The sequence below is a fragment of the Coprococcus phoceensis genome (assembly GCF_900104635.1).
GTDB classification, from domain to species: domain Bacteria; phylum Bacillota; class Clostridia; order Lachnospirales; family Lachnospiraceae; genus Faecalimonas; species Faecalimonas phoceensis.
Window position 1 is genome coordinate 57,672 of record NZ_FNWC01000006.1, and the last position, 115,343, is coordinate 173,014.

Consider the following 115,343-nt stretch of genomic DNA (forward strand, 5'->3'; position numbering starts at 1 on the left):
TCATAGACTTGCGCAAAACACAGAACAAAGTAACGCAGGAAACGCTCTACATAATGACATTGGATGTGAATGAATTACAATTTGATGTGTGTATTCCTGAAAAAGAAGTTATGGGAGTTCCGGAAGTTGGAAGACGATTCAAAGGAAATATCTGGCTTCAAGGAAAAATCAATTTTTAAAAACACTTCACAACATCTCTCATTCGTGGTAGAATGAGAGATGTTGAAAATAAAAATGTTCCCTTAGTTAAATGGATATAACAAGTGCCTCCTAAGGGTCAGGTGGAGCAATCGCCTTTTGACATGATAACTAGATAAAATTGAATAGATTTATGAAAATGTCTCAGTACCTCAGTAGGATAGAGGGTTCGCCTCCTAAGCGGCAGATGGTTCGATTCCTTCGAGCCTTGAAAATTGCATAAAACTTATAAATGTCTCAGTAGCTCAGTTGGATAGAGCACACGCCTCCTAAGCGTGGGGTCGGAGGTTCAAATCCTCTCTGGGACGCCAGAAAGCACCGCTGCAAGCCTTTTTTCGGGGTTTGCAGCGTTTTTTTGTTCCTCCTTCTCCCGGTAATTTCACTTCCGTTACCGGGAGATTTTTATACGCCGCATGATGTATATTTGCTAATTGGACTCGAACGCTTTTCAGAAATTTGCTAAGAAAATTCTGCGTTTTGCTAATTCGATTTTTCGGATCACTTTGCCGGGGCTTGCGCCGCTATCAGGGCTGCGAGCGCACTCGCCAGCTCCGGCGACTTCTGAAGCTGCTCCACAAGGCTTTCAAGGTCCAGGGTCGCAGGTTCCGATTTTGCCGGTTCCTCCGGCGGACGGACATTGCGGAGATCAGGCTTGGCATAGAAGGCAGTCTCGAATTTCTGAGCATTGACCTTTCTATCCTCGTCCAGAATGTGAGCATAGATACTGGTTATCATGTCGATCTCGGCATGGCCCGTATCGCCCTGGGTAGCTTTCAGATCGCCGTGGTTCAGTTTTAGCTTGTAGGTGGTACTGGAATGACGGAGAGAATGAAAGACCACCTTCGGCAGCCCTGCGTCCTCACGGAGCTTTGCAAACTCTTTGAGGATGATCCGATCCTCACAGGGGCGTCCATTGGGAAGTGCCACGACCAGATCGAAGTCCTGATACTCTTCGCCCAGGAAGCCTTTCAGCTCGTCCTGGGACTTCTTCCATTCCCGCAGAATGTAGGCCAGCGTTTTCGGCAGCCACACCTTACGGATACTGGAATCGGTTTTCGGCTTTTTCAGAATAATTCTTGTACTGGTGTTCGGCATGAGCGGAGTGAAGATGTAATAGATATCCTTCTCACCCAGCGTTTCAATCGCCCGTTTGGAAGCCCTCGTCAGCTCCTTGTCGATGTAGACATAGGCATTATCCGCCGCAATATCTTCATCGGAAATATGGACGTTCTCCCAGGTCAGTCCCAGGATTTCACCCATACGCAGAGAGCAGGCAAAAGACAGGTTCATTGCTACATAGAGCTTGCTGTCCGTGCATTTGTCCAGGGCAAGGCGGATCATATCCGCTGTCCAGATATCCCGTTTCGCATACTCCGTTTTCGGGAGGATCACATTGTCAAAGGGATTTCTTGCAATGATTTCCCAGCGTACCGCCTGCTTAAACGCACACCGCAGGAGCTTGATGATCTTTTCAATGGTCTTGTCACTGACATAAGTGGTAACTGCCTTTCGGGTCTTGGTAGACACTGACTTGGTTTTCTGCAAGGTCTGGATATAACCGTCAACCGCACGGGGAGTAACCGCCTGTACCTCCATATCACCGATAATCGGATTGATATAGTTGGCAATCAGCGCCGTTTGGCTGTCATACATAGACACGCCCCATTTCTTTTCTCCGTAAAGAGATACGAAGTCATAAAGGAACTCGGTAATCGTCTGATTGCTTGGCGGTAGAAAAGTTCCCGTGTGCTGCTGATTTTCGATTTCCGCCTTGCGCTTTAAGGCCTCTTTGTGGGTATGCCAGGTTTCCCACTTCTGTTTGGTTTCTCCGTTTTCGTCCACATAGTTGTAAACAACGGAATAGTTTTTCTTTCGCTTGATAATAGATGCCATATCGTTCTTCCTTTCTTGGATCACAGGTCGAGGGAGTCAAGCCACTCGTCAAATGACCGCTTGGAAATGCGTATGGCGTTACCAATTCGCACGATTTTGAAGTGCCCTTCTTTTACAAGGATATATGCGGAAGTTCTTCCGATGCCCAGAATTTGAGCAATATCGTCAACCGTATATGTCCTTCTTTCAGGGGTTTCTTTCTTCGTGCCGTTCCATGTTTGAGACATGAGAACCCCCTTTCAGTTATGAAAAGAAACAGCACGAATATGTGTGGGTAATATAACTTCCACCATTATTTTACCGTGCTGTTCCGTGTTTGTCTGCTGCTAATTGAAAAGTTTACGATCTATCCATAAACTTTCAAAAAAGAAAAGTAGGCTTACGGACGGCTGCTGGCACAGCTCCACGGGAGTCTAACCCCGGCCCATGCTGATGGGTGCGGCGCACAATGCTTTGTGGGCGTTCAATGCGCGAGTATCATTATCCTGCCTGCATATCATCGCCCACAGGCTGCCACACCTGTTTTACGGCCCGGTTTTGTCGCTCTCCTGTTTAGCAGGGGTCCCGTCCTGCGGACTTGCAACAGGGTCATGGCGCACCGGCCGACCGGCTCCACACAGGCAGATCGTATCCGTCTGCCTTATGCTGCGCCGGAGGCCTCCCGCCGGGCTTTCTTTGTCAAGGAGCTATAACGGGACGCCGCGTGGAAAGGGGAACACGCAGCGCCCGGTCCTGGATCAGCTCAGGTCAAAATCCAGAATGGAAATAATCAGCTTTGCTTCCAGCCGACCGCGCAGATCTTCGTCCACCTGGGGACGGGGATAGCCGTCAGGGCCATAGCTCGTCCGTGTAGACAGCGCGGCAATGTAGCCGGAGTAATGCCGGACTACCCGGTTCACCGCTTCGGGGTCGCCTCCGACAGCGGCGGCGATCACCGGGTAAGGGATCAGCGATGCCCGCGTGCACGCAGATTTAGTCATCCGCTTCACCTCCCATCAGCTCTGTCAGCAGCCGATAGGCTTTATGCCTGCGGGTATTGACCGTCCGGCGGGGCATGTTTATGTACCTGGCGATCTGTGCGTCGGTCATCCGCAGGAACCAGTGCATCATAAAGATTTCCCGGTCCTCCTGGGACAGCCCCAGAAGCGCCTCGGCCAGCCCGTCGTCCTCGATCAGGATCACGGCCCCTCCCACAGGGAAGGTCGTGTATTCCCACGGGTAGCGGTCATATACCGCAAGCTGGGCCATTTCTGCCTCGGACAGTTCTTCCAAAGATGTGAAACGCTTCTGGTGCCGGCTGATCTGGCGATAGCCGTTGCACGCCTCGCATTTCAGCACCTTCTTGCAGTAGCTGTCAAAGGCGTACTGCTTGTGCTCGTAGTGGCGGTCAGGTTTCAAGTTCTCACCTCCCTTCGTGCCGGGAGGCAGGTCATTTCTTCCCCTTTCGCCCACTACTCGTCCACTGGAGGCCTCTTTTGGCTGGCTTGCCTGGGAAAACTTCAAAAAAATATTTTTACCGCTCATAATTGGCTCCTTTCGTTTCGTTCGGGGTGACAGGCCAGAACGAAACGGGGCGGGGAGCGGCAGCCCACGCCCAGGCGCTCAAAGAAACGGGTTTTGTGAGATATGAGCCACAGTATATAAAAAGCGAGCCATAACTCACTTTCATGAGCATGGCTCGCTGCTGCGTTATTGGAATATTTTTCGTAGTGGCATGGGTGTCCGCCGTACAAACGGTAAACCCCGCCTTATTTTGACCTCCTTTGTGTTGGCGCTCTCATCCATATCCCCCTTTACTCCGAAATATGAGTTATAACTCACTTTGCATGAGCTGTATGGTTATTTATATGAGCGGAAGTACACCCTACAATGATGTAGAGGTGATGTGTAGTGAACAATCCGCTGGATCTATTTGCATGGAAGGTGCGGTCAGAACGGAAGCGCCAGCATCTGACGCAGAAGCAGTTAGCTGAACGCCTCGGTATGAACCCCCGCACGATCATAGATTTGGAGACCTGCCAGAGTAATCCGAAATTTGAAACGGTGGTCCTTGTCGCCAAAGAACTGAATATCAGCGTGGACGCCGCCATCTTCCCGGAAATGGTAAATCAGACAGTCTCGAAAACAGTTGTGGACTTCTTTGCCGGGAAAAGCGAAGCAGAGATCGAAAAATTTATCGCGCTCTGCAAACAGGCGGAAGCCTTCCAGAAAGACGAGTAACGCGGTCGGGTTCGATGTGCCCGGCCGCGTTACTGTTTCACCCGTTTGCTATGCGGGCAGTTTATTATTCTTTTGTTTTGTAAGCATTTTTCGGATGCTCGAAGGACTCCTGGCTGATGACATGCTCCATCCGGCAGGCGTCCTGTTCCGCCGTTTCACGGTCAACACCGGCAGCGATGAGCTGCTCTGTGAAGAATTGATGGCGTTCATAGATTATTTTCGCCACTTCCTGGCCTATGTCGGTCAGGTGGAGAAATCCATCCTCGTCCATCGTCAGAAAACCACCGTCCCGCAGGACGCTTACTGCATGACTGATACTCGGTTTTGAAAAGCCCATGTGTCGGTTCAATCAACAGAGCGAACCATGCCTTTTTCTTTTTGCAGCATCAGCACAGCCTCTAAATAGTCCTCGCCGACGCATGAATCTTCATTCTATCACCCACTCACATAATCCCAGCATTTGCAAACTGCTTGTTGTAAACCTTTTTTGCAATAACTCCGACAATTATTGAGATAACTACGGTTGCGGCAATAGCAAGAACCATAAACCACGGAGAAGTCAAGGTTGATAATATCTCAGCATAATTTGCAGACATTTCTTCGGATGCCTCTGAAATGGCATAGTCAGAGAATACCCATACATACAACGGAGAACCGATATTGCTTAACGAAAGCAGGATATAACTCATCACGATACCTTTGTAATTCTTATATCCGGCCCATTTCCGAATGATTTCCGCTAAAATAGAACAAACAATCAAGCTCCCAAGCAACAGATTCGCAAGCTCCCCAAAAGCCACGAAAGCGATTGCTACAAATAGGTTCATAATGAGAACCACGCCTGCTTTCGGCACTTTTGCCATAACATACATATATGGAATCCATGCCACGAGAGCAATTAAAGCTGTTACAAACAGATAGAGCAATGGGTGTATGCCGCCCATAATCGTAGCTGCCAAAACCACAGCAAAGTAAATAACGGAAAATACGATTGTCAGACCTAAATCTTTTAACTTCCAGTGTTGTTCCATAAGATTTCCTTTCTATTTTCCTTGCTGTAATTCAATAAGGTGTGCATATAGACCGCCCTTTTTCATCAGTTCAGCAGGTGTACCCATCTCACTGACCTTGCCGTCGTCCAGAACCACGATCTTATCAGCATTTGCCACTGTCCTCATGCGATGGGCAATCACCATGACCGTCTTATCCTTCAGCAGTACCGACAAGGCATCCTGTATCAGTGTTTCACTCTCGGCATCCATAGAAGCAGTTGCTTCATCAAGCAGGACAATGGGAGCATTTTTCAACAGGGCGCGGGCAATCGAAATGCGCTGACGCTCGCCACCGGACAGGGTGCTGCCGTTTTCCCCGATGTTCGTCTGATACCCTTGAGGGAGGCGCTGGATAAATTCCTCGCATTGGGCAGCTCTGGCCGCAGCCATAACTTCCTCATCAGTAGCATCGCCCCGTCCCAGCCGGATATTCTCCATGACAGTCTCATCAAAGAGCATGACATCCTGGAACACAATGGCATAGTTCTTGAACAGCGTTTCCGGTTCTACTGTTTTGACATCCACGCCGCCCAGGGTAATGGTTCCGGAGTCCGCATCCCAAAAACGGGCCGCCAGTTTAGAGGCGGTGGACTTGCCGCTGCCGGACGGACCTACCAGTGCCGTGACCTCACCTTGTTTTGCCACAAAGGACACGCCCTTCAAAACCGGCTCCTCATTGTAGGAGAACACTACATTCTTAAACTCAATGTCGTAGCCCTTGTTATTGCAGACATTGGTGCCGGTCTGCTCCGGGGTCGCATCGATCTGCTTCATCCGCTTGACGCTGACAAGGGCAGAGAACACTTCTGCCATCAGCATGAAGCAACTGGTGAAGGGGTCGTAAATGCGTCCGGCAAAAAGCAGGAACAGAATGAACATGGGGATGGACAACGAGCCGGCCGTTACGAGAATACCACCCACCAGCATGACTGCCACAAGGCCAAACCGAAGGATAAATTGAGCCGTGGTCGTAGCAGCACCGGGAGCGATCTCGTTGCGGAAGGAACACTTCACCACATAATCCAGCTTCTTTTCCAGACCCTCCAGATATTCTTCTTCACGGGAGCAGGACTTCAGCTCCTGGATGGTATCAAGGTATTCCTGCACACCGTCATAGGCAGCTCTCTTGGCATCCATGTTGGCGCTTTCGGCATTGGACTGGGCTTTCTTTGCCGCAAAGACTACCAAGGCTGCCACAGGCACCGGCACTACGATGCAAAGGCCCATCCGCCAGTCAAGCACCAGCAGGCCGATAGCCGTTATCATAAACATGAAAATCGTTCCGAAGAGCTGCGGGATCGCATTGGAAAATACGCGCTCCAGAGCCGTACAGTCCCCCATGATAGTGGTGGTCAGGTCAGAAAGATCGCGCTGGCCAAAGAAGGACAGCGGAAGTTTCCGCAGTTTCTCCGCCAGGACAATCCGGCGGTTGGCACTTTCCTTATACGCCACAGTATAAGTTTTGTTGTACTGGAGCCATTGGGTCAGAAACACAATGATAAACATGACCACAGTGCCGCAAATAAACAAGGCCGCATGATCCCGCATACTGCTTTCCTGCCCGGAAATCACATTCAGCAGTTCCCATATCACCATGACCAGCAGGCTGACCGGGGCAATCAGGCACAGATTGCTGAGCGTAGTGGCTGCAATTCCTTTATTCAAATCTCTTGATCCCTGATCGCTCAGGGCAAACATCCGTTTCAGCATACTTTCACCTCATTCCCGATGTGCCACTTGGTAGTCTTTGTGTAGTTGCTCCACATTTTGGCGTACTCACCGCCCTGCTTCACCAGTGCGTCATGGGTTCCGCTTTCCACCAATTCACCCTGCTTCATTACCAGAATGAGGTCAGCGTCCTGGATGGTGGAGAGCCGGTGTGCGATCATAATGACCGTCTTGCCCTTGACCAGCCCTTCAAAGGCTTTCTGGATCTGCTGCTCGTTCTCCGGGTCAGCGTAGGCGGTGGCCTCATCTAAGACCACGATGGGGGCGTCTTTCAAAATGGCGCGAGCAATCGCAATGCGCTGTGTTTCGCCGCCGGAAAGATACACACCTTTACTGCCCACCACGGTATCGAGGCCATCTGGAAACTTCTCCAGAATATCATCACACTGGGCCAGATGCGCCGCCTGCAAGACTTCCTCCCGTGTGGCGGAAGGTCTGCCTGCCCGGATATTTTCCAGAAGGGTGTCCTTGAACAATTTGGGGTCCTGGAATACAAAGGCAACCATCTTCATCAAGTCAGCATGAGGAATTTCCCGAATGTCCACACCGCCGATCTCGACTGCCCCCTGCTGCACATCGTAGAAGCGGGGGATCAGGCTGGCCGTTGTGCTTTTTCCGGAGCCGGAATGCCCGACCAATGCGGTAGTTGTTCCAGCCTTGGCCGTGAAGCTCAAATGGGATACCGCCGGATGGTCCGTATTTTCGTATGCGAAGGTCACATTCTCAAAGGACACATCATAAGTCTTGGGATGTTTGGGTGCAGAAGTCTCCACCTGCGGCTGGGCAGTCAGAATCATGTCGATGCGGCGCATGGACTCCTCCGCCTGCATTTTGTAGCTGGTCATATACATGATCTTGTTAAGCATAACTGCACAAGCAGGAGAGAAGATCACATAGAACAGAAAACTTTGCATAAATCCGATCAGGTCGTTGGAAACAAACCCGATAATAAGCGCCGTAGGTACCAGCACCAGGAAGCTGGAATTGATGACTGAGTTAAACGCCACCATTCCCTTTTTGCAGGACATCGTGTAAGCCAGAGCAAACTTCCGGTAGGATTTGATGGCGTCGTTAAACTTGGTGATAGATTGCACTGTCTGTCCGAACACCTTGACTACCGAAATGCCCCGGATGTACTCCACCGCCTCATGGTTCATCGTTTCCAAAGAGTCCTGGTAGGTCTGCATGAATTTCATGCTGTCCTTCCCCATGAGGGACCCCTGTAAGAAGAAACCGATGCCAAAGAGCAGCAGGAGAGGGATACCTACACGCCAGTCAAAGACCAGCATCAGCACCAAACTCACGATCATCGTGACCTGTGCGCCCACCAGGTCGGGAAGTTGGTGAGCGATGAAAGTCTCGGTCTGAAAACTGTTATCGTCGATGATCTTCCGCAGTTTTCCGCTGGGATTGGCGTCAAAGTATCCCATAGGCATTTTTGCGAGATGTTTCAGTGCCACCATTTTCAGGTTTTTCTCTGTGTGGAACGCTACGACATGGGAGCAGAGCAATGCTGAGAAATAAAGGAGCAGACCAATCAGCTCCAGCCCCAGAGCAAGCAGGCCCCAGCGAACAAGACTGTTCGTGTCTAACGGCGTCCCGGCAAATACGCCCACCAAGTCACGCGCTGCAAAGTAAACGCAGAGGAACGGTCCAAGGATAAAGACCGAACTGATGCCGGATAGAATGCGGGAAACGGTGAGTAGCCCACGATGCTTTCCTGTGAACTCCATCAACCGCTTAATCCCGCCGGATTTTTGTTTCATGGATACAAGACCTCCTTATCAATTCTTTGATTAGTTATTGCTAACCTCTTGATTTAAGTGTACTGCTTTCGCTTGGCATCGTCTACGACCTATCAGGTATGTTATGCTCCAATCGGGCCAAGTGAAAGGAGCAGGCCCATTTAATCGGCCTGCTCCTTTTGTCAGTTAATTTGAATGGCTCAATTCAGATGGATATTCTGAACGGAAGTAAAGCTGGCATCGGTGGGGAAGGTATAGCTTGCTACCGCATCGCTGTAAATGGCAAGCTGCCGGGTATAGATCAGCGGCGTAGTCAGGCACTGGTCTGCCATAGTAGTCAGGATGGTGTTGTAAATTTCCTGAATACGGGCCTCATCAGTAGCAGAGTCCAGTTCGTCTACCAGTGCCGCCAGCTCCGGCTGGGACGCCCCAATCTGCATGAGGATGGGGTCCATAGAGGTAGACGGGTTGATGTTGGTAATGACCATAGCCGGGTCATAGTAGCCACCCTGGGTCTTGAAGATGGTCAGGCCATAGTCACCGCTCTGGATCATGGCATACCAGTCCATCATTTGTGCGGATTGCGGGGTCAGCTCAATGCCGATCTTGCTGGCCTGGTCACAAATGTAGACAACCATATTGTCATCGGAGGCGGTGCCGGTTTGATACAGGAAAGCGGCGGACAGTTTGACTCCATCCTTCTCACGAATGCCATCGCCATCGGTATCTACATAGCCAGCCTCATCCAAGATTTGATTGGCATGATCCAGATCAAAGCCGTACACTGTCTGCTCTACATCACAGTAGGGCAGGTCACGAGAAAAGAAGGTATCTGCCTTGTCGAACAGGCCACCGTAGATGTTGTCTACTACGGCATCCTTATCAATGGCGGAAGAAATGGCCTCACGAACCACCTGGTCGCCAAAAATCTCACTGCTCAGGTTATAGCCCACATAGTAAGTCTGCAAAGACTTTTCATCGACTTGAGCGCCATATCCATCCGTCTGCTCCATCTGAGCATAGCTCTCGGCAGAGACATTCTTAATACCGGAGAGGAAGTCCACCTCACCATTCTTCATGGCTAAAATTTTGGCATCGTTGTCGGGGATGTACTTGATAGAGAAGCTATCTACTTCAGGTGCTTCTCCCCAGTAATTGGGATTGCGGACGAAGTTCCATGTCTGCCCGTCATTGTCCCCAGCGTACATATAGGGGCCGGTTCCATAAGTGGCGCTGCGGAAACTCTCCTGCTTGGCAGTCAGATCCTCATTGAACTGCTCGCTGGATACGATGCCGAAGGGGTTAGCAAGGCACAGTTCCCGGAGGGTGTTGTAGTAGGGCTGGGTCAGGTGCAGCTCCACCGTGTACTCATCGGTGGCTACCGCATCCTCAATGATCGTGGACAGGCGGCCATAGGAGCCGTTGTACTGGCCCAGGTTGACCGGAACAGCCAAAATAGACTTTGCCACATCCTCGGCGGTCAGGTCAGAGCCATCGGAGAACTTGACGCCCTGCTTGATCTGGAAGGTATAGGTTTTTCCATCCTCGCTCATGGACCAATCTTCGGCCAGCACACCCACGACCTCGCCCTTGGAATTGTACTCAAACAGGGTGTCATAGAAGCTGGTGAGATAGTAGGTAATGTCGTAACTGGAGGAGGATACCTCTGGGGTGAGGATGGTGTAAAAATACTCAAAGCCCCAGCTCTCCGCCAAGTTCAGATGTACGGCCTGAGCCTCGGCGTTCTCCTTCGGGTTCTGGCTGCTCTCTGTGTTGGTGCCGGTGTTGCCTCCGCAGGCGGCCAGAGATACCGCCATGACCGCCGCCGTGAGCATAGCGGCAATTCGTTTCAGTTTCATTTCAAATCAATCCTTTCTTTCGTTTTATCATTCCAGTCTGTTGAAGTGTTCACTAAACCGCTTGCCTCCAAGAGCATCCTGCTGTATGGATCGTGAAATACAGAATAATCACCGGAGAACGCGGCACGCTCTACCAGATTAGAATTTCGCATGACAAAAATCTCGTCCGCCACGACCACTGCCAACTCCATGTCGTGGGTTATGAAAATCAGCGTAAAACCAAGCTGCTGTTGCAGGTCTATAATTTCATCAATGATTTTCTTCCGCAGCGGTAAGTCAAATCCATTGGTGGCCTCGTCGAAGATCAGGCATTGCGGCTCAGCGGCCAGTGCCCTGGCGATTGCCACCCGCTTTTGTTCTCCGCCGGACAGTTCTGATGGAAGACGGGTATAGTAGTCCCGTGATAGATTGCAAAGCTCCATCAAGTTCCGGCAGCGTTCCCGCCGTTTCTCTTTCTCCATGTGGAAAAAGCAATGCAGCGGTTCCTCTATGGATTTCCCCACCGGGATCTTGGGGTCCAGGGCAGATGCGGAGTTCTGCTGAATAATCTGCACCTTCCTGAAATGTTCTTTCCCGGCTCGTTTCCGCCCATAGACAGGTGCGCCATCTACAAACACGGAACCGCCGCTTGGCCGCTGCAATCCCGCGATCATCCGCGCCAGCGTTGTTTTGCCCGAACCGGACTCTCCAACGATTGCATACCGGCCTCCATCACTGAAATGGGCGCTCAATGGGGACACAGCAGTAAACAGTCCTTTTCCGCCAAAGCCGTCAGAAAAAGAACAACTAACCTCTTTCAGTTCAATCAAGACATCTCCCTCCTTTCCAACCGGCAGGCGTTCAACAGATATTTTGTATAGTCCTCTTTAGGGGTGTTTAGTATCTGCTCTGTCTTGCCCTGTTCGACAATCTGTCCGCGATCCATCACAAGGATGCGGTCAGAAACCGAGGCAGAGCGCAGGTCATGGGTCACGAACAGCACAGACATTCCATCTTTACAGAAACTTTTCAGTTCCCGCATCAGCCCGATCCGGTTGCAGGCATCAATGGCCGTGGTCGCTTCATCCGCTACTAAAAGGGCGGGCTGGCACATCAGCGCCGCCGCGATCATCAGCCGCTGGAGCATTCCGCCAGACAGTGTGAAGGGATAACTGTTCAAAATCCGCTGGGTATCTTCCAGCCCCAGCTTCTGCAAAATGGCGGCAAACAGGCGCTGCATTTCCTGCCTCGGCGTTTTTCCATGATGGAGCAAATAGGTCTTTTCCATCTGGCGCCCTACTCGGATGGATGGGTTAAAGGCGGTCATGGGGTTCTGCATAATCAGGCAGATTTCTTTCCCATAGATGGTCTGTCGCTTTCGTTCCGGCAGGTCGAGCAAATCTTCTCCTTGGAACAGGATTTCGCCATCAGCGCGGTAAGTGTTCCCCAGCAGTCCCATAATTGCTTTGCAGATAGTGGTCTTTCCCGCGCCGGAACTGCCAACGATGGAGAGCATTTCTCCCTGGCCTAACCGAAATGATATATGTTCAGCTACGCTTTTCTCGGAAGTTAAAGAGATATTCAGATCTTTGACCTCAAGCAACACAAATATCATCCTCCTTCCCAATGGCATCCCGCAGGCCCTCGCCCAGCAGGTTGAAGCCCGCGCAGCAGACGATAAGGCAGATGCCCGGATAAATCAGGAGCGCAGGGTTTGAGTAGACACTGTTTCGGGCCTCATTGAGCATCGCACCCCATTCCGGGGTTCCGGCGATCAGCCCCACGCCCAAGAAAGCAAAACTGGACACCGACATGATCGCTGTTGCAATCCCAGTGGTGAAGTACACCACAAACTGCGGGAACACATTTGGGATCAGGTGGCGAAGCACAATGCGAAGGCCAGAGGCACCGGCGATCCGGGCCGCCTCAATGTATTCCTTTCCGCACTCAGTCTTTGCATAGGAGCGTACCATCCGCAGAAACCACGCTAACATAGAAATCCCGATGGCAATAATGACACTTGCCACAGAATTATCCACCGCCGACACCAACGCCATCGCAATGACGATGAGTGGAAAGGCCATAAGGATGTCGCAAAGTATCCGCATGACTTCATCCAGCAAGCCGCCTTTATAACTGGAATAGCATCCCACGAACAGCGCGAAGGCGGCCAGTACGATCAGTACCGGAATGGTCAGCCCCATAGAGTACCTTGCTCCATAGAGAAGTCTTGATAATTCGCAACGGCCCATTTGGTCACAGCCAAGTGGATACTCCGCAGAAAGCGGAGCGTTCTTCAGCGCAAGGTTTGTGGCATTCGGATCATTGGGAGCCAACACCGGGGCCGCCAGTGCCATAAGAATAAAAATCAGGATCAGAGCCAGCCCAATAATAATTTGCCCTTTTCGTTTCATACCGCTTTCCTCCTATACGCAGGGCAGATAGCACTCGAAAGCAAATCTGCCAGGGTGTTGAACAGGACGAACAACACGCCGCACACCAGGATGGAACCGGAAATCCCATAGATGTCCATACTCTCGCAGGAATCCATCAGGTAAATGCCAAGTCCCTGGATGGAGAAAACGCTCTCTACCAGTGCCGAAGTCCCAAAAAGAGCAGCACAGTATTGGGCGAAAAGTGTGATGGCTGCGGGGAGGGCATTTCGTAGCACCTCGCCATAAACGATTTGTGCATTAGAAAACCCTCTTGCTCTGGCATAGGTCACATAGTCACTTTTGAGTTCATTCAGCACTGCCGCCCGCAGCACCCTGGCCGCAATACAGATAATAGGGAACGCCATTGCTGCCGATGGCAAAATCAAAGATTTGAAACTGCCGTCCGAGATCACACTGAAAATGGGAATTTGAACCGCAAAGGCGGTCAGCAGGATCAGCGCCAGCCAAAAGCTCGGCACACAGATCCCAATGATGCAGATAATCCGCATGACATTATCGAAAATCCCGCCTTTTCGTATGACAGAGATGGCGGCTATCAATACCGTGAAGATGATGACCCAAGCCATTGCCATAACTACCAGCATACAAGTCACAGGGAGGGCGTCCTTGATATTTTCGATGACCGGCTGGCGGTTCGTGATCGCGGTTCCAAGGTCGCCGGTCAGAACACCCTTGATGTAGTCTGCATAGCGTTCCAGAAAAGGAGCGTCCAGTCCCAACTCCTCTCGCACCGCCTGGATCTGTTCCTCTGTTGCAAAGACATTGACCTTACGGACAATCATCTCTGCCGGATCGGTCCCAGTAAAAACTTGCAGGCAGAAGCTGAGTGTAACGACGCCCCAAATAACAAAAATAAAATTGATGATGCGTTTGGTAATTCTTTTTGCGGTTCCTCCCGCAATCCGCATAGTACATCCCTCCAAACTTTAGTTAGCCTACTCTAACCAGTGGTCAAAAAAAGCAGCCGCGGTTCAGCGGCTGCTCCACAGCATACTCACCATTGGCACATCAATAATGATAGCATACCAGAGTGGTACATTCTATAACCGAATAGGTCGGATTTTGCTCCAATCAGGTCAGCAGTATTTGTGTCGATACGCCTGCGGCGTTACACCCATAACGGATTTGAAAGCGGCAGAAAATTTACTTTGATTTTCATATCCCGCCACACTTCCAATCTCTCCGATGCTCAAAGCCGACTCCGAAACCAACAATTCAGCAGCGGCCTCCATGCGTTTCGTCTTGATAAAGGTGCCAATGGATGCCCCGGCAATAGATTTGAAACATCTTTTCAAGCTGGACTCTGCCAGTCCGAACATGCAGGCCAGATCCTGAATGGTATCTTTGGTAAAGGGATTTTCTATAATGTACTGGTAAACCTCCTGTGTCCGTTTGGAGATGTCCGCAGAAAACTGCTGCGGTCGACAAACTGCGCTGCCATCCAGGAGACTTAAAAACAGCAGCAATTCGATGACCTTGATCCAAAAGTACGGAACCTGGATACGCTCGTCCACCGAGTAAAGCTCGCTGAAAATATGGTCGATTTCGTGCTTAGATTTGATGATAAGGGAACATCCATCTGAACACAGGCGTTCTTTTATCTGTTCCAAACTGATATGAGCTTGTTGAAAGCCCTGATCCAAGGTTTGCTGCGCGGTTTCCATTTCCAGCAGTACGGTGATGCCTCGGTATTTTTTCAGAGGGATACGGGAGCCAAGGAACACCTGTCTATCTTTGGAGAGGTAATCCACGCAAAGATCGCCTTCGCCTAAAAAGCTGACTGAGCCACCTTCCAGTTCACATTCATAGCAGCCCTCAAGACAATGATTGATCTGCAAAAAGTCTTTTTCAAATCGGATGGGGCGGAAACAGGAGTCCATTTTCAAATCGTTATAGGTAATTTGAATGCCAGGAGCCACCTCAAAACGCCGCATCGTTCCTTCGCCTGACTCGTTTCCTTCATGCAGTATTCTTTTTTCTGTTTCTGCTCCTACTCCTGTTTTGTATATATTATGAAATGCCCCTGTTTCTTTTGTCATATCGAACATTGTATTCCTCCTAAGTCCACTTGGTTTCCGAGTTTGTTGTAACTAATTATATCTTCTTTTGCATCAAAATTCAATTCACCTCTTTGCCATTTTCAAGCCTCCGAATTGTAGTATTAGTAGAGGGGAAAAACGAGGGAAGGGTTACGGTAGCAAGCACAGCAAGCGAGTACCCGCTTGCGAATTTTGAGATTTTCAGGTCCCTTGCCCGAAAATTCAAAATTGCTTGTTGGGATAATCCCAAACCCTTATGAAGAACGGAGGCGGCGCATGGCGAACCGAAAGCGGAATATCCAAATGAAATTCTATGTTACGGAGGATGAAAAACGGCTCATAGACGAAAAAATGAGCCAGTTACCCACACGCAGATATGGTGCCTACCTCCGTAAGATGGCGATTGACGGGTATATCATCTATACGGACACCGCAGATATCAAGGCATTTACCAAAGAGCTTTCCGCCATCGGGCGGAACATCAACCAGATCGCCAAGCGGATCAACGCCGGAGGTCCTGCGTATCAGGCCGACATGGACGAGATACGGGAAAGGCTGGACGAGATATGGCAGTTACAAAGACACATCCTATCAAGTCAACGCTGAAAGCAGCCATTGACTATATCTGCAACCCGGAAAAGACGGACGGAAAGCTGCTTGTTTCTTCCTATGGCTGTGCCGCCGAAACTGCGGATATCGAATTTGCCTGGACCCGCCGCCATGCCATCGACAAGGGAACGAACCTGGGCCGCCATCTGATCCAAGCCTTTCAGCCTGGGGAGGTCACGCCGGAACAGGCCCATGAGATCGGCATGGAGCTCGCAAAAGAAATCCTGGGCGGCAAGTATGAGTTTGTCCTTACCACCCACATAGACAAAGATCATGTTCATAACCACCTGATTTTCAATGCGGTCAGCTTTGCGGATCACAAGCATTATCATTCCAACAAGCGGAGTTATCACTATATCCGCCGTACCTCCGACCGGCTTTGCAAGGAACACGGTCTGTCTGTCATCATCCCAGGACAGGACAAGGGCAAGAGCTATATTGAACATCAGGCTACGCAGAACGGCACCAGCTATAAGGCAAAGCTGAAAGCGGCCATCGACCGGCTCCTGCCAGCCTGTTCCAACCTGGAAGAACTGCTTTGCCGCCTGCAGAGGGAAGGTTATGAGATCAAGCGCGGCAAGTATATCTCCGCCAGAGCGCCGGATCAGGAACGATTCACCCGTCTGAAAACCCTGGGTGCAGACTACACCGAAGAAGCCCTTGCTGCCCGGATCGCCGGACGCACCAGACCTTCCCGCCAGCCGAAACAGCAGGACGGAAAGATCAGCCTGCTCATTGATATTCAGAACAACATCAAGGCGCAGCAGAGTGCAGGCTTCACCCATTGGGCGAAGCTGAACAATCTGAAACAGGCCGCCAAGACCATGAATTTCCTGACCGAACACGGGATAAGCAGTTATGGAGAACTGGAAAGCAAATTGACCGCAATATCCGCACGCAGGGATACCGCTCATGCAGAGATCAAGCGGATAGAAAGCAGAAGTGCCGAACTTGCCCTTGTGATGAAGCATGCCGGCACTTACCGTCAGCTAAAGCCGCTTTATGACCGATACCGTAAATCGAATGATAAAGAAAAGTTCCTGCGGGGGCATGAGAGCGAGATCATCCTTTTTGAAGCGGCCGCCAGAGAATTGAAACGGCTGGGGGCTGTACCGCTGCCGACAACAGAAAGCATGAAAACGGAGCTTGCCAATCTCAGCGCAGAAAAGGAACGCCTTCTTGCGGAGTACAAAACCGCAAGAACCGAAGCCCAGGAATACGAGACCGTCAAGCAAAATGTGGATGCACTGCTGGCCGTTCCAAAGGAACAGGAACAACAGCGGCGGCATGAACTTGAATAAATTTCTTTGAAAGACGCTGGGCGCAGCTCCCGGCATCCTGTATAATGGAACTGCGGAAGGAGGTTTTACCGATGACAAGAAGCGAAGCAATCAAAGCATTATTCTTCAAAAGTGTACTGCCCGTGACCGTAGCACTGATCCTGTATTGTATCTTCAAATCCGCCTGCATGAAGAACGGAGAGCTTGACTATGTATGGCTCTGGATACTCTGCGGGCTGCCGTTTGGCCTCCATCGGATGTGCCTCTGGATCGTGCCGGGCGGCGGCTCCCTGGGTGGAGGGATCGCCCTGTTTGCATTGAACTTCATTATCGGTGGTGTGATCGGTGGTTTCATTCTGGCATGGCGGTTGATCGTGGCGGTGTGGTATGTGCCGCTGACGGTGTACCGGCTGATCGTTGGATGATTTTCTTGCGTCATGGAAATATGGAAAACTGCCGCTCGTGCCGATGGAAAAGCCATTCACAACCTGATGGAAAAAGACAAGCCTTTTCCCACAGGCCTGCAAACAGCTTTCCCACAGCCTCGCAATTCTGGCAGTTTACGCACATTCCCACAACGCCTACTACGGCGAAATTTGCTTCTTTTATAGAAATAGAACCCCTTTCATGTTAAAATTAGAATACATACTCTAAGGAGGTTGAAGCGCATGGACGAAAATAATTCCATCCAGCTTTTTGAAGATAGAAAAATACGCACCGCATGGGATGAAGAACAGGAAGAATGGTATTTCTCTGTTGTGGATGTTATTGCTGTCTTGACAGATAGCTCTAATCCAACAGACTACCTCAAAAAAATGCGTAAGCGTGATGAACAGCTTGCAAGCTACCTGGGGACAAATTGTCCCCAGGTAGCAATGATGGGTGCAACAGGCAAAAAGCGTAAAGTGTTGGCGGCAACGGCTGAACAGGTTTTACGCATTATTCAGTCCATCCCATCACCTAAGGCTGAACCATTCAAACTCTGGCTTGCGCAGGTCGGCCGTGAACGCATCGAAGAAACGATTGACCCGGAACAGGCAATCGACCGTGCATTAGAGACCTATCAAAAAAAGGGATATGATACAGACTGGATTCATCAGCGACTTCTTTCTATCCGTGTCCGTAATGAGCTTACCGCGGAATGGCAGGAGCGCGGCGTACAGCAAGGCAAAGAGTATGCGATTCTCACAGATGAGATCACGAAAGCCTGGTCCGGCATGACTACTCGGCAATATAAGAAGCTGAAAGGTCTGAAAAAAGAAAACCTTCGTGATAATATGAGCACGATGGAAATTGTTCTGAATATGCTGGCAGAGGCAACAACCACAGAACTGTCAAAAGCACATCAGCCGGAAGGATTTTCTGAAAGTCAGAAGATTGCCCGTCGTGGCGGCAGCTATGCCGGTCAGGTTCGACAGGATATCGAAAAGGATACCGGGCGTCCGGTCATCACATCACAGAACGCCGCACAGCTTAATGCCGTAGTCGTTGACATGATAGAAAGTGTAGCGGAAACGGAAAAGCCTGATAATGACGAAAACAAATAAAAAAGCGGGAGTACAGCCGATCGGACGAACCGAAAAGCTGTACTCCCGTTTTGCGTGACAGAAAGTGTTTGAAATCAAGCCTTTTCTTCATGTGCCAGCAAGCAGACCGACATATGAGAAATCATAAAGGCTCTCTTTGAAAGTACGGATACAGGAAATTATTCTGCGTTTTTCGCCCCCTTATCCTCACAGATTTTAGATCGTTTGGAACTGTAATGCGGACAAGCGACCAGACACGCCCGGAAACTCTGCTTGCAGCCGTGAACACATTTTTTGCAGATATGGTTATACTGCCGCCTGCCGTTCTCGCCCAGGAAGAGCGCCCATTCCAGCCGCCACTTCTTGCTTCGGCTCATAGGCAGTCATGCTCCGGCACATCACGGCCGGACTTCTTGCCCTCCGGGGGCTTATGCTCGGCACATTCCCGTTTGGCGTCCTCCAATCGTTCACGGATGGAGGGCTTCTCCGGCGTTGTCCGATCTGCGTACTCCTGGGCTTTTTCCAATTCTTCGCCGCGTCTGCCGTTGTTGATAACGCCGTCGATCATGCCGTAGTCATCCTCCAGCGTCATTTCAGCGGTGCGGAGAGGATTGTCCTTTTCCGGCTGTTCCGCTGCCACGGCAAAGGCCCGTGTGCCATTTCCCATGATAAGATACTTTCCATCATCGGAAATATGGTGGACACCGTAACCGGCTGCCTCCATCTGCTCCCGGCTCATGGCTGTCACCTGAAAGCTGCCCCTCGGTGTCTGCACACGTTCGCCAGTTTCAAAACGGTCTGGCAGATAAGCGAGGTCTTGCTTCTCTGCCGGGACAGGGAGAACAACGATATTGCCATTGATCTGCATAAATCGTTCCGGCGTTTTGAACTGTTCCGTGTATTTCTGGATCAGTTCCGGGGACAGGGATGCAAAATCTTCCTCACCAAGTCCAACCACCAGGAAAGTTCCTGCTACAATATCATAAATTTCTCCGTTTTCATCCCGCAGTCCACGGTTCAGTTCAAGCCCTATGAGCTTTCCTTCATCATTGCAGACCAGCGCCACCGGGTCAGAATAGGGATAGGTTGCCCCAATATCACCGCCAACCTCTGCCTGCAGGGAATGAAGGTCGGAGTTGATCTCCTTCACATAGGGTTCCTTCATAGGCTCCACTACAAGCACAGTCATCTTTTCCGAGGCAGCCCTCTCCGCAGCGGACAGCATTTCATCCGCATGGGACTTGTCCGGGTCGTCCAAAGCGGCCTTGACCTCCGCCGGGTCAAAATCAAGAAATTCCTCATAGCCCGTGGCGTCCTTGAACTTTTCAATCTCCGAAGGAAGATAGTCCTCTTGCGTCTGCCCCAGCGCCGCCAGCTTTTCATCCAGAGCGGAAATGCGCCCGGCCATCAGGCTTTCGTAAATTTCTTCCTTTGCGGCGTGTGCCTCCGGGTGCTCCGCCGCATACTGTGGATCGTTCTGACGGAAAAATTCGTCCATGTCAAAGGCAATATCCATAGCCCACTCGGATTTTTCTTCTTCGGGAAGATCGTCCTGGAAGGTCATCACCCGGTACTCGTCGGGGATACTGCCGCGCTCACCGTCGTAATACTCATGGAAACTGTCACCCGTATCACGCACATAGCCCTGATCCGTGAAGGTGCCGTTTTCCTCCAACGCAACGTCCCGGCCGTAGGCCTCATAGTCGATGTAATTCTGCAAATGCTCTGGCACCTGCATAACGTCCAGTTCTTCGATGTAATAGCGGCCCAGATCGTCATAGTCATGGATATCGGGGTAAACCTCATAGCAATCCAGATTCTCGGTGAGGTTGATGATCTCCTGCAGGCTGCCGCAATGGTCGCCCATTTCCATACCGGCCTGAAACTGTGCGTATTCGCTTTCGCTCATTTCATCCAGCTTCGACGCCAGATAATTCAGCTCGTCCAGACTTTCGTATTCGCCCAGCTTGCTGTAAAGACCGTCCACATAGCAATCATAGTCCGTGATGAACCATTCCTCATAGGGCTGGCCGAAGTCATCCTTCTGGCCGATCCCGATCCGCTTAAACACTTCTTTCAGTTCCTCGGCGGTGGTGGGAAACTTCACCCACTCGCCCACAAGCTCGCCCTCATTGTACTTTCCAAGATTGGTGATAAAGGCGGCAAAGGGATAATCCTTGTCGTGATCGTAATATGGCATATCAGCACCTCCTTACAGTTCCGGCGCAGACTTTTCCTTGTGGGGCTGCGCCTTGTTTTTCTCCGCACATTCCTTCTTGCCCTGTTCCAGCCGTTCCCGGATGGAAGGCTTTTTCTCCGGCTCCGCAGGGCGTTCATGATTCCACTCGTCGCCGGAGAGAAAAATATATCCGTGTTCCGTAAAATGGCCCTGTTCCTCCTGCATGGCATACTTGCCAAAAGGAACAGGGTCGATCGCTTTCAGAAGTTCTGGGGGCAGCAGCATATCCATGTGCTGTGTCAGATACCGCCAGCCCAGATCATTCAGATTGTGGATGTTGGGCTCAAATACGAAATAGTCAATGTTGTCCGCAAACTCCTTAAACTGCTCTGGTGTTGTCAGCTGGAAGGGCGAGGTCTGCACCGCCGCCAGCACCTCCCGGTCCTCCGGGGAGAGGGCAGCCACCGCCGCCCTCACTTCGGGTAAATGTTCCAAAGTCTTATTTTCTGCCATTGACACCTTCCTTTCTTTTCGGAAATTCCAGTTTGAAATTGATGTACTTGCCGCCCGTGTCATCCAGGATCACCGCAGCGTCATAAGTGGCCTGTTTCTTTTCAGACCACATTCCCTTGACATTGGTACGACCCTTTTTCAGAAGGTCCGTTGCCATCTTCTTTGTCAGTTCCTTCTTGCGGCTCGTCCAGAAGCGGTCATTTTTCCAGAGGACGAAACCGCAGGACCGATCTGAACACGCAAAGTTATTCTTGCCCTCATAGACCGGCTGACCGCAGCGGGGGCAGGTGCCGATCACTTCCTTCTCCGGGGCAAACAGCTTTTTGCCATCCTCGGAAATGCAGGAATAGGTGGACACGATCTCTTGAACCATCGTGCGGATACCATCCATGAAGGTATCCGGGTCAGCGCCGCCTTTTGCGATCTCCGTCAATTTCTGTTCCCATTCCGCTGTCAGCATGGGAGAGGTCAGCGGCTCCGGCAGGACCGTGACAAGGTTGATACCTGCTTTTGTGGGGATCAGGTTTTTGCCCTTGCGCTCCACGAATCCGGCTGTCACCAGCTTTTCGATGATTGCCGCCCTGGTCGCAGGCGTGCCAAGTCCTTTTCGCTCCGCCTCATCGGGAATATCACCCTTGCCTGCGTTCTCCATAGCGGACAGGAGGGTATCTTCGGTATAGGGCTTCGGCGGCTGGGTGAAATGCTCGGTGACAGAAACCTCCGCACCGTCAAAAGTCTGCCCTTCGGTGAAGTTCGGGAGCGTATCGCCGTCCCCATCCGCAGGCTTTTCCTTCAAGAAGGCACGGAAAATGCGGTCAATCTCCCGCCAGCCTTCGGAGAGGATGCGCTTGCCCTTTGCGGTGAAGGAATAGCCGCCGCAGTCGAAAGTTACCGTGACTGCCTCATACACATACGGCTCCGCTGATGCACACAGCAGCTTGCAGCAGACCAAGAGAAACAAATTGCGCTCGCCCAGGGGCAGCCCCTTGATATCTGCCTTTTCAATCTCCATCGTGGGGATAATGGCGTGGTGGTCGGATACATCCTTATCGGAGATCATGGTCTCCACCAGCGGGAAGAAATTGCTGATCCCGTCAAAGGGCGGCACGTTCGCCGCCAGATGGATGACGCAGGAGGCTGTTTCCGCCATATCTGAGGTCAGATACCGGCTGTCCGTGCGGGGATAGGTCAGCAGCTTCTTTTCGTAAAGGCTTTGTGCGTAGTCAAGGGTCTGCTTCGCCGTGTATCCGTACAGGCGGTTTGCCTCCCGCTGCAAGGTGGTGAGATCATAGAGCTTCGGCGGCTGTTCTTTTTTCTGCTCTTTCGTGACAGAGGTACAGGTGATGGCCGCACCCTTGCACATGGCCGCTGCCTGTTCCGCCTCTGCCAGATCGGTGAATTTCTCCGACACTGCTTCGGCTCCGTCCAGCACCAAGCGCAGCAGATGATATTTTTCCTTGTGAAACAGCGTGATCTTCGCGTCACGCTCCGCCAGCATTGCCAGTGTGGGGGTCTGAACACGGCCCACATTCAAGGTGCGGTGATAGAGAACGGAGAAAAGGCGCGTGGCGTTGATCCCCACCATCCAATCCGCTTTCTGGCGGCAGAGGGCAGATTGATACAGGGCTTCATAATCGGCGCCGGGGCGCAGGTCAGAAAAGCCCTCCCGGATAGCGCTGTCCTCCATCGAGGAAATCCAGAGGCGAAGGACCGGCTTGCGGCAGCCGGTCATTTCATACACCAGACGGAAGATCAGTTCCCCTTCACGCCCGGCATCACAGGCATTGACGATGGTATCCACATCGGGGCGGTCCATCAGGGCGCAGAGATTTTCAAAAGCGTCCTCCTTGCCTGGTGCCAGCACATAGCGGAACGGCTCCGGCAGAATGGGAAGATCGTCATAGCGCCATTTCTTGAAACGCTCGTCATAGCCGCCCGCATCCATCGGGGATACCAGGTGCCCAACGCACCAGGATACAAGAAGGCCGCTGCCCTCATAAAAGCCATCGGCCCTGGATGAAGCACCCAGGGCCGATGCGATAGATTTTGCCACACTCGGTTTTTCTGCAATAATCAGTTTACTCATTCTTTTCCTCCGTTTCCTCGTCCTCGGTCAGATATTCTTCTTCATCCTCCAGGTCGAAATCATCCAGATCAGCGGGAACTTTCTTGCCCTGCTTCGGTTTCAGCACCAGGAAATAGACTGCCGCGCCGCCTCCGGCTGCAAGGATCAGCAGCACCGCCAGGATCGCCCCGGTATTGCTTTTCTTTTCAGGCTTCGGATTCTCCGGCTCGGTGGGCTCCGCAGCTTTCTGCTCTGTACCAACACATTCACTGAGGTTTTTTACGCAGACCGGGCAAGCGGTATTGACCGCACCGGCCTGGCACTTTTCCGTACAGGTGCAGACAATAGGTGTTTCCGCCTTTTCTCCATCCTCCGTGAGCGCCATGAGATCGGCTTCATCCACCTGGTTCAGAAAATGCACGGTTTCCTCGCCCTCGTCGTCACGGTCGATAATGAGATAGAACGCATTGCCGTTCTTCGTTTCTACTGTGATAAACTGCTTGCCGCTGGCAGTAGGGCTGCCGATATCGTCGATCAGCGACAGGTTCCCGTCCGGCGTCAAAGCGGCACCGCCATTCAGACCGCTGCCCAGCATCCCCAGCAGATTTTCCAGCGTTTCCGCGTCCAGAGAGAAAGAACCTTCCCCGGAACCAGCCTCGCCGTCACTTACCGTCATGTAGCCGGAATAGACATAGCCGATTTTCTCCGGCAGGATGACCTTCAGCCAGTCGCCGTCCGTGCCGATCACCTTCACGGTCGTTCCGTTGGGAAGCTGGGTGAAGGCGGTGTAGTCCATTCCCGCACCCGTGCGGACATTCAGATTGCCGCCGCCCGTGGTGACGGTGCCGGTCTGCTCAGAGTCATTTTCGCTGGAACTGAACTGGATACCATCCTCGGTGACGGATACCGTGACCTGGCTGCCTGCCAGAGCGGAAAGCAGATCAGAGACATCCCCGGCCGTTTCCTGTTCAGCCATGGACTCCGTGCTTTCCTCACCGCCGCTGGCAAAGGCGGTGACAGAAAAAGCGGCAGTGCTGAGCACCACCGCCAAAAGAGCCGATACCATTTTTGTCATAAAGTTATGCTTCATCCTCGTATCCCTCCGTTTCCTCATTCTCGGTGTTGCCCTCCTGCAGCATACCTTCCGGCAGGGAGATCATACCGCTGGCATAGGCTTTCAGGAAGGCGGTCAGTTCCTTGTTATCCATCTTCACGGCTTTCACCATGCGGACGATTTCCAGATTTTCTTCCTCCGCAAGCTGGGCCTCCAGCGCACGAAGGCGTTTCTGCTGCTCCGCGATCTTTTCTTTGGTTTTCGCAATGTCATTGCGGATCTTCTGTGTCGTTGCCATAAATCAAATTACCTCCATATCGTTTTTTAGTTGTAGGGCGGTCGCCCGAAAGCGTAAAAGTGGGATTGCCAGTAGCTTGTGTTGATATCTGCATACTGAATGGGGTCGCCGCAATGCAGCATTTTTCCGCCGCCCACATAGATACCCACATGGGAAACGCCCGGTGTATCGTAAGTGCCGATGAAAAAGATCAGGTCGCCGGGTCTTGCGTTGGCAGAGGATACCGTGGTGGAAATATTGTAGAGCCCCTGGGCTCCCAGCCTGCCCGTATTGCAGACGCCGCTTTGCGTCAGCACCCAGGACACGAAGCCAGAGCAATCAAAGGAAGTGTTTGGATTGCTGCCGCCCCAGACATAGGGATAGCCAATGTACTTCTCCGCCTCGGTAATGAGCGCCGCAAAGGTTTCATCTTCCATTGCGGAAGGTGGGATATCATAGGTGGTGGGCGGTTTGGTGTACTTGTCTACATAGCCGGAGCCTGGGAATAAATCTTCCCGGTTCCCCAGCGTTGCCATATAGACCGCATACAGGGAAAGTGTTTCCTCGTCCATGATGTAGACCGGCACATGGGAAAGGTCGAAGTTTTCCAGCTTTACCTTGCAGATATAGTAGTTATACGGTACTTCCACGTCATAGTCGTTTCCTTCGCTGTCTGTCCGTGTCTCCGTCCGATAGCGCACCTCCACCTCCACGGTCTGCGTCAGGATGTACTGCTTTTCAAAGAGCATTTGCAGTTCCTCCTGGACCTCGTCGATGGTGAACACCCCTTCATGGAACGCCGTGAGAATGGAGATCAGCACATAAGGGTCATGCTCGATCTCGTCCAGGTCAAAACGGTATTCGTCATATCCGGGGTGCAGAGCCTCATAGTGATCCAGTTCATATTGAAGTTCCTGTTCCAGTTCGCAGTAGGCCGCCTCCGCAGCCAGCATATCCGCATCCTCGGAGAGATAAGAGGAAGTAAATACACCGCCCACGCCGGAGCCTGCCATCATGGAACAGGAAGATACCCCGCCAAACAGCAGGGCAACACAGGCGCCAATGCCGATCACCAACAGCACCGCCCGGCTATGGTGCTTGATGTAGAGGAAAGTTTCCTTGAAGGCGTCCTTTGCTTTCTGCGCCGCACTTTTCGCCGTGGCTGCGGTATTCTTTGCGGTTTTCTCCGCCTGCCGCAGCTCCTTTGCATAGTTCCGTTTGATCCGCTGTTTCTGCAGAAAGCGGGATACCGGGTTAGAAGCTGCCAATGCAGGATCGTCATGCAGTGCCTTTTGGTAAAGGTAGTCGGCGTTTGCCTTAAAAGAAGCCTGCTCTGCCTTAGCCGCGTCACGCCAGGGCTTTGTGCGGTGATGGTGGACGGCGGCACGGACTTTGCCCTTTCCATAGGCAAACCCGCGTTCCGTCAACACCTCGCCTTTGTGTCCGGCCTCTACACCCACATTTTCCTGCTCTACCTCATGCACCTTCGCGTGGGCAGCGTGGACAAGCTCATGGACAGGCCGAGAAAGCGGATTGTGCCGCAGGCGTCCGTTGGGGCGTTTCTCCACTTCTTCAAAGTGAAGCTGCGTTTTGCCTTTTCCGGCTGTCTCGTCAAAAACACGCTCGGTACGGAGAACTTTCTTTGTGGGGATAGCGGCTTTCGCCGCGTCCAGCCGATCCGCCGCACGGTCGGAACGGTCAATGTATTTCCCAAGTGCGGGATCGGCACGTTCTTCCTCGGTGAATTGCAGACGGGAGGACGGGCGCTGCCTTGCAGCAGAACCATCCCGCACCGCCTGGGTATCAGCCTTTTCAGCCTTTCGTGCGCTTTTCTTCTCATGGTGTTCCGCCGCACGCAGGGCAAGATCAGCCGCAGCGCCAGCGGATTCTTCCGAAGAAGCGGACAGTTCCGTTTCCGGCTCCCGGCTGCTGATATGTTCCACCTCTCCCGTGGCAAGGTTTTCCGATACCGCACCGTCACGGGTCATTTTCTGCGTGATCTTATCGGTCGCTTTCAGTTCCCTCATAGGCAGTCACCTTCCTTTCCATAAGGGCAAAAGTCGCCGCAGGTGCCATTCTCGATCATGGCGATATAGCGGAAAATGGGATAGGCCTGGGGCGGGCAGACCGCATTTCCCAAAGTTTTCAGCCGCAGCGCCCGGTCATCCATGCGCTCGGTCATGCGGGGGATTCCTTCCGGTTCGGCGGCCCAGAGGATACGTCCGTCCATCCTTTCGGGAAACCCATGAGCCATTCCACCCAATCCGGGTTCAGCGCCGCCGTTTCGGACACCGGCTGTTCCTGGGAGATGATCTGCGCCGACAGGTTCCCGTCCTTCTTCGCCGGATCGAAGGCCGACGGCTTCAAGGTCGAGCGGAAACCGTCCGACGCCACCGGGGTCAGATAGAATACCGCCGCCGACAGGCTGAGGCTCCAAATCGCCCCGTTTCGGTTCCTCTTGCGGAATATCCCATTGTCCGACAGGAACACATCCAGGCTTGCCGCATCCCTGGCGGTGTTGTTGTCTGAGGCAAGGGGTGTGGGAAACATCAGCCGCGACGATAAAAGTTCGCTGGCGCTCATGCCATGCGCCGACGCCGCAAGCCGGAAATACGAATGGGAGAACAGCGTATCCCGCTTTTGCCAGGTCAAAGATCGTTTTGTCGAGCCCCATATTGATGAAGCCAGCAACATTTTCCCCAAGCACCCAACGGGGCCGCAGCTCGGTAATAACGCGGCACATTTCCGGCCACAGGTAGCGTTCATCCGCAAAGCCCTTCCGTTTTCCTGCGGTGGAGAAGGGCTGACAGGGAAAGCCGCCTGAGATAACGGTAACTGTTTCAAGTCCTGTTTTTTCAAAAAACGCCTCCTTCGTGAAAGTAGTGATATCCCGGAACCTGGGAACATCCGGCCATCGTGCGGAGAGGACGGAGTGCGGAAAATCCGCCCACTCGCACTGGCAAATGGTTTCAAACCCGGCAGCCTCCGCCGCCAGGTCCAGACCGCCAATGCCGGAAAACAGGCTCACATGGGTCAGTTTACTCATGGTCCTTCGGCACACGGAACGGTTCGATCTCACTTTCCAGCTCCGCAAGGACCGCCTCCATATCCGCCGTAACCGCCTTGCTTCTGGCAATCAGCCGGTTCATCACATCAAAGAAAGTTTCACCTTCCTGTTTTTCTTCCGCATGCAAATAATGGGGATCATTCATGTTCGTTTTCTCCTTTCCCGGTTTCACCAAGTTTTGTCGTCATAATGCTGTAAAGTTCATTGTCCTTCGGGAAGTCATCCACAAAAGGCAGAATCACATTGCCGAAGAAGATCAGCCCCTCGCCGGGGCCTGCGTTGCTGATATGCGCCGCCTGCTGGTTGGAGATATTCAGGCGCTCGCAGAGGATTTTCCTGTCTCCGCTGGCCTGGTTCAGAAGGTACACAAAATCGCTGTTTTCAAAGATATTCTCGATCTCCGGGGAGGAAAGCAGGTCCTTAATGTTCTGCGTGATTCCTGTGGGGATACCGCCCCATTTGCGAAAGCGTTTCCAAATCTCCACGCTCCAGGAACCAACTTCACCGCGCAGAAGAAGGTGGAACTCGTCCACGAAGTACCAGGTGGATTTGCCCTGATCCCGGTTTTGGGAAACACGGTTCCACACCTGATCCTGGATCACCAGCATACCCAGGCTTTTGAGCTGCTTTCCCAGTTCCTTGATATCAAAGCAGACAATGCGGTTGTTGATATCCACGTTGGTACGGTGGTTAAAAACATTCAGGCTGCCATGCACATATAGTTCCAGTGCCGCCGCGATCCGCTGCGCCTCCGGCTCCGGCTGCCGTTTGATCTCGTCATACAAATCTTCCAGCAGCGGCATATTCTCCGGGCGGGGGTCTGCGATATAGGGGCGGTACACGATCCGCACGGCACGGTCAATGACCGTTTTTTCCACTGGCTCCAGACCGTTCCGGCCGCCTGCCGCCAGTTCACAGAACGACAGGATAAAGTCGGATTTCAGCGCCAGCGGGTTATCATCCTCGCTGTAATTGAGGTTGATATCCATAGGGTTCACATACTGCGTACTGGTAGGTGAGATTTTGATGACCTGGCCTTCCAGACGGTTCACCAGCGGAAAATATTCTGCCTCCGGGTCGCAGATCAGGATATCGTCCTTTGTGTTCAGGAACACACCCACGATGGAACGCTTTGCGGAAAAGCTCTTGCCGCTGCCGGGCGTACCTAAGATCATGCCGTTGGGCGTTTTCAGCTTTTTGCGGTCAGCAAGAATCATATTGCCGGAAGTGGCATTGAGCCCGTAGTAGAGGGCTTCGCCGCCGTGGAAAATCTCCTGTGTGGTGAAGGGAACGAACACCGCCACCGCCGAAGTGGTAAGCCCACGCTGTATCTTAATGCGGTTGACACCCAAGGGCAGAGCCGACACGAAGCCGTTCTCCTGCTGAAAGTCCAGCCGCACCAGGGAGCAGTTATATTTCTGTGCCACGCTTGCCGCACGGAGAAGGTCATTCTCCAGCTTTTGCTTGCTGTCCGCAAAGTTCACCACCAGGAAGGTCATCAGGAACATTCGCTCATTTCTGCTTTGCAGATCACGGAGGATATTCTTTGCCTCGCCTGCGTAGGTGGCAAGGTCGGTGGGGATGATATCCATATCGAAACCTTCCCGCACCGCCTTTTTCTGTGCGTCGATCTTCATACTGTCAATGTCGGTGATCTTCCGCTTGACCGTTTTGATCGCCTCGTTCTGGTCCATGCTACGGATATGGAGGCTGACAAGCAGCCCGTTGTCCGTATCCAGCAGTTCGGTGAGCATACGGTCATCCATTTCCGGTGCGCTGATCTGCAGAAAGGACACGGCACAGAATTTATCCGCCATCGTGAACTTCCTTGCTTCACCGAAGCGGAAAGAAGAAGGTGCGATAAAATCCTGGACCGACAGGCCGGAAGGGGCAAGCCAGCTCCATTCAAAGGCAAACCGTTCCCCGTCCGGGTGCAGGATGCCGTGGAGCATTTCCAGCCACTCCTTGCCGCCAAGCTCTTTTGCCAGAGCGCCCATGACCTTGAAATGGTTGAGGGCGTCCATGACGATCCGGGAAAATCGTGCCCGTGCGGTTTTACTGTCCCGTGCCTCGATGGTGAGGGTCAGGTACTTTGTTTTGATAAGACCGTTGTTGCCCCGTTCAAGCTGCTTGCGGAGCATTTGCGTGTAAAGCTCACGGATATGGTCGAAGTGATCTCCCTGCGCCGCGATCTCGATACGCTTCACAAAATCCTCCCGGTTCATGCGGCGGCTCACAAGAGATAGCTGCATCCCGATAGAAGCGTCATGGGCGTTATACATATCACAGAGGGCTTCAAAGATCGCCGTCTGATCGTCAGGTTTCGCAAGCTGATAATTCACATCCTCGAACTCGATACACTTCGACCAGGTGTGGTCATCCAGCTTGCATAGGCCGTCCGGGTACATCTGGCGGAACGGTAAGGTGTCCTGTGCGGAATGTACCTTGCCGTCGCCTCTGGCGGTTTCCAGAATACGGCTGATCTCACGCTTTTCTGCGGCGGTCAGCTTTACCGTGGGTTTTGCCGCCTGCTGTGCCTGCGGCTCTGGCTTTCGCTTTCTGAACAATGGCTTTCACCTCCTTTTCCGCCTGGGCCTGCCGCTCCAGGGCTGCGTAGAAATTGTTTGTCTGGTAAGGCCGTTCCTTCGTCCGCAGGAACATACAGCGGATGACCTGTCCGGCTACTACCTCCAGGGGTTGGCCGTGCCGCTCATACATGGCGAGCAGAAAGAACGGGAGCATGACGATAATCATGCAGAACGCGGCGGCACTGTTGCTGGCCGTGCGTCTGAGCAAAAAGAAAAGCGGTACTCCGATGAGTGCCGCCGCTCCGAAACATATAAGCTGCCGTTTGGTAAGCCCAAACAGCACTTTGGATTTTACTTTCGTCAAATCCTTTGGAATGGTTACATACGCCAATTTATCAAGCCTCCTTAATGCGCTCCGAACAGGCTCTTAGAGAGGCTGCCGGTCTTGAACAGGGCGAAGCACAGCAGGACCGTGTAGCCCATGCAGGCCCATATCGCGCCTGAGATGTTTCCGTCCGTGGCGATACTCTGTACCAAAACAGAGTAGATTCCCACGCACACCATGATTAGAAATGCCTGGAACGCCAATGCAAACAGGGATTTCAAGTAGTTCTGTCCTGTATGGCTCCAATCCCGGTTCGTCATAGTGGCAAGCGGAATCGGTCCAACGGAAGTTGTCAAATACACCTCGATCATGCGGCCGTAGATGACAAGCATGATACAGATGGAAAGGGCGTTCATGGTAAGCCCCACGAAAAGGGACTGGAACCATAGCCCGAACAGTTCTCCCGTGCCCAGGGCTTCAAGCTGCGCCTCCATATCCGTGATGACGCTGCTGATATCAATGGAGGTATTCCCAATGATGACTCCCGCACTGCTGTTCACAACGCTTTGCCCTACATCGAAGATACCCATGACGATATTCCATGTGTTCGTCACAATAAGAACGGCACAGAAAGTCTTGAAAATCCACTTGAAGAACATCCAGGTATCTACATCGTGCAGATTGTTTTTCTCTGTCACAAGTTGGATCAGCTCATAACACATTACGAATGTCAGGATAACCCCGGCGATTGGAACGATCACCGTTTCAGAGAGGTTTCGGATCATAGAAAAGACGCCGCTGTTCCATGCCAGCGGCGTCTGTCCCACTTCACCGGCGATCTCGCCTACTTTGGTATTGACCGTATCGAACATGCCCGACAGGTTTCCCGTGATCCCCTCGATGAGCAGCCCTCGGAGCCATTCATCGAGTTTGTCGAGTATGCCGCCCATAAGCGATCACCGCCGGACGATCAACCGAACAGGCCGGAGAGCAGAGGTACAAGGGTGATGCCGATGAGGGCGACACCGCCGCCGGCCATCAACTGTTTCATACCCTGGCTTTTGGAAGCAGGGTTGTCCTGGCCGTAACCTTCCAGAAGGTTGATAACGCCCCAGATACCAAGACCTGCGCCCAGGGCCACTACGAGAGTCTGCAAAACACCAACTGCACTGTTGAAAAATGCCATAAAATAATCCTCCTAAAAAATGTTTTTGATTTGGGTTTAAGTAGTTGCGTCAATCTCGTACACATCGAAGGTGTCCGTGGGTTTTACCACGGCACGCTGCTTCTTCATGTACCGTTCCATGTCAAAGACATTTTTAGGGTCGGCGTCGGCCGTGTATCTGTAATTCGGGTGCCGGGTGAGGTCGTACTTGTCCGAAAGGAACGGGCGCACGCCCCGCAGCATGAAAATACACTTGCCGCCGTCCATCACTGCCAATTCGTCCTGGGTCATCAACTCCTTTCCTAATTTCTGATAACTGAGGCCGTGGGAAACCTGGCTGCCCCGGTTTTCGGACTGGTTATAGAGATCAATGGTCTCTTTCCCCAGCAGCTCCGAAATTTCCTTGAGCGTGGATTTCTCCTTGCCTCCCAAAAACAAGGTGCTGTCACAGTTACCGACGATGGTATCTGCCGCGTCCTTGTAGATGGTCTTTAACTGGCTCTGCGACTGCAAAATAATAGAAGCCGATATTTCACGGCTTCGGATGGTGGCGATCAGCTTATCGAAGTTCGGTATCTGGCCGATGTTGGCAAACTCGTCCAGAATCAGACGGACATGGACGGGCAGCCGCCCACCGTAGAAGTCATCCGCCTTGTCGCAGAGCAGATTGAAAAGCTGACTATACATGAGGGCGGCCACGAAATTGAAAGTGCTGTCTGTATCTGACAGGATCACAAACAGCGCCGTCTTTTGGTCGCCCAGGGTATCCAGTTCCAGCTCGTCATATTCCATCAGGTCCCGCAGCTCCTTGATATCGAAGGGAGCAAGCCGGGCACCGCAGGAAATGAGGATGGATTTTAAGGTTTTGCCCGCCGCCATCTTGAATTTGCGGTACTGCTTGACGGCGAAGTGGTCCGGCTCCCGTTCCTCCAACTGAGAAAAGAGCAAGTCCACCGGGCTTTGATAGGTTTCGTCGTCCTCTCTGGCTTCACTGGCATTGATAAGGTCCAGAAGTGTGATGAAGTTCTTTTCTTCCTCCGTGGCCTCGTACCAGATGTAGCCAATCAGCGCGGAATAATAGAGGCGTTCCGCTTTGACCCAGAAATCTTCCGAAGATTTTTCGCCTTCGCCCTTCGTGTTCATAATCAGGGCGTTCACCAGTTTTAAGATATCCTTCTCTGACCGAATGTAGGCCAGTGGGTTGTATCTCATGGATTTTCGGAAGTTTATCAGATTGAGGCACTTGATACGGTATTTCTTCCGCTCCAGGAAAGTGCCGATCTCCGGCAGCAAGGTTCCTTTCGGATCGGTGCAGACATAGGACGAATGGGCTTGCAGCAGCGACGGCTTACAGAAGAACCGCGTCTTGCCGCTGCCGGAACCGCCGATCACCAGAATGTTTTTATTTCTGGCATACTTCGGCTGCTTTGGGCGGCTCGCCATCGTGATCCGCTCCGTCTGCGTCATAGGGATGTTCTGGAAAAAGTCCTTGTCCATGTAGGGAGCGATATCCGCCGCAGTCCCCCATGAAGCGTTTTGTCAAGTGCTTTTCGCAATTTATTGACGCAAAACAGGATTTTTTCAAGAGAAAAGCCCCATGCGGTCAACATGGGGCGAGTTGATAAAGTGAAAGTGCGAAAGTGCAAGGTGCAAAGGCTCTGCGTTTTGCACTTTCATTTTGCAGTTTCGGGCGGCTGCTTCTTCTTGATGAAGTTGTACCATTGACTTCCAACGCGCCTTGCGCCCAATATGCCGCCCATGCTGCGCTTGGCATTTTGTACCGTTCTTTCGGATATTCCGGCTTCGGCTGCCGCCTTGACAATATCCTCGCTTGCCATTTCCTTACCGTCTGCAAGTAAATCGAGTATCAACCTTTCCGCTTGCTCGGTCTTGGTTTCGGTGTTGCCGCCTGTGCCGGACAGCAGTTCATCAGCGGTAATGTCATATTCGCCTATCCATGAAAAGCCGCTTTCCGCGCCCAACGAAAACGCCATAGGCTTACCCTCCGGTGCAAGGGAAGATTTGTCGTGAATGATAACGCGCACATTCGGCTCTCGTTTCACGCGCCCTATGAGCAGCACACTACGAGCGGCGGCTCGGAAGTCGATAGAGCCTAATCCCCGGTATGCGCTCTGACCTCCGGCAGCTTTGTTCAAGTGCCCGATAAGCACAACGGCACACCCGGTACGCTCTGCAACTTCGGCAAGGCGGCGAAAGATAGGGCGTATTTCGTTTGCCTTGTTCATATCCGTTTTTTCGCCTACATACGCCTGTATGGGGTCAAGGATTATAAGACGCGCCCCGGTCTGCCGGATTGCCCTTTCTATGCGTTCATCGGATAAGGACAATTCCTGTTTGCCCTCGTCAATGACAAGTACCCGGTCAAGGTCTGCGTCCGCTTCCATAAGGCGCGGCTTGACGGTATCGCCCAAACCGTCCTCTGCGGTCTGATAGATAACATTAAAAGGCTCATGCTCTGCCATAGCCGGAAAGGGCTTGCGGTTGGTACAGGCGGCGCAAAGGCGCAGGGCAAGGGTGGTTTTTCCCTCGCCGGGGTTGCCCTGTACGATTGTTACCTTTCCAAAAGGGATATACGGCTCCCATAGCCATTCAACGGTCTGTGTGTCAACCTCGCTCATGCGGATAATTTCAACGGTTTCTTCCTGTTGCGGCTCACGCAAGCCATAGACAGCTTCGCGCAGATATTTTCCGTCTGTAATTTCCTCTTTACGCTGTAAAACCTCGTTCCAGTCTTTGAACAACGGTACAAGGCGATTGACGGTGTAGCCTTGGGGGATAATGCTGTTAAGGCGGCTGCAAGCGTCTGTCCCGGCTTTGTCGCTGTCAAGGCAGAGATAGACGGTCTTGATATTCGGACGGTCAGAGAGAAAACGCAGCAGGGCTTTTTCACTCACGCCGCCCAATGACAGATAGCTTTGTTTCTGCCATTCCTTTTTGAACAGGCAGAGGAAAGATAACAGGTCAATGGGGGCTTCAAAGACAAAAAGCCTTTCGCCCTCGCCCCGGTAGCAGAAGTTAAAAGTCTTGTCGCTGCCTTTCACATCAAGCCGGAAGCTGCCCACCGTTCCCCGTTGGTGGGCATATCTCGGTATGCCGCTTTCATCTCTGCCGACAAATACGGCGTTATGGTGGGCGGCTTCCTCGTAGAGATCGCCGCAGGAAAAGAAAAAGCCCGACACATCTTCATCAATGCGCCGGGCGGCTGTAAGGTAGTTCCTCGCTGTTTGGTTGTCGGGGCTTTTGGGTGGTAGTCTGAATTGCAGATAGACGGGTGGGGGTGCTTCGCCCCGTTCGCCTATCAGCATTTCAACGGCTTCAAGAAAACTTTTGCCGTAAAACTCCATGACAAAATCAATCGGACCGCCGCCTTTGCTCTGGCTGTGCCGATACCATCTGTTTTCTCTGACCGTCAAGCTGTCGTGCCGTTTCCAACGGTACTCCTGTCCGGCGCGTTCAAGCTGTTCGCCCTGGGCTTGCAGGAATGATACAAGGTCGGTCTGATTTGCCCGGTCAATCTGTTCTTTGGTGTAGGTCATAGGGAAATATCCTCCTTTTTGCGTCTTGGTGTTTGGTGTGTCTGTTCCTGTGTGCGCTGCTCGGCTTGCTCTACAATATCAATGCACTTTCGGATTTGCTGTAACTCCTTAACCTCGCTGCGCTTTGTTTTCAGTTCTTCATATTCGCCTGTGGATTGGGCTTTCAGTTCGTCAAATTCTTTCTGCCACTCGGACACCTTGAAAGACTTTGTACCCTCCGGCAGATTTGCGTGCAGGAAACGGTTGGCGGCGTTCCAGATAATGAGGTCGCTTTCGTGGGCTTGCTCAAATTTTTCTCTCTTTTTGCCCCATCCGTTTTTCAGCGTTTTCAGTTCATCGTGAATGGGCTTCAAGCGGTTGTAGTTGCTGCCATGCTCGATAAACTTTTCCAATGTCCTCATGCGCTTCTGCTTGGCAACAACGCTTGTATTCAGCCGCTTTGCTTCTTCATCAACAGAGGAAAGGGCAGCGTCCAAATCTTCAAGGGTAGCAATGCCCTTGCTTTGCAGATAGACAATCGCCTTGCTGATTTTTTGCAATTCCCCGGCAGTATGCTGTTGCTGCCAGCCCTGTGAATACTTCCGGCTTTTCTCTCGTTCAATGCTCAAATACCTTGTAAGCAGCGTGGCAATATCGGGAGAGTGCGGGGCAGCTTGCAGTTGCTTCTTAGCGGCGAAAACCTCCGCAAGCCATTCTTTCAAGCTGTCGATATAGCCCCGGATTTCCCGCATAAGTCGGTTGGTCTTTTGTATCATGCGGTTGATTTCTCCCTTGTCGGTGGCTATGCCTTTCTTCTCCATTTGGGAAGCTGCAACACCCATGTGGACGGTGGGGAGTTCCTCAATACCACGCTCTGCATGGCTGCGGTGGTCGATACGCTCCGCGCTGCCGCTTCGCTCTAAATAGTCGTTGGCAAGGTCAGCCCACGCCTTGCGCCATAGGTCGGCGTTCTCCTGCCTGTTCCAGTCCATAAGGTCAACCTTGCGCGTCTTGTATCTGCCGCTTGGCAGCTTTACGCGCTCCCCATTTTCGTCAAGGACATATTCCTTTTTTGACTTCGCCGCCCATGTGCCTTTTTCATCAAGGGGGCGCATAGTCAAAAGGATATGAGCGTGTGGGTTGCCGTTGCCTGTGTCGTGGATATTGAAGTCGGCGCACATTCCTTTGGAAACAAATTGAGAGGAACAGTATTCCCGGACAAGGCGGGTCTGTTCCTCTCTTGAAAGTTCAACAGGTAGGGCGATTTCGATTTCCCTCGCAAGCTGTGAGTTATTCGATTTTTCGATTTGCTCCACGCTGTTCCATAGAATAGAACGGTCAGAGAAAGAGGGTGGGGCATGGGGCGGCAGCATGATTTCAGAATGAACAACGCCGCCTTTTCTTGTATAGTCGTGGGTCAGTCCGTCCCACTCGTTTGTCAGCTTCTCTCCGGCGCGGTAGGCTGCTGCGGCTACGGCAGATTTGCCCTTTCCCCGGCTGACAATCTTAATGCTGCAATGGTAGATTGCGATAGTATCACCTCCCGATACGGTCAACAAAACCCCATGAAAGTGAATAGCTTGCAAAGCAAGGTGTTCGCTTTCGTGGGGTACACAAAAGGGTAGACAGCGCAAGCTGTCGCAGGGAAAGTGTAGGTTTCCCTGTCGCGGCGCAAGCCGCCAATCTCTGCACAAGGCAATAATGCCCGGTGCGGAGATAAAGCCCTCGGCAGAGCGCACACGCCCGTTAGGGTGTATAAGTGCGCCCTTGTGTGCAAGGGTAATTCTTCGGTGTCGCTTCTCCGGCTCGTTTTCTCAAAAACTCCTGCGCTTTGTCGCTGAAAACCGCGGTGTAGAGGAAGTCGCGGGCTTCCTGTTCTGACATATCAATGAGTGCCGGGACAAGGCTTTCAAGGTAGCCGCCCCGCGAACAAAGACGGTGGTTGCGCTCCTTGCGCTTCTCAATGGCAAGTTTGCGGTCAAGCATTTTGTTCCTGTTCTCATACTGCCGGATTTTCTTCTGTGTCAGTTCCATTTCGGCGTTACATTCCTCGATGGTGGTCGGTGGTTTTTTCTTCGACATGGTAGCCCTCCTTTTTGATTTTTAGTAAAAGAAAAGGGCGGCTACTTCGGTTTGGAAATAGTCGCCCTGTTGGGGAATTATGTTATTGTTATTTGAATAATTATCGATAATCACATTATCAGTAGCCTGTGCTTCTCTCACAAATGCAACAGCGTTTTCTTCTCCGTATGGATAGACATGGATTGTTTCCTTTCCAACAGGGTCAGCAGACCAATCATTGCTATCATACACCTTGAAAGTCAATTCAATATCTGTGTATTCAACAATACCATTTTCCTCAAGAGTATCGGTGCTAAAGTTGATTTCTTCGTTAGCCTTTTTGCCAGCAGCTACCTCGCTTGCAAACATTGGATCGCACTGAACACCATTGATGGAAGCACTCTCGACAGAGAACATATAGGTTTTCTCTGTGGACTTGTTTTCAAGCTGTGCTTTCAGAGTGTAGCCCCACATATTATCGGGGTCGATTTCGGTAATTTTTACCGCACACTCTGCGTTGTCAATGGCAACAACTTCCTCAAATACGATTTGATTTTCGGTGTTGTCGTTTTCGGTGCTTTCTTCATTTTGAGAAGAAGCGGGGGCATCGTCAGATGCGTCAGGTGTCGCTTCTCCGCCACAAGCTGCAAGAGATAGCACTAAAGCAAGCGAAAGAAGCAAGGTTACAAGTTTTTTCATTCCATTCCCTCCGTTATTAAAAAGTGTAACTTTCCAAATTTAAAAAAGCGACTCATAGAATTATTTCCTCCCGTTAAATAATAGATAACTATTAAAAATAGACAATACTTGCTCATAAGTAATGGTACTTAAATTGTTTACTTTGGCGTGTTTCATTGCTTGATGAAACTGATTTTTAGTAAACAGTTGACGATATTCTCGATTGACCCATTTTGAAACAAAGTACGTATATAGCTTCCAATATTTATCTGGAACATCTGTGGTATGGCGGGTAAGTTTTATTAAGACACTGTTTACTTTTGGTTTAGGATGAAAGCATTCCGCTGGCAGCTTAAGCAATTGCTGAATCGAGACTTGAGTGTGCAAGAGCAACCCTAGTGTTCGGTGAATATCCAAGGTACGCTTGTAGAATCCTTCTTCAACAATCAGATAGATGTCAGACGCACGGCTTTCAAAAACCACTTTTTTAATAATTTGTGTGCTTAAATGGTAAGGAATATTCCCAACAATTTTATACCTCTGTTTGTTAGGGAATTGAAACTGTAGAATATCTTGGTGAATTAAAGTGACACGAGTATTCAGTTTTAATTTTTCTGACGATAAGTTGAATAGATGACTGTCTAATTCAATAGACGTTACCTGTTTACTTATTTTAGCCAGTTTCGTCGTTAAATGCCCTTTACCTGTTCCAATTTCGTAAACGGTATCGGTTTCTTTTAAATTCAATTGTTTTATTATTTGGTTGAGTACTTTTTCACTCGTTAAAAAGTTTTGAGAATATTTTATATTTTTGTTCATGTAATCTCTCCTGAAGTGATTAGTGGGAATTTGTACCCCTTATCGATACAAATTCCCCGTAGGCGCTAGGGACCTCTTTAGCTTCTTGGAAGCTGTCAGTAGTATATCTAATAATTTATCTCCATTCCCTTTAGTAACGTGTACTTTCCTGTAAACGCATTTTATCGACAAATTAGCCGGGATATAAACGAATATTTACATTTCAAGACTTGAAAAACGCCGTCTGAAGAAGTATAATATTAAATACCTATAAGCAATAGGCGGTTTACAGGAAAGTACACCTTTCTGTAAAACCGCCTATTTACAATAATTTGGCTTTTTCGTAGATTTCTGCCCGGTAGCGAAAGGTCGCAAGGGGCATACCACACTCTTTTGCGGCTGCTGTGCCGGTAATTTTCCCGGCACGCCACCTCTGATAAACAGCATGAAAGTTATCCGGCAAGGGGCGTGGTGGTCGCCCAAAGCGCACACCCCGCGCCTTTGCTGCCGCGATACCCTCTGTTTGCCGCTGTCTGATATTGGTGCGCTCGTTTTCTGCCACAAAGGACAGCACTTGAAGCACAATATCCGAGAGAAATGTTCCCATAAGGTCTTTTCCCCGGCGCGTATCAAGCAGGGGCATATCCAAAACCACAATGTCAACGCCCTTGTCCTTTGTGATGATACGCCATTGCTGTAAGATTTCTTCATAGTTGCGTCCCAGACGATCTATGCTCTTGATATAGAGCAGGTCGTCTTTTTTCATTTTTCTAAGCAGCTTTTTGTACTGTGGACGCTCAAAATCTTTGCCGGATTGCTTATCCATAAAGATATTCTTATCTGAAACGCCTACCTCGCGTAAGGCGATAAGCTGCCTGTCCTCGTTTTGTTCTCTTGTGCTGACACGCACATAGCCGTAAATGCTTCCAGTCAATTTTTATCCTCCTGTTCGTTTTACATAGACATCAACCGTCCTTACCTAATAATTTTACTGTATCTTTGTGTCATGGCTTGCTTTTCCCGGCTGAAATACCATGCTTCTTTGCATAGTCGCTTGCCGCCTGTCTGCGTTCCTCGCTGTATGGTGCGGTCAGACGGAAAGAGAAGCGTCCCTTTGCAATCTCAAACTCCATACAGCCCGTTTCCGGGTCGCTGTCGGTCAGCTTACAGACAGAGGGGAAGCGGCGGCTGTACGCGGTCAGCCTGTTCTTCAAGTCGGTGTTGTGGGTGCGGATATGGATAAGGGGGTCTTTCTCGTCAAACCAAATATCGGTGGTCTTTTCCTGCTTTTTCAGTCCTGTTTTCATAAACTCTCCTTTCTGCGCCCCTGTTACGCAGTAGGGGCATTTTTCGGGTGTTTTCTTCGGCTCTTGACTTGGGAAAAACGGCGTTTTTTCAATAGAAAATGCTCTGGCGATACATTCCTCGTCCAGAGTGTTCCAATCGTCAAATATTCCGTTTTTACGGCTCTTGACCGTCAGACGCAGAAAAATGCGAATAGTCGGCAAGTATCGCTTTCAGCAGCTTGTCGCGGAATGTTTCTGCGCTTCTGTGATTGAAAAACAACTCCGCAACGATGGTCTGTCCGTTCCGCTGTGTTGTGATGATACCATCCGGCTGCTTCTGCGCGGTGGTTGTGGTTTTCTTTTCTGTCATTGGGTCACTCCTTCCTTTGGGTGCAAAAAAAGGATTTCCCATAGTTGGAAAATCCCTTTCTGCTGTCGGTTATTCTGTTTTACGATACGGGCAGCGCAGCGGCTTGCGCCTTTCGCTTTGCCCGATATTCCCGCGCCTTGATGCGTTCATACTCCCGGCGTTTTTCAAGGTTTTTCGCCCGGTATTCCTTTGAGTAGTTCCGATGATAAGCGCGGCTCTTTTCCTTTTGGGCTTCTTCGATTTTCTCCCGCATTTGCCGGATTTCTTCCTCTGTCGGCTCTGCAAGCTGTGTCAGTTCGTTTTCAAACTTGCCGATATAGCTGAAATATATCCCGATATGCTGAACAGCTTGTTTTGCCCTTTTCTTATCGCGCTCATGCACTTCAATTCTGCTGATAAATTCATTGAGAATGGCGGGGGTAAGGTCGGTAAAGGCGGCGTAGCGTTCTATCAGCTTCAAAAACTTATGCGCCCATCCTCCTGCGTCCTCAAACGCGGATAACTGTTCTTTGAGTTCTGCAAGTTCCGCTTTCAGCGTATAGTATTCCTCCGAATATTTCTGTGACATTTGCTCGTATCGGTCTTGTGGGATAGCACCGAGGGCGTTATCCTCGTAGAGTTTATTCAGCACCTTGTCAATCTGTTCAAGGCGTGTTGTAATTTGCGGAATACGCTTCTGCTGTTTTTTGCTCTTGTCCGTCTGCTGCATATCAAGGTTTTTTCGGACTAATGCTTCAAATTCCTCCCGGTTGCTTATGGAGTATTCTGCAACTTTTTTCAGAACATCCGCGATAGTCTGCATGACTAAATCAGCGTCTATGATGTGCGGGGAATTGCATTTGGGATTTTTGGCTTTGCCCTTGTGGTACTCGCTGCAAAAGGCAACATGACGCTTGCCGCCGTTCCTGTAATCTATGCGAATGTGCATTTTTGCGCCGCAGTCTTTACAGAACATCAAGCCCGACAAAGGGTGGATTTCTCCGTCCCCGTTAGGGCGTCTGACAGGCGCGTTTTCCAAAATCCGCTGTACGGTTTCAAAGTCGGCGCGGTCGATAATCGGCTCATGCACATTCTCGGTTATCTGCCATTCGCTTTTATCTACATAGTGGTTGCGCTTGTCCCGAAAATGCTTTGTGGTCTTGAAATTGACAACATCACCACAATACTCCTGCCTTGTGAGTATCTTGGTTAAGGTTGCTTTGTTCCATTTATAGCGATTTTCCTCGTTCAGCGGTCTGCTTTTCGCTGTCCCTCTGTCGTGCTGTTTGAGGTAGAACGTAGGCGTGAGGATTTGCTCGTTTTTGAGATATACGGCAATTTGGTTTCTGTTCTTCCCGCCGATAAACAGACGGAAAATCAAGCGTACCACTTCGGCGGCTTCCTCGTCGATTATCCAAAAATCCTTGTTGTTCGGGTCTTTCATATATCCGTATGGGGCTTCGGTGGCGATGGGTTTGCCGCTTGCACCCTTGGTCCTGATACCCGTTTTTACTTTCTTGCTGATGTCCTTTGCGTACCACTCCGACATGATATTGATAAAGGGCGCAAACTCCAATGTATCGGGATTGTCGCTGTCTATGCCGTTATTGACCGCGATAAAGCGGACATTGTTCCGTCTGAATACCTCCATTGCATTGCCGACTTGGAGATAATCACGCCCCCAGCGCGTCAGGTCTTTCATAATGCAGACGCCTATTTTTCCGTTTTCCACATCCTCCATCATGCGGGAATAGGCAGAGCGGTCAAAGAACCTGCCGCTTTCGTCATCGTCAATGTAGTGCCGGATATTGGTTAATCTCTGCTGTTGGGCGTACCGTTCCAGAAATGCCTTTTGGTTTACAATGCTGTTGCTCTCGCCGCCATCTCTGTCCTCGTCCCCGACGGAAAGGCGGGAGTAAAGGGCTGTAATTTTATTATATTCGTTCATGTGCATACCTCCTGCGTCCACATAGTTTTCCTTACAGTTAAGATTATGCACCACAGCGGGCAGAACCATACTCGATCCCGTGACGGTACTTCTTAGCGTTCTTGCCTTTCAGGTAGACCGCCATGCGAAGGATCACCGCACCGGCTATGCCGATCAGCAGGTCCGTGGGATGGAAACTGAGCCACGGGGAGGAAAGGGCTGTCGTGAAGCCGTCCCCAATGGAGAGCAGCTTGCCGGAGAGGTCAGCACCGGGCGCAAGCCGGAAAGCCTGTGCCAGCTTATCGAAGGGATACACGAACAGAAGATACGGAAGGTTCAGCAAAAACAATTTTTTCATATTCATCTCTGCACGCTCCGATCTTTGACCTTTACTTTCTCCCGGTCAATGGTACGGTGTTCCGTTTTCTCTGCCGCCTGTTCCTTCGCCTGGGTCAGTCGATCCCGGATGGAGGGCTTTTTCTCACGGCTCATTTTGCGGCTGGCAAACTCCTGAAATGCCGCTGTGATGGCATCCGCGTCCCGGCTTTTGAAAAAGACCAGGTAACGGGGTTGCTCTGCAACGGTGTCCTTCTTCAATGCAAAATCCACATGGTATTTCTTCGCCACATGGGAGAAAGCCTTGATATTCTTGTCGCTGATCTCGATATTGGCAAGACCGGCGTTCTGGCTGGCAAGCTGTTTAAGGCTCTGCCTGCCGCGGTAGATTTTGGGCTTCTGGCTTTTCTGGATTTCCTCCAGGAACTTTTTGACGGCCTTTTCAAAGACCTGCTCACTTAGCTTGGCTCCGTCAACAATGAGCGTCACGGCGCCCCGCGTTACTTCCTCCTGCATTTAGCCTCGCCCCCTTTGCCCGTCCCCGTACATATCGTGCTGCACCAGGGAAGAATAGTAGCTGTTGATGGTGGTCGGGGCGTTATACAGCGCCGCCAGAAGATATTTCTTGATATTGCGGACATAGGTGGTGTTGTCCTTCATGCAGTCCATAACATACTGAACATGGGAACTGTCCAGCTTCATAAACCGGGACTTTACCACCTCTGCCGGATAATCATCTCCGGCAATGCGGATGACTTTGCGGGCAGAACATACGGTATCCACGATCAGGTCAACGATTTCGTCAAGCTGCTCACGGTCGATATGGCTGTCCTGCACCAGATAGCTGTACTCGATGTTGTCCAAAATCACTTCACGATAACATTCTCTGGCTCCCATCCGATCCATTCCCATCCTTGCCCCTGCGGGGGTAGGGGGATTTGATGGGATAGGATTTGATATCTCCGTACTTGATAAATCAGTCTTTGTTTGATTAGTATTTAATTGTGCGGGGTTTTCCGTACACGGTTCCGCCGTATCCGGGATACCCATATCCGGGTTTTCCGTATATGGCTTTGCCGTACCCGGTAAAGGCGTACCTGGGCTTGACGGCGGTTCGCACTGAGGCATTTCGTAAATGACATACTCGGTATCCGTGATCTTGCCTTTTTCATCCCGAAGCTGGGTGCGCCGGATATACCCGTGGTTTTCCAGCTCCTTCAATGCCGCACCGATGCTGTCCACACCTTCCCGGCAGATCGCCGCAAGACCTCTGGTGGTGTAATTCCACTCATCAGGGAGTGACAACATCATGGACAGCAGCCCTTTGGATTTCAGGGTCAGCGTTCGATCTTTCAAGTGATGGTTCGACATGACCGTATAATCACGGGTCTTTTCAATACGAAAAACAGCCATCTTCGCACCTCCTTCCTGTGAAAATAAAAAGTGTTGATTTTGAGCGGTTTACCCGTCTGTATGCCTCCATAGCCTCTCGCATGGGAAAACATCCACGCTCTGTTCAGAACGCAAGCCACGGAGGAAGAAACAGAAGATTTTCCGCTGATTTTGATACAGTTTGGGGCGGCTACCTCTCACGGTCTTTATGGTCATAGTGGAGATCGCCGGAAAGCACCTTCGCATGGTTACGGATTTTGATATGTCCCTTTTCCTGATTTTCCAAAGCCTTGCTGTATCCGGCGTCAGTCAGGAACAGGCGCATTTTCTCACCCTTCCAGCCAACAGGCGAGTCATGGGTAAGAACATCAAAGACAATCATGTGTCTGGTCGCCGGGTCGAAACGCTCTAAAGCCATAATGTCATGGCCAGATAACTTCTGCGCCCCGGATCGCTGCCTGGCTTCTGCCAGCATTTCTCCGATGGTGCGGGCTTTCTCCGGCAGACGGTATTCGGCCTGCACCTTGCGGATCAAATCCATGCACTCCTGATCCGACAGTGGGCGGAGCTTGTCCAGAAGGCCTTCCGCCGTTTCTTTCGTTGCCGGGTTCGGCGCATAGCGCCATGTCATATAAATCTCATTCAGGGCGGCGTTCTGATTGGTACTTTCAATCTGAAACACCATCCTCATTTCTGCTTCTGTCAGTTTCATTGCCAGCCTCCTTCAAAATGGGTATAAAAAAACGCCATAGGTCTTTTGAGCCTACGGCGTTTCTTGCGATATTCACAATTCCAAACTTTCCAGCCACTCGTCAAAAGATTTCTTGGAAACGCGGATCGCATTTCCTATGCGGACGATCCTGAACTCCTCCTGCTTGACGAGCTGATATGCGGTTGTGCGGCCGATGTTGAGCATGGCCGCGATCTGTTCCACGGTGTATGTGCGCGGTTCCGGCAGTGACTTTTTCTCTTTCTTGTCCATAGTAACCTCCATGTATTTGCCTTGCCATTTTGACTAAGGGAGTGAAGAATGGCAGTAGCAATCGGCTTTGGCTGGGTGTCCTCTTGCTAAGAATTTGCTAATAGGACCACCCAACGGACACATAAAACTGCGTCAGAATAGGTGTTTTGCACCATAAAGTTCGTTTACTACAAGTCATTCTGCGTAAGGGATGATATTGGAAGTTACATCCGAACCGTGTATCACATGGTAAGCCATACTCCTAAGCGAAACGTCGCAGGTTCGATTCCTGTCTGGGACGCCACAAACTCCGCTGAAAGCCTTATTTTTCAAGGTTTTCAGCGTTTTCTTATTTATGGCTTTCTATCTTTGCTGAATACGAATTGTTTTCATTCAATCGTTTTAAATTCGATATTATATTAAGACTTTTAAGGAAGTAGGGTTGCTAACACTTTTTTATTTTTGATGAAAAATCGCTGGATTTTTGAAAATCTGCTAACACTTTTGAAAATTTATTTTTGGAGTGTTTGCTTTAAAAGCTGTGCTTTCATTTCTGGCGATAAAGATTTAATCAGTTCCAATAATGCCATATCACTATCGGTTAAGTCGGTATCTTGCTTTGGATTGTCTGTATCATCATTAAGCGTAGAATAAAATTCTTTATCCATTTTTTGTGCATTGAAACGTCTGTCCTCGTCAATAATTTCTGAATAGACATCTGTAACCATTTCTGCTTCTGCGTGACCAGTATCGCCTTGTACGGACTTAACATCTCCGTTTGTCATTTTGAGTTTATAACCCGTACTTAAATGGCGTAGGCTGTGAAATACCACAACTTCATAATCGTTTTCTTCACAGAGCTTTTGAAACCTATCTCTAACAATACGGCTTTCCACGGGATTGCCATTATCTAACGCAATAACAAGGTTGTAATCATTGTAGGCACTTCCTAGAAATTCCTTTAATTCCTGCTGGTCTTTTTTATATTGAACCAATAGTTCCGCAACTGTTTTAGGTAACCAGACAACACGATTACTTGTTTCTGTTTTTGGCGTTTTCAAGACAAGCCTTGTGGTACAATGCGGTTTTTGCGTTGGGAAAATCTTTAAAATATCCTTTTCCTTTAATTTTTGCATAGCTTCTGCATTTACTCTTGAAAGTTCTTTATTGATAATTACCTTTGCATTATTTGTAGCAATGGACTCTTCATCAATAATAACATCTACCCATGTAAGTCCTGTAATTTCTCCAATTCGCATAGAACAGGAAAAAGCTAAGTGCATACAAATTGAAAGTAAATCATCTTCCGTGGCTTTTACCGCTTCTCGAAATGTTTGAACACTCCACACTTTTCGCCTAGTCTTTGGAATTTTGGGTAACGTAGCCAAAGACGCAGGGTTTCTTTTATTTGTATCAATATACTCCCAGCGGATAGCTTGATTTAAGGCACAACGGATAATATCATGTATTTTTTTGATGTTCGCTGGCTGAACACAACGACCAGTTGCTTTTCTGTTTGCCCGTGGTACTTCTGGAACGCTCAATAAATCATTGTAGTATTTTGATAGGCTTTTTGTAGTTATTTCATTAAGTTTCCAATCTCCGATAATCGGATTGATATAATTTTCAATACTGCCTACCTTACCACTAAATGTACTCGGCGACCATTTAGATGTGCCGTATAGATTAACAAAAATTTCTAGGAAATCACGCAATGTAATATCTTTGTCTACAACATCTAACTCTTTTTTAGAATTTTCAATCTGATGTGCAAATTGTTCCTCTAATGGAACTATCACATATCCAAATTTCTCTTGATAGTATTCTATAAAGGCTTTTCGCTGTTTTGCTTCTTTTCTTGTTTCCAGCGTGTCCCATTTTTGTTTTCTTTCTCCTGCACTATCTAAGTACCAATAAATAACTGAAAAACTTGATTTTCTTTGTTTGATTGAAGCCATAATTTTCTCTCCTTATAGTTAAATTCCGTTTAACCATTTATCGAAAGAAACCTTTGATACTCGTATGGCTTTACCAGCACGAACATAACTGAATTGACCGCTTTTTACCAATGAATAAGCTACCTTTTTGCTAATGTCCAGTTGTTCAGCAATTTCCTCTACTGTATAAGTCTTTTTATCCTTTGTAGGAGATTGTGCATTTTGTGTATCACTTATCACTATTAAGACCCCTTTCATTTGTGACAGCAACAAAATACACTCGTCTAACAAGACAATTATAACACACCTAAATAAAATGAGAAGATAGATTTTGTTGCTGTAACTATAAATTATAAGCAGGCAGATGGCTTTGGAAAGCTCCGTTAGTATCTCAACTATTCCCATTCTTGTGGGCAGAACCGCACCATGCGGACGTATCATTATTCTGTGAGGATAGGTCATGGCAAAGCGACTTTTCCAACGGTCGCTCTCGGATCACTGCGTGGGTCGCTCGCTTTCTTTTGGAAAGGTCGTGGCGTACAGTTCCCGTGGCTTGCTACCTCACAAACGTATCTGTCTGCTTTATTCAGTTTTCAAAGAACTATCGGCTATTCAGCCTATCAAAATCAATTCTAGTCAAATTGATTTTAATAGAATGACAAGTGAAGTGGCAGGAAAGGGGAAAGTACCAAACTTCACTTATATGTACTACATCACTACAATTTCAAAATTCATCAGCATATCAAGTAATGCTGTCTGAACTCTGTTTTTTAAATCAGCGTCCACAACCATGCAAACATTACCGTATTCGTCATACAATTTACGCAAGCATAATTTGGAAATGTAACCGTCATAAAACTTCAAAACGGTTTCAACTGCTTCTGGTTCGCCCTCTGTGGCTGATAAGATTACCTCAAAAGGCAAATGCTCATGTTTCTTCATTTACGTTCCTCCATGATTTTTTTCATTGTTTCAAGTGTTTTTGTTCTATGATATTGGACGTTAGAACGTGGGATTTTGATAAATTCGCTGATTTCACTATCGGACATATCCATAAAGTAGGACAACAAAATAATGTTACGTTTCTTTTCTGTCAATGTTTTAAGAACTTCGCTTAACTGGTCGTCCTCAACCCATACTTCAATGCCTAAAATATTAAATACGGTGTAATCACTTTCGTATTTATCAAATGTTCCAAAGCGTTCCTGCTCATAATCTGGAATATCAGAAAATGGACATTCTCGTTTTTCACGTCGCTTCATATCACGATAGCCTTTTTTGACAGCTCGTTTGATAACCTTTTTTGAAAGACAATCAAACTGTGCTTCAATGGCTTGTTTGAAAGAAGATGTTTTCATTTGCTCACCTCCTTTCCGTGCTGGATTGAAATGAACTTTTGTTCATTTCCCCCTTTCCGCACCCTAACTTCCCAAAGAGGTGTCAAACTACCAAGATTTTCAAAAAAATATTTCTAAAATAAAAACAGCCCATTTGAATGTAACTACACAAACAGACTGTTATATAAATGCTATTTATATGAATTTTTAACTCATGTAATGGGTATGATGATTGAAGCACTAGACAGAAATAATTATCCAGTTGAGAACGACGTAACGTTCTTCTATATGTAATCATGGCATAGCCCCCTCAAACCAGAGCTATACCAAAAGAAAAGGACAGCTTTGGTTATATCCAAAACCGTCCCGTTATCGTTTTTAAGACGTTCAAAAGCATATTATCTAAGAACGGGTTTTTTTATTTACCGCACACGATAATATCTTTTGAATTATTACTGCATACTATATGCACTTTTAACACATTCTAAATACATGGCATGAAGTTTAAACTCATGCTAGGTGGTTTAAAATGAGAAAAAATAAAGAAACACAAACCTTTGATTTCAGACCGTTAGGACTGGCAATCAGAGAAGCCCGTGAAAAAGCAGGGCTATCCCGTAATGATTTAGGCGATAAGGTATTCTATGGAGAACGCCATATCGCAGATATTGAAAATATTGGTTCACACCCAAGTTTTCAATTATTCCATGATTTAGTTACCATGTTCAATATATCGGTTGATGAATATTTCTATCCACCAGAGAAAGTTGAGAAAAGCACAACTCGCCGTCAGATAGAAACATCACTTGACTTATTGAGTGATAACGAATTAAAAATCATTCAAGGTACGATTGACGGTATCTTGAACAGCAGGGAAAGCAAGAAGTAATCAGCTTCTTGTTTTCCCTATTTTTCTTTTAGGTAGTGTTCTACTAGCCTTTGTTTGCTGATCTGCTCCGCAGGGAGCAAACAATATTAGATTAAACCTTTGTCTTTTTCGTAATCTTGTAAATATATTCTTCTGGTGTAGGGCGTTTATTGCCAAAATACTTTTTGAAATTTGCCTGCACATCAGGGTCAGTGCTGTTCATTGCTTCATCAATCGTTGCTTCAATATCCGCTCTAACCTCGGCTAATGACACACCACCCGCTTTTGCACCAGCTTTTAATGCCTTTTTTATATCTCGTTTTTTTAATCCCATCATTTACAAAGTTCCCCTAATAGTAATAAATGGCTCAATATACTTTTGTATAAAATCTATACGGTCAAATATTGTTGGCTTAAAATATGATGTAACTGCTATCACTATATTTTCTGACGAATTTACATATATAACATTCCCACTATTTCCTATGGCTGCATATACATTTTCATTCACAATCCACCAAAGATACCCATAAGACATATTTCTATATTCTTCTCCACATTTATAATTTGGCTTCGTTATTTCTTCAATCCATTTAGATGATATAATTTGTTTCCCTTTTTGAACGCCTTTATCTAAGCAAAGTTGTCCGATTTTTGCCATGTCTGTTGCAGAAAAGCATAAACCATAGCCTGCTGTTCCTATTCCTTTTGGGTCGCAAAACCATATGTTTTTTTGTGGGTCTTTACACATGGTAAAGTGTTTATGTTCTTCGGCAGTTTCCGCTAAATAATTTATATGTTTTTCTACTCCAATGGGTTCAAATAAAAACTTATTTGCAAAGTCCACAACTTTTAGACCACTCGTTTTCGATATAATACCAGTTAGTATATGTATGCCTAAAGTCGAGTATTTGAATTGTCCAGTCAATCCTTTTCTTCCACCTAGAAAATCTAAAGCTGAAACAGTCCAATCATCACTTGAGCAAATTTTAGTCCACGGTTCGTACTTATACTTATATGGTGCAGTCATAGTCAGTAAATGCTTGATTGTAACTTTTTGAATTGTTTTTTCTCCTCTTTTAATTTTATATTCAGGGAAAAAATCTAATACGGGTTGGTCTATGCTTTTTATAAATCCTTTATCAAGTGCTATTCCTACAAGTAATGCTACGATACTTTTGGTTGCAGACATAACATGACAAGCATCTCCTTTTTTATAATTATTCCATTCATCAGAATAAACTTCTTTACCGTCTTTATAGCATGATATTTGACAGATATTAGGCTGTTTCTCTTTAATAAAATCGTGTAGTTCTTTTCTATTCATAGTATCAATCTCATCTCCATTTCACGTTATTGTATCTGAAACTTCTATTCACAAAAATTTTAATCTTTGATGTATACCTATTTCTTTTTTACTGGATAATAAATTTCAGTTATAAGTTCATCTTCGTTTGAAGTTTGTGTCAAATCGGTAATATAAACTTCATAAAGCGGACCATTATTTTCATAACCGTTCTGCTCTGCCCATTCACATTGTTTCGTATAAATAGAAGGCAAATTAGAATATCTGCCATGTAAAGTTGTTTTTAAGCATAGTCCGGGGCGAAAATCTCGAGTTCCCGTAACAAATTCTTCTACTGGAATAGCAAATTCTGTGTCCAAACCCAAAGGAGTAAACTCATCACTATGATAAAGTACCATAGGTGGAGCATTGACAGTTAATTTGTCATGTTGAATTTTTCTTAATATTGAATTAAAACAACAAGCGTATTGTTCTTCCATTTCAAACTTATAAACCATTTTACGAACAGAAACCAAATACATAGTTGGTATTTCAACAAGTTGTACATCAATCTTATTCAAATAAGACATGATTGATTTTCCTTGTTTCAAAACTGCTATATCCTCATTTAATTGTTCTGTAATTTGTGAATATATCTGTATTTGCTTTTCTAATTCTGCCTTTTTCTTATAAAGCTCTATGGATAATTTTTCATTTGGTATTTCTTCTGATGTAATAATCGCTTTGATTTCTTCCAAAGAAAAATTATACTGTTTTAAACGGTTTATAAGTAACATAGTTTCTAATTGCTCAATGGAATAATATCTATAACCATTCTCTTGATTGATTTTACTGGGATTTATAAGTCCGATTTCATCATAATAACGAAGTGTTTTTGTAGAAACTTTACATATCTTTGAAAATTCACCAATAGATAACATAAATATCCTCCTATCAACTTACTTCTATTCTCATGTTACACCTTGACGTAAGGGGAAAGTCAATGCAGTAATTTTATCCACTATCCCTTACTTACACCTAAAATAACATGATAAGAAATGAATTTCCAACTTTTTAGTAGTTTCTGACAAAGGCTTATACACTACTAAAAAGTAGTATACAAACCTTTGTCTAGCTTATTATCCTACAATCTTCCAGTTGCTATCCCTATGTAACACAAGCTCGTATTGTGATACCTGCGTAGCTTTTGTCTGATTATCAAGGAATTTTACGGAAACTTTTACTTTCACATTGTCCCCGTCCTTTGTAAAGGTAGGGTTTACCAGTTCAGAATAAAGGTAGTCCCTGCCAATAGGTTCAAGCACATTCCCCGATACATAGTAAGCAAGTTCTTTTTCTGTGGCTGTTGGGTACAGCTTAAAGAATGTTTCCAGAAATGCGGTAGCGTCGTTTACGGTATCAGCGTCTACGCTTGCGTCTGCGTCTGGTGTCTTAGGTTCGTAGTCTGATTTTTCGATTGCTGGTGCAAGGGTAGGGTTTTGAACAATTACCATATCCCCGTCAGCGTTCACATGAACTTTTACGGTATAGGTTGCTTTCACATTGCTTGTCTGTTCTCCCTCTTTTATCTGCTGATCTACTTCGTAGGTAGCAGAAAAAGTGTCCGTTCCCGACTGTTCAATACTCCATACAATCACATCTGTAACCGTAGAGCTAGTCGGTATATCGGTTCTAATGGTATCTATATTCAAGTCCTGCAATTCTTTTGTCAGATAACCGCTGATTGCCTGCGCCCTTGCTTCAATCGCTTCTTTGCTGTTGTTCCATGTGTAATAGGACTTCGCAAAGTTCTTCACGAAATTTTCAATACCGCTGGTATCATGTAATCGTAACTGGATTGTTTCTGTTTCATGTACCGTGTGCATATCAATAGCGGTAAAGTTCTTATATACTCCAAAGCTCACACTTGCGATAAGCACCGCCCACAACGCAATCACGGATTTTTTATGTGTGCCTACTTTAAAAGTACGCACCTTTTTTTCTTTGGGTTCTTTGATTGTTTCTGTCTGTTTCTTATTCTTTCTAAACATGATAAAATCCTCACTTTCTATTGTTTTACTCGTCCTGCACCGATTAAGTGCTGTTGCCAGTAACTATTATTTAAGTCTGCATAACCGATAGGGTCGCCTGCATGGTACATCTGATTATTTCCTACATAGATACCAACGTGGGTTACATAACTTCCTGCGTCATAGGTGGAATGGAAAAACACCAGGTCGCCAGCCTTTGCCTGCGATAAGGGGATATGCTGGGTTGCGTCATACTGCATTTGTGCCGTTCTCGGTAAGGAAATACCAGCTTTCCCAAAGCACCATTGCGTCAGTCCCGAACAGTCAAAGGACGTGTTAGGATTGCTACCGCCGTACACATATTTCCAGCCTTGATATTTCAATGCTTCATTCATAACCTTTTGTGCCAGTTCGCCCGATATTTGAGGAACAGTCAAATACTGATTGACTAATTCCACATAAAATTGATTGCCATAGCTGTACCGCCAGCCCCCATTCTTCGCAACGGCTATCGGGTTGGTGTAGGTTACTTTCTTTCCACCCGATTTTTCACGGGCGAAGTTTTCCGCAAGATTGTATGTATGCTTCTTGCCTTTTCCTGCCACATAACCCACATAGCCACCGCCATAGTTATAAGACTGTATTGCTACATTCAAGTCGTCGATACCTTGATTTTTGCAGGAAGAAAGCAGGGACGCAAAATACTTACACCCCTGCTTGATTGAGCTTTCCGTATCTAAGGAATTAGGCGGTAAACCAAGACTTTCCGAACTCTGCATGACATCTTCTGCTGTACCGCCACTTTCTACTTGAATGATAGCCAGCAGGACATTGACATACTCGGAAATGCCGTATTCTCTGGTGTATTTTTCCACTATAGGCTGATGTTTCAAGACTTCTGCGGATAAATTCATACCCGTAATGCCAGAAGAAAAGTTGCTGTTCTCGTCGTCGCTGTCCGCACTAATCAAGACACCAAAGAAAAGCACCAGAGAAAAGAGGATAGGAAACAGACTGCCAATGAGAGCGATATGTTTCAGTTTCATTTTTTCTTCTGTCCTTTCTTCGTTACAAGGTTACGGTTCTTTTCGGTATGTTCCGTTGTACGCTTTGATTGTTCAAAGTTCTGTGTCTTTGTAGTACGCTCTGCTTTGTAATTCTGGCGTGTTTCCTGCGATACCACTTTTTCTACATTCTGCCTATGTGCTGGCTGTGCAGACTGGGTCACTTGCTTATCAGAAGCACCCGAAGATAACGGACGCTCTTTCACAACATTTGTCTTGACTGGCTCACTTGCTTTCGGAGTTGGAGCTGTGGCTGGGCGTTTGACTTCCTGCATTTTTTCAGCACTCGGTTTTGGAATGGTTGAAGCTGTGGCTGGTCTCTCATGGGGACGGGTAGCTCCCGTTGTCGCTGATCCGTCCGTATTTCTACGCCTTGCTTCTTGTGCCTTTTGAAGCTCCATACGCTTGTCAGCGATATTTTTCTTATGTTGTTCCTGCTTTTCCAAGCGTCCCGTCTGTCTGGACTGCTGTTCCTGCACCATGCCACGCTTGAAGTCTGATACGCTGGACTTTGCCTTTTCCTTTGCGGAATACACCGCATAAGCGGTCTGTGTCGGCATATCCTTGATATTTTCTTTGACAGCATTTGCCTTGTCTTTCACTTTATTTTTCGTATCTAAGACAGCACCGACTTTTGAGCCTGCACGCTGTCCCATGCTGGAAGTGGTATTGCCCCGATTTTCTTTAGAAGCCGTATTTTTTCTTTCGGCTCTCTTGCCAGCAACGGCACTTCCAGCTACCGCACCAGCCACACCGCCCGAAATACCGCCAGCACTTACCGCCCTTGCAATATGGTGTTCCATACGTCTAGCCCTATGTCGCATGAACAGATACGGTCTGCGGAAAATTCTTCGTCCCATGCTTTGACTGTCGTTAGCGTTCAAAGAGAACATACTCATTAAGTCGCCCAGCTTCATGTAAATACCAGCGAAACATACTATCTGTAAGAACGCCACCATAAAGAACGGATAGTCCGTGGAAATGTTGTAAAACATACTGGAAATACTAAATGCCACCGTTACAATGAGCGTTATTCCTGCCCGTGTCATTATGGTATTAAATACCCTTACGATTGCCTGCTTTGCCATGCTTTCATAGCTCGGTATCATGGAAAGTAAAAAGCTGATAGGCAAAAACATTGCAAAAATAATAAAAAGTATCTGGCTGAACAACATCATGCCCGTAAGCAAGAATACAAATATCGTTATCCCTAAATTGAAGAACAGTAGGAAAAACACCATACCTAAACGGTTTACGACCTGCGGTATCGTCAGATTGTTGTTGTCGTTATCCTCAATTTCTGTTTTCACGACTTCCTCTCTGGTCTTGCCGTCCTCGTCCTCTGGGCTTGTTGATACAAGAGCTTCGACACGGTCTGTCCCGATTTCTTCTGCGTTGCCGTTACCGAATTGCAGAAGTAGCCACGGCTGTTGTACTTGAATAGAAAATAAGCTGTCCCGTATCAAGTCCACGCTGTCTTTGCCCTCGCTGTCAGAGTTGGGGAGCATGATTTTTGTTCCCAAGTCCAAAGAAGCGGTACTGATGTCTGATGAAAATTCATTTATCTTCTTGATATAGTCGGGAGCGTAGGCAATAAAGGAAGCGGACAGCACGAACACCACCACAAAGTTGATAACAGCGTGAAGTGCCTTGCTGGTTTCCCGTTTTATCAGTCCCGTATAAGCAACATAAAGTCCCACCACTAAGATAATGAGAAGCAGGAAACCGACATAAAAGCCAGAACTGGAAAAACCGTTCTGTGTAACACCTGCAAGGGTCTGTATGCTCTTTCCGATACTGTCTGCCATATCGTTAATAAAATCAAGTTTATAGGCTTCCTGCACCACATAGCCCGTGGCATTGCTTAAATAAAGGCTTATCGTCCAGACAAAGTTGGTAATACAGTAAAGCCCGTACTGTACTGATTTTCCGATACCGTCCAGCCAGTTCCACGGAAGCCACGACCAGCTATTATCCACATAAAAATCAAGCTGGTAGTTGGAAAGGGGATATTTTGAATATAAATTTTCTGCGTTTATGGTATCGTCCACAAGCCCCGTCGCATGAGCCACCGTCCCCAGAAGTGAAAGCAGGATAAGGGAGAGTGCCACCACGAACAGAGCCATTTTGAGAAAGTGGAAAATCTTCTTTTTTGTGAACGCACCTTTTATCCTTTCTTTCATCACTCCACCTCATTTCTCTGTACGGGCGGTCTGGTATCAAAAGCGTGCAATAGTTCTTCAAAGACGGGGTGTATCTGTACCACACCGACACGCCCGTATAAGTCCTGCAATAAGCATTGTCCGTTCTCCAAATCACGCAAGCGTTTCTGGTTGTTTTCGTCGTCCTTGTCGATACCGAAAAATTCTAGGGTCTGCTTTATCTCGTTGATGTCAGTAGAACGGAAAGCGAATTTCAAGCCGATATTGTTTTTCAGACTTTCCTTTGACACGTCCCCAGAGGATTGTGTAACGAAATAAACGCCTGCCTGCATAGCTCGTCCAGCACGAACCAGCTTATTTGATAAGGTTTCTCCTTGTGCCACATTTAAGAACGCCCACGCTTCGTCCAAATCGACAATCTTAAAAATGCTTCTGTCGGAATGGATAAAATCTAAAGCAAAGGTACTAATCACAATCAGCATAGACACCGACAATAATTCAATGGTCGTGTATTCCTCAAAGGTTGTGTCCTTATCTGGCAATACTAAGTCCGCTACTTGAATGATATTGAGCTGGTTATCTAAACTGATAGCATTTTCAACCGTACCGTCTGAAAACAGCAGGTGTGCAAAGTCGTAGTCTGTGAAGCTGTCGATATGGTCTGCGATATTTCTTGATATGGGTGTATCTTCACGGCGTAGCTCGTCTATCACATGGAGCAAGCCCCGACGGTCGCTCTGGGTAACGGAACGCACCGCCTTACGAAGTACGGGGAATTTTTCGCCGTCCCTTGAGGAAATACCTGTAAGGAATGTCAAGATGTCGATTGCCAGACTTTCAGCGTCTTTTACATTCTTCATAATCACGAATGGGTCAAGAAGCCCTGCATTGTCCTTGTCGCTGGTAAGGTTTACGATATTGATTTCATGGGCGATTTCTGGGAGCGTTTCTTTCCAGTTGCCACGCTATAGCGATAGGTAACTTTTTGATGTTATCTCCAAGTTTTCCCCCGCTTCACACCGTACATGAAACTTTCGCTTCATACGGCGTTCCATCATATCCAAATAGATTTATAAGTTATTTCCCAGTTATTGTCTGGTATCCGTAATTCGTCCGTATTCTGTTCAGTTTTTTCTTCTGCTGACTATTAAGAACATAACCTTTTAACAGTGATTTTGCTTCGTCTGCTGATTCTGTTAGGATTGCCTTTGCAATGGGAATTTCCACAAATGCCAGATTAGAATATCTGTCAAGGTTATCTCCTTTGTCTGATTTGTGAATACATATCAGAGTGGACGGAGTTCCTCGACGATTCATTACATAGCAGTTGCCTTGTTGTGCGATATATGCCGAAATACGATTGTCGTTAAACTCTACGCTATCGGCAGGGTTTTCATTTTCCAACAACGCTCGGATTTCTTCTTTTGTTACAACTACAACGTCCTCATGCACCTTGTTTCTCCCTTGCTTTGTAAAATTACAAATATCTTGCGAGAAATTCATAGGATTTTTGTGTTGTACTCCTTGAATCGGCAATAGCGGATTATCCGCAATCATCACTATTTTTGTTTTTGGTCTGATTCCTTTTGTCCTGCTCTGAAATTCTGAACTTGTACTTTCAAATGGAACTGATTTTGCAATGTTCCTTAAACGGATTCGTATGGTCGGTAAGAGAGCGTAACTTACTTCTGTCAGGTTGTTATATACGTTAGTTGCTATGCAGTAGTAATTCTGCATACCGATAACTGTCAGATTATATCTGCTGATATTGAAGCCAGTCGTATGTCTGGCTATATCTTTTACCTTTAACTTTAGATTTGTTTTCGCTTTCTTTAATGCTTTTTGGTTCATATCTGTTTTGGCAACATAACCGTGTTTCGTTCTTCCTTTTGGAATGACTTTGATTTTGAACCCCAGAAAATCTGATGAATTTTTCTTCAGATTTACTACCTTTGATTTCTCTGGACTGATTTCTAATTTCAGCCTTTTATTAAGAAAATCTACGGTACTGTGGTAAAATCTTTGTGCTTCTCCATAGGTTGAACACATGATTTTAAAATCATCAGCGTAACGTACAATAAAACCGCTTTTCAGTTTGGTATATTTCTTTGCGTATTGAAGCCACCCATTTTTACTGCGGTTCTTCGGCTGGAATGTTTCCCACTGACTGCTTACCCACCAGTCTAATTCATTAAGGACTATGAGGGAGAGCAGTGGACTTAACAGACCGCCTTGTGGCGTTCCTTTTTCTGGGACACCCTCGCCGTCAATTTCGGCTTTCAGCATTTTGCTGATAATGCAAATCAATCTTTTATCCCGAATACCAAGTGTCCAGATTTGTTTTAATAGTTTTCCATGATTGACATTATCGAAAAATCCTTTAATGTCTACGTCAACACAGTAATGATATTTTGATAAATTTATCAGTGTCGTTACTCTGCTGACTGCATGGTGGGCACTTCGATTCGCACGGAATCCATAGGAATGATTATGGAACTTTGGTTCGCATATCGGCTCTAGGACTTGCAGGATACATTGTTGTACCAGCCTGTCCCAGATACACGGAATCCCCAATGGACGCATTTTATCGCTCCCAGCTTTTGGAATGAAAACACGTCTGACTGATTTGGGGCGGTAGTTGCTAAGGCTTTCCCGAACGGTAGCAACAATCTCAGCATTGCTGAGTTGTTTTATATCGTCTATCGTCATTCCATCCGTTCCAGCCGTTTTACTGCCACTGTTTGATTTCAGATTACGGTAAGCTAAACAAATATTTTGTTCCGAACCAATAATTTCAAGTAACTTATAAAAGTTATTACCGTTCTTGCTCTGTGCGTATAACTCGTCATAAATATGTTGCATATCATAATACTCGTTATAGCGGAGCTTGTTTTTCTTTAGCATGGTCTGTACCCTCCTTGTTTGCAGGAGCAAGTACATCTCTTAGTCTTACTCGAACCCATACCATTTTTCTTAGTAATTCTATTCTTCATATGACTAGTGGCTATCCCTCCACCGCTTGTTATCACGGTTTCATAGGTACTGTGCCACCACTCTCACTGACATTAACACACCTTATATCATTGCTAATCTCACAATAACTTTCTGATGTGAACACTTCACAGACAGTAAAATCTCCATGTTGTCAGCTTTCAACGTTCCAAACACACTATCTGTACATATATCCTTAGGTTTCCTCTATAAGCCTGCTACCTTGATAACGCCTTTAACGTTATATGGATTTTCATAAATGCGGAGTCTTACTCACCCACAGTAGCGACACTGTTTGTGTCACTGGACATTTCTATCCAGCCCCGATATAGACCTGTACATTCAAGGATTCGTCAGTAGACCTCTCATCTACATTCTAACCATAGATATTTTATAGACTTCCGGCATATAGGACACAACGCCCACCTCTGGGAATCTTTCGTCAGCATTATCTGTTACGGTGTCTGTCTGCCGACTTCACCGAGCTTCTGACAGAGCCTTGTTTACTCAAGTTTCTGCCAGTCAGAGTATTAAAGTAGCCTTTCAGGGCGTTACCCCGTCATTCGACTATTCGTGTGTTTAGTTCTCCAACACACATTAAATATTGATTTAATGAAGTGCTGTGCCTACTCTTTTCAAGTAGGAACGTTTCGCACCACTTTTAGGGTCTAAGATAACCGCTTGTCCCCCAAATAACACCGAATAATACACCAGAAGATTGTTGCAGAACGATTTCCCACCGCCAAGCGAACCGACAAAAGCAGAAGCTAAAGCGTTGGTAACTGTACCTTTTACACCTTGACTGGCAAGGGACGGTTGCAGGTACACATTTCTTCCCGTATCAACGGAATAGCCCATATAGATACCCGTAGTTTCCCCTAACTGCTGGGTAGCACCAAACCCAAGCCCTGCCAAGAAGTCTGATTTTACATACTGCACATAGTCGTTGATATATCGCTTGCTGGCAGGAAGAAATTCAGAATGAAGCCCCAGCATATCTCCAGCAGGACGCACCAGCTTTACATTGAGGTCGTCGTAAAAATCCTTGACTTCATCACAACGGCGTTTTAATTCGTCCAAATCATCAGCCGATACACGCACCACATAAGAGAGCTTATACATACTTTCTTTTGTCTGGTCTAAGTCCGTTTCCAGCTCGTCCACGCTGTCTAATGCGTCCACCACATTAGAACTGGTTTCACTTCCTGCTTGATAGGCGTGATTATCCAAATCTTTCAATTCCTTTTTCTTATTTCTTACTGTGGTAAGAGCCTTTCGGTTCTCCACGATTTCTACATTCATAGAAGTATCAACGGGGAATATGAATTGCTGTTGCTGGAAATAGAAGATTTCAGACGACGGAAAATCAAGCTCCCCTACAATCGCATTGACGGTAAAGTAGGACACATAGCTTTCCTTATCCTCATGCTCCAATCGTAAATACCGCTGGCTTTCCTCAATCACACACCTTGTCGGACGGATAAGGTCGTAGTATTTTATCAGCGTTTCTTTGTTCAATTTCTTCTTTGGTAGCTGATACTCATAATCTTCATAGGCGACACCGTCCCTGCCGTAAAGATGTTCCATGAGATACCCAAAATCATTGATTTCCAAGCGACGCACCTTAAAGCGACGGGAGATTTTATTTTCCAGTAACTTTTCCATTTTCATGTAACGGTTGATTTCATCATTCGGCATGGAAACAAAATCATTCATCAGCGTATGGTTCACTTCATGGAGAAATTCCGTGAACGTCAGCCACGCCGATTTTTTAATATTCTTCAGATTGAGCTGTTCTTCCGTAACCATGAGCTTAAAGCCAAGAAAAAAGCGGTAGTCCACTTGATTGTCCCCAATCATTGATACTAACGCTTCGGTCTGTTCGTCTATTTTCTGGTAAGCAACTTCCTTTAATTTTCCCGTTACCAGCTTCTTTGACTGCTCCTGCATACTTTTAATTGAGCTTTCTGTGGCAATCTGCAACGCATGAATTTTTCCCTCACGGGACTGTGCAATGAGCTGTCTGAAACTGTCATGCACGATAAATTTCTGCTCTGCGGATAAGAAAGAATAGTTGTACGGTATCAGCTCATAATAGGCGAACACCTCATTGTCCTTGTTCCAGACAAGGTTGTTGTCAATATATTTTATCGGGAACATAGTTCACACTCCTTACTGCCGTGATTGTTTCATTCAAGGTCTGCTTATGCAGTTTTACGGCTTTTCCTGCATAAGTGATTTTCGGTCGCAGGGCATAGGTTATCTGTGATTTCAAAAAGCTGTACGGCTTCTTTCCGTCAAAAGTTTTCTGCGACATAAACCAAGTGAGAGCAACGGGAATACCGAAGTATTTGAGAAATGCTCCCTCAATCATGGAAAGTGGGGGAATATCCCCAAACAAAATGATGATAAATTCCGTAATCACAAACCATGTAATCTGTGTAAAAGTAACGGGAAAGGGCAAGTTAAAGTCATTGATTGCATACAAGACTTTTTCCACGTTCCAGATACCCGTATAAGATTTAATCTTTTTCAAGTTCTTTCAACTCCTTTCATAAGTTCTAAATGAGAAAAGGACAGCCATGTTTCAGACTGTCCCTTAAAAGAGAAATACTCTGTCAGTAGCAACAATGCTTGTCGCTGATCTTCCAGCGTTAATATGGTATCTCGCACATACCTCGGCTTGTTTCAATAAAGCAACCGCCCATATCCAAATCTCGCCCGTAGGCTTCATAGTCAATGTAGTTCTGCAAGCTGGGTGGAATGTCGCCAAGTGCCTGCAATTCGTCTATGTAGTAGTAGGCAACATCTGTCATGGTTTCACAGTCGGGATAATAGTAAATATCGTCCTTATGTTCCACGACTTCTTCCAGCGTCCCATAGTGGCTGATAAATTCGTCCAGACACTCTACGATATAGTCGGGAAGTTCCTCTATCATTTCATACATCTCATTGAGTTCTTCAATGGAAACATACTCGCCAATCGCAATGGGAAAGTTGTCGGTATCATGGATAGCGTATTCCTCATACTGTTCATTCAAGCCGATTTTTTCTTTCACATCTTCCTCGTCAATAGGAAACGTGAACCAAGCACCGACTAAATAGCCCTCATTGTATTTGCCAAGATTAGCAATGTAAACCGCCATATCATCAATCATAAGCACCACCTCATTTCCTACTCTGGCAGTTCAAAGATACCGTGTTCTGTTACTAAAAATTTCCCGTGTTCCTGCAAGTGAGAAGCGTAGGCTTCAAAGTCAAAGTAATATTCTTGACAGTCCTCGGATAAATGTTTGAACGTCGGGTCGTTCATCAGCTTTTGCCTTGCAACATCTATTATGCTTTTGCAGTCGGGATAAACCGTAATCACGTTCCTGCAAAGATAAAGTGTTTCTAAATTGTCATATACGGTCAGAAGTGATACATATTCTTCCTGCATATCACTTGAAAGCTGGCGGTACATAAAATCTAATTCGTTGAGCTGATACACGCTTGTATGTTCGTGAACTTCATCAGCATAAGGCAACACCTTTTCGATAATACAGTAATCCCCACTTTCTGCACCGATACCTAACTTTTCTTCAAACTCGGCAACATCTATCGGCAGGTCGAACCAGTATGATATTGTTTCTTCGTCAGTTGTTCCTCTCGTTTCCACCAGTACCCTTGTTTCCTGCATTGTTCCTCACGTCCTTTCTGTTGGTTCATCACATCTTTTAAGTTCTGGTATGAGATACCAAACACATATTTAGAAAAATCTTCTAACTGTCTTTCTTCATAGTCGGCAGGGTTCAGCCGTTTCATTTCATGCCACACCTTACGCTTGTAAGAGGGCAGGTCGGAAATGTATTCACAGCCGACTTTTGCCTGCATATCCTTAAAAATATCGTTCATTTCATCGCTCCAATCTAATTTTAGGTAAGAAAAAAGCGGTCAGTCCCGAAAGAAAAACCGCTTTTCACAATGTTTTATGCACCAATAATCTTATTGAACAGTTCCAGCAACACGTCTTTCACACCGCCAGCATTGAACACCAATCCAACGGCAACAAGGGCAACCACCAAGAAGCCAATGAGTTTTGAAAACTCACGCTTGAACCCTAAATAGATACCGATTACCACGATTGCCATTAACACTAATGACTGTGCATTGCTTAAAAACCATTGATATAAATTTTGCCCGAAATTCATTTAATTGTCCTCACTTTCTTTGTTTTCTTTGATTTCTTCCATGTGTCTGTCAGCTTCTTTGCCGACGCTTATAATACACATCAAGACTACGCCGATACCCATTCCAAGCGATACCAGCAGTAAGTCTTTTCCTAATTCCCACATTTTTCATCACTCCTAACTTTCTACTAAATCTTTTGCAGGGGTCGTCTGCTGTCTGATTATCATTTCATGCTTTTCTGTGAGCTTCGCTTGCTGTTCAATCATTTCCATGTAGTCTGTACCGTTTCCCTTATCAATCTTTTTCAGCATTTTCAAGGTCGGTGCTACCTGCCTTTGTACCCAACGCAACGTGCGGTCTAAGGTGTAAGGCTCTGGCTTTGTCGTCAGCTTCAAGCTCTGTCTGTTATCGCCGATAAACCAAGCCCAGCGGTCATTGAGTTTCCAGTCATTTTTTCGCTTGTCTGGTTCTTCATCAACAAACCTCACATACTGGTTGATGATAGAAAAGGCGGTCTGCTCTGCGTCATAATAGGTCAGTAAATCTCGTACTGCATAATAGGCACGTTCATTGCGAAGCCGTATCTCAAAACGATTGATAATGTCGGCTTCTTCCAGAGGTGTCCCTAACTTGACGTACTGCTCATAGTCCTTTTCATAGATACAGAAATACACATCTGATTTCAGCGAACCAAGATAAAGGGTTCGTCCCATATATTCTCTGTCGTCCTCTCTGTGCTTGATAAGCTCGCCCGACTGGTAAAACTTATAACTTCTGGACTTTCCGATATATTCCCGTTTCCTGCATTTTTCCGCAAGCTCTGGAATATCCAAAATGCCCGTATGGTCGTTGATAGCAAGGTCGATACGCTTCATCACGCCACCGTCTACCAATGCGTCCATGAGAAAGTCATACCAGCTTCTTTCTTGTGCCAGCAGGTAACATTCAAACTGTCGGCAACCACGCCCCTTTAACTCTAAAAGGACACCTTTTTCTTCGTCAGCCGACGTATAGATAAAGATGTCCCCTAATGAATAATGCTCCGTGTAACTGTAATGTCCGTAATCTTCATGGAGCATATAATGGATATTCAGTTTTAATATATCTTTGATGATGTGCTGTATATCCAGTGTGGGAAAACGGATTTTTACATAATCAAACAGCATGGTAAGCGGTGCTTCTGGATTGAACCTTGCCAGTTCCTTATGCAGAGTATTCAGAAGTTCCTTTGACGGTTTCATTTTTCCGCTTTCTATCTTGTTGAGATATTCCCTTGTAATGCCAGAAGCCACCGCCAGCTTTCCTTGTGAGATACCGTAAGCAATCCGTTTTTCCCGTAATTCTTTTATCCCTTGTTCTTCATTCAGAACCATACCCCCAATCTGTAAAGTGTGAAGTTTTTTAGGGCGACTTCACAACTGATTTTTGATAGGAAATCATGCCAGAAGCCTTATGTTTCCATTGTTTTTTGTCTATTGTCCATTTGCAAACGTACCCCTCTGTTAGATACCGAGGGGTTTTACCTGCTGGCGTGGCTTCGCCACACCAGCAACGGCTAGTCCGTGCCGTCGCCTTTCGCTTCGCACGTCGCCGTCCCGTCCTGCCTTGCTTGTGCAAGAGAGCCGATAGTCTGCAAAAAATCATGTCCTTTCGGGACTAAAGGCGTGTAAAATTCACTTATGACGCTTGTTCCCACATCGCAATAGCCACGCCCCTTGATACGCTTCTGAAAAAACTGCTTTTTCACATCTGAACCAAACAGCATACCGTAACCTAATTCGCTGATACGTCCAAGTCCCACACGGAAATTGAAGTTATCTCTTATACCGTCCGAGAAATACTTTGCGTCTGGACGCTGGCAGGCAACGATAAGGAAATATCCAGCCTGCCGTCCCAGCATGACGATTTTCTTTAACTGGCTAAGCAGGTTCACGCTTTCCTTTGTCCCCAGCATTTCAAAAAACGCTACATATTCATCAAAGATAAGAAAGCAGGGTGGCAGTCCCAGATAGGCGTAGTTTTCGCCCGTCTTATAGTTCGGGTGTCGCTTCATTTCCTCACTTCGCTGTACCATGCCCTCATAAAAGGCATTGACGCAATCAATCATTTCTTCTTTGGTGTGATACACATTTCCCATAACTGTCCCTAAGTCTGCTAAGTCCGCATTTTTCGGGTCTAAGATGTAAAGGACGGCGTTGGTATGCAATAAGGTTTCAATGAGCGTCAGCAGAAAATAAGTTTTACCGCCACCCGTCCCACCAGCAATCAGAGCGTGAGGGAGTGCGTCATATTCCCAGACAAGATTTTTCATCAATCTAAGACAGCCATTCTCTGCCCGTACTTCATCAATGGTAATACGGTTCGCTATCATGTCATAAAGCAGGGTGTATTCAATATAGCCGTCATGTAAGGTCTTGTCGGTCAATTCGCAATACAAGCCACTTTCCAATTTATCCTCTAACCGTAAAAGCTGGTCTTGATATTTCCCCAGCGTAATTTCACAGCGGATATGAAGCAGTCCCTTTTCCATTTGATAATAAATCTTTGGAAACCAGACGATTTTTTCCCTTGATCTGCTTTGCAGGTCAGTAAAAAAACCGCTGTCTTGTACGGTATCGGCTTCATACCACTTATTTTCCAGTACCATTCGTGCCAGCTTTTGACGGTGCAGGAGCTTCTTGAAACTGTCGTAACAGAAGCGGTAGTACAGAAAAGCGACCAATGCACAAACACCAGTCGCTATCAGTATGGTTATGAAGTTGTATGTGGAAAGCGTCAAGCCGTTCTCTAACAAGCTGAAATGTTCCCAATCGGTACGCATGAGCTGTTTCATATTCAGTAGCAGGAGAACTGCCACGAATACAAACAGAAGCGTACCAGCACAGAAACGATATACTAAGCCTTTGTCGCTGGCTCTAATACGGTGTCCTTTGTTCCAAATCATACGCATAAATCAATCACTCCTTTCTGGATACGAAAAAAGTAGCTAATCATATAGACTAACCACTTCTAAATATAGATATTTAATCACTTCCTTTTGATATTACATTACTGATTTTCGATTTTTCAATATCTAATGTTTTAAGCAATTCTTCTTTTAATGGCATATAGATATGTGGGGCGTCAAATGTAATTATTCTCATATTTACATACTGTCTAAATTTACGTTTGACATTAAAATACCCCTCTATCTGTTGGCGTGTTATTTGTCCGTCTTTTACTAAATCCATAATAATATCTTCATTATCAAATGGGGCATTTTGCAGATTGACAATCAGTTTAGGGTTTGTAGAGTCAAAATCAATTTTAGGAACAATATACTTTTCCACATTAACTTCATTCAACATCTTAATATAACTATAACATTCTTCGTAACAGTCTTTTATAAGTAAAATAGAAATATCCTTTTTGTTTTTCTCTTTTTTCACGGCTCTCTTATCTAATAACTTATAAGTAATTACATACATAGCTATAATAGCTAATACATTTAAAAAACCCATATAGAAGTCCCAATTTATATTAGAAATATTCATTCCTAAAAGAGTGGGCATATTGATATAATCTAAAACTGTTATCACTACAATAAGCAAAATTGATATTATAATTGTCTTTTTCAAATATGTTACCTCCAATCCCTAAAATATAAGACAATTATACATTTTACGGACATTGCCTACAATATAAATTTACTAAGCAATACTATTTCTTAGACTGTCCCTGCGGTGTATGGTTCTGTGGATTGCCTGCGTTCTGATTATTTTTGTTCTTCAACACAATATCCTCTGCCTTTACATACCAGTCCACCTCTGCACCCGTATAGGTTTTTCGTGATACCGTATCGGCTACGGGATTGACAAGCTCTACAACTGCATTGTAGGGAAATTCTCTTAACGGTACTTCTGGTGGTACAGACACGGGGATAATTCCACCATGCAGACTGCACTTTAAATCATAAATACGCTTTTTCAGTTGGGTACTCGGTGTCCCGTCCTCATTTTGCAAGAACACATCACGCACCGCTGTAAATTTTAATTCTCCAAATGTTTTCTCTTTGTCAATAACAAATCCGTTTGATAATCTCATAATTTCTTCACTCCTTTACTTTTCTTCAACTGTTATAATATCATCAGCAAGCAACACATAATCGGTATGTCCCATATCCCCGATTGCGTAACCTCTGCCGTATAACTTCGGATTGACAAGTTTTACTTTCTGTTCATACTTGAAATGTTTTTCGCCAGCCTGCACGGGAATTTCCACCACAACATTTTCGCCTTTCTGTACGTCAGAATAAAGGTTATAGCTTCGTCTGGCTAAGACCCTGCGGTTATTTTTATCCCTTTCAAAGATAGGCTCGCTTTCGCCTGCATATTCAAGTGTTCCAAAAGACTGTGCCATATCTGGCACGACATATTTCATTTCCATAGTGTTTTACCTCGTTTCTTTCTATTTTTTGATTGATTAGTTTTGTTTCTTATTCTGGCGGTTAAGGAAGTACCAGCAATCCCCCGAATAGTAAAGGGTAAAATAAATGCTTACGCACCCTTGACTATCCGTGTTCTTGCAGGTGCAAGGCAGACAAGCCAGAATAAGAGGAAGTCTGCCGTTTGACAGCTTCGGTGGAGAACGTGATTTTTCTTTCCTCATATCGTTACCGCCTTATGATTTTTTCACTTTACGGCGTTTGTAAAGATATGTTCCAGCCAGTCCAGCACCAGAAGTCAGAAGAAGTGCAAGCAGTCCGTAAAGGTTGGTACTGTCGCCCGTTTTTGGACTGTCTGTTTTCTTTGGTGTATCGGGTGTTTCTGGCTTCTCTGGTTCTTTCGGTTCTTCGGGCGTTTCTGGTACTTCTTTGATAGTAACCGTCTGTCCGTCGTCCTCAATGTCCTTGTGTTCCGTAACCTTTTTTGGTTCATCTGGATTGCTTACATCATACAATTCTTCAAAGGTTACAAGCTGTTTACCGCCAAGGGAAGAAGCGTCGAATGTAAATACAATTTCTACTTTCATGTTTTCTTTATCAGCGATAAAGGTATAGTCATTCTCTACACGTTTTCCATTGATAAGAAGTTCGGCGTTTTCTTCTTTCAACATCTGCCAGCCTTTCAACTGATATTTTGTGCCAATTTCCAAGCCCTCTAAAGTAACCGTATCAACGATTGTAACGTCTTTTCCTGCTTCAATCTCTTTGTTGCCGTCCCTATCGGTAGCAGTCGTATGTATCTTGATGATACGTTCTGTAATTAAAACAGTCTGCCCGTCGTCGTCAATGTCCTTGTGTTCCGCAACTTTTACGGGTTCGTCTGGATTGCTCAAATCGTATAATTCCTCGAATGTTACCAGATTTTTACCGCCAAGCTCGGACGCATTGAATGTATAAGCAATTTCCACTTTCATAGCTTCATCATCAGCGACAAAGGTATGGTCGTTTTCTACACGTTTTCCATTGATAAGAAGTTCGGTGTTTTCTTCTTTCAGCATTTGCCAGCCTACAAGCTGATACTTTGTGCCTTTTGTCAGTCCGTCTAATTTGACGGTATCAACGATTGTTACCTCTTTTCCTGCAAGGATTGTCTTTTCGCCGTCCTTGCTGGTTGCTGTGGTATGAATTGAGATTTCTTTTTCGTATTCATCAGTCAAAGTCCCTAAATCAATCACAAGATTATTTCTTGATACCACGATTTCAAATGGTGGGATAAGCTCAAAGCCTTTGTTGCTGTCTGAACGTAATTCCTCAATGATGTAAGTATCATAAGGCAACGCACCTTTGCTGTCGTCTGGTTCAGAAGTCCCAAACCACACACCGTCCTCGCTGGTCTTTCCTGCGTTGGTATTGTGCTTATGTGAAGCCCAGTCAGAAGAAGTGGAGAATTGCCCGTTATCATCAGTTACCACAACATGACTTTCTCCCGTCGTCTTGCTTGTGATCCTAAAGGGAACATCAGCAAGACGCTTGTGTGTGCCTGCACCGATTTTCACACCCTCAATATCTCCACGCTTAATCTGATTGTAGATAGAATGGGCTTCGTCGGTTAAGTCCAAGATTTTTCCATTTTCTGTGATTGTAAAATCAATCGGTTTTGCACCGTCAGTTAAGTAACCGTTGGGAGCTTCACTTTCAACGATACGGAATTTTCCATAAGGTAAAAGGTCAGCAGAAGTAGAAGCGACACCCTCAAGGTCTGTATGGATTGTCTTTACCACTTCATTTTTCTTATAGAGCTTGCCCTCAACCAATACAGAATTATCATTTAAGGAAATGATGTCAAAGGCAGTATCTTTCAAGGTTGCACTTCCTTGTGGCTTCGTATCGCCCGTTTCTAAATCTCGTTTCTGAATTTTGACACCGCCACGGATAACCTTGTCTGATACAGAAAACTGATTACTTCCAGTCAATACGCCAAGGTCGCCGTCCTCGGTAATCTGTGTTACATATAAGCCCTTAATCTGTTCGGACTTATCGCCAGCCTGCATATATGCACCGTCAAGCAAGTAGCCGTTTGGAGCTTTTGTTTCCTCAACGGTTAGTGTTCCAAGTGGAAGAACCTCTTTACCGTCCTGCATATAGAAGCTGTCGCCAGACACCTTGTATGCGTCCGCTAATTTTGTAACATAATGGATTGTGCCGTCGCTGTCCTTTTCAGCGATTGTCTTTGTCGTCCATGTGCGAGTAGCTTTTTCTGGAAGATTGTTCTTGTTGTAGTAACCGTCATAATATTTCCATGTAAACTCCGCACCTGCCAGAGAAGCGTTCCCTTGTGGGTTGTCTTTCTGCGTTTCCATGTCGATTTTGAAAAGCTCAATCAAAGTGTCTGTTACTTTCGGTATATCAGATACATTCAAGGTCGCTGTTTTTCCGACTTCTACCTTTAAAGAATAGACAGTATCATCAACCTTATATCCTTTCGGAGCGGATAATTCCCTGATATAGACCGTTCCTGCTTTAACTTCTACAATCTCTGTATTGCCGTTACTATCAGTCGTAAGGGTGGCAAGCTGTTTCGTGCAGTCTTTATCAGAAAAGACACCGTAAGTTGCACCAGCGATTGAATAGTTGGTGTTGTTCTCTGTAATGCTGGCATTACTGGAAGATTTCTTCAATGTGGCATTTCCGACGTTTAAGTTCGCCCAGAACTGTCCGAGTTCCTGCCCCTCGCCAGAGTAGATATAACCGCCACATTCATAGCGTCCTTTATTGTCTTTGACAAAGGCTTTTGCCCCTGCAAACACTTCGTCCTGCGTTGCCTTTGATATTTCATCATAAGAAGCTCGCACGTTGTCGCATTGCCAGCCTAGATGAACGCTCAATCTCTGCCAGACCACAAGCTGTCTTAAAAGGTAGGCGTGATTGTTGCTTATTCCGCTGTGGCTGTCTGTGTACTGTTTCACATATTCAATGGATAAGGCAACGTCGCTTATCTGGTCAGCAGTCAAGCGTGAGCTTGCGTCGGCTCTGGTCTTATAACCGTTTTTAAAATCGGTGTTAATGTCGATACAGTAAGCGTCCTCGCCCTCAACGGTCAAATGCCCCTCGTTAAAGGTAGAACCAATCGAACCGTCATTCATTACTTTTTCAACGATACCGACACGCTCATTGGATTGCGTCCAGTATTGCTTACTTTCCGCATGAACGGTTGTACTCGGCAAGGTGGTAACGACAGTCGCTAGGGCAAGTACGCCCGTACATAATCGTTTCAATATCTTTTTCATAAATCTAATGCTCCTTTCATTTTGGGTATAAAAATAGACGCTCATTTCTGAACGTCTATAACATACGAGTATCTTGATTTCTAGTGATAAATGATTTATAGTTTGTTTGTAATATTTTCTAACAAATTAAAGCTTTAAATAAGTCTTTGTTGCTAACAGCTTGCTAACACTCTACGGTGTATGAGGGTACATCAGAGAATATCATCAACTAAACATAACAAGCACTTATGCTTTAATTTACGGCATTAAACGCTCCCAAAAGGATAATCGAACTTCTAGCTACCACGGTTCACAGAGAACTCCTAAGCGAAAGCCGAGGCATTCCCCAAAGGGAAAAAATGAAAAACAACTTTCAGTTCGAATCTATTCTGAAAAATGCTAATGGTGACAACAAAGCATTCCCCAAATTGGGGAACGTTCTAATGTTACCAAATCAAAAAAATCTGTAGATTGACAACTCGAAAAAGAGTTGATATCTTATATATGGCCGAAGGGAAAAATCCCAGAAACCCAGTAAAATCAAGGGTTTGCGGCATGTGTCGTCATAGCTCAGCTGGATAGAGCACTCGCCTCCTAAGAGAAAGCCGAGGCATTCCCCAAAGGGAAAAAATGAAAAACAACTTTCAGTTCGAATCTATTCTGAAAAATGCCAAAGGTGACAACAAAGCATTCCCCAAATTGGGGAACGTTCTAATGTTACCAAAGTAAAAAAATCTGTAGATTGACAACTCGAAAAAGAGTTGATAATCTTATATATGGCCGAAGGGAAAAATCCCAGAAACCCAGTAAAATCAAGGGTTTGCGGCATGTGTCGTCATAGCTCAGCTGGATAGAGCACTCGCCTCCTAAGCGAGGGGTCGGAGGTTCAAATCCTCTTGGCGACGGGCTTCAAAGCGTTCGAAAATGTTAGCTGGATTAGCTGACAGCGAACGCTTTTCTTATTTTCTAATCACGTTCGTGGCATGAAATTCCATTCAAAATGATCCATTTCCAGCTAACACAATCCGATTTTTGTTAGCTGACAGCTAATCAAAATCACCGGTTTGCAAACATGGTTTTTCAAGAGTCCAGCTAACATTTGGGTTCCGCTCTGTTGTCACCCCTTATTTGGGGATGTAAATCAGAGAAAAGGCAGGAAAAGAAACAATCTCTCCGAAACCTGCAAACATAAATTAGCTGAAACAGTATTCAATTCTATTAGCTACAGCTAATAGTCAAACGGCAATGTCTGTTTGGAACTTTTCTTACAACAAAAGTTCCAGGCAGGCATTTTTTATTTCCTGAATCCTGGAGGAAAGGAGTCAAGATGACTGATGCAAACAGACAATCAGGAGAAAAAGAAGAAAGAATCATAGAAATTGAGATTGAACGTCTCCGCCCTTTTAAGGAGCATCCGTTTCAGGTGAAAGATGATAAGGAAATGTTTCTTCTGCAGGAAAGCATTGAGAAATATGGAATCTTAAATCCGCTGATCGTCAGACCGGTACCGGATGGCTACTATGAAATCATATCCGGTCACAGAAGAAAACATGCTGCAGAGAAACTTGGATACCGTAAAGTACCGGTGATCATCCGGGTATTAAGTGAAGATGATTCCATCTTAAGCATGGTGGATTCGAATCTTCATAGAGAACGGATCAGCTACAGTGAAAAGGCTTTTGCTTACAAATTAAAGAATGACGTATTGAAAAGAAAAAGTGGTCGAAAAAAGAGCCAAGTTGACCACAAAAAAACAAGAAAACGTTCGATAGATATTATCAGTGAGGATTGTGGTGATAGCCCAAAACAAGTGCAGCGTTATATTTCACTGACAAAGCTGATACCAGAAATGTTGCAGAAGCTGGATGATGAAATTATTTCTTTTTGCCCGGCTGTGGAAATAGCAGCACTGAAAGAAAATGAACAAAGAGAACTGCTTAAAGCAATGGATTATGCACAGGCGATTCCGTCACTCTCACAGGCTCAGCGGATAAAGCAGCTGAGTAAAGAAAAACAGTTATCACTGGAAAAGATGGAAGAAATCATGTGTGAAGTGAAAAAGGGTGAGATCACAAGAGTGGCATTTACAAACGAGCAGTTACACAAGTATTTTCCAAATTCTTATACACCGGCAATGATGAAGCGGGAAATACTGGCATTGTTGAAATTATGGAAAAAAGAATCATGGGAAAGTTAAAGGAGGAAGAAATCATGTGTAAAGTTATATCCGTAGTAAACCAGAAAGGCGGCGTTGGAAAGACCACCACAACCGTAAATGTAGGCATTGGACTGGCACGAGAAGGTAAGAAAGTGTTGCTGATCGACGCGGATCCACAGGGAAGTTTAACAGCAAGTCTTGGATATGAGGAACCGGATGATCTTCGCATTACACTGGCAACGATCATGATGGATGTCATCAATGAAGAAGAAATCTCCTTGAAAGATGGTATCTTACATCACCAGGAAAATGTAGATTTACTTCCGGCAAATATTGAGCTTTCTGCCCTGGAAGTAACGATGGGAAATGTTATGAGCAGAGAAATGATCATGAAGGAATATATCGATGCGATAAGATGCCGATACGATTATATCCTGATCGACTGTATGCCAAGCCTTGGTATGATGACAATCAATGCACTGGTTTCTTCTGATTCCGTGCTGATACCTGTACAGGCCGCATATCTGCCTGTTAAAGGACTTCAGCGGCTGATCAAGACCATTCTCACAGTAAAGAAAAGACTGAACCGGAAACTGGCGATTGAGGGCATTCTCTTGACTATGGTAGATTTCAGAACCAATTACGCAAGAGACATTGCATCGAGAGTACATACAACCTACGGAAGCCAGATAGAAGTATTTGAAAATGTGATTCCGATGTCTGTAAAAGCGGCTGAGACCAGTGCAGAGGGAAAAAGTATTTACATGCACTGTCCGAAAGGAAAAGTTGCCGAGGCATATATGAAATTGACACAGGAGGTTTTGAATAATGAAAAATAGAAGTGACGAAAAGATTAAACTGGCTAGTATTGATGAATTGCTTGGTGTGGTAAATGAAGAATCTGCAATGGAGATAGAGATCAGTAAGATCCATCCATTTAAAAATCATCCGTTCAAGGTGCTGGATGATGAAAAGATGCAGGACTCACAACTATTCCGGCAATCGTAAGAGAATTATCAGATGATGATGCCATTGTGGCGATGGTGGATGCTAACATTCAGCGAGAGGAACTGTTGCCCAGTGAGAAAGCCTTTGCTTATAAGATGAAACTTGATGCAATGAAAAGACAGGGGAGTCGGACAGATTTAACTTTGTGCCAAAGTGGCACGAAGTCGAGAACAGATCAGTTATTAGGAGAACAGGTTGGAGAAAGTGCACGAAGTGTTCAGCGTTATATCCGACTGACAGAATTAATTCCGGAACTTCTTGATCTGGTAGATAACAAAAAGCTTCAATTCACGGTTGCTGTCAATATCTCCTACATCGATAAGGAAGTACAGGGATGGATCTACGAATATATCAGCGACACCGGATTCATCAAACCAAAACAGATTGCAGCACTCAGAAATCAGCTGAATGATGGACAAATCAATCAGATTCAGATGTTATCGATTTTCAATAACTGTGTGATGGCAAAGAAAGTATCCCGGTCTCTTACTTTCTCAGAAAAGAAACTGACAAAGTATTTTCCGGATGATTATACAGCCAAAGATATGGAGCAGGTGATTGAATCATTATTAGAAAAGTGGATGCAGGAACAGTCCTGTTAAGGAGAGAAAAAGCTAAGAAAACAATGTCAAAGAAGTTTAAAAAGAGGACTTCTTAGCAGAAAATGAAAGGAGGAAATTATGGAGAAAAAAATGACATTTAATTATTTTTACGGTACCGAAGCTGACCAGTTCAGCTTCTACCGTATACCAAAAGCATTATTTACAGATAGTTACTTTAAAGATTTATCAAGCGATGCCAAAATTTTATATGGATTGATGCTGGATCGAATGTCTCTGTCCATCAAGAATCAGTGGTTTGATGAAAAAAACAGAGCATATATTTACTTTTCGATAGAAGATATCATGGAATTACTTAATTGCGGTCGAAATAAAGCAATCAAATCCATGCAGGAACTGGATGATGAAACCGGAATTGGTCTGATCGAGAAACGCAGACAGGGGTTTGGAAAGGTGAACATTATTTACGTGAAAACCTTTATGCTGGAGAAAACAGAAGAGAAATCACTGGAGGAAGAATTAGAGAAGTTTAAAAAACAAACTTCTGAGAAAAATGAGGAATCTACAGAAGTTTACAATTCAAACTTCATGAAGTCCCAAAATCAAACTTCTAGAAGTCTCGAAAACAAACTTCAAGAAGTTTACATTTCAAACCCTAATTATACTAATCTTAGTGATACTGAAATGAATTATAATAAATCTAATCAAATCGTATCTGCAGATGAGAATAGATCCGATGGCGATAATCCTACTGAGGAATATCAGGCTTATGAAAATCTGGTCAAAGAGACCGTTGATTATGAGTCACTGGAAGTAACCCATCATGACGATATGCGACAGGTTGATGAAATCGTAAACCTGATCATAGAAACTGTGATGTGTAAAAACGACAAGATCTTGATCGCCAGCAACTGGTATCCGGCGTCACTGGTGAAGAAAAAGTTTTTGATGCTGACTTATTCACATATAGAGTATGTCTTGCACTGTATGAGCGGGAATACAAGCAAAGTGAAGAACATCAAGAAATATTTACTGGCAGCTCTGTTTAATGCACCGTCTACGATGAACGGGTATTATCAGGCAGAGGTGAACCATGATATGCCAGGACTGGCAAGATAGGAGGTGCGCATGTTTATCATAAAACTTGCAGGGAAAATATTATTAGTGCCGGTATGGCTAATCCTTTTTGTGATTGGCTTGGCAGTGAAAATGACAGTACAGACTTATGCGGTTGTCAGAGGAATCCTTGGGTTCATATTCACGTTGTTGATTATAGCGACTGCATACTGTTACCATGACTGGGTTCAGGTTGCATTCCTGTTTGTGCTGAGCACTATTCTGTATCTGATTTTGTTTGCAGGAGTGGTTGTAGATACTGTACTGGACATGACAAGAGAATCTATTATTGATTTTATTTTATCTTGAGGAGTGAAGTGGTCTCAATGATCTGGCAATATTTGAAATTACCTGAGGAATCCAGAAAGAGGGTGAAAGCAGATCTGATTGATGTACATGAGAACTGTGGGAAAGAAGATTTCAAGATTCCGGATCTCTATGACATTGTTCCCAAAGAGGAAATTGCAGAATTTGAGGACATCATGCGTAAGATCATAACAGGAATTATCTCTGAGGCCAGTGGTATAGCCACCTGGGTGTATGTGCAGAAATATGAGAAACACAAAACTCTGGATGAAATGCTGCAAGAGTGGCAAGGCGCAGGCCAGTTTATTATTGTCATGGATACCTGGTTCGAAAGATTGATGGCAGAATAATAGATGCTGTGATAGAATGAAGAAAACGATTTGAAGTGCAAATCGGTATTTTATGAGGTGAGTTATGTAAAAAGCAAAAGCAATTAATATTTTGGGAGAATTTTGTGGCAAGCGTGATATAGAAGAATTTACACAAAATGTATTAGAAAAAAATTGGAATCAATCAGGCTGATGTAATGGTTTTATTTGGAGGAAGCATTATAGCCGGTGGTGATATTCTTGCTGAAGCCATTCAGAACGAAGTGGCAAAGAAAAATATTATTGTCGGAGGTGCTGGACACACAACAGAGACATTGAGAAATGTTGCTGGAGCAACAGATTATTTTAGGGAATTTAGGTTATTTTATTTAGTAACAAGGAAAGATAGAAAGGTGTGGATGTTTATATGGCAAAGAAATTAGACTTAAACAAACCAGTATTTGAATTGGTTCAGGAATATCCTGAGCTTGTAGATGTTTTAAAGGATTTAGGATTTTCAGAGATTACAAAGCCTGCAATGCTTAACTCTGTGGGACGCATCACAACAATTCCAAAGGGAGCTAAGATGAGAAACATATCCATGATGAAGGTTGTGCCGGCACTTATGAGTAATGGGTTTGAACTTATTGGGAAGATGCCAAATATCTTTGCACTTGGAAAGAATAATGCAGGAGACGAGACCAGCAGTGAAGATGGGGCTTTTCAGGAAAATACAAGAGAAAAGATAAAGAGCTATTTAAAGCGACTTGGAGAAGGCGAAGACTTAGAGAGTGTGCGCAAAGACTTCGTAGAGAATTTTTCAGAGGTAGAGGCATCTGAAATTATGAAAGCTGAGCAGGAGCTAATTAAGGAAGGCACACCAATCACAGAAGTGCAGAAATTGTGCGATGTTCACAGTGCTTTATTTCACGGTGCAACAAAGGAAGAAAAGATTGCAAATGCGGAAAAAGCAGTAGAAGAGTCACTTAAGAAAGAGGAGACATCTAAGAAACTGATGCCGGATGCATACAATCAGAAGCATGCTGCAGCAAAGACTCTTAGAGAAACTGTTGGACATCCGATGTATCGATGGGCTCTTGAAAACGAGAAGATAGCCGCATTGATTCATGAAATTCAAGGAGATATTGAGTCTGGGAATGATGTAGGAGAGAAGCTATCTGAGCTTCGACAGATTTCTATTCATTATGCAGAAAAAGGAGATCTTGTCTATCCGGTATTAAAGGTACGCTATGAGATCTCAGGACCTTCGGATGTGATGTGGACAGTGGATGATGAAATTCGTGATGAGCTAGCTGCACTTGATAAAATATCAGATTATGATGAAGAATGGATGAACCGACTTCAGACAGTTCTCAAACGAGCAGATGAGATGATCTATAAAGAAAATAATATTTTATACCCTATCTGCGCAGTGAATTTCAGCAGGGAAGAGTGGTATGGCATTTACGAGGATGCTAAGGACTATGCACCTGTGTTTGGAGTAGAAATGATCTGGGATGAGGCAGAAAAATATAGTGCTGATAAAAAAGCAAGAACAGAGGCGGCTCTAAGCGATGGAGAAATCATATTAAGTGGTGGTCATATGACAGTTCCACAGCTGGAAGCACTTCTCAATACATTGCCTATCGAGATTACATTTGTGGATGATAATAATATCAATCGCTTCTTCAACGAAGGACCAAAGGTGTTCAAACGCCCTCAGATGGCGATTGACAGGGAAGTATTTTCTTGCCATCCACCTAAGATAGAACCGATGGTGCGAGCAATTTTAGATGATTTTAGAAATAATAAGCGTGACAGAGTTCCAGTTTGGATGGAGAAGAATGGAAAACCATTCCTTGTAACATATATGGCAGTAAGAGATAAGAAAGGCAATTATCTTGGAACGGTTGAAGTAGTACAGGATATGCAGTTTGCAAAAGAGCATTTTGAACAATAAGGAGGGCAAGGATATGCACCGAATCGTGTGATTGGATCAGGAACGGTTCTGGATACAGCAAGACTAAAAGAACGTCTCGGGGAGCATCTGGAAGTAGATAGTCGAAGTGTTCATGCGTTTATTGTTGGAGAACATGGAGACAGTGAGATTGCCGCTTGGTCAAGTGCCAACGTGTCAGGTATTCCACTCCATGATTTCTGCGAGATGAGAGGGCATCATGACCATGAAGGAGCTACGTCAGAAATTGCGGAGAAAGTAAAAAACAGCGCCTATGAAATTATTCAAAGGAAGGGTGCTACTTATTATGGAATAGCAATGTCGGTAAAGAGAATATGTGAAGCTATAATCAGAGATGAACGTTCGATACTTCCAATTTCAACAATGATGGATGGAGAATACGGAATCAAGGATGTAGTTCTGTCTATGCCAAGTATTGTAGGTGCAGAAGGATTTATATCAAAGGTTCCCATTTCACTATCTGAAGATGAAATCAAGGCATTACACAAATCAGCTGAAACACTGAAATCAGTGCTGGAAGAGGCATTGGAATAAAATTGTTGTGAAATCGCATACAGCGTATGTGGCAAAGGGGATGGGCGCATCCCCTTTTTTCTATAGTAAAAGTTTCATTTTTTTATCGCTAACTTCTATAAGATTTTCATCTTGCATACGACCAAGTTCTCTGGACAGTGCACTTCGGTTTACACCTAAGAATTCTGCAAGTGCTGTCTGTGTAAAGGGAACATGGAGATACCCTTCTGAGTCTGGCGCTAAACTATGCAAATAGATTAGAATTCGATCTCTTAAAGATTTCTGATTTGCAATTCTTAGTTTTAGATTTGAAAAAACATTTTGTGAGGCAAGTATTTTGAGCATGTTAGTGGTTAAATTCAGTTGGTAAGAGCATGGACAGGAAGAACCGCTTATAATACCTTTAAGATTAATTAACATAATGGTGCAGTTAGTCAATGCTTTTAGCTGTATTGGACTGTATGGTGTTTGCACGCATGCCAGGGCTTCTGCAAATGATCGACCACGTTCAAAATGATTCATATTGATTTTGCTGTAGTTTTCATTGATAAATGATCCTTCAACTGTTCCATCAAGCACAATTCCGGAATATAACAAAGGTTCTCCTAGGTGTTGAATTAATTCGTCTTTTTCAAAAGAGAGAATTGAGGCCTGGAGGAAGTTGAAAATTTGCGGATAGTGTTCAAGAGGAATTCCTTCAAATAGCTTTGCTTTCGATAGTATCGGAAGATACTTCTGATAATCATCTAGTTTCTTCATATGCTTATTACCATCCTTTCAAATGAAATTTTATCATATCATCGATATTGTTGCTACAGCAACAGAAAAACAAGAGGCCTATGGATAAAATAATAGATGTAAAGAAGAGAAAGAGAGGTGGAAACGATGAAAGAACAAGCTGGAAAAATTATAGATTTTGTAAGAGAAAACAGAACAGTGCCAGGGTGTACCATCTCGAAGCAAATCTATCATGAGAATGGCACAGGGATATCAATTTTTTGCCTGGAGAAAGTATTCTAACACCTATTCAACGGTCGGTTGGAGTTAGTGCAATAAAAGATTCTATATATAAAGAGATTGAATTTCGAAAGGAGACTATTATGAACGAGGTAATCAAGGCGGGAGAAGTATTTAAGTTAGCAGAGTTACTTCCATATCAGGAAGGAAAGATTGTAAATATGGATTTGGCGCATAATGACAAGATGAAATTTGTTGTTATGAGTTTTGATGCAGGACAGGTCTTTCAGAGCATGCAGCTCCGGGAGAAGCCCTTGTGATGGCACTTGATGGAGAGGCTGTGATTGGATATGAGGGACAGGAGCAGGTGATCCACGCAGGAGAAACTTTTAAGTTTGATAAGTTTGGAAAGCACTCAGTAAGTGCAACAAAGCAGTTCAAAATGGCACTGTTATTGGTTCTTGAGTAAATATGAGGAGATATCGCTATGAACTATTTAGAGATTGAAAAAGTAATCGGAAGACAGATTATTGATTCCACTGCCCCATTGGAAAGCAGCAAGTGCATATAACGAATACTGTGAGCGGGGAGTGGCTTTTAGTCCATCCTCTGCCTTATTACAGTCAATGCGTAACATATATCCGGCAGATGTATAAATGTCAATGCTGTTGTGATACATGTTGTATTTTGCGTAAATGGTATTCATGTTGTGTCTCCTTCAAATCAATAAAAATATAGAAGCATTTCAATCAGTTCACCATGTCATTTTCATTTTATGTTATAATGTGTTATCAGATTTTTTTTGCCCTTGTATTTTCCCTTATCAGAGTTCGTAAACTTATATGGGAAGATATAACACAAGGGAAACAATAAGGGAAAGCTCACCTGCGACAAATCCAGCGTTTTCAAAGGTTTACAGTGAATTTAATAACAAAATATAACAGTTATTAAATTTCCTAAAACAGGTGAAATCTCAATCGGTATTTATCAGAAAATGAGGAATAGTTGAAATGGAGGCGCTATAATAACATGAAGATTGAAGGGAACCAGAAAGAACTGGATGCAATGGTAGAATTTCATAAGGGAAACCGTGTCGAGGGACTGAGACTGCAAGAAGAATTTGCAGCGGAATTTCGTAAGGAGTATAAAGACAAAGATCACTGTCCTTGCCTGAAAGCCTGTCGTTATCACGGAAACTGTAAGGAATGTGTAGCAATCCACAGAGCGCATCAGGAACATGTTCCTAATTGTATGCGACCATTGATTAATAAAAAATTGAAATTGATGTCAGAATTAACAGAGCATACCTTGGCAAATGAAATAGAAGCTCCACATGAGATTTTAAGAAAATAGGCAAGTCAAATTCAAGTTTGACGGAGTAATAAATATGAAAATCCGAGAAGTGAATGAGAATAAAAAGCAATTTATAGCATTATTGTTATTAGCTGATGAGCAGGAAAATATGATTGATCACTATCTTGAAAAAGGTACTATGTATGTACTTGAAGATGGTAATGTAAAAGCTGAATGTGTCGTTACTGATGAAGATAATGGAATACTTGAAATTAAAAATATTGCAGTTGATCCTCAGAATCAAGGACAGGGCTATGGAAAAGCATTGATTGACTTCCTTTCAAGTAAATATGCAGATGAATATTCTATTTTGCAGGTTGGAACAGGTGATAGCCCGTTGACCGTACCGTTTTATGAAAAATGCGGATTTGTCCGATCTCACAATATTCCGAATTTCTTTACGGACAATTATGACCACCCAATTTATGAGTGTGGTGTACAGTTAATAGATATGGTATATTTGCAAAGATGTTTATAACTTCCAGTTTTTGAAACTGAGAAATCGGAATTTTTATAAAGAGCTGATCCAAAAAGCAGGCGCTGAAACGGAACTTGTCTATATGAAAGCCAGTAAGGAGCTTTTGCAAAAAAGGCTCTATAAAAGAAATCAGGTCTTAAATGCCAATTCGCCGTTTGTGATAACAGATGAAATATTGGAACATCATTATCACGCATTTCAGGAGCCATGGGGCGAAGGAGAAAAAGTAATTTTGCAGAAAGAGGATATTATGCAGTATTCAAAGGAAGAAAGTAAAGCAATCTGGAATCAAAACGCTGAATTTTGGGATTGTGCAATGGGGGATGAATCAAATGATTTTCACAGAGAAGTTGTCCGCCCCAAAGTAACAGAGCTTCTAAATCCTGATCCAACAGACTATATTTTAGATATTGCCTGTGGAAATGGAAATTATTCTGCATATCTTGCAGAAAAAGCTGTCTCTGTTTTGGCTTTTGATTATAGTGAGAAAATGGTGGAACTGGCAAAAAAGCGCCAAAAACGGTATGCTGATCACATTGAGTTTTGTGTAGCAGACGCCACGAATGAAACAAGTCTGATGGCATTAAAAAGAAATAAGCCGTTTACAAAAGCAGTCTCCAATATGGCGGTCATGGATATTACCGATATTAAGCCGCTTTTTACCTCTGTTTATAAATTGCTTGAGGATAACGGAGTATTTGTATTTGCGACACAGCACCCCTGTTTTGTAACGCTTACAGAAAAATATATGACGCCGCATAGCTATTACGATATTGCGATTGAAGGACAGCCTCAAAAACAATGTTATTATCATCGTTCTTTACAGGATATTTTTAATCTGTGTTTTGATACCGGATTTGTCATAGACGGATTTTACGAAGAATGCTATTTTAATAAAGAAATCCCGGATATTATCATTGTCAGAGCCATAAAAATTGAGAGGTAGATAGTAGATTTGCCATTTCCTGTAATTGTAAAAAGCTTAAAACTATGTAGGTATCTATTTTGATTATAAGACAAGAAAGACCAGAAGATTATGATACGGTATATCATGTTGTAAAAGAAGCATTTGAAAATGCTGAATATACAGATGGAAATGAACAGAACTTAGTTGCTGCGTTAAGAAAAAGCAAATCGTTTATTCCGGAACTTTCTCTTGTTGCTGTCGAGGACGAAAAAATTGTAGGCATATTCTTTTTACAAAAGCAGTTGTTCAAGGGGTTGAGGTTCTTGCGCTTGCCCCTCTTTCTGTATTACCCGATTATCAGAACAGGGGAATCGGATTATCTTTGATGAAAGAAGGACACAGTATAGCACATAAATTGGGATATGAATATTCAGTTGTTTTGGGACATTCCAAATACTATCCAAAGGCAGGATATATTCCGGCAAGTGAGTGTGGAATAAAAGCGCCATTTGAAGTTGACGATGAAAGTTTTATGGCACTTAATCTTAACGGAAGTCAAAACAAATTAAATGGAGTTATTGAGTACGACAAGGCTTTTGGGATATGATGTAAAAAATTAGAAGTTGGGAAGGTAAAACATAGATCCTGTTTTTACTGCCTATGGAACACAAGACTGGCATTATAACGAAAAAGGAGAAATACTGCATTTTCCGGTGGATAATTATTATTATGAGGGCAAACGGACAGCTGTGTTTTTGGGAGAAAAGGTTATAAAATATCATAGAACACTGACCACATATCTAAATACACTGCTTTCAAATGGTTTTATAATAAATCATATTGTGGAGCCGCAGCCGCCGGAATACATGATGGATATTCCGGGGATGCAGGATGAAATGCGCCGTCCCATGATGCTGATTGTATCGGCGAACAAAAAAGTGGATAGATAGAACTAAAACACCTATAAGGTATAAATGGAGGTAATTTATGTTTAAAGAAAAAATTATTATAGAGATGAAAGAAGTATTCAAAGAAATTCCTTTTGGCATAGAGCATACTCTCAAAGTTTTGAAAAATGCAGAAGATATAATGAAAGGAGAAAATATCGGAGAGGAAGAAAAAGAATTCATCAGTATTATTGCTATACTACATGATATTGGTGCGGTTGAAGCACAAAAAAAATACGGTTCTATTGATGGTGTCTATCAAGAAAAGGAAGGACCAGAAGTAGCGAAAGAAATATTAAAAAAGGTAGGCTATAACAAAAATATTGATAGAATATGCTTTATAATAGGCAACCATCATACTCCATCTAAAATTGATGGACTTGATTTTCAAATACAATGGGAAGCTGATTTGCTTGAAAATTTAACGGTTATGGATAAAGAAAAAGAACAGGAAAAGATAAAAAAGTGTATAGATGAAAACTTTAAAACAAACACAGGAAAAAGGATAGCTTATAATCGCTTTATTTTAGATTAGTAGTAGATTATTACAGTTATGTATTTTATATCTCAAAGAAAAAATAGTAGTTAAGTTTAACCCTAGGGTTAAATGATGAATATGTTGAGGGCATTTTTGTTTCTGGTGAAATGCAATCGCAGGGTCTAGGTAAAATTCTGCTGAATTATGCAAAGGATAAAAGGAATAAGTTGTACTTGAACGTATACCAAAAGAACGCACGGGCAATATCTTTTTATAAGAGAGAAGAATTTGAGATTCAGCATAGTGGCTTAGATGAGGCTACCGGAGAAAAAGATTATGTAATGACATGGCAACACAAATAGAAATTCCAGTTTTTGAAACTGAGGAATTTGAATTTGGAGGATTGAATTATGTGGAATGAATTAGGCATAAGCGGAGGAACCGCAATTGTTATTTTGATAGCACTATATTTTGTCATTAAGTGGGCTGTGAAGAATGGTGTGAAAGAAGCATATAAGGATATTACCGGAAAGAAACCTGTTGAAGATGAAAAAAATGAAAAAGAGCTAGAAGGACTGGTAAATGATTCACAAGACGCAAAAATTTAATATGAAATCTGAACGTAGAGCGTATAGAGAAATCTATGCGTTCTATTTTTTTTGCTTATTTTTGAAAAAAGTGATTAAAAAACTATTGACATTTTGTTACTGGATCCGGAATATTATATTTAACAAATTTGAGATATGGCTGAGAAAGAGAGTGTTTTACATGGGTATTGAATATAGGGAAGAAAGAAGTGGAAGTAAGATTCAGATTTTTTCATATTGTGATGAAAAGAAGACAGGAGCAATCTGCGCGCTGTCTGACGGATATGACTGGGCATTGATTTGTGATGTATGGGCTGATAAGGCGGAAACGGAAAAGAAACTTATCCGTGAAATGATTTTAAAACTGCAGGGACAGGAAATTTTTGTGACAGCCACGCCGGATAAACTGGATTTGTATGAAGAAATCGGTTTTCGACGCTCCAAAAATTCCTTTACATATGTAGGAAAAGTGTTAAGTGATGCACAGGAAAAAGAACTGACCGAAAGTGGATTATACCTGCCAATCGGGTATCGATATGAAACGGAATTTGAGCCTCTTACAGGAATGTTTCCGGTCGGGAAGAAATCGGATAAACAAAAATTTAAGGTTTTTTATTCCGATAAATCTGACCGTGCCGATTATCATCAGGTAAATGCGCTGCTAGAAAAAGCTTTTGGAGGGAAACGAAACGAATATGTGACAAAAGACACATTTTCTAAAAGTCAGTACGTACAGTATGCATACGATAATGAAACATTAATCGGCTGTGCCAGAGCAATTTCCGATGGAGCGCATGCACTGATTTTAAATGTGGCTGTTGATCCTGACTATCAGGGACTTCATTTAGGATGGAACATTGTGGACAAGCTCTCGCGTCAAATGAAAGATCAAAATATTTTTTTGAATACACATCCCGGCGGAGTCGGATTTTATAATCAAAAAGGCTTCCGAAGGAATAAAACCGCTTTATTGCTGCAAGCACATGAAATGCCGGATGAGATAAAAAAAGGCTTCTGTCTGCCGAGAGGCTATCGGTTTTCAGATGAAAGTTTAAAAGTACAGAAAACACCGTAGACAAGCAGTACATTCTGCGGTATATTATATACAAAATGCCCGCTTTGGTCAGGCTTGAGATGAAGTCGATCCAAAACGGGCATTTATTACAAGGCGGATCATCTTTTGCGCAAGAGTGTACGGCGTTGAGGGTAAGTTCAGATAGTGAAAAACTTTTATAAAAAGAGGGAGAATAAATTGCAGATTCAGCAGAACTGGCACAGGTAGGTATTATTATGAACGAGAATATGAAAATTTTAGTGGATGCAGATGCTTGCCCGGTAGTAACTATTGTAGAGCTGATTGCACAAAAATATCAGATACCGGTAATTTTATTATGTGATACCAATCACGTACTGGAGTCTTCGTACAGTCAAGTTGTGACTGTCGGTGCTGGGACAGATGCGGTTGACTTTAAATTAGTCAGCATCTGCAAAAGAGGAGATATTGTCGTGACTCAGGATTATGGCGTGGCTGCTATGATTCTCGGAAAAGGTGCTTATGGTATTCATCAGAGTGGAAAATGGTACACAAATGAAAACATAGATCAGATGTTAATGGAACGCCATTTGGCAAAAAAAGCGAGAAATACAAAAAAACGACAGCATCTAAAAGGACCTGCAAAAAGAACGGAGTTGGATAATAAAAGATTTGAAGAGGCGTTTGACAAGTTGATATGTACAATATTGGGCAGGTAAGAAAAAGAGCATTAGAGGGAGAATAAGATGGAAACAATTTTACAAAAATATGAATTTCGAATGATTCGACTAGAGGAGACGGAACAAGCAGCAGAGATTGAACAAATCTGTTTTCCGCCAAATGAAGCGTGTTCTTATGAGCACATGGCAGCACGTATAAAAAAGGCACCGGATTTGTTTTTGGTAGCAGTGGATAGGGAGACAGGAAAATTAGCAGGATTTCTCAATGGTTTGGCAACAGATCGGGAACATCTCACCGATGATTTTTTTACAGATGCCAGCGTACATAATCCGGAAGGAAAGAACATTATGCTGCTTGGTCTGGATGTGCTTCCGGACCATAGAGGTCAGGGATTGGCGAGAGCGCTAGTGGATGAATATTTGAGAAGAGAGCGGGAAAAGAATCGCAAGTTAGTCATTTTGACCTGTGTAGAAGAGAAAGTAAATATGTATGAAAAATTTGGTTTTCATGATCATGGCATCGGAGAGTCTAATTGGGGCGGCGAGCAGTGGCATGAAATGAGCATTCATCTGTCTGACACTTGTGAAAGAAAAAACTAAAGGGAGATACACGGTGATATCTCCCTTGTTGTCATATCAAGGCTCAATCGTTCGAGCCATACAGTTATTTACAATTTGTTATAAACCATCTCAAGCAGATCGACAATCTCATCAACGGTAAATGCACTTGTGTCTATGCTCAGATCATAAGTGTTCATCTCATCCCAGCTCTGGTCGGTGTAGTAGTTGAAATAGTAGCTTCTGTCTTTATCCATCTTGCGCACTAAGGAGTGAGCGCCCTTTTCATCTAGTTGGTATCGCTCCATAATGGTTGAGATACGGACATCTAAAGGGGCGTACAGATAGATATTTTTACATCTTTCTTCATCGCGGAGCACATAATTACCGCAGCGTCCCACAATAATGCAGTCTTCTTTTGAAGCCATTTCTTTGATAATCTTTGACTGCAGGTTGAACAGAATCTCATCAATGTGACCGTAACGATAGTGACGATCGATATTGCTGTTTTCGTCTACTTGATACCGCCAAGGTTTTTCTCTTTTTTCGTCTACCAGTTTCAGTTGGTCATATGGAATATCTGTGTGTTCTGAGGCAAGTTTGATCAGATCCTTGTCATAACAGTTGATTCCGAGACGTTCTGCCAACGCAATCCCGATTAGACGTCCGTTACTTCCAAATTGTCTTCCGATTGTAATAATTCGTTTACTCATAAAAACAACCCCTTTCCAGATTTATTTGATATCCCTATTATACCACAATAAGTTGTTATTGCGGGAAATATAGAAATAATTTATAATACAAAATAGATTTTAAGTTACAATAATCTCTCGGAATCCTGAGTGATTATTATCGGCAACAGCCGAAATGCGTACTTTGAAAAGTAAATATGATTCGGAACAGAAAAAAGAACATGGAAAACAGACATAACTGTCGCTATGCCTGAAAAATAGTGTATAATGATCAAAGGATTATGCCACATTTAAAATCAACTTTGCGAGGGTGGATTCAAAGGGCAAATCCCAAGCATCCAAATGCTGAAGCATGAGGATGTGATACAGGCGGCAGTACCACATCTTAGTTGAGCGGTGTCTGCCGCTTTCTAATTGAAAGTCTATTTTCTCACGTTTATTCGAACGTTCTGCTGAAGTTCTGGCATTGTATTCTAACTTCCATTGTTCACTGTCACGAGGCGGGAAATTGATCAGCCTTGGATTATCTTTCATTGCAAGATGAACGGTGCGCCCATATTTGGAGTCTGAGCAGGGAGTGCTACAAGAACATCCGTATTTACGGCTGGCAAGCGGACAACGGAATTTTAACCGTGCCTTTGAAGGCTCAGAACCGTCATGATTCATTTTTCGTCCTGCTTTGCAGATAGGGACACCATCTTTTCCAATGGTAAAATCATCTTTGTATTTCATGCTGATTCCCCGCTTTTCGTTTAAATCAATGAAAGGCTGAATATCATTCTTGCGACAGTATAAGTAATAAGACATGGCATCATGAGCGGAATCTAAAAGCCATTTTCTGACATGAAAATCAGGAAGAAAAGCTTTGAAACGAAAGTAAGCTTCCAAAAACCCATGAGAATCATGCTTTGATGCAGGATTGAATAAAGGAAATAAAGGCAGGTCGCTTTCTGAGTTCGCTGCAACCAATATATATAAGTGGTAGCCATGGTAAAAGCATTCTCTGGAAGAATCATAACCGATGTCACAGTCAGGCTGGGAAAAGTAACGGTCACAATGACAGGAAGTAATTCCATTTTTGGAACATTCGCAAATACGGTGCTTCCGTTCGCGTGCAGATGTTGTAACAGGCATTCCATCGCCGGCAATGGAAAGATTGGAGATATCAATCAATCCTTTGGATATGGAGACCGATAAAAATTCATGATCATAAATCTTGAAAAGAGAAGCATAAGGCTGTTCATCTATGGAAAAAGAAGAATGTTCCATAGATTGGAAAAGTTGTTCAACTGTGACTTTTTCAATGGGTTCTGCCTTATCGCCTTTTTGTTTTGGTTTTTTGACCTTCTTCTTTTTTACAGGATGGATATGAGGAGAAAGATTATCAGAATCAGAATCCCAAAGCCTGTCAAGGAAGTCATAGAAGGTGCCGACACCGGGAGTATCACCAAACTGGAATCCGCTGAGGATTGCATAGAGTGGATTTATCTTCAATTGAGCAGCCCAATCGGTAAGGGAATGGACTTTAAAATCAATGGAAAGAAGATAAGAACGTTGCATACAGGAAGGAGTCCTTGGTTTTGGACCAAAGACAGAGTATTTGCTGCGGAGCAGTTCATCGGTATAAGAAAGATCGAGATTCCAGAAACGTTCGATGATGTCCCATGTTGATTTAGCAAAAACAGTGGGATCCGGATAATATTTACGAAGGTTTTCGAGTACAAAAGTTTGATAGGCGGTATGACCGCCGGAATTAACAGGTAACATAAAAATCGCCCTCCAGTCGATGAAAATAAAATATATTCAATCGGCTTCGCCGCAAATTTTGAGCGATTTGTCAAGACTTTTTGGGCAAAAAAGGGGGGGATTTTAATAAAAAAGGAATCTGCAAGCCTTGATTTTACTGAGCTAAAGATTCCGAGAGATTATTTACATACTGTGGAGGAAAAGAAAATGAGATTTAGAAAAAGGCTGTTATCGGGTCTGATTGCCGGCATTTTAGTGATGGGAACCGTGGGAATGAATGTGGATGCAGCAAAGATACAGGTAGATCAGCAGATTCCGGCGGAAGAAGTAGACAGTGTCTATAATCAGGAAGTGGATTCGAATGCGCTGGCCGGATGGCCTGTCGGACCGAATATTTACAGCGAATCGGGAATTGTAATGGATATGGATAGTGGCGCCATTCTCTATGCAAAGAAAATAGATGATCAGCATTATCCGGCGAGCATTACAAAGATTTTGACTGCAGTGGTCGTTTTGGAGAACAGCCAGTTGACAGATCGGGTGAAATTCACACAGAATTGTATTGATTTTCTCGAATATGGAGATGCACATATCGGAATGAAAGTTGGCGAAGAGATTTCGATGGAAGATGCCTTGTATGGAATGCTTCTCGCTTCGGCGAACGAGGTGTCTTATGCCATTGCAAACAGTGTAAATGGCGGATACGATAATTTTATCAATATGATGAATGAGAAAGTGGCTGAACTGGGAGGCACAAATTCACACTTTGTAAATGCAAACGGACTTCATAATGATGAACATTATACTTCGGCACATGATATGGCTTTGATCGGAGCTGCCGCATTTAAATATGAAGAGTTTCGAAAAATAACAGGTACTCGTCAGTACACAATTGGACCGACTGCGCTTACGAGCGAATCAAGAACATTTCAGCAGAATCATAAGATGCTGTTTCAGGGAAACCGCAATTATTATGAGTACTGTGTAGGAGGAAAGACAGGATATACAGATCAGGCATTGACGACACTTGTAACATTTGCGACAAAGGATGATAAGAATCTTGTGGCGGTTACTCTCAGGGTTCACGGAGGCGGACAGAATGCATATGTAGACACGAGAGCAATGCTGGATTATGCGTTTGATAATTTTTCAAAGGTTCCGGTAACGAAAGAACAGGTTACCGACAAAAATATAAAGTCTGTCGACGAGAATGCATATGTCATGTTGCCGTCAGGAGTGACTTTTGATAAATTGGATGCCACACTGCAGGAGCCAACAGAGCTGGGAGATAAAAGTGGAACTTTGATCTACACTTATCAAGGTCAGGAAGTTGGAAAAGTGCCTGTGACTATTACCGATAAATATTATAATAAGATACATGGAATAGAGGAAAAGAAGACTGCAAAAGCGGAGAAGAAAGAGACAAAGAAAGAAGAAGGACTTCCAACAGTAGTTGTAGTTTTACTGGTTATTTTAGGGATTGTGATTCTTTTCGCATTTGCATTGATTCTTCTGTTAGCTTATAAGAGAAAAAAAATAAAAGAACGCCGCAAGAGAGCTCGCATGAGACATCAGAGACAGCAGCGAATGAAAAGAGAATAATTGGAAAAAATTACACTTGCACTGAGGAAATAGTCTATTGTATACTAGAGAGCGATTAGTTAGAAAAGACTACTCATAAGTGAATAGAGAAACTGAGGCCTGCCCACAAATAGACATACCTCAGTTTTTTTGTTGAAAAATTTACAAATAAGAAGAGGAAAGGATGAAAATGCTTGGATAGAAAAAGATTTAGTAAAAAAGTACTATGGATCGCGGGAAGTATAGCGGTGTGTATTTTTTGTATTTCAGCAGGGATTTTTTTGTGGAACAGACAAAGTAAGTCTCAAAGTACAGTGAAAGAGAAGCTAGATGAGGTGCAGGAAATACAAAATATAAATGCGAGGGACAATGTGGCAGAGCCCGATGCATTTGAAGGAAAAGAACTTACGAAAAAGGAACAAAAGAAATTGGAAGAAAAGTTGGCAGAAGCTGTAGCATCGACAGGGCAGGATGAACAGAATAAGCAGGATACAGCATCGAAAGAAACAAATACACAGTCATAGGAAATTCAGCAATCAGAAGTGGAGCAGCCATCAGAGGAGGAGAATCAGTCAGAAACGGACAAACCTTCAGATAACAATGATGAGCAACAGACAGAGCCGGAAGAGCCGGCAGAACAGCTCCCAATTGTAAAGGAACCGGGCTGGGTAACAGGAATATACTAAGGAAGGACTAGAACAGCGAATGACAGTAAAAGGAAATAAGAGGAAAATCTACAGACAGTTGGAGGGCAGGTAAGAACCGTTGAGCCGATGGGCTTTGTTTTTTGTCCTGCATAAAAGACAGTTATATCTTCTTCAAATACAAGATGGAAGATTACACATGTAGATGATGCATCAGAATTGAGCAACTGGGTTAAGATTTACCATTCTCCTGCAAAACCGGGAACAGTTCCATCGCACTGGGCAATCAGTGAGCCGGAGTCGTGGACCGGAGGTTTGACATCACCGACGTTCTATGCATACTCTATGATGTTAAATACGTCTATTTGGAATACAGATACGGCGTCCAATAAAGGATACCCAGTCTTACGCGGAATGCCGGATGCTGTGGAAGTGTTTGCGTTTGAAGGAGATATCCAGATGCAGATGACATTGAGCGGTCAAAACGACGATGACACATGGGGAGATAATGATCTAGTTATGCCTGGCACAGGTTGGGAGTAATCTAATGTAACCGGATGAGTAAGAGTGGAAAAGGACTGGCGGATTTTTACAGATTTGCCGGTTCTTTTCAGATAAAAAGGAGAAGCAGATGACGACAGAAAGGGAAGCCGAGTACATATTTTATATGGCATGTGCAGTTGTGGGAAAGGTGAACGTGCCGTTTCCGAATGTGCGGCCAGATTGGCAGAAGATATATGAGATAAGTGCTTATCATCGCATTGAAAATATTGTGGCGTATGCGGTGGAACAACTATGCCTGAATAAAGAATATTGTGAACAGATACCGGATGAAGTAAAAAAGCAGTTTCAAAAAGCAAGATTATCCGGAATTATGCGGGAGACGATACAATACCATGAATATGAAAAGCTGACAAAACTTTTTGAGGAGGAAGGCATTGAGCGGATGCTGCTGAAAGGCGGTTTGTTAAAATACGAGTATCCTTCTCAGGACATGCGGTTTTTGACAGATTTGGATATCTTAGTAAAGACAAAAGATCTTGAGCGGGTATCTGTGCTGATGGAAAAGCTTGGATATCGGGTCCTGCATAAGGGAGGGCATCATGATGTCTATCAGAAAGAGCCTTGTATGACAGTAGAAATTCACAAAGACTGTGGGACAGGCTATGAGACTTTGGATAATTATATGGAAGGAGTCTGGGAACGAAGCACAAAAAAAGAAGGATGTCAGACAGAGTATCAGATGTCCTGGGAAGATTTTTATCTGTACCAGACAGGACATATGGCGAAGCACTTCGAGCATGGAGGAGCAGGGATACGGATGCTGTTAGATTTTCTTGTGTTTGAAAACACAAAGATGAGTTGCTGCAATACAAAAATTGTGGAAAATCAGCTAACTCAGGCAAAACTTTTTACAATGGAAAAGAAAATCAGGGAGTTGCTTCAAAAAGGAAAATGTGGTGAGAGCCTTGAAAAAGAGCCGGTCTGGAATTATATAGTACAGAGTGGAACTTATGGTCTTTTTCAGTTTCATTTACAGACAGAGGTCAATCGATATGAGAATAAAAAAGCTTATTTCCTGCAGAGGATATTTCCAAACCAGGAACAGTTAATTGTTGCATATCCGTGGCTGGCACAATACCCACGGAGAATTTGGATGGCGTGGATACATCGTTTGACAAAAAAAGTGATATGTTCTCCGGGAAAGATAATCGGAGAATTTCGCACGCTTAGAAATCAGGATCAGAATAAAAAGATAAGAGCATGTATGAAAGAGATGGGATTGGAGGAAAAATCATAGCATGAAAATTAGAGAAGGATTTATATTGAGAGAGGTAGCAGGAGTGTTTGCGGCAGTTCCGGTGGAAGGAGAGAGCAGACAGTTCCACGGCATGATACAATTGAATGAGACAGGAGCATTTCTGTGGAGAAATTTGGAAAAAGAATGTACGCAAGAGCAGCTGGTGAAAGCGCTAATGGAAGAATATGACGTGGAGGAAAAGCAGGCAAAAAAGGATACTGCAGCTGTAGTGGGAAAATTTCGGGAAGCAGGAATTTTAGACGAGTAGGAAATGTGAAAATGCCTTTTTATTAAAAATATCTTAAAATGTTCGTAATTTTCGACAGAATATGATATAATCATTGAGTTTAAATGAAGCAAAATGTGAAACATGCGAAAGAGGATTCATTAAATGATTAGAAAAAGGACAAATCAAGAGCAAAGAGAGGCATTTGAGGAATTACAGCAGAGGAAAAAAAGAAAACTGGAGAACGCAAGAGATCGGCAAAGTTTGGACGAGGATGGAAAAACAAGATCTAGAAAGCGCAGAAAAAATAAAAACAGGAAAAATGTAAGACGCAGAGGGAGAGCAAAGCCGCACAAGGTAGGATTGACTCTTGTCACAATTCAGGCAATTGTGTCGATGTTATGTGTTGGTATGCTCCACATTATAGGAATTATTCCGTTGAAATACATGCTTATAATCGGAGGTATTCTATTGTTGCTGCTTGGGCTTACACTATTTACGCAGTTGAATAGAAAGAAGAAAGCAATTGGCGGAAAGATATTGAGTGTAGTCCTGATTATGGTGATCAGCGTCGGAACATATTATATCGGAAAGGCGAACGGGGCATTGGACAAGATTACGGGAGGCAACTATAAGATTGATAATATGGTTGTAGCTGTATTAAAAGATGACCCGGCAAAAGATATCAAAGATACTGAGAATTACACGTTTGGTGTTCAGTATAAGATGGGAAGAACGGATATGGAGGCAGCTATTCAGATGGTTTCCGAGGAGCTTGGAAAAGACATAACGGTAGTTGAATATCAAGATCTTCAGGAACAGGCAGAGGCACTGCATGATAAAAAAGTAGATGCGATTATTTACAATGAAGGTTATACAGATAATATTTCTGAGTCATTTGCAGGATATAAAAAGAGTGTTCGTATTATTTATGAGCACAAGATTAAGAAAGAACTTGCCAGCACGTCGGTGGATACGAGCATACAGGATCCATTCAGTGTGTATATCAGTGGTATTGATGTGTATGGGGATATTGAACAGACAAGCCGAAGTGATGTGAATATCATTGCCACAGTGAATCCAAAGACGCATCAGATTCTTTTGGTTACTACACCGCGAGATTACTATGTGCCGATTCCGGGCATTTCCGGAGGGGAGAATGATAAGCTGACACATGCCGGAAATTATGGTGTGGATGTTTCAATGAAGACATTGGAAGAGTTGTATCAAGTTGAGATTCCATTTTATGCCAGAATTAACTTTACTTCTTTAATTGACATTGTAGACCATTTAGGTGGTGTTGATGTATATTCTGAGTATGCATTTACGACAAGTAAGAACTCGGAACATGTCATGGATGTACAACAGGGAATCAACCATTTTAACGGTGAAGAAGCGCTGGCATTCTCAAGAGAACGTGAGAATGTGCCGGGCGGAGATAACCAGAGAGGAAAGAATCAGCAGGCAGTTATCACGGCCATGATCAAGAAAATGATTTCGCCTCAGATGCTTATGAAAGCGAACTCAATTATCGACGACGTAAGTGGAAATGTAGAGACTAACATGTCTCAGGAACAGATCCAATCTTTGATCAAGACACAGTTGAGTAAAGGCGGAAGCTGGAATATTTATTCAGTCGCAGCGGAGGGAACCGGAGGAAAAGATATCTGTTATTCGGCAGCTAGCTCAGGTCCGCTCTATGTTACATATCCGGATGAGACATCGGTTGCAAACATTGAGGATTTGATCAACCGAGTGGAACAAGGAGAAATTATTGAAGGATCAGAAGTCGCAGAGTAAGAGAAAAAATAGAGAAACCCTTGACGAACCAAGGGTTTCTTTTTATAATGTTAGTGATATATGAAAAAACGTTGACGAAGACAGTAGGATATATTTTAAAGTCAAAGAGAGTCAGGGATGGTGAGAGCCTGATACGAGTAGAATATATTTGAAGATCACTTCTGAGTTGCAGTGACCGAACGAAGTTGTCCAATAGGTACTGCCGGGATTCCACCGTTAGCAGGAACGCATATGTCAGTATGGTGTAATAGGTGGTATAACGAAGGTTTTACAGCTCTCGTCCTGATTACAGGATGGGAGTTTTTTTGTATCAAAATTCAAAAAGGGACAGGGCATGTGTCAATTAGGGACGTAGTAAAATTGAAAAATACTACGTCCCCAAATAAGAAGGAGGAAGAAGAAATGTATCAGAAGGTATCCACAGATTTAAAGTTTGTAGATCGTGAAAAGAAGACGGAAAAGTTTTGGGCTGATAACAAGATTTTTGAGAAGAGTATGGAAAATCGTAAGGAGGGGGAGACATATACGTTTTATGACGGACCTCCGACAGCGAACGGGAAACCGCATATCGGCCACGTGTTGACTCGTGTTATCAAGGATATGATTCCGAGATACCGTACAATGAAAGGGTACATGGTACCTAGAAAAGCAGGATGGGATACACACGGACTTCCGGTAGAGCTTGAAGTGGAAAAGATGCTTGGATTAGACGGAAAAGAACAGATTGAAGAGTATGGTTTGGAGCCATTTATCGCACACTGTAAAGAGAGTGTCTGGAAATATAAAGGGATGTGGGAAGACTTCTCTGCGACTGTTGGTTTCTGGGCAGATATGGAAAATCCATATGTAACTTACCACAACGATTTCATTGAATCAGAATGGTGGGCATTAAAACAGATTTGGGATAAAGGATTGTTATATAAAGGATACAAGATTGTACCTTACTGTCCGCGTTGTGGAACTCCGCTTTCCAGCCACGAAGTAGCGCAGGGTTACAAAGATGTCAAAGAGAAATCCGCAATCGTAAGATTTAAAGTAAAAGACGAAGACGCTTATATTCTGGCATGGACAACAACACCTTGGACATTGCCGTCAAACGTGGCTCTCTGTGTGAACCCAGATGAGACTTATGTAAAAGTAAAAGCAGCAGACGGATTCACATACTATATGGCAGAGGCATTGCTTGACACAGTACTTGGAAATCTTGCGGAAGAGGGAACTCCTGCATACGAAGTATTGGAAAGCTATGTCGGTACAGATTTAGAAGGAAAAGAATACGAACCATTATTCCCATTTGTGGAACTGAATAAAAAAGCATACTATGTGACATGTGACACATACGTAACATTGACAGACGGTACAGGTGTCGTTCATATTGCTCCTGCATTTGGTGAGGATGATGCTCAGGTAGGACGTAAATATGACCTTCCATTTTTACAGTTAGTAGATGAAAAAGGTGAGATGACAGCAGAGACACCTTGGGCAGGAACATTCTGTAAAAAAGCAGACCCATTTGTATTAGAAGATCTGGAAAAGAGAAATCTTTTATTTGATGCTCCGAATTTCGAGCACAGCTACCCACACTGCTGGCGTTGTGATACACCGCTTATCTACTATGCACGTGAGTCATGGTTCATCAAGATGACAGCGGTAAAAGAAGATTTGATCAGAAACAACAACAAGATTAACTGGATTCCGGAGAGCATCGGAAAAGGACGTTTCGGCGATTGGCTTGAAAATGTTCAGGATTGGGGAATCAGCCGTAACCGTTACTGGGGAACTCCGTTAAATGTATGGGAATGTGAATGTGGACATATGCATTCAATTGGAAGCATTGCAGAATTAAAAGAGATGTCCGACAACTGTCCGGATGACATCGAACTTCACCGCCCATTTATCGACGCTGTGACAATCAAGTGTCCGCATTGTGGAAAAGAGATGCACCGTGTTCCGGAAGTAATCGACTGCTGGTTTGACAGTGGAGCAATGCCATTTGCACAGCACCACTATCCATTTGAGAACAAAGAATTATTCGAGCAGCAGTTCCCGGCAAACTTTATTTCAGAGGCGGTTGACCAGACTCGTGGATGGTTCTACTCATTGCTTGCGATCTCCACATTGATCTTCAATGAAGCGCCTTATAAGAATGTTATCGTTCTCGGACACGTACAGGATGAGAACGGACAGAAGATGAGTAAGTCCAAAGGAAATGCAGTCGATCCGTTCGATGCATTAGAGACATACGGAGCAGATGCAATCCGTTGGTATTTCTATGTAAACAGCGCGCCATGGCTGCCGAACCGTTTCCACGGAAAAGCGGTTGTGGAAGGACAGCGTAAATTCATGGGTACATTGTGGAATACTTACGCATTCTTCGTACTTTATGCGGAAATCGACCAATTTGACGCAACAAAATACAATTTGGAATATGATAAATTATCTGTTATGGATAAATGGTTACTGTCAAAACTGAACACACTGATCAAGACAGTAGATGATAATCTTGCAAACTACAGAATTCCGGAAAGTGCAAGAGCATTGCAGGATTTTGTAGATGATATGAGTAATTGGTATGTAAGAAGAAGCCGTGAACGTTTTTGGGCAAAAGGAATGGAGCAGGATAAGATCAACGCATATATGACACTTTACACAGCACTTGTGACAGTGGCAAAAGTGGCTGCACCGATGATTCCGTTTATGACAGAAGACATTTACCAGAATCTTGTAAGAAGCATTGATGCAAATGCTCCGGAAAGTATTCACTTATGTGATTATCCAGCTGCAAACGAGGCTTATATCGATAAAGATTTGGAAGCAAACATGGACGAAGTTCTGAAACTGGTTGTTATGGGACGTGCGTGCCGTAATACAGCAAATATCAAGAACCGTCAGCCAATTGGAAAGATGTTTGTAAAATCAAATGTAGTATTACCTGAATTTTATCAGGAAATCGTGGAAGAAGAGTTGAACGTAAAAGAGATGGAATTCACAGATGATGTGAGAAACTTTACTTCTTATACATTTAAACCACAGATGAGAACAGTAGGACCGAAATACGGTAAATTACTGGGCGGAATCAAAGAAGCTTTAGCAAACTTAGACGGAAATCAGGCAATGGATGAACTGAATGCGACAGAAGCTTTGAAATTGGACGTAAATGGACAGGAAGTGACATTGTTCAGAGAGGATCTTTTGATCGATACAGCTCAGATGGAAGGCTATGTATCTGAGAGTGATAATGGAATCACAGTTGTCTTAGACACAAACCTGACAGAAGAATTGCTGGAAGAGGGGTTTGTCAGAGAGCTGATCAGCAAGATTCAGACAATGAGAAAAGAAGCAGACTTTGAAGTGACAGATAAGATTAAACTATATTATCAGGGAACAGAAAAGGCAGAGGCTGTATTTGAAAAATATGAAACTGAAATTGGCGGAGAAGTTTTGGCTACAGAAGTAATCAAAGGAACACCTGGCGGATACAAAAAAGAATGGAACATCAACGGTGAAACTATGACTATGGGAGTAGAAAAATAGGAGGTTGTGATTATGTACCGTGAAAAATTTGATAAGGTGGAATTCCAAAAAACTGTAAAAAGCAATGTAAAAAGACTGTATCGAAAGACAGTAGAGGAAGCAACACAGCAGCAATTGTTTCAGGCAGTGTCTTATGCTGTAAAAGATGATATCATCGACAGATGGCTGATGACACAGGAACAATATAAAAAAGATGACCCAAAAACTGTATATTATATGTCTATGGAATTTTTGATGGGAAGAGCTTTGGGTAACAACCTGATCAATTTGACTGACTATAAAGAAGTGCAGGAAGCATTGGAGGAGATGGGAATCAATCTGAATGTGATTGAAGATCAAGAACCAGATGCGGCACTTGGAAATGGCGGACTCGGGCGTCTGGCAGCATGCTTTCTTGACTCACTTGCAACCTTGGGATACGCAGCCTATGGCTGCGGAATCCGCTATCATTACGGTATGTTCAAACAAAAAATAGAGAATGGATATCAGGTCGAGACACCGGATAACTGGTTAAAAGAAGGAAATCCATTTGAAATCCGACGTGAAGAATACGCAAAAGAGGTGCGTTTCGGAGGAAATATCCGTGTGGAAAAAGATCCAAAGACAGGAAAGGATATGTTTATTCAGGAGAATTTTGAGTCTGTCCTTGCGATTCCATACGATATGCCGATTGTCGGATATAACAATAACCTTGTAAATACACTTCGCATCTGGGATGCGAAGGCAATCACAGACTTCCATTTGGATTCATTTGACCGTGGAGAATATCAAAAAGCTGTAGAGCAGGAGAATCTTGCAAAGACGATTGTAGAGGTACTGTATCCGAATGATAACCATTATGCGGGAAAAGAGCTTCGTCTGAAACAGCAGTATTTCTTTATCTCTGCAAGTTTGCAGGAAGCCGTTGACAAATATTTGAGAGACCATGATGATATCCATAAGTTCTACGAAAAAGTGACGATTCAGATGAATGATACGCATCCTACAGTTGCGGTTGCAGAGCTTATGAGACTGCTTATGGATGAGCATGGACTGGAATGGGATGAAGCGTGGGAGGTTACGACGAAGACTTGTGCTTACACAAACCATACGATCATGGCAGAAGCGCTTGAAAAATGGCCAATCGACTTGTTCCAGAGACTGCTACCTCGTGTTTACCAGATTGTGGAAGAGATCAATCGCCGATTTGTAAATGAAATCCGTGCAAAATATCCTGGCAATGAAGATAAAGTACGCAGTATGGCGATTTTATATGATGGACAGGTGAAGATGGCGCATCTTGCGATCGTAGCAGGATATTCTGTAAACGGTGTGGCAAAACTGCATACAGAGATTTTAAAACATCAGGAACTGAAAGATTTCTATGAGATGATGCCGGAGAAATTTAACAATAAGACAAACGGTATTACTCAGAGACGTTTCTTGCTGCATGGTAATCCGCTTCTCGCTGACTGGGTTACAGCTCATATCGGAAAAGGATGGATCACAGATTTGCAGGAGATGGAAAAACTGAAACCACTTGTGGAAGATGAAAAAGCGAGAAAAGAATTTATGGAGATCAAGTATCAAAATAAAGTTCGTCTTGCGAAATATATTTTGGAACACAACGGAATTGAAGTAGATCCGAACTCTATCTTTGATGTTCAGGTGAAGAGACTTCATGAGTACAAACGTCAGTTATTGAACATTTTACATGTGATGTATCTGTACAATCAGATCAAAGAGCATCCGGAGATGTCATTCTATCCGAGAACATTTATCTTTGGCGCAAAAGCGGCGGCTGGATATATACGCGCAAAACAGACGATCAAGCTGATCAATTCTGTCGCAGATGTGATTAATAATGACAGAAGCATCAACGGAAAGATTAAAGTTGTGTTTATCGAAGATTACAGAGTATCCAATGCAGAGCTGATCTTCGCGGCAGCAGATGTCAGTGAACAGATTTCTACAGCATCAAAAGAAGCATCCGGAACCGGAAACATGAAGTTTATGTTAAACGGCGCTCCGACACTTGGAACAATGGACGGCGCAAACGTGGAGATTGTGGAAGAAGTCGGAATGGAAAATGCATTTATTTTCGGGTTGAGTTCCGATGAAGTTATTAACTATGAGAACAATGGTGGATACAATCCGATTGACATTTACTTTAATGATTGGGATATCAAACGTGTGGTAGACCAGCTTGTAGACGGAACTTACGGAAACGGTGACAGAGAACTTTACCGAGATCTGTACAACTCTCTGCTGAATACAAACAGCAGCGACAGAGCCGACACTTACTTTATCTTGAAAGATTTCAGAAGCTATGCAGAAGCACAGAAACGTGTGGAAGAAGCTTACAGAGATCAGGACAGATGGTCTAAGATGGCGCTGATCCAGACAGCATCTTGTGGTAAGTTTACATCAGACAGAACAATTCAGGAATATGTAGATGATATTTGGAAACTGGATAAAGTCACAGTGGAAGTGACAGATGTAGAATAATAGAAAAGTTGAAAGAAAAAGATTTTGAATCGGTGGGGAAAACTACCGGTTTGAAATCTTTTTTTGTGGAAAACTAATTGTGTAAACTCTCACTTCAAATTACTTTGAAGTGAGTTTGAAGTTGACTTTTGGTTAGGAATTGGCTTATTTTTGTATTTCAGCGAAATTCATTGCTTTTAACACATCTAATAATAATTGTACATATTGACCAAAAGAAAATAAAAACGAAAAAAATAATAGAAAAATCAGACAATCCTTGATATAATGGAATTAATTGAGACAGGCAGATAGGATTGTTACTATTGAATTAGGCAAGACCAGGGTAGACTTTGAATGAGAGAGGGATACTTTGGTCTTTTTTAGCAATTCTGTGTAGAAAAGGAAAGGAGATAAAGAGGAGAATGAAAAAGAAACAGGTTGTAAGTGGATTGCTGGCAACGGTTATGATAGCAAATATCGCTTTGGTTGATATGGGACCGGTACAGGCAGCAGAGAACTTAAATCTCGCAAAAGGATGCAATGTGACGGCGAGTAGTTATGAGGTGAGTGATCAGATTGATACATCGCCAGCAAAAGCTGTGGATGGTGATATGGCTACCCGTTGGGGAACTGCACAGAACAAGGCAGATAATGAATGGATTGAAATTGATTTGGACGGTGAGAAGACAGTACGCCAGATTAATATTAATTTTGAGAGAACAGATGAAGCACAGAATATCTTAAGCTATAAAATTGAATTAGAAGAAAACGGAAAATATACAGAGGTTTATAAAAAGACTGCCAAGGCAAAACAAAAAGAAGTGATTCAATTAGATAAGAATCATAAAGCGACAAAAGTAAAAGTAACTGTACTTTCGGCAGACCAGGGAACAATCAACTGGAAGAATGTAGGAATCAATGAGATTGAGGTGTACAGTGAGTTGGTGGAGGTTGCAGATGCGACTCCAAATAAAAATCATATGGCGAATGCGACTGTTACGGCTTCCAGTGTGGAGAAAAATACACAATTTACCGCAGATAAAGTAAAAGACGGCAAGACTGATAAGGCGAATCGTTGGGCGAGTGACTACGAGACACCGACAACCAATATTTGGTTAAATTCCAAATTTGCAGGACTGACTTCTGTGAAAGAGATTAAGATTCACTTTTTGGAAAGAGATGTGGCGCCGCAGCCATCTAATGTAAAAAGCTTTGATATAAAATATATAGATAAAAATGGTGAAGAGAAGACTGCGAAGAGTTTTACAAATACAAAGCAGGGAGAAGGATATAAAAACGAAGTTGTCATTCGACTGGACCAGCCGATTGAGGCAAAAGAACTGAAGCTTTGTAATTTTGTTGCGGAAGCAGCAGAATGGAATAATATCGGAATTTTGGAGATGGAGGTGTATTCCAACGATCAGGCAGAGCAGGGAGCGACTCTGGATTCGGTAGTAGAAGCTATTGAAGCTGAGAGTAAGACAATTGCGGCAGATGTAGATACACTTGAGATGCCTGTAGTTCCGGCTGGTTTTTCGGTAAAACTAAACGGAGCAGATTTTGAGCAGATTATTGGGGATAATGGGAAAATCGTACATCCGTTGACGGACAAGACTGTAAAGGTATCTTATGTTGTAACAGAGACTGCAACAGGAAAAGGGAAAGAAACGAAAGATGTTGATTATATTGTCAAAGGAACAAAGACTCAGGCAGATGGTAAGAATGCCAAACCAACTGTAATTCCGGAGATTCAGGAGTGGTATTCGGACTCGACGGAGAAGATAGCGGTATCTTCCCTAAAGACAGTTACCTATACAGATGATAAATTAAAAGATGTTGTAGATGAGTTTGTAAGTGATTATGAGGATTTCACGGGAATCAAGCTGACAGCGAAAAAAGGCGGGGCTGAGGCGAATGCATTCAACTTTGAGCTGAAAGCGCCGGATGAGCTTCTCGGAGAAGAAGGATATACGATGGATATTCAAAAAGACCGTATCAATGTTGCATCTGTTGACACCACAGGTAACATGTATGGCATGCAGACAATCCTTCAGATGTATAAAGAAAACAATGAGAGATACAATGTTGGGCAGATGCGTGATTATCCTCGTTTTGAGACGCGTGGATTCTTGTTTGACGTTGCTCGTAAGCCGGTTTCTTTGGAGATGATGAAAGAAGTTACAAGAACGATGCGCTATTATAAAATGAACGATTTCCAGGCACATTTGTCAGATAACTACATTTTCCTGGAGGATTACGGAAAGGGCGCTCAGGAAAATGAGGCATTTAAAGCTTATGAGGCCTTCCGTCTGGAATCCGGACTTTCTAATGAAAAAGGGGAGACACCTACAGCGAAAGACTACTCGATCTCTAAGAAAGATTTCAGACAATTTATTCAGGACGAGAGAGCTCTTGGCATGAATATTGTTCCTGAGATTGACGTGCCGGCACATGCAACTTCATTTACAAAGATATGGCCGGATCTGATGGTAAAAAATAAAGTTTCGTCTTTAAATGCAAACAGACCACTGGTAGATCATCTTGACGTTTCTAAGACAGAGACAAAAGAAAAAATCAAAGAAATTTTTGATGATTATACAAAGGGTGACAATCCAACATTTGATAGTGAGACAACCGTACATATCGGTGCAGACGAATTTTTGGCAGATTACAAAGCGTACCGCGGATTTGTAAATGATCTGGTTCCTCATGTAAAAGAGACAAATACAGTGCGTATGTGGGGCGGCCTTACATGGATCAAAGATAATCCGGTGACAGAGATTGATAAAGAAGCTATTGAAAATGTGGAGATGAATCTTTGGTCAGCCGACTGGGCAGATGGAATCGAAATGTACAATATGGGATATGATCTCATCAACACAATTGATAATTTTGGCTACATGGTTCCAGATGGAAGTAAAGCACGTGCAAATGCGTATGGAGATTTGTTAAATGTAGAGCGAATTTTTAATGAGTTTGAGGCAAATAAAGTAAGAGTAAAAGGCGGAGCATACAAGTATGTTCCGGCGGGCGATGACCAGATGCTCGGGGCAGCATTTGCACTTTGGAGCGATAACATTGACAAGAGAGCGTCCGGATTAAGCGAATCTGATTTATACTGGCGTTTCTTTGATGCACTTCCATTTTATGCGGAGAAGACATGGGCTGCAACTGGTAAGGAAAAAGGAAGTGCAGATGCGCTTGCAAAATTAGCAACCGATAAAGGAACAGGACCGAATACAAATCCTTATTATCAGGAAGACAAAAAAGGTGAAAATTACGAAAGCTATGATTTCGAAGATGGCTTAAAAGACGGTTCGGAGAACAAACGTGATCTGAAAGAAGGAAAGAATGCGGAAGTAAAAGAAAACGCATTGGTATTAAAAGATGGCGAAAGTTATGTGACATCACCGATTGAAGAGCTTGGAAATGGAAACCAATTGTCATTTGACATTAAGTTGGAAGAGCCGGCAAAACCGGGTGATATCTTATTTGAGTCTGACGCGGCATATGGAACACACGATATCCGAATTATGGAAGATGGCAAATTAGGATTTACAAGAGAGCTTTACAATTACTATTTTGACTATGAGCTTCCGGTAGGAAAGAATGTAACTATTACAATCACAACCGATCAGCAGAAGACAAGTCTGTATGTAAATGGCGAGTTTGTTGCGGATGCAAAAGGAAAATTCATTCACAATGACATGGTGAAAAAAGAGAATATTACCAATGCCACATTTGCACTGCCGCTGGAAAGAATCGGTTCTAAGACAGAGACAGTCTCTGCGGTGATTGATAATGTAGTTGTATCAGCAAAAGAACCGGAACAGGATATTTATAATAAAGCGGCTTGGACCGGAACAGCAGAGTCAGAGACTCCGACTTCACAAGGTGGTGGAAAAGAAGGTGTCATAGGCATGGCATTTGATAACAGTTCTTCTACACACTGGCACTCTGACTGGTCTCAGGCTACAAAAGACAAAGTTCCGACAAGTGCCGGAGCAGCCGGAACAGGTAAAGGTGCAGATGGAAGTATCTGGGCAGAAGTTAAATTTGATAAAGGATATGAAATTAATCAAGTGTTATTTGCTCCACGTCAGGACACGAACAGTGGTCAGGTAACAAAGGCGTCTCTTTATATTCAGACTGAAAAGGACGGAAAATGGGTAGAGGTTGCAAAAGATAAGACATTTGCGGCTGACAAATCAGAGAAAGCATTTACGTTCGACAAACAAATGGTATACGGATTCAAGTTTGTTGCAACTCAGTCAAATGATGGCTGGGTAACCGTATCTGAATTCAATATTGCAGATAAAAAAGTAACCGATAAGATTTATACCGTATATGTGGAAGCAGAAACAGGTGGAAAAGTAAGCGGTGGTAAAGATGTGTCAGCAGGAGAATCTGTGACGGTTACAGCGACACCGGATAAAGGGTACGCATTTGAGGGATGGTATCGTCCAAACGGCGAGAAAGTATCTGAAAAAGCAGAGTATACGTTCAAGGTGAATGGAAATACAGCTTTGATTGCGAAGTTTGAAAAGACTGGTGAGACAGAAGACAAAAACATCACAGATGTGGAAAAACTAGATGATATTACCGTTGTACAGGGAACTGCATTTGAAGATTTGGATCTGCCGGAAAAAGTATCTGTCACATATGGAAAGAACGAGACAGCAGAAGTAGATGTGACATGGGAGAAAGGAACTTACAATGCACAGGAATGTAAGACATATGTATTGGAAGGCGCTTTAACTCTACCGGAAGGAATTGCGAATCCAGATGGATTGAAAGCGATAGTCAAGGTTACAGTGGAAGAAAAAGAGACACCGGTTAAGAAGTATACGGTCTCTGTAAATGTAAAAGATAGTGAAAAAGCGATGGGAACTGTCTCTATGGACAAAGAAGATGGTGTCTATGAAGATGGCATGAATGCGACTGTGACAGCGACAGCAAATGAAGGATATGAGTTTGTAAACTGGACAGATACAGACGGAAAAGAAGTAAGTAGTTCCAATCCATATACATTTGCAGTGACAGCAAACACAACACTGACAGCAAACTTTAAGAAAATGGATGTGAAACCGGAAGCTCCGACAGCGCAGGATATCTTAGATGAAATTATTGCAGGACAGAAAGTACCGACAGTGATTACAAAGGGAGAGACAGAACTTGTTCTTCCGAAAGTCCCAGAAGGCTATAAGATCCAGATTACAAAAGTAAATCCGGAAGGTATTATCGCATTAGATGGAACAGTGACAACGCCGAAGAAGGACACAGATGTTATCGTGACAATCTCTGTGACAGATCCAGAAGGCAAGACAGCGAGTGCAGATTTTACAGTGAAAGTAAAAGGAAAGAACGAGCCTGGAAAAGAAGATCCAAAGGATCCTCAGAATCCTTCAAAAGGTGATACAAATAAGAAAGATCCTTCTCAGGACAAAAAACCGGTGAAGACAGGAGATGCAACAGCGGCAGCTGGCTGGATGCTTGCGATGACAGCAGCAGGTGCAGTGGTACTTGTAAGAAAAAGAAACTCATAAAAGAGATAAGCCTCTCATACAATAAAGTATGGGAGGCTTGTTTGTATGAAACGGAAAATAAAAAAAATATGCGCGGTATTTGTGATTATTGTATTATTGCCATATATTATTACCATATTTATGAATGGGAAAAGCATAGAGGCAAATCAAGACGGAAAAAATGGTTATATTAAAGTAAAAACGGAGTCTGGAACAAAAGAGGTTCCGTTGAAAGAGTACTGTATTGGAACGCTGGCAAAAGAGATTTCAGTTGATTTTGAAGAGGAGGCATTGAAAGCACAGGCTGTCATTGTTCGGACAACTATCTATAAAAAAATTGAGGAACAAGGAGAGAGAGCAGTTATGACGGAGCGCTTTTTTACGAAATCTGATATGAAAAATCAATGGGGCAGGAGTGCATTTCAGAAAAATTATAAAAAACTGGAGCGTGTTTGGAATGAGACCGATGGACAAGTTGTGATGTACAATGGCCAACTGGCAATGGTGCCGTTCCATCAGTTAAGCAATGGAAAAACTCGAATTGGCAAAGAAGTACTTGGGACGGATGAGTATCCGTATCTGCAGATGAAGGAGTGTCCGAAGGATGTGGAAGCGGACGGGCAGATGGAAAGTAAGCTCATCAAAGCAGCGGGAGCGCAAATTACTTCTCAGGACAGCGCCGGATATGTGACCGGAGTAAAAGTGGGCGAGGAGACTTTGAACGGAGAAACCTTTCGGGATACATATGGATTGTTGTCCAGCTGCTTTGAACTGCAGGAGTTTGAGGGAAAGATGCGTGTGACGACAAAAGGAATTGGTCATGGACTCGGGATGAGCCAAAATACGGCAAATGAGATGGCAAAAGAAGGTAAAAAATACGATGAAATTTTGCAGTATTTCTACGAGGGAACAGAAATGAAAGAGGTCGCGGAAATTTTGTTGAATGTAGAATAAGCGTATCATTTTCTGGCAAAAATATAGTCAGAGGTGATAAATATGAAAAATAATCTAGGACCTTCAAGAAGAGGGAAAGGTGCTGCGGTCGGTCTGGTCATTTGTTTTGTGGCGGTAATTGCGTTAGTGGGATTTTTTACATTCAGCCGTTATAAGAGAGATATGAGCAGACAGCTGGCAAAGGCGGAAGAAAAAACTGATACTGAAGAAAAACAAAAAGACATTAAAGAGACAGAAAAGAGCCAAACGACAAACAGTCAGGCAATTCAGAACAAAGCACAGGAGACAGAAAAACAAAAAGAAGAGACACAAACACAGACAGAGCAGAGACAGAATCAGACCTCACCAACGGCAACACAGCCAGATGCGCTGGCATTTTCAGAAAATGATCTGCTTGCATGGCCTGTGGATGGAAATGTGTTGATGAATTACAGCATGGATCAGACGATTTATTTTTCTACGCTGGATCAATACAAATACAATCCGGCATTGATTATCGGGGGAGAAGTTGGAACAGAGGTAACGGCATCTGCAAGAGGAATTGTAAAATCAGTGGAGGTCAATGCGCAGACGGGGAACACGGTGACGATGGACCTTGGAAATGGCTATGAGGCTGTTTACGGGCAATTGAAAGAAGTTCCGGTACAGGAAGGAAATTATGTGGAGCAAGGCGAACTGGTAGGATACTTAAGTGAGCCTACAAAATATTACAGTGTGGAAGGTTGTAATTTGTATTTTCAGCTGCTAAAAGATGGGGAACCGGTGAATCCAATGGAATATATGGATTCTTAGGGAGATTTATTTAAAAATAGATAACAAAAAACCGGACACGTTGAGAAGGGGTAAGATGTCCGGTTTTCTTGTTTTAAGTGCGTATAAAGTTTTGGAAAACGATTGTGATAAATCGCTTATACAATAATAGTATAATATATTTTTTGTAAATCCGCTAGAACGGTAATTGCAAAAAAACCGTTGATTTTTGCAAAAAAAGGAAATAAATGGTAAAAGCGGTTATTTTTTTGTACAAAAAGGAAGTAATTATAGAGAAAGAAAAAAAATTGTGCTATAATTTGCAAAAACAAGCCTAGGAGAAAATTTGTGAAACGGAAATTATTGGAATATTTGAAAAAGATAGACAGTAAGGAAGAAGAATTTATTAAAAATGAGAAAAATGTGCTGGCGCCTTATGTGATAAAAAAAGGAAGTTCTGTCATAGATACGGACAAGATGATTCGCGAAGGGGCTATGATTGATATTATGAAACAGCCGAGATTTGTAGATATCCCGGAGCATACGCATAAATACATGGAAATAATATATATGTTCAGTGGTTCGGCGACACATATTATCGATAAGACAGAAGTTAAGTTGGAAGCAGATGATGTTTTGTTTATCAAACAGGGAACACCGCATTCAGCAAGCGCCTCGGGGTATAACGATATTGGAATTAAAATATTTGTTCTTCCGGAGTTTTTACAATATCCGCTCAGCATGCTGAACGAAGATACGGCGCTTCGGCGTTTTATAAAAAAAGCGGCGGAGAATGACGGAAAAGATAAGGAGTTTTTGCATTTTCATTTGCAGGATTTGCCGGATGCCCAGAATCTGTTGGAGAATATGACACGAAGCCTTTTGAATCAGACGCGAAACAGCAAGAGAATTTTGCAGGCGACGATGGGAGTTCTGCTGATGGAATTATCGAATAGAACGTATACGATCACAGTCGGCTCCCCATCTTCCTATGAAAGTCAGATTGTGCTGGAAGCCTTAAGATACATAGAGGAGAACTACCAGACGGCATCGCTTAACAAGTTTTGCGAACATCATAATCTTCCATGCTATTATGTAAGCCGTCTTATGACCCAGTATTCCCCTTATACCTTTACAAAATATTTACAAAGAAGACGTATACTCCAGGCGGCCTATCTCCTGACGGAGACAGACACGCCGATAGAGCAGATTGTTGTAGAAGTTGGGTATGAAAATTCAAGTCATTTCCATAAACTGTTTAAAGAAGAATATGGAATGACACCGAAAAAATACCGTGAGAAATATGATTCTATGGAGAAGTGATGGGGATTTCTTATCCCATCACTTCTTCTACATGATTCGGGTACTTTACTGTGATGTAATACACTGCATTGCGGTACTTACGAGTTGCCGTAAATCCATCCATATTTGATGGAATACAAGGACCTATTTCCAGACCGTCAAAGGAACGTTTCAGATGTTCTGATAATGGTTTCGCAAGTGCAGAATCATTGTTGAAGTCTACCATTTCATCTAAGATAGACAGATCCCCGGTCTCTTTGATATAGGCAGCAGTACCTGCAATCAGTCACAGTGGATCATCATTAAATCCGCTTCCATCTTCAAACTGTGTCGCTGCAATGTCGAGAATTTTCTGGCGCGCGCAATCTGGGATCAAGTGTACGAATCCAAGCAGATCCTGACAGGAATCGCGGAATCCCATACCACGGCCGGTCCCTGACTCGAAATAAGAAGCAGAATTCTACATAAGAAGTTAAGTTCAATTGCTCGCAAGTCTCGTTGGTGTTTGTAAGGATAAGCTGGTTTACCTCACAAGTCTCATGGAGCTGCGATGAACCATGATTCACCATTCTGCCGTCATAAGATTCAGTGCCGGAATTGTTTATTCCCGGCTCAATTCCAGGAATGGTCAGATAATGAGGATGTACTTCATCAATAAGTTTATGAATCTCAGCATCCAAAGTATGTATTATAAAGTGATCAATTGACGCCCGACTTTTTGTCTGGAAAAAAATTTAAATAAAGCTTTTTAAAGTGCATGTGTATGTATACTCCTACATCTGTCAAGTATTGTGATTGTTACATTTTAACATGGTTGATACGAAGTGTAAATCTTGGTTTGTTTAATTCGACATTTTGCAATATACATATTTTGATTTTTGAAAAATACACAGGTGATTTGACGACAAATAATCCGGTTGCTCGACAAAAATGTAAAAAAACGAGAAAAACGTCATAAACCCGAGAAAGTGTTGAAAACAATAGATTTTCATATTTATAATGAACATTGGGAAAAAATACCATTTCAGGAATTTTACCACAATCAAGAACAGAACATTATTACATTAGAAGGGAGAACGTACTGTAATGAAAAAGAATCAGACAAAGCGTCTGCTTGCACTTGTACTAACACTTGCGCTGACATTAAGCAATGTGCCGACGACCGTATTTGCGGAAGATGTGACAGCGACTGAGCCACAGAGCACGACAGAACAGCAAGTGCAGTCACAGGAAGAGACGACAGAGCAGGTGGATCAACAACAGCAACAGGATGAAGATACTAATACACAGCAGACAGAACATGAAGCAGAGTTTCATGGGAACAAAGTAGCGGGGGTAGATCTTCGTGGAAAGTTTCAAAATGCATTTGGGGTTGCCCTTGAATATCGTTTCCGGGTTTCAGGGACACAGGATGAGTGGCAGACTGTAGATATCACAAAATCACACACATTGCAGTCAAATGTGTATGATGTACAGACACGGCAACCTTTCGGAAAATGGAAAGATGCAGGGACAATGCAAGTTAAAATCTACTACAATGTAGGTTTTGTAGTCGAAGGACATGAAGCAGGGGGAGTGTTGATCGACGGACAGAGTGCATCATCTGCTAAGGTTTACCAAAACGAAGCAGTGACATTTTCTGTGAAAGACATTGACGGGTATGACGTAACTGTAGAAGGCGTGACTCAAAATGAAAACGGAACTTACACAGTAGCGTCAGTACAGGCAGATACAACTGTAAAAGTGGTATATACACTGAGACAGTATTCGACAGTAGAGAGTACAGCAGTCGAAAATGCCAAAATTAAGATTAACGAAAGCAGTGATGCATCTGTTAAGGTAGAGAATAACAAGGAATTTACAATTGAAGTAACACCCAATGCAGGTTATGCGGTAACTGAGATTAAAGTAAATGATACAGCACTTGATAATGTCACTTTTGCAAATCAGACAGCAAGCGCATCTTATCAGGCAGGAGAAAATCAGACATATTCAGTAAGCGCAACGCTTGTAAAGACAGGATTTGCGTTAAATGACAAAAACGAAGATGGCGTATATGCAGTTGGATACCGTGATGGGATGGATCAGGCTACAACAGAGTCAAATATCTTCAACACTTTGGTCAACGCAGGAGCTTCTGTTCCGGCAGACCTGACAGTAGATGATGTGACAATTCAGTACTATGCAGGAGCATGGGGGAAATGGCAGGAAGTAAATTATGAACCAGACTTTTTGCATGGATTTACAGATCATAAATTTGGAACAAAAGAGACAGAGCAGATTAAAATTACATATGCCGGCAATGACCAATATGGAAGTTTTAGTTCTGATGAAATTACAGTAACGATTGTAGACCCGCGTTCTGTCTCAGTTTTGGAATTGAATGCTGGTGTTACATTACAATATAACACAGAAGAGACGATGAAGCAGGAAATCTATGAGAAAGTCATCGCTTCTTTAAACACAGGTGAGGGAACTGCGATTGCACATACAATCGATGACTTCACAATCGAATTTGAAAGAGCGCTTGGAGAGCAGACAGTAACAGTCTCTTACAAAGGCTCTGACGATTATAAACCTTGTGAGGCAAGTACTGTTATCACAATTGAAAAAGGAAAAGCCTCTGTAACTGTAAATTCTCAGAATATTACATACGGAGAAAGTTTTGCACCGGTATTTTCATCAAACCCTTCCGATGCAAAAGTAATTGGAATCATTGGTGGTGTGACAGGAAACGGAGCTCTTTATGTGAGCGTGGATGCATCTCAGATTACAATCAACGATATCGCAGGAAAAGAGATTCCGGTTATCGGAAACCTGTCTCTTCAAAAATTTATTACAGACACACTTGGAATTAAAGAATTTAAAGTCAGTCAGCTGACTGATATTTTACAGAAAATTCCAGGGGCAGATATCAGTGATATAGTTGCCGGAATTCAGCAGGCAATCGATGTGATCGAGCAAGTTGCTCCGGGACTACTTGACACAACAGTATCTCTTGGCGAACTTCCGAGTGAAGCAGGAGTATATACAGCAGTTGGTGTTACAGCAAGCCAAAACTATAAGACAGCATTAGGAATAGGACTTCTCACAGTCGCTCCAAAGACATCAGATGTAAAACTTGCATTTGATCAGGAATTTGACAACAATGCGCACAAACTGACAATCAGTCAGGCGCAGGCATTTGACTTCGGCGGACACATTGTAGACGGAGATGTTCAGGAGACAAACAATGTTCATACACTTTATGTCGGAATGACAACAAGCGGAAAGCTTTATACAGGAACAACTCCATGTTTAGAGCCAGGTGCGTACACAGAAAGTGTTTATGTATTGGGAGGAAATTATTTCGCACTTCCAATTAGCAGATTATATACAATTCAGCGAGAAGAAGTAGAAATTAAATTTGAGCCATCAGCTTTGACAGCAAGATATGATGGTAATCCACACGGATTAAAAGCAGGAGTTTATAATGCAAATGGCGACAGAATCGCAGATGCAGAAGTAAAATATGCAGGAATCGAAGCAGGAATTGAAGGATATTACAGCAAAGAGATGCCGGTAGATGCAGGCTTCTATTTAGCATCAGCATCATTTGCAGGAGATGATACTTACCAGCCGGCAATCAAATTAGGCGGTGGTTCCGTACTGATTCTGAAATCATATGCAAAAGGAAAGATTCAGGTTGGATTATTGACAACAACTTACGGGGAACCGACAGATCTCACAAAAGTGCAGTATACAACATCTGGTCTTGCTGCAAGAGATGTAGAGACGATCAAAGCAACAGTAAAATGTGATGGCAATGACTCTGCAGTAGGAAGCCATGCAATTTCTGTCAGTGTACCAAAGTCAGTTCAGAAAAACTACTATAGAACAATTAAGACTCAGGACGGAACACATACAATCGAACAGAGAGCAATTACTGTTCAAATCGGTTCTTATTCAAAAACATATGGTACAGAGGATCCGGCATTCTCTTATGAGATCACAGAAGGAAGTTTGGCAGAGGGAGATACTCTGAAAGATCTTGGTATCAAGCTTGCTCGTAAACAGGGTGAGAATGTAGGAAACTACGAAATCTATGTAGAGAATGAAGCAGAGTTAAATGCAAATTATGCAATTACAGTAGTAAATGGTAACCTTGAGATTACACAGGCAAATGCAGTGATCAGAGTTACCGGTGGAAATGACAGCAGCGGAAATTACACAAAAAGTTATGGAGATATAGATCCAATTTATACTTACTGTGTAGATGCACTGGTTAATACTGATGTGCCGGAAAATGAAGAATTTGGCAAAGTAAAATTAGTTCGTGAAGAGGGAGAAGATGTAAATACTTATACAATTACTCCGACTGTGGAAAACTTAAGTCCAAACTATACTTATACAGTTGAGACTGGAACACTTGAGATTATTCCACGCAGCATTACAATCAGCGCAGAAGATGTACAGAAAGTATACGACGGAGAAGCAGCAGAAGCACCGTACACAATTTCCGGATTGCCGGCAGATAAAGATACAGCAGATGCAGAAGATCTTGGACTTCACGTAAAAGCAGATATGCCGACAGAAGCGGGAACTTACGAAGTTTCTTATGCACTTGATGAAACAGCTTCACAGAATGCAAACTATAAAGTGACATTCCTGCCGTTTAATGTTGTGATCAAAGCAAGAGAACTTACAGTTAAGATTAATTCGACAGCAAAAGTGTATGGAGAAAAAGATCCGCAATTTAAGTATACATTAGAAGGAGAACTGGTTGGTGACGATAACCTTGACATCAAACTTGTTCGCGAGCCGGGAGAGAATGTAGGAACCTATAGAATTTATCCAGAAAATGAAAATGTATTGAATGCAAACTATAAAGTAACATTTGAGTATGGACAACTTACAATTGCCAAAAAGGTAATTACAATCTCTGTTACTGGTGGAGAGCAAAATGACGGAAATTACGTAAAACGTTACGATGATGCGGATCCGGCTTATTCATTCAGTGTAACAGACGAGAAGGGTGATGCTGTGACAGATGAAAATCTGGGTGAAATCAAAGTAGTACGTGAAAAAGGTGAAGATGTAGGAACTTACACGTTGATACCAACTGTAGAGAATGAAAGTGAAAACTACGAGTACGGTATTGTAGAAGAGAATGGTACATTGGAGATCCTTCCACGTGAGATTACAATCAGCGCGGAAGATGTAGAAAAAACATATGATGGAAAAGCAGCAGAAGCGCCATATACAATTTCTGGATTAGCAGCAGATAAAGATACAGCAGACGCAGCAGATCTTGGTTTAGAGTTAAAGGTTGTAACAAGCCAGACAGCATTAGCAGATGGAACAAAACTGGAAACTCCGATTGAGACAGAAGGAATGCCGGTAGATGCTGGAACTTATACAGTTACATATGCATTAGATGAGTCTGCTTCACAGAATCAGAACTATGATGTAACATTCCTTCCGTTCAATGTATCTATTAAGAAAGTAAATACAGATAATACACCAACGACACCATCTACACCAAATGATAGTGATAATCAAGGTTCAAAACCAAATTTAAAACCAGATTCAAAATCAGATTCAGTAGTGGATACAGGTGATACAGCAAATGTGATGACAACTATGACAGCGACAGCTCTTGGCGCTTTGGTTGCAATTGCACTTCTGTTATTCAAAAGAAGAAAAACAGACAAATAATAAGAAAATAAGAAAAGAAGCAGTTCGTTAAGAGCTGCTTCTTTTATTGCAAAATAATAAAGCAAAATTAAAACCTCCGAAAAGAA

Annotated in this window: 106 protein-coding genes, 3 tRNA genes and 12 pseudogenes (1 of these 121 only partly in view); 48 read left to right on the plus strand and 73 right to left on the minus strand. The window is 44.3% G+C overall.

Features of this window, described 5'->3' with window-relative positions; translation table 11 throughout:
• From BQ5364_RS01165 to BQ5364_RS01175, 3 genes are all read left to right on the plus strand, one after another.
• Nucleotides 1–179, plus strand: partial view of a DUF3881 family protein gene (locus tag BQ5364_RS01165; RefSeq protein ID WP_004613270.1) — the 3' portion only. It extends 697 nt beyond the left edge of the window; 179 of the gene's 876 nt are visible here — the last part of the coding sequence; its start codon lies off the left edge, out of view; it ends in the stop codon at nucleotides 177–179.
• A gap of 160 nt (nucleotides 180–339) precedes the next feature.
• Nucleotides 340–407, plus strand: a tRNA-Arg gene (locus BQ5364_RS01170).
• Nucleotides 408–432: 25 nt separating this feature from the next.
• Nucleotides 433–509, plus strand: a tRNA-Arg gene (locus BQ5364_RS01175).
• A 187-nt stretch (nucleotides 510–696) separates the two neighbouring features.
• Here the strand turns inward: BQ5364_RS01175 and BQ5364_RS01180 are convergent.
• From BQ5364_RS01180 to BQ5364_RS01195, 4 genes are all read right to left on the minus strand, one after another.
• A complete protein-coding gene (locus tag BQ5364_RS01180) occupies nucleotides 697–2,091 on the minus strand; it encodes a site-specific integrase (protein WP_207646102.1) in 1,395 nt (464 codons plus the stop codon).
• A gap of 20 nt (nucleotides 2,092–2,111) precedes the next feature.
• Nucleotides 2,112–2,318 (minus strand): helix-turn-helix domain-containing protein, encoded by a 207-nt coding sequence (locus BQ5364_RS01185; protein ID WP_005541444.1) that lies wholly within the window; start codon nucleotides 2,316–2,318, stop codon nucleotides 2,112–2,114.
• A 510-nt stretch (nucleotides 2,319–2,828) separates the two neighbouring features.
• Entirely contained in the window at nucleotides 2,829–3,071 is a 243-nt protein-coding gene (locus BQ5364_RS01190; RefSeq protein ID WP_008817058.1) for a helix-turn-helix domain-containing protein, read from the minus strand.
• Nucleotides 3,064–3,615 carry a sigma-70 family RNA polymerase sigma factor gene (locus BQ5364_RS01195; protein WP_071143464.1) on the minus strand — a complete coding sequence of 184 codons (552 nt, stop codon included), beginning with the start codon at nucleotides 3,613–3,615 and terminating at the stop codon, nucleotides 3,064–3,066. The genes BQ5364_RS01190 and BQ5364_RS01195 overlap by 8 nt, the downstream gene beginning before the upstream one ends.
• Nucleotides 3,616–3,981: 366 nt before the next feature.
• Between BQ5364_RS01195 and BQ5364_RS01200 the strand changes: the two genes are divergently transcribed.
• On the plus strand, nucleotides 3,982–4,311 hold the full coding sequence (locus tag BQ5364_RS01200) for a helix-turn-helix domain-containing protein (protein ID WP_021661500.1): 330 nt from the start codon (nucleotides 3,982–3,984) through the stop codon (nucleotides 4,309–4,311).
• Between the two features lie 64 nt (nucleotides 4,312–4,375).
• Here BQ5364_RS01200 and BQ5364_RS01205 read toward each other — a convergent pair.
• The 10 genes and pseudogenes from BQ5364_RS01205 to BQ5364_RS01250 all read right to left on the minus strand — a co-directional run bounded on the left by BQ5364_RS01205 (nucleotide 4,376) and on the right by BQ5364_RS01250 (nucleotide 15,178).
• Nucleotides 4,376–4,742, minus strand: a pseudogene (locus tag BQ5364_RS01205) (metal-dependent transcriptional regulator).
• A gap of 12 nt (nucleotides 4,743–4,754) precedes the next feature.
• Entirely contained in the window at nucleotides 4,755–5,342 is a 588-nt protein-coding gene (locus BQ5364_RS01210; RefSeq protein ID WP_015564603.1) for an MptD family putative ECF transporter S component, read from the minus strand.
• 12 nt (nucleotides 5,343–5,354) lie between these two features.
• Nucleotides 5,355–7,073, minus strand: coding sequence for an ABC transporter ATP-binding protein (locus BQ5364_RS01215; RefSeq protein WP_071143465.1), 1,719 nt, complete (start codon nucleotides 7,071–7,073; stop codon nucleotides 5,355–5,357).
• The gene (locus tag BQ5364_RS01220; RefSeq protein WP_071143466.1) at nucleotides 7,067–8,857 is read right to left on the minus strand and encodes an ABC transporter ATP-binding protein; all 1,791 of its coding nucleotides are present in this window, start codon (nucleotides 8,855–8,857) and stop codon (nucleotides 7,067–7,069) included. The genes BQ5364_RS01215 and BQ5364_RS01220 overlap by 7 nt, the downstream gene beginning before the upstream one ends.
• Nucleotides 8,858–9,036: 179 nt before the next feature.
• Nucleotides 9,037–10,695 (minus strand): nickel ABC transporter substrate-binding protein, encoded by a 1,659-nt coding sequence (locus tag BQ5364_RS01225; protein WP_071143467.1) that lies wholly within the window; start codon nucleotides 10,693–10,695, stop codon nucleotides 9,037–9,039.
• Entirely contained in the window at nucleotides 10,692–11,504 is an 813-nt protein-coding gene (locus tag BQ5364_RS01230) for an ABC transporter ATP-binding protein (RefSeq protein WP_008817066.1), read from the minus strand. The genes BQ5364_RS01225 and BQ5364_RS01230 overlap by 4 nt, the downstream gene beginning before the upstream one ends.
• Nucleotides 11,501–12,289 carry an ABC transporter ATP-binding protein gene (locus BQ5364_RS01235; RefSeq protein WP_331462996.1) on the minus strand — a complete coding sequence of 263 codons (789 nt, stop codon included), beginning with the start codon at nucleotides 12,287–12,289 and terminating at the stop codon, nucleotides 11,501–11,503. The genes BQ5364_RS01230 and BQ5364_RS01235 overlap by 4 nt, the downstream gene beginning before the upstream one ends.
• Nucleotides 12,270–13,088 (minus strand): ABC transporter permease, encoded by an 819-nt coding sequence (locus tag BQ5364_RS01240; protein WP_071143468.1) that lies wholly within the window; start codon nucleotides 13,086–13,088, stop codon nucleotides 12,270–12,272. Before BQ5364_RS01240 ends, BQ5364_RS01235 begins: the two co-directional genes overlap by 20 nt.
• Nucleotides 13,085–14,038, minus strand: a complete 954-nt coding sequence (locus tag BQ5364_RS01245) for an ABC transporter permease (protein WP_008817069.1) — start codon at nucleotides 14,036–14,038, stop codon at nucleotides 13,085–13,087. The genes BQ5364_RS01240 and BQ5364_RS01245 overlap by 4 nt, the downstream gene beginning before the upstream one ends.
• 168 nt (nucleotides 14,039–14,206) lie before the next feature.
• Complete coding sequence (locus tag BQ5364_RS01250) at nucleotides 14,207–15,178, minus strand: helix-turn-helix domain-containing protein (RefSeq protein ID WP_207646103.1); 972 nt, start codon at nucleotides 15,176–15,178, stop codon at nucleotides 14,207–14,209.
• Between the two features lie 267 nt (nucleotides 15,179–15,445).
• Between BQ5364_RS01250 and BQ5364_RS01255 the strand changes: the two genes are divergently transcribed.
• From BQ5364_RS01255 to BQ5364_RS01270, 4 genes are all read left to right on the plus strand, one after another.
• Nucleotides 15,446–15,775, plus strand: coding sequence for a MobC family plasmid mobilization relaxosome protein (locus tag BQ5364_RS01255; protein WP_071143469.1), 330 nt, complete (start codon nucleotides 15,446–15,448; stop codon nucleotides 15,773–15,775).
• Entirely contained in the window at nucleotides 15,736–17,079 is a 1,344-nt protein-coding gene (locus BQ5364_RS01260; protein WP_071143470.1) for a relaxase/mobilization nuclease domain-containing protein, read from the plus strand. The genes BQ5364_RS01255 and BQ5364_RS01260 overlap by 40 nt, the downstream gene beginning before the upstream one ends.
• 71 nt (nucleotides 17,080–17,150) lie before the next feature.
• Nucleotides 17,151–17,483 (plus strand): DUF6050 family protein, encoded by a 333-nt coding sequence (locus tag BQ5364_RS01265; RefSeq protein WP_016300374.1) that lies wholly within the window; start codon nucleotides 17,151–17,153, stop codon nucleotides 17,481–17,483.
• 243 nt (nucleotides 17,484–17,726) lie between these two features.
• Nucleotides 17,727–18,605, plus strand: coding sequence for a BRO-N domain-containing protein (locus BQ5364_RS01270; RefSeq protein ID WP_071143471.1), 879 nt, complete (start codon nucleotides 17,727–17,729; stop codon nucleotides 18,603–18,605).
• A gap of 158 nt (nucleotides 18,606–18,763) precedes the next feature.
• On the opposite strand, the gene BQ5364_RS17230 is transcribed toward BQ5364_RS01270, so the two are convergent.
• From BQ5364_RS17230 to BQ5364_RS01420, 33 genes and pseudogenes are all read right to left on the minus strand, one after another.
• Nucleotides 18,764–18,961 (minus strand): hypothetical protein, encoded by a 198-nt coding sequence (locus tag BQ5364_RS17230; RefSeq protein ID WP_083382605.1) that lies wholly within the window; start codon nucleotides 18,959–18,961, stop codon nucleotides 18,764–18,766.
• A pseudogene (locus BQ5364_RS18970) lies at nucleotides 18,958–19,386 on the minus strand (DUF4316 domain-containing protein); the annotation flags it as partial. The gene BQ5364_RS17230 and the pseudogene BQ5364_RS18970, both read right to left, overlap by 4 nt.
• Nucleotides 19,387–19,479: 93 nt before the next feature.
• Nucleotides 19,480–20,784, minus strand: a pseudogene (locus BQ5364_RS01275) (antirestriction protein ArdA); the annotation flags it as partial.
• Nucleotides 20,785–20,796: 12 nt separating this feature from the next.
• Nucleotides 20,797–21,276, minus strand: coding sequence for a hypothetical protein (locus tag BQ5364_RS01280; protein WP_071143473.1), 480 nt, complete (start codon nucleotides 21,274–21,276; stop codon nucleotides 20,797–20,799).
• Nucleotides 21,263–23,362, minus strand: a complete 2,100-nt coding sequence (locus BQ5364_RS01285; RefSeq protein ID WP_071143474.1) for a type IA DNA topoisomerase — start codon at nucleotides 23,360–23,362, stop codon at nucleotides 21,263–21,265. Before BQ5364_RS01285 ends, BQ5364_RS01280 begins: the two co-directional genes overlap by 14 nt.
• Nucleotides 23,355–24,431, minus strand: coding sequence for a CD1107 family mobile element protein (locus tag BQ5364_RS01290; protein WP_071143475.1), 1,077 nt, complete (start codon nucleotides 24,429–24,431; stop codon nucleotides 23,355–23,357). Before BQ5364_RS01290 ends, BQ5364_RS01285 begins: the two co-directional genes overlap by 8 nt.
• Nucleotides 24,421–24,693: a DUF4315 family protein gene (locus tag BQ5364_RS01295; protein ID WP_005541834.1), complete on the minus strand. Its 273-nt coding sequence runs from the start codon at nucleotides 24,691–24,693 to the stop codon at nucleotides 24,421–24,423. The genes BQ5364_RS01290 and BQ5364_RS01295 overlap by 11 nt, the downstream gene beginning before the upstream one ends.
• Nucleotides 24,694–24,719: 26 nt before the next feature.
• Complete coding sequence (locus BQ5364_RS01300) at nucleotides 24,720–26,699, minus strand: C40 family peptidase (RefSeq protein WP_071143476.1); 1,980 nt, start codon at nucleotides 26,697–26,699, stop codon at nucleotides 24,720–24,722.
• Nucleotides 26,696–27,718 carry a DNA cytosine methyltransferase gene (locus BQ5364_RS01305; RefSeq protein ID WP_071143477.1) on the minus strand — a complete coding sequence of 341 codons (1,023 nt, stop codon included), beginning with the start codon at nucleotides 27,716–27,718 and terminating at the stop codon, nucleotides 26,696–26,698. The genes BQ5364_RS01300 and BQ5364_RS01305 overlap by 4 nt, the downstream gene beginning before the upstream one ends.
• Nucleotides 27,711–27,884 carry a hypothetical protein gene (locus BQ5364_RS18050; RefSeq protein ID WP_162841117.1) on the minus strand — a complete coding sequence of 58 codons (174 nt, stop codon included), beginning with the start codon at nucleotides 27,882–27,884 and terminating at the stop codon, nucleotides 27,711–27,713. The genes BQ5364_RS01305 and BQ5364_RS18050 overlap by 8 nt, the downstream gene beginning before the upstream one ends.
• Entirely contained in the window at nucleotides 27,877–30,306 is a 2,430-nt protein-coding gene (locus BQ5364_RS01310; protein ID WP_071143478.1) for a VirB4-like conjugal transfer ATPase, CD1110 family, read from the minus strand. Before BQ5364_RS01310 ends, BQ5364_RS18050 begins: the two co-directional genes overlap by 8 nt.
• On the minus strand, nucleotides 30,224–30,658 hold the full coding sequence (locus BQ5364_RS01315) for a PrgI family protein (protein ID WP_071143479.1): 435 nt from the start codon (nucleotides 30,656–30,658) through the stop codon (nucleotides 30,224–30,226). Before BQ5364_RS01315 ends, BQ5364_RS01310 begins: the two co-directional genes overlap by 83 nt.
• Before the next feature lie 14 nt (nucleotides 30,659–30,672).
• Nucleotides 30,673–31,542 carry a VirB6/TrbL-like conjugal transfer protein, CD1112 family gene (locus tag BQ5364_RS01320; RefSeq protein ID WP_021739912.1) on the minus strand — a complete coding sequence of 290 codons (870 nt, stop codon included), beginning with the start codon at nucleotides 31,540–31,542 and terminating at the stop codon, nucleotides 30,673–30,675.
• Nucleotides 31,543–31,562: 20 nt separating this feature from the next.
• Complete coding sequence (locus tag BQ5364_RS01325) at nucleotides 31,563–31,778, minus strand: Maff2 family mobile element protein (protein WP_071143480.1); 216 nt, start codon at nucleotides 31,776–31,778, stop codon at nucleotides 31,563–31,565.
• A 36-nt stretch (nucleotides 31,779–31,814) separates the two neighbouring features.
• Nucleotides 31,815–33,293 (minus strand): annotated as a pseudogene (locus BQ5364_RS01330) (VirD4-like conjugal transfer protein, CD1115 family); the annotation flags it as partial.
• 137 nt (nucleotides 33,294–33,430) lie between these two features.
• Nucleotides 33,431–35,314, minus strand: a complete 1,884-nt coding sequence (locus BQ5364_RS01335) for an AAA family ATPase (protein ID WP_071143481.1) — start codon at nucleotides 35,312–35,314, stop codon at nucleotides 33,431–33,433.
• Nucleotides 35,311–36,825: a MobQ family relaxase gene (mobQ, locus tag BQ5364_RS01340; protein ID WP_071143644.1), complete on the minus strand. Its 1,515-nt coding sequence runs from the start codon at nucleotides 36,823–36,825 to the stop codon at nucleotides 35,311–35,313. The genes BQ5364_RS01335 and mobQ overlap by 4 nt, the downstream gene beginning before the upstream one ends.
• A 214-nt stretch (nucleotides 36,826–37,039) precedes the next feature.
• On the minus strand, nucleotides 37,040–37,375 hold the full coding sequence (locus BQ5364_RS01345) for a DUF3847 domain-containing protein (protein WP_071143482.1): 336 nt from the start codon (nucleotides 37,373–37,375) through the stop codon (nucleotides 37,040–37,042).
• A gap of 21 nt (nucleotides 37,376–37,396) precedes the next feature.
• Complete coding sequence (locus tag BQ5364_RS18975; RefSeq protein ID WP_071143483.1) at nucleotides 37,397–38,053, minus strand: hypothetical protein; 657 nt, start codon at nucleotides 38,051–38,053, stop codon at nucleotides 37,397–37,399.
• Nucleotides 38,054–38,113: 60 nt separating this feature from the next.
• Entirely contained in the window at nucleotides 38,114–38,851 is a 738-nt protein-coding gene (gene erm(B), locus BQ5364_RS01355) for a 23S rRNA (adenine(2058)-N(6))-methyltransferase Erm(B) (RefSeq protein ID WP_001038795.1), read from the minus strand.
• Between the two features lie 301 nt (nucleotides 38,852–39,152).
• Nucleotides 39,153–39,764 (minus strand): recombinase family protein, encoded by a 612-nt coding sequence (locus tag BQ5364_RS01360; protein ID WP_071143484.1) that lies wholly within the window; start codon nucleotides 39,762–39,764, stop codon nucleotides 39,153–39,155.
• 70 nt (nucleotides 39,765–39,834) lie between these two features.
• A complete protein-coding gene (locus BQ5364_RS18980) occupies nucleotides 39,835–40,338 on the minus strand; it encodes a hypothetical protein (protein WP_330511892.1) in 504 nt (167 codons plus the stop codon).
• Nucleotides 40,292–40,528 carry a transposon-encoded TnpW family protein gene (locus tag BQ5364_RS01370; protein WP_456297725.1) on the minus strand — a complete coding sequence of 79 codons (237 nt, stop codon included), beginning with the start codon at nucleotides 40,526–40,528 and terminating at the stop codon, nucleotides 40,292–40,294. The genes BQ5364_RS18980 and BQ5364_RS01370 overlap by 47 nt, the downstream gene beginning before the upstream one ends.
• Before the next feature lie 37 nt (nucleotides 40,529–40,565).
• Nucleotides 40,566–42,413: a recombinase family protein gene (locus BQ5364_RS01375; protein WP_207732025.1), complete on the minus strand. Its 1,848-nt coding sequence runs from the start codon at nucleotides 42,411–42,413 to the stop codon at nucleotides 40,566–40,568.
• Nucleotides 42,414–42,462: 49 nt separating this feature from the next.
• Nucleotides 42,463–42,756: pseudogene (locus BQ5364_RS01380) on the minus strand (VirD4-like conjugal transfer protein, CD1115 family); the annotation flags it as partial.
• Nucleotides 42,753–43,244 (minus strand): PcfB family protein, encoded by a 492-nt coding sequence (locus BQ5364_RS01385; RefSeq protein ID WP_071143489.1) that lies wholly within the window; start codon nucleotides 43,242–43,244, stop codon nucleotides 42,753–42,755. The pseudogene BQ5364_RS01380 and the gene BQ5364_RS01385, both read right to left, overlap by 4 nt.
• Nucleotides 43,245–44,141, minus strand: coding sequence for a DUF6017 domain-containing protein (locus BQ5364_RS01390; protein WP_071143490.1), 897 nt, complete (start codon nucleotides 44,139–44,141; stop codon nucleotides 43,245–43,247).
• Between the two features lie 169 nt (nucleotides 44,142–44,310).
• Entirely contained in the window at nucleotides 44,311–44,832 is a 522-nt protein-coding gene (locus BQ5364_RS18790) for a DUF5720 family protein (RefSeq protein WP_071143491.1), read from the minus strand.
• A gap of 72 nt (nucleotides 44,833–44,904) precedes the next feature.
• Nucleotides 44,905–45,102, minus strand: a complete 198-nt coding sequence (locus BQ5364_RS01400) for a helix-turn-helix domain-containing protein (RefSeq protein ID WP_114000934.1) — start codon at nucleotides 45,100–45,102, stop codon at nucleotides 44,905–44,907.
• Nucleotides 45,103–45,593: 491 nt separating this feature from the next.
• Nucleotides 45,594–47,039, minus strand: a complete 1,446-nt coding sequence (locus tag BQ5364_RS01405; RefSeq protein ID WP_071143492.1) for a site-specific integrase — start codon at nucleotides 47,037–47,039, stop codon at nucleotides 45,594–45,596.
• Between the two features lie 18 nt (nucleotides 47,040–47,057).
• The gene (locus tag BQ5364_RS18890) at nucleotides 47,058–47,459 is read right to left on the minus strand and encodes a helix-turn-helix domain-containing protein (protein WP_083382610.1); all 402 of its coding nucleotides are present in this window, start codon (nucleotides 47,457–47,459) and stop codon (nucleotides 47,058–47,060) included.
• A gap of 267 nt (nucleotides 47,460–47,726) precedes the next feature.
• Complete coding sequence (locus BQ5364_RS01415) at nucleotides 47,727–47,960, minus strand: helix-turn-helix domain-containing protein (RefSeq protein ID WP_009588285.1); 234 nt, start codon at nucleotides 47,958–47,960, stop codon at nucleotides 47,727–47,729.
• The gene (locus BQ5364_RS01420) at nucleotides 47,957–48,376 is read right to left on the minus strand and encodes an RNA polymerase sigma factor (RefSeq protein WP_071143493.1); all 420 of its coding nucleotides are present in this window, start codon (nucleotides 48,374–48,376) and stop codon (nucleotides 47,957–47,959) included. The genes BQ5364_RS01415 and BQ5364_RS01420 overlap by 4 nt, the downstream gene beginning before the upstream one ends.
• Before the next feature lie 508 nt (nucleotides 48,377–48,884).
• On the opposite strand from BQ5364_RS01420, the gene BQ5364_RS01425 reads away from it, so the two are divergent.
• Complete coding sequence (locus BQ5364_RS01425; protein ID WP_071143494.1) at nucleotides 48,885–49,244, plus strand: helix-turn-helix transcriptional regulator; 360 nt, start codon at nucleotides 48,885–48,887, stop codon at nucleotides 49,242–49,244.
• 91 nt (nucleotides 49,245–49,335) lie between these two features.
• Here BQ5364_RS01425 and BQ5364_RS01430 read toward each other — a convergent pair whose 3' ends face one another.
• From BQ5364_RS01430 to BQ5364_RS01525, 21 genes and pseudogenes are all read right to left on the minus strand, one after another.
• Complete coding sequence (locus BQ5364_RS01430; protein ID WP_071143495.1) at nucleotides 49,336–49,560, minus strand: hypothetical protein; 225 nt, start codon at nucleotides 49,558–49,560, stop codon at nucleotides 49,336–49,338.
• A complete protein-coding gene (locus tag BQ5364_RS01435) occupies nucleotides 49,561–50,550 on the minus strand; it encodes a serine hydrolase domain-containing protein (protein WP_071143496.1) in 990 nt (329 codons plus the stop codon).
• Nucleotides 50,551–50,627: 77 nt separating this feature from the next.
• Entirely contained in the window at nucleotides 50,628–51,449 is an 822-nt protein-coding gene (locus BQ5364_RS01440) for a MerR family transcriptional regulator (RefSeq protein ID WP_071143497.1), read from the minus strand.
• Nucleotides 51,450–51,647: 198 nt separating this feature from the next.
• The gene (locus BQ5364_RS01445; protein ID WP_071143498.1) at nucleotides 51,648–52,559 is read right to left on the minus strand and encodes a conjugal transfer protein; all 912 of its coding nucleotides are present in this window, start codon (nucleotides 52,557–52,559) and stop codon (nucleotides 51,648–51,650) included.
• 17 nt (nucleotides 52,560–52,576) lie between these two features.
• Nucleotides 52,577–53,584, minus strand: a complete 1,008-nt coding sequence (locus BQ5364_RS01450) for a C40 family peptidase (protein WP_071143499.1) — start codon at nucleotides 53,582–53,584, stop codon at nucleotides 52,577–52,579.
• Entirely contained in the window at nucleotides 53,581–55,785 is a 2,205-nt protein-coding gene (locus BQ5364_RS01455; RefSeq protein WP_071143500.1) for a CD3337/EF1877 family mobilome membrane protein, read from the minus strand. Before BQ5364_RS01455 ends, BQ5364_RS01450 begins: the two co-directional genes overlap by 4 nt.
• A pseudogene (locus tag BQ5364_RS01460) lies at nucleotides 55,785–56,729 on the minus strand (ATP-binding protein); the annotation flags it as partial. The pseudogene BQ5364_RS01460 and the gene BQ5364_RS01455, both read right to left, overlap by 1 nt.
• 112 nt (nucleotides 56,730–56,841) lie before the next feature.
• Nucleotides 56,842–58,668: a group II intron reverse transcriptase/maturase gene (gene ltrA, locus BQ5364_RS01465; RefSeq protein ID WP_002298631.1), complete on the minus strand. Its 1,827-nt coding sequence runs from the start codon at nucleotides 58,666–58,668 to the stop codon at nucleotides 56,842–56,844.
• Between the two features lie 744 nt (nucleotides 58,669–59,412).
• Nucleotides 59,413–60,915: pseudogene (locus BQ5364_RS01470) on the minus strand (ATP-binding protein); the annotation flags it as partial.
• Nucleotides 60,893–61,291, minus strand: coding sequence for a conjugal transfer protein (locus BQ5364_RS01475; protein ID WP_004843362.1), 399 nt, complete (start codon nucleotides 61,289–61,291; stop codon nucleotides 60,893–60,895). The gene BQ5364_RS01475 and the pseudogene BQ5364_RS01470, both read right to left, overlap by 23 nt.
• Before the next feature lie 118 nt (nucleotides 61,292–61,409).
• A complete protein-coding gene (locus BQ5364_RS01480; protein ID WP_002323345.1) occupies nucleotides 61,410–61,913 on the minus strand; it encodes an antirestriction protein ArdA in 504 nt (167 codons plus the stop codon).
• Nucleotides 61,914–61,930: 17 nt separating this feature from the next.
• Nucleotides 61,931–62,434, minus strand: a complete 504-nt coding sequence (locus tag BQ5364_RS01485) for an antirestriction protein ArdA (protein ID WP_071143501.1) — start codon at nucleotides 62,432–62,434, stop codon at nucleotides 61,931–61,933.
• On the minus strand, nucleotides 62,353–62,649 hold the full coding sequence (locus tag BQ5364_RS17250) for a conjugal transfer protein (RefSeq protein ID WP_074038079.1): 297 nt from the start codon (nucleotides 62,647–62,649) through the stop codon (nucleotides 62,353–62,355). The genes BQ5364_RS01485 and BQ5364_RS17250 overlap by 82 nt, the downstream gene beginning before the upstream one ends.
• A gap of 74 nt (nucleotides 62,650–62,723) precedes the next feature.
• Nucleotides 62,724–62,945 carry a hypothetical protein gene (locus BQ5364_RS01490; protein WP_002317729.1) on the minus strand — a complete coding sequence of 74 codons (222 nt, stop codon included), beginning with the start codon at nucleotides 62,943–62,945 and terminating at the stop codon, nucleotides 62,724–62,726.
• Nucleotides 62,946–63,089 (minus strand): DUF3789 domain-containing protein, encoded by a 144-nt coding sequence (locus BQ5364_RS01495; RefSeq protein ID WP_009588273.1) that lies wholly within the window; start codon nucleotides 63,087–63,089, stop codon nucleotides 62,946–62,948.
• A gap of 12 nt (nucleotides 63,090–63,101) precedes the next feature.
• Complete coding sequence (gene mobT, locus BQ5364_RS01500) at nucleotides 63,102–64,298, minus strand: MobT family relaxase (protein ID WP_071143502.1); 1,197 nt, start codon at nucleotides 64,296–64,298, stop codon at nucleotides 63,102–63,104.
• A gap of 182 nt (nucleotides 64,299–64,480) precedes the next feature.
• Nucleotides 64,481–65,875, minus strand: a complete 1,395-nt coding sequence (locus BQ5364_RS01505; protein WP_071143503.1) for an FtsK/SpoIIIE domain-containing protein — start codon at nucleotides 65,873–65,875, stop codon at nucleotides 64,481–64,483.
• Between the two features lie 73 nt (nucleotides 65,876–65,948).
• On the minus strand, nucleotides 65,949–66,542 hold the full coding sequence (locus BQ5364_RS01510; RefSeq protein ID WP_071143504.1) for a hypothetical protein: 594 nt from the start codon (nucleotides 66,540–66,542) through the stop codon (nucleotides 65,949–65,951).
• Nucleotides 66,543–66,624: 82 nt separating this feature from the next.
• Complete coding sequence (locus tag BQ5364_RS01515) at nucleotides 66,625–67,008, minus strand: YdcP family protein (protein ID WP_071143505.1); 384 nt, start codon at nucleotides 67,006–67,008, stop codon at nucleotides 66,625–66,627.
• A 15-nt stretch (nucleotides 67,009–67,023) separates the two neighbouring features.
• Nucleotides 67,024–67,350: a YdcP family protein gene (locus BQ5364_RS01520; RefSeq protein ID WP_071143506.1), complete on the minus strand. Its 327-nt coding sequence runs from the start codon at nucleotides 67,348–67,350 to the stop codon at nucleotides 67,024–67,026.
• A 234-nt stretch (nucleotides 67,351–67,584) separates the two neighbouring features.
• Nucleotides 67,585–70,635: an SrtB-anchored collagen-binding adhesin gene (locus tag BQ5364_RS01525; RefSeq protein ID WP_071143507.1), complete on the minus strand. Its 3,051-nt coding sequence runs from the start codon at nucleotides 70,633–70,635 to the stop codon at nucleotides 67,585–67,587.
• Between the two features lie 810 nt (nucleotides 70,636–71,445).
• On the opposite strand from BQ5364_RS01525, the gene BQ5364_RS01530 reads away from it, so the two are divergent.
• The 10 genes and pseudogenes from BQ5364_RS01530 to BQ5364_RS01575 all read left to right on the plus strand — a co-directional run.
• Nucleotides 71,446–71,519 (plus strand) — tRNA-Arg (locus tag BQ5364_RS01530).
• 326 nt (nucleotides 71,520–71,845) lie between these two features.
• Complete coding sequence (locus tag BQ5364_RS01535) at nucleotides 71,846–72,811, plus strand: ParB/RepB/Spo0J family partition protein (protein ID WP_071143508.1); 966 nt, start codon at nucleotides 71,846–71,848, stop codon at nucleotides 72,809–72,811.
• Between the two features lie 14 nt (nucleotides 72,812–72,825).
• Nucleotides 72,826–73,611, plus strand: coding sequence for a ParA family protein (locus tag BQ5364_RS01540; RefSeq protein ID WP_044987482.1), 786 nt, complete (start codon nucleotides 72,826–72,828; stop codon nucleotides 73,609–73,611).
• Nucleotides 73,601–74,382 (plus strand): annotated as a pseudogene (locus BQ5364_RS01545) (ParB/RepB/Spo0J family partition protein). Before BQ5364_RS01540 ends, BQ5364_RS01545 begins: the two are co-directional and overlap by 11 nt.
• A 78-nt stretch (nucleotides 74,383–74,460) precedes the next feature.
• On the plus strand, nucleotides 74,461–75,459 hold the full coding sequence (locus BQ5364_RS01550; protein ID WP_071143509.1) for a replication initiator protein A: 999 nt from the start codon (nucleotides 74,461–74,463) through the stop codon (nucleotides 75,457–75,459).
• A gap of 9 nt (nucleotides 75,460–75,468) precedes the next feature.
• Nucleotides 75,469–75,765, plus strand: a complete 297-nt coding sequence (locus BQ5364_RS01555; protein WP_071143510.1) for a hypothetical protein — start codon at nucleotides 75,469–75,471, stop codon at nucleotides 75,763–75,765.
• A 17-nt stretch (nucleotides 75,766–75,782) separates the two neighbouring features.
• Complete coding sequence (locus BQ5364_RS01560) at nucleotides 75,783–76,112, plus strand: hypothetical protein (protein WP_004613263.1); 330 nt, start codon at nucleotides 75,783–75,785, stop codon at nucleotides 76,110–76,112.
• Between the two features lie 176 nt (nucleotides 76,113–76,288).
• Nucleotides 76,289–76,513, plus strand: coding sequence for a hypothetical protein (locus tag BQ5364_RS18555; RefSeq protein WP_004613246.1), 225 nt, complete (start codon nucleotides 76,289–76,291; stop codon nucleotides 76,511–76,513).
• Nucleotides 76,498–78,030 (plus strand): DUF438 domain-containing protein, encoded by a 1,533-nt coding sequence (locus BQ5364_RS01570; protein ID WP_071143511.1) that lies wholly within the window; start codon nucleotides 76,498–76,500, stop codon nucleotides 78,028–78,030. The genes BQ5364_RS18555 and BQ5364_RS01570 overlap by 16 nt, the downstream gene beginning before the upstream one ends.
• A 9-nt stretch (nucleotides 78,031–78,039) precedes the next feature.
• Nucleotides 78,040–78,582: pseudogene (locus tag BQ5364_RS01575) on the plus strand (L-lactate dehydrogenase); the annotation flags it as partial.
• Nucleotides 78,583–78,642: 60 nt separating this feature from the next.
• Here BQ5364_RS01575 and BQ5364_RS01580 read toward each other — a convergent pair.
• The gene (locus BQ5364_RS01580) at nucleotides 78,643–79,320 is read right to left on the minus strand and encodes a Crp/Fnr family transcriptional regulator (RefSeq protein WP_071143512.1); all 678 of its coding nucleotides are present in this window, start codon (nucleotides 79,318–79,320) and stop codon (nucleotides 78,643–78,645) included.
• An 80-nt stretch (nucleotides 79,321–79,400) separates the two neighbouring features.
• Here BQ5364_RS01580 and BQ5364_RS18410 point away from each other — a divergent pair, with 80 nt between their 5' ends.
• The 3 genes from BQ5364_RS18410 (at nucleotide 79,401) to BQ5364_RS18565 (ending at nucleotide 79,987) form a co-directional block, all read left to right on the plus strand.
• Nucleotides 79,401–79,535, plus strand: a complete 135-nt coding sequence (locus BQ5364_RS18410; RefSeq protein WP_004613242.1) for a hypothetical protein — start codon at nucleotides 79,401–79,403, stop codon at nucleotides 79,533–79,535.
• A 126-nt stretch (nucleotides 79,536–79,661) separates the two neighbouring features.
• The gene (locus BQ5364_RS18560; RefSeq protein WP_331462999.1) at nucleotides 79,662–79,838 is read left to right on the plus strand and encodes a hypothetical protein; all 177 of its coding nucleotides are present in this window, start codon (nucleotides 79,662–79,664) and stop codon (nucleotides 79,836–79,838) included.
• On the plus strand, nucleotides 79,838–79,987 hold the full coding sequence (locus BQ5364_RS18565; protein ID WP_330637262.1) for a cupin domain-containing protein: 150 nt from the start codon (nucleotides 79,838–79,840) through the stop codon (nucleotides 79,985–79,987). Before BQ5364_RS18560 ends, BQ5364_RS18565 begins: the two co-directional genes overlap by 1 nt.
• Before the next feature lie 27 nt (nucleotides 79,988–80,014).
• Here BQ5364_RS18565 and BQ5364_RS17265 read toward each other — a convergent pair whose 3' ends face one another.
• Entirely contained in the window at nucleotides 80,015–80,224 is a 210-nt protein-coding gene (locus BQ5364_RS17265) for a hypothetical protein (protein WP_004843443.1), read from the minus strand.
• A gap of 323 nt (nucleotides 80,225–80,547) precedes the next feature.
• Between BQ5364_RS17265 and BQ5364_RS01590 the strand changes: the two genes are divergently transcribed.
• From BQ5364_RS01590 to BQ5364_RS01640, 12 genes and pseudogenes are all read left to right on the plus strand, one after another.
• Nucleotides 80,548–80,871, plus strand: a complete 324-nt coding sequence (locus BQ5364_RS01590) for a hypothetical protein (protein ID WP_004613237.1) — start codon at nucleotides 80,548–80,550, stop codon at nucleotides 80,869–80,871.
• A 34-nt stretch (nucleotides 80,872–80,905) separates the two neighbouring features.
• A complete protein-coding gene (locus tag BQ5364_RS01595; protein ID WP_004613236.1) occupies nucleotides 80,906–81,349 on the plus strand; it encodes a GNAT family N-acetyltransferase in 444 nt (147 codons plus the stop codon).
• A 250-nt stretch (nucleotides 81,350–81,599) separates the two neighbouring features.
• Nucleotides 81,600–82,295 (plus strand): class I SAM-dependent methyltransferase, encoded by a 696-nt coding sequence (locus tag BQ5364_RS01600; RefSeq protein WP_044987474.1) that lies wholly within the window; start codon nucleotides 81,600–81,602, stop codon nucleotides 82,293–82,295.
• A gap of 59 nt (nucleotides 82,296–82,354) precedes the next feature.
• Nucleotides 82,355–82,642, plus strand: a complete 288-nt coding sequence (locus tag BQ5364_RS18570) for a GNAT family N-acetyltransferase (protein WP_331463000.1) — start codon at nucleotides 82,355–82,357, stop codon at nucleotides 82,640–82,642.
• Nucleotides 82,642–82,863 (plus strand): hypothetical protein, encoded by a 222-nt coding sequence (locus BQ5364_RS18575; protein ID WP_273982110.1) that lies wholly within the window; start codon nucleotides 82,642–82,644, stop codon nucleotides 82,861–82,863. The genes BQ5364_RS18570 and BQ5364_RS18575 overlap by 1 nt, the downstream gene beginning before the upstream one ends.
• Before the next feature lie 37 nt (nucleotides 82,864–82,900).
• Nucleotides 82,901–83,206 (plus strand): annotated as a pseudogene (locus BQ5364_RS01610) (class I SAM-dependent methyltransferase); the annotation flags it as partial.
• 37 nt (nucleotides 83,207–83,243) lie between these two features.
• The gene (locus BQ5364_RS01615) at nucleotides 83,244–83,738 is read left to right on the plus strand and encodes an HD domain-containing protein (RefSeq protein WP_008981870.1); all 495 of its coding nucleotides are present in this window, start codon (nucleotides 83,244–83,246) and stop codon (nucleotides 83,736–83,738) included.
• 83 nt (nucleotides 83,739–83,821) lie between these two features.
• A pseudogene (locus tag BQ5364_RS01620) lies at nucleotides 83,822–84,043 on the plus strand (GNAT family N-acetyltransferase); the annotation flags it as partial.
• A 48-nt stretch (nucleotides 84,044–84,091) separates the two neighbouring features.
• Nucleotides 84,092–84,289 (plus strand): DUF6019 family protein, encoded by a 198-nt coding sequence (locus BQ5364_RS01625; protein WP_004613229.1) that lies wholly within the window; start codon nucleotides 84,092–84,094, stop codon nucleotides 84,287–84,289.
• A gap of 160 nt (nucleotides 84,290–84,449) precedes the next feature.
• Entirely contained in the window at nucleotides 84,450–85,343 is an 894-nt protein-coding gene (locus BQ5364_RS17270) for a GNAT family N-acetyltransferase (RefSeq protein ID WP_159431661.1), read from the plus strand.
• Between the two features lie 227 nt (nucleotides 85,344–85,570).
• Entirely contained in the window at nucleotides 85,571–86,020 is a 450-nt protein-coding gene (locus tag BQ5364_RS01635; protein WP_044987465.1) for a YaiI/YqxD family protein, read from the plus strand.
• Nucleotides 86,021–86,047: 27 nt separating this feature from the next.
• Nucleotides 86,048–86,581, plus strand: coding sequence for a GNAT family N-acetyltransferase (locus BQ5364_RS01640; RefSeq protein WP_004613225.1), 534 nt, complete (start codon nucleotides 86,048–86,050; stop codon nucleotides 86,579–86,581).
• A 68-nt stretch (nucleotides 86,582–86,649) separates the two neighbouring features.
• Here BQ5364_RS01640 and BQ5364_RS01645 read toward each other — a convergent pair whose 3' ends face one another.
• Both BQ5364_RS01645 and BQ5364_RS01650 read right to left on the minus strand, forming a co-directional pair.
• The gene (locus tag BQ5364_RS01645; protein WP_004613224.1) at nucleotides 86,650–87,252 is read right to left on the minus strand and encodes a cytidylate kinase-like family protein; all 603 of its coding nucleotides are present in this window, start codon (nucleotides 87,250–87,252) and stop codon (nucleotides 86,650–86,652) included.
• Between the two features lie 258 nt (nucleotides 87,253–87,510).
• Nucleotides 87,511–88,998: a hypothetical protein gene (locus BQ5364_RS01650; protein ID WP_071143513.1), complete on the minus strand. Its 1,488-nt coding sequence runs from the start codon at nucleotides 88,996–88,998 to the stop codon at nucleotides 87,511–87,513.
• 186 nt (nucleotides 88,999–89,184) lie between these two features.
• Between BQ5364_RS01650 and BQ5364_RS01655 the strand changes: the two genes are divergently transcribed.
• The 13 genes from BQ5364_RS01655 to BQ5364_RS01710 all read left to right on the plus strand — a co-directional run bounded on the left by BQ5364_RS01655 (nucleotide 89,185) and on the right by BQ5364_RS01710 (nucleotide 109,581).
• On the plus strand, nucleotides 89,185–90,579 hold the full coding sequence (locus BQ5364_RS01655) for a D-alanyl-D-alanine carboxypeptidase family protein (protein ID WP_071143514.1): 1,395 nt from the start codon (nucleotides 89,185–89,187) through the stop codon (nucleotides 90,577–90,579).
• Between the two features lie 260 nt (nucleotides 90,580–90,839).
• Complete coding sequence (locus tag BQ5364_RS17645) at nucleotides 90,840–91,082, plus strand: hypothetical protein (protein ID WP_147351797.1); 243 nt, start codon at nucleotides 90,840–90,842, stop codon at nucleotides 91,080–91,082.
• Between the two features lie 18 nt (nucleotides 91,083–91,100).
• A complete protein-coding gene (locus BQ5364_RS17870) occupies nucleotides 91,101–91,244 on the plus strand; it encodes a hypothetical protein (RefSeq protein WP_004613221.1) in 144 nt (47 codons plus the stop codon).
• Between the two features lie 177 nt (nucleotides 91,245–91,421).
• The gene (locus BQ5364_RS01665) at nucleotides 91,422–91,745 is read left to right on the plus strand and encodes a hypothetical protein (protein WP_022250025.1); all 324 of its coding nucleotides are present in this window, start codon (nucleotides 91,422–91,424) and stop codon (nucleotides 91,743–91,745) included.
• Nucleotides 91,746–91,833: 88 nt separating this feature from the next.
• Nucleotides 91,834–93,003 carry a nucleotidyltransferase domain-containing protein gene (locus BQ5364_RS01670; protein WP_071143516.1) on the plus strand — a complete coding sequence of 390 codons (1,170 nt, stop codon included), beginning with the start codon at nucleotides 91,834–91,836 and terminating at the stop codon, nucleotides 93,001–93,003.
• A 1-nt stretch (nucleotide 93,004) separates the two neighbouring features.
• Entirely contained in the window at nucleotides 93,005–93,271 is a 267-nt protein-coding gene (locus BQ5364_RS01675; protein ID WP_004613218.1) for a PqqD family protein, read from the plus strand.
• A 123-nt stretch (nucleotides 93,272–93,394) separates the two neighbouring features.
• Nucleotides 93,395–95,029 (plus strand): LCP family protein, encoded by a 1,635-nt coding sequence (locus BQ5364_RS01680; protein ID WP_004613217.1) that lies wholly within the window; start codon nucleotides 93,395–93,397, stop codon nucleotides 95,027–95,029.
• 402 nt (nucleotides 95,030–95,431) lie between these two features.
• The gene (gene ileS, locus BQ5364_RS01685) at nucleotides 95,432–98,563 is read left to right on the plus strand and encodes an isoleucine--tRNA ligase (RefSeq protein WP_044987355.1); all 3,132 of its coding nucleotides are present in this window, start codon (nucleotides 95,432–95,434) and stop codon (nucleotides 98,561–98,563) included.
• Between the two features lie 12 nt (nucleotides 98,564–98,575).
• Nucleotides 98,576–101,050, plus strand: a complete 2,475-nt coding sequence (locus tag BQ5364_RS01690; protein WP_004613215.1) for a glycogen/starch/alpha-glucan phosphorylase — start codon at nucleotides 98,576–98,578, stop codon at nucleotides 101,048–101,050.
• A gap of 401 nt (nucleotides 101,051–101,451) precedes the next feature.
• The gene (locus tag BQ5364_RS01695) at nucleotides 101,452–106,575 is read left to right on the plus strand and encodes a discoidin domain-containing protein (protein ID WP_235837107.1); all 5,124 of its coding nucleotides are present in this window, start codon (nucleotides 101,452–101,454) and stop codon (nucleotides 106,573–106,575) included.
• A gap of 45 nt (nucleotides 106,576–106,620) precedes the next feature.
• Entirely contained in the window at nucleotides 106,621–107,508 is an 888-nt protein-coding gene (locus BQ5364_RS01700; protein ID WP_071143518.1) for a SpoIID/LytB domain-containing protein, read from the plus strand.
• A 42-nt stretch (nucleotides 107,509–107,550) separates the two neighbouring features.
• A complete protein-coding gene (locus BQ5364_RS01705) occupies nucleotides 107,551–108,300 on the plus strand; it encodes a M23 family metallopeptidase (protein ID WP_004613211.1) in 750 nt (249 codons plus the stop codon).
• Between the two features lie 306 nt (nucleotides 108,301–108,606).
• On the plus strand, nucleotides 108,607–109,581 hold the full coding sequence (locus tag BQ5364_RS01710) for an AraC family transcriptional regulator (RefSeq protein ID WP_004613210.1): 975 nt from the start codon (nucleotides 108,607–108,609) through the stop codon (nucleotides 109,579–109,581).
• Between the two features lie 139 nt (nucleotides 109,582–109,720).
• Here BQ5364_RS01710 and BQ5364_RS18800 read toward each other — a convergent pair.
• Nucleotides 109,721–110,017: pseudogene (locus BQ5364_RS18800) on the minus strand (GH36-type glycosyl hydrolase domain-containing protein); the annotation flags it as partial.
• A gap of 629 nt (nucleotides 110,018–110,646) precedes the next feature.
• Here BQ5364_RS18800 and BQ5364_RS01720 point away from each other — a divergent pair.
• Nucleotides 110,647–115,257, plus strand: a complete 4,611-nt coding sequence (locus tag BQ5364_RS01720) for an MBG domain-containing protein (protein WP_071143519.1) — start codon at nucleotides 110,647–110,649, stop codon at nucleotides 115,255–115,257.
• The last annotated feature ends 86 nt before the right edge of the window (nucleotides 115,258–115,343 follow it).

Bases quoted from the DNA above. Each gene is read 5' to 3' on its own strand.
- BQ5364_RS01505 (WP_071143503.1), bottom strand. From the start codon at position 65,875: ATGCGTATGATTTGGAACAAAGGACACCGTATTAGAGCCAGCGACAAA.
- BQ5364_RS01675 (WP_004613218.1), top strand. From the start codon at position 93,005: ATGAAAATTAGAGAAGGATTTATATTGAGAGAGGTAGCAGGAGTGTTT.
- BQ5364_RS01220 (WP_071143466.1), bottom strand. From the start codon at position 8,857: ATGAAACAAAAATCCGGCGGGATTAAGCGGTTGATGGAGTTCACAGGA.
- BQ5364_RS01645 (WP_004613224.1), bottom strand. From the start codon at position 87,252: ATGAGTAAACGAATTATTACAATCGGAAGACAATTTGGAAGTAACGGA.
- BQ5364_RS01295 (WP_005541834.1), bottom strand. From the start codon at position 24,693: ATGGCAACGACACAGAAGATCCGCAATGACATTGCGAAAACCAAAGAA.
- BQ5364_RS18555 (WP_004613246.1), top strand. From the start codon at position 76,289: ATGGTTTTATTTGGAGGAAGCATTATAGCCGGTGGTGATATTCTTGCT.
- BQ5364_RS01430 (WP_071143495.1), bottom strand. From the start codon at position 49,560: ATGATGGGATTAAAAAAACGAGATATAAAAAAGGCATTAAAAGCTGGT.
- BQ5364_RS01385 (WP_071143489.1), bottom strand. From the start codon at position 43,244: ATGCAGGAGGAAGTAACGCGGGGCGCCGTGACGCTCATTGTTGACGGA.
- BQ5364_RS18890 (WP_083382610.1), bottom strand. From the start codon at position 47,459: ATGATACGTCCGCATGGTGCGGTTCTGCCCACAAGAATGGGAATAGTT.
- BQ5364_RS01555 (WP_071143510.1), top strand. From the start codon at position 75,469: ATGTTTATCATAAAACTTGCAGGGAAAATATTATTAGTGCCGGTATGG.
- BQ5364_RS01420 (WP_071143493.1), bottom strand. From the start codon at position 48,376: ATGAAAACATCTTCTTTCAAACAAGCCATTGAAGCACAGTTTGATTGT.
- BQ5364_RS18975 (WP_071143483.1), bottom strand. From the start codon at position 38,053: ATGAAAAAACTTGTAACCTTGCTTCTTTCGCTTGCTTTAGTGCTATCT.
- BQ5364_RS01335 (WP_071143481.1), bottom strand. From the start codon at position 35,314: ATGACCTACACCAAAGAACAGATTGACCGGGCAAATCAGACCGACCTT.
- BQ5364_RS01455 (WP_071143500.1), bottom strand. From the start codon at position 55,785: ATGAAAGAAAGGATAAAAGGTGCGTTCACAAAAAAGAAGATTTTCCAC.
- BQ5364_RS01720 (WP_071143519.1), top strand. From the start codon at position 110,647: ATGAAAAAGAATCAGACAAAGCGTCTGCTTGCACTTGTACTAACACTT.
- BQ5364_RS01600 (WP_044987474.1), top strand. From the start codon at position 81,600: ATGCAGTATTCAAAGGAAGAAAGTAAAGCAATCTGGAATCAAAACGCT.
- BQ5364_RS01580 (WP_071143512.1), bottom strand. From the start codon at position 79,320: ATGAAGAAACTAGATGATTATCAGAAGTATCTTCCGATACTATCGAAA.
- BQ5364_RS01650 (WP_071143513.1), bottom strand. From the start codon at position 88,998: ATGTTACCTGTTAATTCCGGCGGTCATACCGCCTATCAAACTTTTGTA.
- BQ5364_RS01570 (WP_071143511.1), top strand. From the start codon at position 76,498: ATGGCAAAGAAATTAGACTTAAACAAACCAGTATTTGAATTGGTTCAG.
- BQ5364_RS01290 (WP_071143475.1), bottom strand. From the start codon at position 24,431: ATGAAGCATAACTTTATGACAAAAATGGTATCGGCTCTTTTGGCGGTG.
- BQ5364_RS01435 (WP_071143496.1), bottom strand. From the start codon at position 50,550: ATGAATAGAAAAGAACTACACGATTTTATTAAAGAGAAACAGCCTAAT.
- BQ5364_RS01180 (WP_207646102.1), bottom strand. From the start codon at position 2,091: ATGGCATCTATTATCAAGCGAAAGAAAAACTATTCCGTTGTTTACAAC.
- BQ5364_RS17270 (WP_159431661.1), top strand. From the start codon at position 84,450: ATGGGTATTGAATATAGGGAAGAAAGAAGTGGAAGTAAGATTCAGATT.
- BQ5364_RS01525 (WP_071143507.1), bottom strand. From the start codon at position 70,635: ATGAAAAAGATATTGAAACGATTATGTACGGGCGTACTTGCCCTAGCG.
- mobT (WP_071143502.1), bottom strand. From the start codon at position 64,298: ATGGTTCTGAATGAAGAACAAGGGATAAAAGAATTACGGGAAAAACGG.
- BQ5364_RS01490 (WP_002317729.1), bottom strand. From the start codon at position 62,945: ATGAATTTCGGGCAAAATTTATATCAATGGTTTTTAAGCAATGCACAG.
- BQ5364_RS01540 (WP_044987482.1), top strand. From the start codon at position 72,826: ATGTGTAAAGTTATATCCGTAGTAAACCAGAAAGGCGGCGTTGGAAAG.
- BQ5364_RS01215 (WP_071143465.1), bottom strand. From the start codon at position 7,073: ATGCTGAAACGGATGTTTGCCCTGAGCGATCAGGGATCAAGAGATTTG.
- BQ5364_RS01695 (WP_235837107.1), top strand. From the start codon at position 101,452: ATGAAAAAGAAACAGGTTGTAAGTGGATTGCTGGCAACGGTTATGATA.
- BQ5364_RS01240 (WP_071143468.1), bottom strand. From the start codon at position 13,088: ATGAAACGAAAAGGGCAAATTATTATTGGGCTGGCTCTGATCCTGATT.
- BQ5364_RS01390 (WP_071143490.1), bottom strand. From the start codon at position 44,141: ATGGCTGTTTTTCGTATTGAAAAGACCCGTGATTATACGGTCATGTCG.
- BQ5364_RS01655 (WP_071143514.1), top strand. From the start codon at position 89,185: ATGAGATTTAGAAAAAGGCTGTTATCGGGTCTGATTGCCGGCATTTTA.
- ltrA (WP_002298631.1), bottom strand. From the start codon at position 58,668: ATGCTAAAGAAAAACAAGCTCCGCTATAACGAGTATTATGATATGCAA.
- BQ5364_RS17230 (WP_083382605.1), bottom strand. From the start codon at position 18,961: ATGAGCCGAAGCAAGAAGTGGCGGCTGGAATGGGCGCTCTTCCTGGGC.
- BQ5364_RS01590 (WP_004613237.1), top strand. From the start codon at position 80,548: ATGAAGATTGAAGGGAACCAGAAAGAACTGGATGCAATGGTAGAATTT.
- BQ5364_RS17265 (WP_004843443.1), bottom strand. From the start codon at position 80,224: ATGAATACCATTTACGCAAAATACAACATGTATCACAACAGCATTGAC.
- BQ5364_RS01485 (WP_071143501.1), bottom strand. From the start codon at position 62,434: ATGCAGGAAACAAGGGTACTGGTGGAAACGAGAGGAACAACTGACGAA.
- BQ5364_RS01245 (WP_008817069.1), bottom strand. From the start codon at position 14,038: ATGCGGATTGCGGGAGGAACCGCAAAAAGAATTACCAAACGCATCATC.
- BQ5364_RS01325 (WP_071143480.1), bottom strand. From the start codon at position 31,778: ATGGCATTTTTCAACAGTGCAGTTGGTGTTTTGCAGACTCTCGTAGTG.
- BQ5364_RS01450 (WP_071143499.1), bottom strand. From the start codon at position 53,584: ATGAAACTGAAACATATCGCTCTCATTGGCAGTCTGTTTCCTATCCTC.
- BQ5364_RS01255 (WP_071143469.1), top strand. From the start codon at position 15,446: ATGGCGAACCGAAAGCGGAATATCCAAATGAAATTCTATGTTACGGAG.
- BQ5364_RS01185 (WP_005541444.1), bottom strand. From the start codon at position 2,318: ATGTCTCAAACATGGAACGGCACGAAGAAAGAAACCCCTGAAAGAAGG.
- BQ5364_RS01400 (WP_114000934.1), bottom strand. From the start codon at position 45,102: ATGGACAAGAAAGAGAAAAAGTCACTGCCGGAACCGCGCACATACACC.
- BQ5364_RS18560 (WP_331462999.1), top strand. From the start codon at position 79,662: ATGAACGAGGTAATCAAGGCGGGAGAAGTATTTAAGTTAGCAGAGTTA.
- BQ5364_RS17250 (WP_074038079.1), bottom strand. From the start codon at position 62,649: ATGAACGATATTTTTAAGGATATGCAGGCAAAAGTCGGCTGTGAATAC.
- BQ5364_RS01425 (WP_071143494.1), top strand. From the start codon at position 48,885: ATGAGAAAAAATAAAGAAACACAAACCTTTGATTTCAGACCGTTAGGA.
- BQ5364_RS01440 (WP_071143497.1), bottom strand. From the start codon at position 51,449: ATGTTATCTATTGGTGAATTTTCAAAGATATGTAAAGTTTCTACAAAA.
- BQ5364_RS01195 (WP_071143464.1), bottom strand. From the start codon at position 3,615: ATGAGCGGTAAAAATATTTTTTTGAAGTTTTCCCAGGCAAGCCAGCCA.
- BQ5364_RS01250 (WP_207646103.1), bottom strand. From the start codon at position 15,178: ATGTTCGATATGACAAAAGAAACAGGGGCATTTCATAATATATACAAA.
- BQ5364_RS01640 (WP_004613225.1), top strand. From the start codon at position 86,048: ATGGAAACAATTTTACAAAAATATGAATTTCGAATGATTCGACTAGAG.
- BQ5364_RS01300 (WP_071143476.1), bottom strand. From the start codon at position 26,699: ATGAGGGAACTGAAAGCGACCGATAAGATCACGCAGAAAATGACCCGT.
- BQ5364_RS01520 (WP_071143506.1), bottom strand. From the start codon at position 67,350: ATGGAAATGAAATATGTCGTGCCAGATATGGCACAGTCTTTTGGAACA.
- BQ5364_RS01305 (WP_071143477.1), bottom strand. From the start codon at position 27,718: ATGAGTAAACTGACCCATGTGAGCCTGTTTTCCGGCATTGGCGGTCTG.
- BQ5364_RS01260 (WP_071143470.1), top strand. From the start codon at position 15,736: ATGGCAGTTACAAAGACACATCCTATCAAGTCAACGCTGAAAGCAGCC.
- BQ5364_RS18790 (WP_071143491.1), bottom strand. From the start codon at position 44,832: ATGAAACTGACAGAAGCAGAAATGAGGATGGTGTTTCAGATTGAAAGT.
- BQ5364_RS01705 (WP_004613211.1), top strand. From the start codon at position 107,551: ATGAAAAATAATCTAGGACCTTCAAGAAGAGGGAAAGGTGCTGCGGTC.
- BQ5364_RS01375 (WP_207732025.1), bottom strand. From the start codon at position 42,413: ATGAACGAATATAATAAAATTACAGCCCTTTACTCCCGCCTTTCCGTC.
- BQ5364_RS01625 (WP_004613229.1), top strand. From the start codon at position 84,092: ATGTGGAATGAATTAGGCATAAGCGGAGGAACCGCAATTGTTATTTTG.
- BQ5364_RS01560 (WP_004613263.1), top strand. From the start codon at position 75,783: ATGATCTGGCAATATTTGAAATTACCTGAGGAATCCAGAAAGAGGGTG.
- BQ5364_RS01370 (WP_456297725.1), bottom strand. From the start codon at position 40,528: ATGGGAAATCCTTTTTTTGCACCCAAAGGAAGGAGTGACCCAATGACA.
- BQ5364_RS01700 (WP_071143518.1), top strand. From the start codon at position 106,621: ATGAAACGGAAAATAAAAAAAATATGCGCGGTATTTGTGATTATTGTA.
- ileS (WP_044987355.1), top strand. From the start codon at position 95,432: ATGTATCAGAAGGTATCCACAGATTTAAAGTTTGTAGATCGTGAAAAG.
- BQ5364_RS01405 (WP_071143492.1), bottom strand. From the start codon at position 47,039: ATGGCTTCAATCAAACAAAGAAAATCAAGTTTTTCAGTTATTTATTGG.
- BQ5364_RS01680 (WP_004613217.1), top strand. From the start codon at position 93,395: ATGATTAGAAAAAGGACAAATCAAGAGCAAAGAGAGGCATTTGAGGAA.
- BQ5364_RS01320 (WP_021739912.1), bottom strand. From the start codon at position 31,542: ATGGGCGGCATACTCGACAAACTCGATGAATGGCTCCGAGGGCTGCTC.
- BQ5364_RS18410 (WP_004613242.1), top strand. From the start codon at position 79,401: ATGGATAAAATAATAGATGTAAAGAAGAGAAAGAGAGGTGGAAACGAT.
- BQ5364_RS01670 (WP_071143516.1), top strand. From the start codon at position 91,834: ATGACGACAGAAAGGGAAGCCGAGTACATATTTTATATGGCATGTGCA.
- BQ5364_RS01210 (WP_015564603.1), bottom strand. From the start codon at position 5,342: ATGGAACAACACTGGAAGTTAAAAGATTTAGGTCTGACAATCGTATTT.
- BQ5364_RS01270 (WP_071143471.1), top strand. From the start codon at position 17,727: ATGGACGAAAATAATTCCATCCAGCTTTTTGAAGATAGAAAAATACGC.
- BQ5364_RS01615 (WP_008981870.1), top strand. From the start codon at position 83,244: ATGTTTAAAGAAAAAATTATTATAGAGATGAAAGAAGTATTCAAAGAA.
- BQ5364_RS01285 (WP_071143474.1), bottom strand. From the start codon at position 23,362: ATGAGTAAACTGATTATTGCAGAAAAACCGAGTGTGGCAAAATCTATC.
- BQ5364_RS01550 (WP_071143509.1), top strand. From the start codon at position 74,461: ATGGAGAAAAAAATGACATTTAATTATTTTTACGGTACCGAAGCTGAC.
- BQ5364_RS01415 (WP_009588285.1), bottom strand. From the start codon at position 47,960: ATGAAGAAACATGAGCATTTGCCTTTTGAGGTAATCTTATCAGCCACA.
- BQ5364_RS01280 (WP_071143473.1), bottom strand. From the start codon at position 21,276: ATGGCAGAAAATAAGACTTTGGAACATTTACCCGAAGTGAGGGCGGCG.
- BQ5364_RS18565 (WP_330637262.1), top strand. From the start codon at position 79,838: ATGGCACTTGATGGAGAGGCTGTGATTGGATATGAGGGACAGGAGCAG.
- BQ5364_RS01635 (WP_044987465.1), top strand. From the start codon at position 85,571: ATGAAAATTTTAGTGGATGCAGATGCTTGCCCGGTAGTAACTATTGTA.
- BQ5364_RS01480 (WP_002323345.1), bottom strand. From the start codon at position 61,913: ATGATTGATGATATGGCGGTTTACATTGCTAATCTTGGCAAATACAAT.
- BQ5364_RS01690 (WP_004613215.1), top strand. From the start codon at position 98,576: ATGTACCGTGAAAAATTTGATAAGGTGGAATTCCAAAAAACTGTAAAA.
- BQ5364_RS01190 (WP_008817058.1), bottom strand. From the start codon at position 3,071: ATGACTAAATCTGCGTGCACGCGGGCATCGCTGATCCCTTACCCGGTG.
- BQ5364_RS01445 (WP_071143498.1), bottom strand. From the start codon at position 52,559: ATGTTTAGAAAGAATAAGAAACAGACAGAAACAATCAAAGAACCCAAA.
- BQ5364_RS01345 (WP_071143482.1), bottom strand. From the start codon at position 37,375: ATGTCGAAGAAAAAACCACCGACCACCATCGAGGAATGTAACGCCGAA.
- BQ5364_RS18050 (WP_162841117.1), bottom strand. From the start codon at position 27,884: ATGAATGATCCCCATTATTTGCATGCGGAAGAAAAACAGGAAGGTGAA.
- BQ5364_RS01225 (WP_071143467.1), bottom strand. From the start codon at position 10,695: ATGAAACTGAAACGAATTGCCGCTATGCTCACGGCGGCGGTCATGGCG.
- BQ5364_RS01495 (WP_009588273.1), bottom strand. From the start codon at position 63,089: ATGTGGGAATTAGGAAAAGACTTACTGCTGGTATCGCTTGGAATGGGT.
- BQ5364_RS01595 (WP_004613236.1), top strand. From the start codon at position 80,906: ATGAAAATCCGAGAAGTGAATGAGAATAAAAAGCAATTTATAGCATTA.
- BQ5364_RS18575 (WP_273982110.1), top strand. From the start codon at position 82,642: ATGAAAGAAGGACACAGTATAGCACATAAATTGGGATATGAATATTCA.
- BQ5364_RS01515 (WP_071143505.1), bottom strand. From the start codon at position 67,008: ATGAGATTATCAAACGGATTTGTTATTGACAAAGAGAAAACATTTGGA.
- BQ5364_RS01265 (WP_016300374.1), top strand. From the start codon at position 17,151: ATGACAAGAAGCGAAGCAATCAAAGCATTATTCTTCAAAAGTGTACTG.
- BQ5364_RS01235 (WP_331462996.1), bottom strand. From the start codon at position 12,289: ATGATATTTGTGTTGCTTGAGGTCAAAGATCTGAATATCTCTTTAACT.